This is a genomic window from Polaribacter sp. L3A8 (assembly GCF_009796785.1).
GTDB lineage: Bacteria > Bacteroidota > Bacteroidia > Flavobacteriales > Flavobacteriaceae > Polaribacter.
Map to the genome: position 1 here is coordinate 173,014 of NZ_CP047026.1, position 115,343 is coordinate 288,356.

62 protein-coding genes and 4 pseudogenes (2 of these 66 only partly in view) are annotated in these 115,343 nt (G+C 31.5%); 61 read left to right on the plus strand and 5 right to left on the minus strand.

Annotation, left to right across the window (positions count from 1 at the left end; translation table 11 throughout):
* Positions 1 to 301 (minus strand): annotated as a pseudogene (locus GQR92_RS17750) (IS1595 family transposase) (its annotated part extends 34 nt beyond the left edge of the window); the annotation flags it as partial.
* 787 nt (positions 302 to 1,088) lie between these two features.
* On the opposite strand from GQR92_RS17750, the gene GQR92_RS00635 reads away from it, so the two are divergent.
* From GQR92_RS00635 to GQR92_RS00760, 29 genes and pseudogenes are all read left to right on the plus strand, one after another.
* Complete coding sequence (locus GQR92_RS00635; protein ID WP_158837310.1) at positions 1,089 to 4,043, plus strand: glycoside hydrolase family 2 protein; 2,955 nt, start codon at positions 1,089 to 1,091, stop codon at positions 4,041 to 4,043.
* 32 nt (positions 4,044 to 4,075) lie between these two features.
* Complete coding sequence (locus GQR92_RS00640; RefSeq protein ID WP_199269162.1) at positions 4,076 to 5,245, plus strand: glycoside hydrolase family 28 protein; 1,170 nt, start codon at positions 4,076 to 4,078, stop codon at positions 5,243 to 5,245.
* Between the two features lie 26 nt (positions 5,246 to 5,271).
* Positions 5,272 to 5,463 (plus strand): hypothetical protein, encoded by a 192-nt coding sequence (locus GQR92_RS17755; protein ID WP_199269163.1) that lies wholly within the window; start codon positions 5,272 to 5,274, stop codon positions 5,461 to 5,463.
* A gap of 33 nt (positions 5,464 to 5,496) precedes the next feature.
* Positions 5,497 to 6,768 (plus strand): alginate lyase family protein, encoded by a 1,272-nt coding sequence (locus GQR92_RS00645; protein ID WP_158837311.1) that lies wholly within the window; start codon positions 5,497 to 5,499, stop codon positions 6,766 to 6,768.
* A gap of 82 nt (positions 6,769 to 6,850) precedes the next feature.
* Positions 6,851 to 8,023 carry a DUF2264 domain-containing protein gene (locus tag GQR92_RS00650; protein WP_233269922.1) on the plus strand — a complete coding sequence of 391 codons (1,173 nt, stop codon included), beginning with the start codon at positions 6,851 to 6,853 and terminating at the stop codon, positions 8,021 to 8,023.
* A gap of 372 nt (positions 8,024 to 8,395) precedes the next feature.
* Positions 8,396 to 9,895 carry a ThuA domain-containing protein gene (locus tag GQR92_RS00655; protein ID WP_158837312.1) on the plus strand — a complete coding sequence of 500 codons (1,500 nt, stop codon included), beginning with the start codon at positions 8,396 to 8,398 and terminating at the stop codon, positions 9,893 to 9,895.
* 8 nt (positions 9,896 to 9,903) lie between these two features.
* A complete protein-coding gene (locus GQR92_RS00660; protein ID WP_199269164.1) occupies positions 9,904 to 10,875 on the plus strand; it encodes a Gfo/Idh/MocA family protein in 972 nt (323 codons plus the stop codon).
* An 8-nt stretch (positions 10,876 to 10,883) separates the two neighbouring features.
* Complete coding sequence (locus GQR92_RS00665) at positions 10,884 to 12,239, plus strand: family 43 glycosylhydrolase (RefSeq protein WP_158837313.1); 1,356 nt, start codon at positions 10,884 to 10,886, stop codon at positions 12,237 to 12,239.
* Positions 12,240 to 12,264: 25 nt separating this feature from the next.
* Positions 12,265 to 14,535, plus strand: coding sequence for a glycoside hydrolase family 3 N-terminal domain-containing protein (locus tag GQR92_RS00670; RefSeq protein ID WP_158837314.1), 2,271 nt, complete (start codon positions 12,265 to 12,267; stop codon positions 14,533 to 14,535).
* Positions 14,536 to 14,537: 2 nt separating this feature from the next.
* A complete protein-coding gene (locus GQR92_RS00675) occupies positions 14,538 to 15,671 on the plus strand; it encodes a glycoside hydrolase family 88/105 protein (protein WP_158837315.1) in 1,134 nt (377 codons plus the stop codon).
* A 233-nt stretch (positions 15,672 to 15,904) separates the two neighbouring features.
* The gene (gene rhaM, locus GQR92_RS00680) at positions 15,905 to 16,222 is read left to right on the plus strand and encodes an L-rhamnose mutarotase (protein WP_158837316.1); all 318 of its coding nucleotides are present in this window, start codon (positions 15,905 to 15,907) and stop codon (positions 16,220 to 16,222) included.
* Positions 16,223 to 16,348: 126 nt separating this feature from the next.
* On the plus strand, positions 16,349 to 17,350 hold the full coding sequence (locus tag GQR92_RS00685) for a GntR family transcriptional regulator (RefSeq protein ID WP_158837317.1): 1,002 nt from the start codon (positions 16,349 to 16,351) through the stop codon (positions 17,348 to 17,350).
* Positions 17,351 to 17,353: 3 nt separating this feature from the next.
* On the plus strand, positions 17,354 to 18,838 hold the full coding sequence (locus GQR92_RS00690; protein ID WP_158837318.1) for a xylulokinase: 1,485 nt from the start codon (positions 17,354 to 17,356) through the stop codon (positions 18,836 to 18,838).
* Positions 18,839 to 18,993: 155 nt separating this feature from the next.
* Complete coding sequence (xylA, locus tag GQR92_RS00695) at positions 18,994 to 20,310, plus strand: xylose isomerase (protein WP_158837319.1); 1,317 nt, start codon at positions 18,994 to 18,996, stop codon at positions 20,308 to 20,310.
* 80 nt (positions 20,311 to 20,390) lie between these two features.
* Positions 20,391 to 21,815: a D-xylose transporter XylE gene (gene xylE, locus GQR92_RS00700; protein WP_158837320.1), complete on the plus strand. Its 1,425-nt coding sequence runs from the start codon at positions 20,391 to 20,393 to the stop codon at positions 21,813 to 21,815.
* A 137-nt stretch (positions 21,816 to 21,952) separates the two neighbouring features.
* Positions 21,953 to 23,421: pseudogene (locus GQR92_RS18215) on the plus strand (transketolase); the annotation flags it as partial.
* 9 nt (positions 23,422 to 23,430) lie between these two features.
* Positions 23,431 to 23,931 carry a transketolase-like TK C-terminal-containing protein gene (locus tag GQR92_RS18220; protein WP_441339148.1) on the plus strand — a complete coding sequence of 167 codons (501 nt, stop codon included), beginning with the start codon at positions 23,431 to 23,433 and terminating at the stop codon, positions 23,929 to 23,931.
* Positions 23,932 to 23,941: 10 nt separating this feature from the next.
* Positions 23,942 to 24,595: a fructose-6-phosphate aldolase gene (gene fsa, locus GQR92_RS00710; RefSeq protein WP_105048301.1), complete on the plus strand. Its 654-nt coding sequence runs from the start codon at positions 23,942 to 23,944 to the stop codon at positions 24,593 to 24,595.
* A 329-nt stretch (positions 24,596 to 24,924) separates the two neighbouring features.
* Positions 24,925 to 25,176 (plus strand): hypothetical protein, encoded by a 252-nt coding sequence (locus GQR92_RS00715; protein ID WP_158837321.1) that lies wholly within the window; start codon positions 24,925 to 24,927, stop codon positions 25,174 to 25,176.
* Positions 25,177 to 25,214: 38 nt separating this feature from the next.
* On the plus strand, positions 25,215 to 25,562 hold the full coding sequence (locus tag GQR92_RS00720; RefSeq protein WP_158837322.1) for a hypothetical protein: 348 nt from the start codon (positions 25,215 to 25,217) through the stop codon (positions 25,560 to 25,562).
* An 85-nt stretch (positions 25,563 to 25,647) separates the two neighbouring features.
* Positions 25,648 to 27,372: a sulfatase family protein gene (locus GQR92_RS00725; RefSeq protein ID WP_158837323.1), complete on the plus strand. Its 1,725-nt coding sequence runs from the start codon at positions 25,648 to 25,650 to the stop codon at positions 27,370 to 27,372.
* A 529-nt stretch (positions 27,373 to 27,901) separates the two neighbouring features.
* A complete protein-coding gene (locus GQR92_RS00730) occupies positions 27,902 to 29,281 on the plus strand; it encodes a cellulase family glycosylhydrolase (protein ID WP_158837324.1) in 1,380 nt (459 codons plus the stop codon).
* A gap of 6 nt (positions 29,282 to 29,287) precedes the next feature.
* Positions 29,288 to 30,595 (plus strand): family 43 glycosylhydrolase, encoded by a 1,308-nt coding sequence (locus tag GQR92_RS00735; RefSeq protein ID WP_158837325.1) that lies wholly within the window; start codon positions 29,288 to 29,290, stop codon positions 30,593 to 30,595.
* 1,053 nt (positions 30,596 to 31,648) lie between these two features.
* On the plus strand, positions 31,649 to 32,347 hold the full coding sequence (locus GQR92_RS00740; RefSeq protein ID WP_158837326.1) for a T9SS type A sorting domain-containing protein: 699 nt from the start codon (positions 31,649 to 31,651) through the stop codon (positions 32,345 to 32,347).
* Between the two features lie 204 nt (positions 32,348 to 32,551).
* Positions 32,552 to 34,282: a T9SS type A sorting domain-containing protein gene (locus tag GQR92_RS00745; protein ID WP_158837327.1), complete on the plus strand. Its 1,731-nt coding sequence runs from the start codon at positions 32,552 to 32,554 to the stop codon at positions 34,280 to 34,282.
* A 27-nt stretch (positions 34,283 to 34,309) separates the two neighbouring features.
* Entirely contained in the window at positions 34,310 to 34,477 is a 168-nt protein-coding gene (locus GQR92_RS17760; protein ID WP_199269165.1) for a hypothetical protein, read from the plus strand.
* Positions 34,478 to 34,956: 479 nt separating this feature from the next.
* Positions 34,957 to 38,487 (plus strand): sulfatase-like hydrolase/transferase, encoded by a 3,531-nt coding sequence (locus GQR92_RS00750; RefSeq protein ID WP_233269924.1) that lies wholly within the window; start codon positions 34,957 to 34,959, stop codon positions 38,485 to 38,487.
* A 185-nt stretch (positions 38,488 to 38,672) separates the two neighbouring features.
* Positions 38,673 to 41,123: a T9SS type A sorting domain-containing protein gene (locus GQR92_RS00755; RefSeq protein ID WP_158837328.1), complete on the plus strand. Its 2,451-nt coding sequence runs from the start codon at positions 38,673 to 38,675 to the stop codon at positions 41,121 to 41,123.
* A gap of 235 nt (positions 41,124 to 41,358) precedes the next feature.
* Positions 41,359 to 43,275, plus strand: coding sequence for a hypothetical protein (locus GQR92_RS00760; RefSeq protein ID WP_158837329.1), 1,917 nt, complete (start codon positions 41,359 to 41,361; stop codon positions 43,273 to 43,275).
* An 88-nt stretch (positions 43,276 to 43,363) separates the two neighbouring features.
* On the opposite strand, the gene uxaC is transcribed toward GQR92_RS00760, so the two are convergent.
* Both uxaC and GQR92_RS00770 read right to left on the minus strand, forming a co-directional pair.
* Complete coding sequence (uxaC, locus tag GQR92_RS00765) at positions 43,364 to 44,773, minus strand: glucuronate isomerase (protein ID WP_158837330.1); 1,410 nt, start codon at positions 44,771 to 44,773, stop codon at positions 43,364 to 43,366.
* A 155-nt stretch (positions 44,774 to 44,928) separates the two neighbouring features.
* Positions 44,929 to 45,780 (minus strand): AraC family transcriptional regulator, encoded by an 852-nt coding sequence (locus GQR92_RS00770; protein WP_233269926.1) that lies wholly within the window; start codon positions 45,778 to 45,780, stop codon positions 44,929 to 44,931.
* Between the two features lie 246 nt (positions 45,781 to 46,026).
* Between GQR92_RS00770 and GQR92_RS00775 the strand changes: the two genes are divergently transcribed.
* The 12 genes from GQR92_RS00775 (at position 46,027) to rhaT (ending at position 72,927) form a co-directional block, all read left to right on the plus strand.
* Positions 46,027 to 49,209 carry a family 78 glycoside hydrolase catalytic domain gene (locus tag GQR92_RS00775; RefSeq protein ID WP_158837331.1) on the plus strand — a complete coding sequence of 1,061 codons (3,183 nt, stop codon included), beginning with the start codon at positions 46,027 to 46,029 and terminating at the stop codon, positions 49,207 to 49,209.
* A 50-nt stretch (positions 49,210 to 49,259) separates the two neighbouring features.
* Positions 49,260 to 52,532: a family 78 glycoside hydrolase catalytic domain gene (locus tag GQR92_RS00780; protein ID WP_158837332.1), complete on the plus strand. Its 3,273-nt coding sequence runs from the start codon at positions 49,260 to 49,262 to the stop codon at positions 52,530 to 52,532.
* A gap of 36 nt (positions 52,533 to 52,568) precedes the next feature.
* On the plus strand, positions 52,569 to 55,841 hold the full coding sequence (locus tag GQR92_RS00785; protein WP_158837333.1) for a family 78 glycoside hydrolase catalytic domain: 3,273 nt from the start codon (positions 52,569 to 52,571) through the stop codon (positions 55,839 to 55,841).
* Between the two features lie 5 nt (positions 55,842 to 55,846).
* On the plus strand, positions 55,847 to 56,581 hold the full coding sequence (locus GQR92_RS00790) for an SGNH/GDSL hydrolase family protein (RefSeq protein WP_158837334.1): 735 nt from the start codon (positions 55,847 to 55,849) through the stop codon (positions 56,579 to 56,581).
* Positions 56,582 to 56,627: 46 nt separating this feature from the next.
* On the plus strand, positions 56,628 to 58,391 hold the full coding sequence (locus GQR92_RS00795) for a T9SS type A sorting domain-containing protein (protein WP_158837335.1): 1,764 nt from the start codon (positions 56,628 to 56,630) through the stop codon (positions 58,389 to 58,391).
* A 98-nt stretch (positions 58,392 to 58,489) separates the two neighbouring features.
* Entirely contained in the window at positions 58,490 to 61,015 is a 2,526-nt protein-coding gene (locus GQR92_RS00800) for an InlB B-repeat-containing protein (RefSeq protein ID WP_233269933.1), read from the plus strand.
* 44 nt (positions 61,016 to 61,059) lie between these two features.
* Positions 61,060 to 63,960 carry a glycosyl hydrolase gene (locus GQR92_RS00805; protein WP_158837337.1) on the plus strand — a complete coding sequence of 967 codons (2,901 nt, stop codon included), beginning with the start codon at positions 61,060 to 61,062 and terminating at the stop codon, positions 63,958 to 63,960.
* Positions 63,961 to 63,991: 31 nt separating this feature from the next.
* Positions 63,992 to 65,485, plus strand: coding sequence for a sulfatase family protein (locus GQR92_RS00810; protein WP_158837338.1), 1,494 nt, complete (start codon positions 63,992 to 63,994; stop codon positions 65,483 to 65,485).
* A 4-nt stretch (positions 65,486 to 65,489) separates the two neighbouring features.
* Positions 65,490 to 66,890 (plus strand): sulfatase family protein, encoded by a 1,401-nt coding sequence (locus GQR92_RS00815; RefSeq protein WP_158837339.1) that lies wholly within the window; start codon positions 65,490 to 65,492, stop codon positions 66,888 to 66,890.
* A gap of 149 nt (positions 66,891 to 67,039) precedes the next feature.
* Entirely contained in the window at positions 67,040 to 70,387 is a 3,348-nt protein-coding gene (locus GQR92_RS00820; RefSeq protein ID WP_158837340.1) for a glycosyl hydrolase, read from the plus strand.
* Positions 70,388 to 70,408: 21 nt separating this feature from the next.
* A complete protein-coding gene (locus GQR92_RS00825) occupies positions 70,409 to 71,842 on the plus strand; it encodes an L-fucose/L-arabinose isomerase family protein (protein WP_158837341.1) in 1,434 nt (477 codons plus the stop codon).
* A gap of 32 nt (positions 71,843 to 71,874) precedes the next feature.
* A complete protein-coding gene (rhaT, locus tag GQR92_RS00830; protein ID WP_158837342.1) occupies positions 71,875 to 72,927 on the plus strand; it encodes an L-rhamnose/proton symporter RhaT in 1,053 nt (350 codons plus the stop codon).
* Between the two features lie 216 nt (positions 72,928 to 73,143).
* On the opposite strand, the gene GQR92_RS00835 is transcribed toward rhaT, so the two are convergent.
* Positions 73,144 to 75,186 carry a DUF7402 domain-containing protein gene (locus GQR92_RS00835; RefSeq protein WP_158837343.1) on the minus strand — a complete coding sequence of 681 codons (2,043 nt, stop codon included), beginning with the start codon at positions 75,184 to 75,186 and terminating at the stop codon, positions 73,144 to 73,146.
* Positions 75,187 to 76,186: 1,000 nt separating this feature from the next.
* Between GQR92_RS00835 and GQR92_RS00840 the strand changes: the two genes are divergently transcribed.
* The 11 genes from GQR92_RS00840 (at position 76,187) to GQR92_RS00885 (ending at position 95,200) form a co-directional block, all read left to right on the plus strand.
* Positions 76,187 to 79,051 carry an alpha-L-rhamnosidase gene (locus tag GQR92_RS00840; RefSeq protein WP_158837344.1) on the plus strand — a complete coding sequence of 955 codons (2,865 nt, stop codon included), beginning with the start codon at positions 76,187 to 76,189 and terminating at the stop codon, positions 79,049 to 79,051.
* A gap of 360 nt (positions 79,052 to 79,411) precedes the next feature.
* On the plus strand, positions 79,412 to 80,368 hold the full coding sequence (locus GQR92_RS00845) for a T9SS type A sorting domain-containing protein (protein WP_158837345.1): 957 nt from the start codon (positions 79,412 to 79,414) through the stop codon (positions 80,366 to 80,368).
* 397 nt (positions 80,369 to 80,765) lie between these two features.
* Positions 80,766 to 83,591 (plus strand): SusC/RagA family TonB-linked outer membrane protein, encoded by a 2,826-nt coding sequence (locus GQR92_RS00850; protein WP_199269166.1) that lies wholly within the window; start codon positions 80,766 to 80,768, stop codon positions 83,589 to 83,591.
* Between the two features lie 39 nt (positions 83,592 to 83,630).
* Complete coding sequence (locus tag GQR92_RS18095) at positions 83,631 to 83,753, plus strand: hypothetical protein (RefSeq protein ID WP_302849593.1); 123 nt, start codon at positions 83,631 to 83,633, stop codon at positions 83,751 to 83,753.
* 10 nt (positions 83,754 to 83,763) lie between these two features.
* Positions 83,764 to 85,347 carry a RagB/SusD family nutrient uptake outer membrane protein gene (locus tag GQR92_RS00855; RefSeq protein WP_158837346.1) on the plus strand — a complete coding sequence of 528 codons (1,584 nt, stop codon included), beginning with the start codon at positions 83,764 to 83,766 and terminating at the stop codon, positions 85,345 to 85,347.
* Positions 85,348 to 85,622: 275 nt separating this feature from the next.
* Positions 85,623 to 87,797: a beta-xylosidase gene (locus GQR92_RS00860; protein ID WP_158837347.1), complete on the plus strand. Its 2,175-nt coding sequence runs from the start codon at positions 85,623 to 85,625 to the stop codon at positions 87,795 to 87,797.
* A gap of 48 nt (positions 87,798 to 87,845) precedes the next feature.
* Positions 87,846 to 89,585 (plus strand): sulfatase family protein, encoded by a 1,740-nt coding sequence (locus tag GQR92_RS00865; protein ID WP_158837348.1) that lies wholly within the window; start codon positions 87,846 to 87,848, stop codon positions 89,583 to 89,585.
* Positions 89,586 to 89,646: 61 nt separating this feature from the next.
* A complete protein-coding gene (locus GQR92_RS00870) occupies positions 89,647 to 92,496 on the plus strand; it encodes a glycoside hydrolase family 2 protein (protein WP_158837349.1) in 2,850 nt (949 codons plus the stop codon).
* Positions 92,497 to 92,810: 314 nt separating this feature from the next.
* Positions 92,811 to 93,566 (plus strand): SDR family NAD(P)-dependent oxidoreductase, encoded by a 756-nt coding sequence (locus GQR92_RS00875; RefSeq protein WP_158837350.1) that lies wholly within the window; start codon positions 92,811 to 92,813, stop codon positions 93,564 to 93,566.
* 135 nt (positions 93,567 to 93,701) lie between these two features.
* Positions 93,702 to 93,977, plus strand: a complete 276-nt coding sequence (locus GQR92_RS00880) for a UxaA family hydrolase (protein WP_158837351.1) — start codon at positions 93,702 to 93,704, stop codon at positions 93,975 to 93,977.
* Between the two features lie 38 nt (positions 93,978 to 94,015).
* Positions 94,016 to 95,200: a UxaA family hydrolase gene (locus GQR92_RS00885; RefSeq protein ID WP_158837352.1), complete on the plus strand. Its 1,185-nt coding sequence runs from the start codon at positions 94,016 to 94,018 to the stop codon at positions 95,198 to 95,200.
* Between the two features lie 3 nt (positions 95,201 to 95,203).
* Here the strand turns inward: GQR92_RS00885 and GQR92_RS00890 are convergent, their stop codons facing one another.
* Complete coding sequence (locus GQR92_RS00890; protein ID WP_158837353.1) at positions 95,204 to 96,349, minus strand: DNA-binding transcriptional regulator; 1,146 nt, start codon at positions 96,347 to 96,349, stop codon at positions 95,204 to 95,206.
* 185 nt (positions 96,350 to 96,534) lie between these two features.
* Between GQR92_RS00890 and GQR92_RS00895 the strand changes: the two are divergent.
* The 9 genes and pseudogenes from GQR92_RS00895 to GQR92_RS00940 all read left to right on the plus strand — a co-directional run.
* Positions 96,535 to 97,438, plus strand: a pseudogene (locus GQR92_RS00895) (IS982 family transposase).
* A 124-nt stretch (positions 97,439 to 97,562) separates the two neighbouring features.
* Positions 97,563 to 98,836: pseudogene (locus tag GQR92_RS00900) on the plus strand (glycoside hydrolase family 2 protein).
* Positions 98,837 to 99,023: 187 nt separating this feature from the next.
* Positions 99,024 to 100,394 (plus strand): hypothetical protein, encoded by a 1,371-nt coding sequence (locus GQR92_RS00910; protein ID WP_158837355.1) that lies wholly within the window; start codon positions 99,024 to 99,026, stop codon positions 100,392 to 100,394.
* 407 nt (positions 100,395 to 100,801) lie between these two features.
* Positions 100,802 to 103,861: a SusC/RagA family TonB-linked outer membrane protein gene (locus GQR92_RS00915; protein WP_158837356.1), complete on the plus strand. Its 3,060-nt coding sequence runs from the start codon at positions 100,802 to 100,804 to the stop codon at positions 103,859 to 103,861.
* A gap of 15 nt (positions 103,862 to 103,876) precedes the next feature.
* Positions 103,877 to 105,418, plus strand: coding sequence for a RagB/SusD family nutrient uptake outer membrane protein (locus GQR92_RS00920; protein WP_158837357.1), 1,542 nt, complete (start codon positions 103,877 to 103,879; stop codon positions 105,416 to 105,418).
* A gap of 724 nt (positions 105,419 to 106,142) precedes the next feature.
* Positions 106,143 to 107,642, plus strand: coding sequence for a sulfatase family protein (locus tag GQR92_RS00925; RefSeq protein ID WP_158837358.1), 1,500 nt, complete (start codon positions 106,143 to 106,145; stop codon positions 107,640 to 107,642).
* Positions 107,643 to 107,650: 8 nt separating this feature from the next.
* Complete coding sequence (locus tag GQR92_RS00930; RefSeq protein WP_158837359.1) at positions 107,651 to 110,401, plus strand: family 78 glycoside hydrolase catalytic domain; 2,751 nt, start codon at positions 107,651 to 107,653, stop codon at positions 110,399 to 110,401.
* A 182-nt stretch (positions 110,402 to 110,583) separates the two neighbouring features.
* Positions 110,584 to 112,731 (plus strand): BNR-4 repeat-containing protein, encoded by a 2,148-nt coding sequence (locus tag GQR92_RS00935; RefSeq protein ID WP_158837360.1) that lies wholly within the window; start codon positions 110,584 to 110,586, stop codon positions 112,729 to 112,731.
* 277 nt (positions 112,732 to 113,008) lie between these two features.
* Positions 113,009 to 115,343 carry the 5' portion of a BNR-4 repeat-containing protein gene (locus GQR92_RS00940; protein WP_233269935.1) on the plus strand. The gene runs 62 nt beyond the window's last position, so only the first 2,335 of its 2,397 coding nucleotides appear in the window; the start codon lies at positions 113,009 to 113,011; the stop codon falls past the right edge of the window.

Below are 115,343 nucleotides of genomic sequence, written 5' to 3' on the forward strand. Positions count from 1 at the left end.
TTTTCAATCATTTTAGTTATTAAGTTATTGAATATTGTTACTTTACTTTTTAGTCTATTAATTCTAAACCCAAATTCATTAAAATTTCTATTTAGATTAAAGTCACTTACCCAAGAGTACGTTGTTCTTATCCAAGATTTAGGTCTGTAATTTCTCTGTTTGGAGGTTATCACTCTGGTCTATAGATAGATATGATTAATAAAAGTATATTGCAAAGAACTATCTAAAAAAATTTCGATTCTAATGGCATACATTCTTTTAATTTTCCGTATTCAGTTAGTTCAACAGCAGTTATAGCTTTCGACATAATATGTAAGAAGATTTTCTTTACTATAATCGACTTTAAATAACATTAATCTAAAATTTATTACTCGATAGGTTGTACGTATTAATACAAAAACCTTCTTGAGAATTATCTCTGCTTGCTTAACTTCATAATGATTTAGTTTGTGTTGGATTATTCTTTTTGAGCACCCATATTTGACTGCTAGTTGTATATAAGTTTGTTTTCCTCTAGCATATTCAACCCAAAGAAAATCTACTAAAATTTGTTTTCCTCCATTAAAAGTCTTGCTACAATTTAAATATTTGTAACGTTGTTTACTTAATCTAGTACCGTATTTATGGAGGTTTAAACTGTCTCAAAGTAAATAAACTATAGCGATAACGAAGGTTTCTCCAATTATTTTGTCTATAACTTCTCTTTTGTAGATAAAGTTGTAGGATTGATGTCTTTTAGAACTTGTTTATTTTCTTTGGTTATAAGCTGATTGAAAATAGTGGTGTTTCTAATTTTTTAGACGGATCAAAAGTATTTATTCAGCCTGATTTTTTGTTACAGAAAATGTATGATGCTCTGCAACTGGTTATTACATTTTTCTGGCAAGAGAAGCCTATTTATAAAAAGTGAAAATCTTAAAAAAAAAAAGAGTGGTATTTGACATGTTGTACAGCACAGTACAGGACGCAAATTTTCCTGTTGGTCTATATTTTAGCTATACTTTTATGTACAGACAAATTATTTCAATCAGAAAGAGTTAAATTAATCATCTATGTTCCATTTCAAAAAAACATTTTATCTAATATTAATGTCCAGCTTTATTTTAACGTCTTGTGCCAATACAAACCAAGACCTATCTAAAGAAGCAATTACTGAAAAAGGAAATAGAACCAAATACAATTTTAATCCAGATTGGAAATTTATAAAAGAAAATCCGGAAAAAGCACAAGATAAAAATTTTGATGATAGCTCTTGGAGTACAGTAAGTGCACCACATACCTTTAATGATATAGATACTTTTGATGATTTAAGCCTTGGTGGCCATAAAGGAGAGAAAAATCAGTGGAGAGGTACTGTATGGTATAGAAAACACTTTAAATTACCAGCAAAAGAAGCCGATAAAAAGGTGTATATAGAGTTTGAAGGTGTACGTCAAATTGCAGATGTGTACATTAATGGACACTATTTAGGTAAAAATCAAACAGGGTTTATTCCTTTTGGATATGATATTTCATCATATTTAAAATTTGGTACAGAAGAAAATGTTATTGCAGTTAAAGTGAATAACGATAGAAAAAGCGATAACTTTAGAGATAATGACCCTTTAGTTTGGAATCATGAGCATTGGCATCCAACGCATGGTGGTATTTATAGAAATGTTTTTCTACACACAATGGATCCTTTACATGTTACCCTACCACTTTATGATAATTTAGAAACTGTTGGTACATATGTTTATGCAGATAACATTACAGCTAAAAATGCAGATGTAACTACAAATGCAGAGGTTTTAAATGAATATGAAACAGAAAAAGAAGTTACTTATGTAACACAGATAGTTGATAGAGAAGGGAAAGTAGTGGCAACTTCATCAGCAAATAAAATATTAAAAGCCAAAGAAAAATTTACGTTTTCTACAACAGCAAGTGTATCAAATCCTAATCGTTGGTATACGCGTAATCCATATATGTACAAAGTTTTAACCTTTTTAAAAGAAGGTAATAAAATTGTAGATAGATATGAAACACCTTTAGGTATTAGAAGTTTTGAATTTAATAAAGATTCTGGTTTTTATAATAACGGAGAGCATGCAAAATTACATGGTTGGGGACAAAAACCTACAAATTCATGGGCTGGTTTAGGAGCAGCATTGCCAGATTGGTTAAGAGAATATACTTTTGATTTAATGGATGAAGCAGGTGGTAATTTTATACGTTGGGGACATTGTGCAGGATCTCCTGCAGAAGTTGCCTTTGGCGATAAATATGGTTTTGTAACATTAATGCCAGGGGTGTCAGGAGAATCTCAAGATGAAGGAGAAGTTTGGGACATTCGAATAAAAGCATTTAAAGATATGATGGTTTATTACAGAAATCATCCATCTATTTTTATTTGGGAAGGTGGTAATTGGGCAGAAACAGAAGCGCATTATAAAGAAATATTAGATATTATTGCAACCGTTGATCCTAATGGAAAACGATTAATGGGTAACAGACGTTCAGATACAAAAATAGAGTCTGAAAAGTATGTTACCATAGAAGTAGGAACAGAAGGATGGGAAAGAGAGTTTGCTGGTTTACCTCTTATAGAAAGTGAATATATGAGAGATGAAGCCCCAAGACGTATTTGGGATAAATACTCTCCGGATGATAACTTTTGGAACAATCCAAATTTAAGTAAAAATACTTATGATATAGGCTCAGAACAATTTGCCGTTGGTCAAGTACATCATTGGTGGACTAAAATGGGTAAAAAACCATTTCATAGTGGTGGTGCAAATTGGGTGTTTTCTGATGGACCTCATGGAGGTAGAAACCCTACAGAGGTTACAAGAGCAAGTGGAGAAGTAGATGGAGTTAGGTTGCCTAAAGAAGCTTTTTATGCAGTAAAATCTATGTGGAGACCAGAAGCTCAGATACATGTTATTGGTCATTGGAATTATAAAGAAGGAACTAAAAAAGACATGTATGTAATTTCTAACTGCGAAACGGTTAAATTATATGTAAATGGTAATTTATTAGGTACAAATTCTAAACCAGTTGATGGGTATGTTTATAAATTCTCTAATGTAGAATGGAAATCTGGTGAAATTAAAGTAGAAGGATATTTAAATGATAAATTAGTAGTCTCGCAAACAAAAAAGACAATTGGAGATCCAGTAGCTATTAAATTAACACCAATTACAGGTGCCAAAGGATGGCTTGCAGACGGGTCTGATATTGCATTATTAGATTTTGAAGTTGTTGATAAAAATGGAAATAGATGTCCTTTAGATGCAGATCGTGTAGACTTTACTATTTCTGGTCCTGCAATATGGCGTGGGGGATATAATAGCGGAAAAGCAAATTCTAGCAATAATTTATATTTAGATACAGAAGCCGGAATTAATAGAGTAGCAGTTCGCTCTCTTTTAAAAGCAGGCGATGTAACAATTACTGCGTCAAGAAAAGGGATAAAATCGGCAACTATAACCTTAACTTCTTTACCAATTGATATTACTGATGGATTAACAACAACACTTCCTCAGGGGTATAATGATGGAGTTATTGCGGAAGAACCAGTACCAGTTCATATACCAAAAATGCCTCCTTATGTACCAGGAATTAAAAATAGAAGTGAATTATTTACTAATTTTAGTTATACAGGTGATGCAAAAGCGATGTTGAGAACTACAATGAATTGGGGTAAAAAAGCATATACAGATTTAGATCAGAATTATACTGTTATTCCAGGTTATCTAAGATTTGCAGAATATATTAGAACTCCAAATTCAGATACAAAATATTGGGCTAGAGATCAGTTGCAATTTATTGCAGGCGCAGATATGGAAATTTATGTACTACATGATGATCGTGTAAAAAGACCTACATTTTTGTTAGAAGATTATAAAGATATTGGAGATAATGTTAATGTTGGTACAGTAACAATGTCTGTTTTTAAAAGAACAGCCAAAAAGGGAGAAAGTATTATTATGGCAGGAAATAGTGATAGTGGTGTGCCAAAAGATAGTAGAATGTACACCGTTATAGGAAAGAAAATATAATAACATAAAATTTTTGTTTTTAAATGTAAAACATGAGATATCAAATTAATAGTCTTTTTGCTATATTTTATCTCATGTTTTCTTTTGCTATAAATTCTCAAAATTGTTGGGATAAAGCTGATGAAATTGTTAACTCTTTAAATGCTGTAAATTCATTCAGAGATAAAGAATATTTAATTTCTGATTTTGGCGTAAAAGCAGATGGAATATCACCTTGTAAAAAAGCTTTTGAAAACGCAATTACAACTTGTAGTGATAATGGTGGAGGAACAATAATTGTTGCTGCCGGAAATTATTATATGAATGGACCATTAGTGTTAAAAAGCAATGTTCATATAAAATTAGAAGAAGGAGCTATTCTGAATTTCAGCACAAATGAAAATGATTATTTACCAGCAGTTTTAACAAGATGGGAAGGAACAGAAGTTTATAATTTTTCACCATTAATTTATGCTTATCAGGTTATTAATATTGCCATTACAGGAAAAGGAACTATAAATGGAAATGGTTCAAAACACTTCGCTAAATGGAAGAAAACACAAAGTCAAGATAAAAAAATACTTCGTGAAATGGGAAAGAAAAACGTTCCTGTTTATAAGCGAGTTTTTGGAAAAGAACATAAACTACGTCCAGGTTTTTTTGAACCTTTTGGTTGTAAGAATGTTCGTTTAGAAGACATTACAATTTTAGATTCTCCATTCTGGGTAATTCATCCTATTTTTTGTAATAATGTAATCATTAGAGGTGTAAAAGTAAAGAGTAACAACCCAAATAATGATGGAGCTGATCCTAAATCTTGTACAAATGTATTAATTGAAGATTGTAATTTTGAAACAGGTGATGATGCAATTGCAATAAAATCGGGTAGAGATAATGATGCTTGGCGAGTTGGGCAACCATCAGAAAATATTGTCATTAGAAACTGTTTATTCAGTTCTAAAATAAACGGAGTTTGTATTGGTAGCGAAATTTCTGGAGGAGTTAGAAATGTATTTATTGAAAATATTAAAATTCCAAAATCATCAAATGCTATTTATTTTAAATCGAACTTAGATAGAGGAGGATATATCGAAAATATTTTTGTTAGAAATATAAAAACAGATAAAGTAACTTCTAGTTTCATTAGATTTGAACCTAATTATAAAGGTGAGCGTTCTGCATTTCATCCAACGAAATTCAAAAATTTAATATTGAAAATATAGAATGTAAAGAATCCAATCAAATTGGTTTGTATTTAAATGGATTTAAAGAATTACCAATTGAAAACATCACTTTAAAAAATATTACAATTGATAAAACTACAACTTCTTATAGTTTAAAAAACGGTAAAAATATTGTGTTTGATAATGTCTCTATAAATGGAATTATTTTAAATAAAAAACCGAAAGAAACTATTTTAATAAAGATGAAAACACATTAGTTTATCAATTTATAGTTAAAAAAAATAATTATTATGAAATCATATATAGCAACCTTTTTATTCCTTTTTATAAGTGTTTTAGCTCTTCAATCGTGCAAGAAAGTAAGTAAGAAATCTGAACAACATAAAGAAGAAAACGCTATCAAAAGTAATTTTGTTTATTTGAGTGATGAACGCCTAGAAAAAGTAAAAATTTTACTGAAAGAAAAGGATACTTTTTTTACAAAAGCATATCAAGAACTTATTGTAAATGCAGATTTAGAATTAGATAAAATTCCGGATCCTGTTACCAATAAAACACAAACTCCACCAAGTGGAGATAAGCACGATTTTATGACAATTGCTCCTTATAGATGGCCTAACCCTAATACAAAAGATGGTTTTCCTTGGATTGTAAAAGATGGAGAAATTAACCCAATGGCTAGAGGAAAAGATACAGATCATATCCGTTTAAGAGAAATGTTTAGTTCATTAGATAATTTATCTATGGCGTACTATTTTTCAGATGATATTAAATATGCTAACAAAGCCAAAAGCATCTTAAAAACTTGGTTTATTGATGAAGCAACAAAAGTGAATCCGAATCTAAATTACGGCCAAGGAATTCCTGGTGAAGTAGAGGGTAGACGTGCCGGAATGATTTCTTGGCACAAAATAGCTGTAGTTGTTAATTCCGTACAATTGCTAGAAGCTCACAAAGTTTTAAATCTTGATGAGATGCAGGTGTTAAATAAATGGTTTTTGGATTATTATACTTGGGCAAAAACAAATAGAATGGGAATAGAGAATGATAATGGAAAACAAAATCATTCTACAAATTACGATTTTATTTTAGTTGGTCTTGCTCGTTATTTAGGATTAAATGCTGAAGCAATAAGTAGATTAGAAGCTGCAAAAGCTAAAAGAATTGATGTTCAACTTCAAGTTGATGGAAAACAACCTTATGAATTAGGACGTACAAAATCTGTACACTATAGTTCTATGAATTTACGATTTATGACGTTGATTGCTGAAATGGGAATGCCTCTTAATGTAGATTTATGGAGTTATTCAACTCCTGATGGAAAGAGTATAAAAAAAGCATATGATTTTCTAAGACCATTTGCAGAAGGAAAAGAAAAATGGACTTATAGACAAATAACTGAAGGTGGTCCACAGAAAGCGATTGAGAACGAAATGATTCCGTTATTTAGTATTGCAAGTACTATTTTTAATGAACAATTAATTGATAAAAGTGTTAAAGCACATCTATATTTAGATTATTTAGATAAATTAAAATATCCACCATTATTTAAATTAAAATAGTTTTAGGTATCTAAAATATTAATTAATACAAGATAATTTTGAATTACAAATTTTTAATAGCGTTCTTTTTTACTTGTTTTTGTTGAATACAAATAAAGGATCTGCTCAATCAAACAAAGAGGATCGTCAATTTTATGTAGATGCAATGTTAAAAATTGCATATCCAGTTTTAGATGCGTTAAGTAAAAATGAACTCAAAAAAACAATGCCTGTAGAAATGTCTTCAAAGGCTGTAAATGATAGGTCGAAATTTACATATTTAGAAGCATTTGGAAGAACATTATCCGGTATTGCTCCTTGGTTAGAATTAGGTGTAGATAAATCAAAAGAGGGGAAGTTAAGAGAAAAGTACATTCAACTAACATTGCTTTGTTTAAAGAATGCTACTGACCCAAAATCTGCGGATTATCTGAATTTTAGTGAAGGAAGTCAACCTTTGGTTGATGCAGCTTTTTTAGCACAAGGATTGTTGAGAGCTCCTACGCAATTATGGGAAAGGTCTGATTTAGAAACAAAAAAGAACATATTAACCGCGTTAAAGAAAACAAGGAAATTATCTCCAGGATATAACAATTGGCTCTTATTTACTGCGATGATAGAAGCTGCTATTTTAAAATTTGAAGGAGAAGCAGATATGGTTCGTATTCAATATGCTTTAAACAAACACAAAGAATGGTATTTAGGCGATGGAACTTATGGAGATGGTCCAAATTATCATTGGGATTATTACAATAGTTTTGTCATTAATCCTATGTTGTTAGATATATGGAATGTTTTGTTACCTAAAAAAGAAACGTTGAAAAGTTGGCGATATAAAAATGAAAATTTAGAATATGATGAAGTTCTAAATAGAGCAAAAAGTTATGCTCTTATTCAAGAGAAATTGATTTCTCCAGAAGGAACATATCCTCCAATAGGACGTTCATTAACATATAGGTTTGGTGCTTTTCAAGCCTTATCTCAAATAGCATTGTTTAAAGAGTTGCCTTTTAAAATTCAACCAAGTCAAGTTCGTTCAGCTTTAAAAGCAGTTATAAAAAAACACTTAGAAGCAAAAGATATGTTTGATGAAAATGGTTGGTTAACAATTGGTTTTTACGGACATCAACCAGAAATGGCAGAACGTTATATTTCTACAGGAAGTTTATACTTATGTACAGAAATATTTTTGGTTTTAGGTTTGCCATCAGAAAATATTTTTTGGTCTGATGTTTCAAAAGATTGGAGTCAAAAGAAAATTTGGTCAAAAAATTAGTGATAGGAACAAAAAGATGCAATAGACATAGAATATTAAGAAGAATTTAAAAATTTACACTTGTTGTAAGAAACATCGTTGTAAATGAATTTAAAGAAAGAAATTATTGCAGTTCTATTTATTTTATTTGTAAACACATCATATTCTCATAAAAAAGAACGTTCATTTTTGGTGTCCTATAAAAAATAGATTTACTATAAAAATTTATCAATTAAAAAAAACAATCATAATAGTACAGGATAGACTCAAAAAATTAAAAACTTAACCTTGTATAATAATAATTTTTCAATGGTTTTTAAGAAAATAGTAATTACATTTTTTTGTTTGTTCTACGTGTTTATTACTTATTCTAAACAAAAGGAACCTTCAATTTTGGTATTCTCAAAGACAGCAAGTTTTAGACATAAGTCTATACCTGCTGGTATTCAGTTTTTTACTAATTTAAAGAACGAAACTAGCTGGAAAATAGATTTCTCTGAAGATGCAAATGATTTTACATTAGAAAATTTAAAGAACTATAATGTTGTTGTTTTCTTAAATACAACAGGAAACATCTTAGATAAAAATCAAAAAGAAGCGTTTCAAAAATATATTGGCCATGGAAATGGTTTTGTTGGTATTCATGCAGCTTCTGATTCCGAAAAAGAATGGACTTGGTATGGAGATATGGTGGGAGCGGTTTTTAAAGATCATCCTAAGGTACAAAAAGCAAAAGTACATTTTAACAATTCTAGTTTACATCCAGCAACAAATCATTTAAAAGAAGAAGAGCTTTTTAGGGATGAATGGTATAATTTTAAAAAACCAGTAGCAAGTCATGTAAATGTTTTAGCAACTGTAGATGAAACTTCATATACAGGAAAACAGATGAATACAAAAAATCATCCTATTACTTGGTTTCATCATTTTAATGGAGGTCGTATTTTTTATACAGGTTTAGGGCATACCGTTACATCTTACGCAGATGCTAGGTTTCAGAAAATGATTAAGGGAGCTATACTTTGGGCGGCAGATTTAGAACAAATTAAAAAACCATCTACTAAAAAATGGACAAATCTTTTTGAAGGAAACCCATCAGAAAATTGGGATGTTTTTATTGGAGCTCTGCATGCAAGTGTTAAAGGGTTAAAGAATGTAGATCCAAAAAGTGATGGTAAAAATGCAACACCCTTAGGGTTAAATAATGATCCCAAAAATGTTTTTAAATTTGAAAAAGAAAGTGGAGAAAATATTTTACATATTTCTGGAGAAATTTATGGCGCCTTAACTTCTAAGCAAGAGTATGAAAATTATCATTTAAAATTAGAATTTAAATGGGGAGAACAAATTTGGGAACCTCGTTTATTAAGAAAAAGAGATAGTGGCATTTTATACCATTGTTATGGTCCAAATGATGCTTTTTGGAATGTTTGGATGTCGTCTCAAGAGTTTCAAGTTCAAGAAGGAGATTTAGGAGATTATTACGCTTTAAGCGGAACCCTAATAGATATTCCATCAGAAAAAATAGAAGGAGAAAAAGAATTTACGTATGTTAAAAATGGAGGCTTAAACCCGTTTTCTAGCACACAACGTGTACCGCCCAACCATTGTAATAAAGGTTTTGATAATGAGAAACCACATGGAGAATGGAATACTTTAGAATTAATAAGTTATAAAGGTACTAGTTACCATGTTGTAAACGGAAAAGTTGTAATGGCTTTGTATAATTCTAGATATAAAAATTCAGACGATAAAATTGTTCCATTAACAAAGGGGAAAATTCAAATTCAATCTGAAGCAGCAGAAGTTTTTTATAAAAATGTTCAGATTAAATCTATAACAAACCTGCCAAGAAAGTATAAAAAACAGGTAAAAAATAGAAAAAATAAATAGAGATAACAATGATGAAAAATAATGTTCATTGGGGAATCATTGGTTGCGGAGACGTTGCAGAGGTAAAGAGTGGACCTGCTTTTCAAAAGGCTAAAAATTCTTATTTATTAGCTGTAATGAGAAGAAATGAGGAAAAAGTTAAAGATTTTGCACAAAGACACCACGTTTCTAATTGGACCACAAATGCTTTAGATATAATTAACAACAAGAATATCAATGCAATTTATATTGCAACACCTCCTTCTACACATTTAGAATATGCGCTTAAAGCTTTAGAAGCAGGTAAAAATGTGTATTTAGAAAAACCAATGGTATTAAATTCTGATGAAGCTAAGATACTTTTAGAAGCTACAAAAAAAGGAAATAATAAATTAACAGTAGCTCATTATCGCAGATGTTTGCCTGTATTTATTGCCGTAAAAGAATTGCTAGATTCTAATATTATTGGAGCCGTTTCTACTGCCGAAATTATAATTTCTCAAACAAAAGATGCATCTTTAATAGCCAAAACGGATGAAAACTGGCGAACAAATCCAGCAATTTCTGGAGGTGGATATTTTCATGATATCGCTCCGCATCAGCTAGATTTAATGGTTCATTATTTTGGTGATGTAGCTACTATTAATAGAGTAGAAGTTGAGCAAAATGTAAATATTCATGATGTTGTAAAAGGAACTCTTAAGTTTAAAAATGGAGTAAGTTTTAAAGGATGTTGGAATTTTGATGGCTTAGAAAATAAAGATAAATGCACTATTAAAGGAGAAAAAGGGAGCATCTCTTTTTCTTTTTATAAAGACGAGATAATTCTTTCTACTGATAAAAAAGAAAAGAAATATCAGTTTAAAGGTACCAAGCATGTACAACAACCCATGATAGAAAAAACGGTAGCGTATTTTTTAGAAAAAAATGAAAACCCTTGTTCTGTAAATCAAGCGGCAACGGTTACTAAAATTATGGATGTTTTTTGTGGAATAAAATAATAATAAATATGTCTAAAAAAATATCAAACTTATTGGTTTTTTTAATGATTGCTTTTAATAGTTACTCGCAAAACCCAATTGTACCTAATAAAGGTTTAAACGATCCACATGTTCATATTTTTAATGATACTGCGTACGTTTATGCTTCTCACGACAAATCTATAGATAATAAGAAATTTGTGATGGAAGATTGGTGGATTTGGTCTTCACCAGATTTAGTAAATTGGAAAAAAGAAAGTGTTTTAAAACCAGAAGATACATATATTGGCAAACCCTTTTCTAGATGTTGGGCAACAGATGTAGCTTATAAAAACGGAAAATATTATTGGTATTTTTCTGAAGAAAATCAACAAACAGGTGTTGTTGTTGGCAATTCGCCTACAGGACCTTGGAAAGATGTTTTAGGTAAACCTTTATTGTCATCAGAGTTAACACCAACAGATGAATACGACATGGCTATTTTAGAAGATAATGGTTCTCATTACATCGTTTTTGGTGTCTGGGATTATTACATAGCAAAACTAAATGATGATATGATTAGTTTGGCAGAAAAGCCTAAGAAAATTGAAATAATAAACCCAAGAGGCCCTTATAATTTAGATGGTAAAAATTTAAAAAAACCAACAGATGATAAACCTTTTATGCATAAAGTTAATGGGAAATATTATTTGTCTTGGGGTGTTTTTTATGGAGTTTCAGATAATCCTTACGGCCCTTTTGATTGTAAAGGAACTATTTTAAATAAAGCAAGTTTTGCAAAGGGATATGATGCACCTACATGGCCAACGGGTTTTCAACAAGGAAGACATGGTTCTTTTTTTGAATGGCATAATCAAACTTATTTTGCTTATTGTGATATCAGTCAAACAGGAAATCGTTATTTTAGAGACACATTTATAAGTTACATTCATTATAAAGAAAATGGAGAAATAGCAACTATTAGAGTAGACGGAATTGGTGTTGCCAATTACAATGCAAATCAACCTAAAATAGAAGCTGAAGACTATTTTAAGTCTAAAGGATTTATAAAAAAAGAGATGAATAACGGTTTTGTTGTAGAAACTACTTCTAATAAAAGTTATTTAAATTTTCCTAATGTAAAAGGAGGAGACCAAGTGTCTCAATTAACTTTAAAAGTTGCTGCACCCGATGGAGGTTTTTTTTCTATTGAAATTCGTAAAGATAAATTAGACGGACAATTGGTAAGTAAAAGAGTTCTAAAACTGAACCCAAATAAAAATGATTTTGAAGACGTAGTATTTGATTTAAAATTACTGTCTGATACAGAGAATTTATATTTTTTGATAGAGCAAAAAGAACATAAAAAATTAAAAGTGGATTCTTTTTCATTTTTTTTTAAATAATAAAAATTAATAAATAATAGTAATAATGAAGAAAAGATTTGTTTTACCCTTAATTGCAATTAGTGTATTTTTTCAATCCTATGGTCAATCTACCATAGATACAAGTAAATATAAAGATGCATCACTGTCTGTAGAAGAACGTGTAGAAGCCTTATTACCTTTGTTATCATTAGATGAAAAGGTAGCACAAATGAGGATTTTTCACGCTAATATTGGTGTTGAAGCTGATGATAAAGGAAACTTAAACCTTTCTAAAAAAGTTCTAAAAAAATTAGAATTAGGTATTGCGGGTATAAAAAACCCAGGAGAACATTTAGACGCTGTAGATGCAGCAAAATTTAACAATAAACTTCAAAAATATATTATAGAGCATAACAGATGGGGTATTCCTGCTCTTTTTGTTACAGAATCTTATAATGGTGTAGATGCAGAAGGCTGTACTATCTTTGGTAGACCGTTAACGTCTGCCGCTTCATTTAACCCTAGTTTGGTAAATAGAGTTTGGGATGTTGTTGGTAAAGAAGCAAGATTAAGAGGTATGCACATGTGCCACTCGCCAGAGGCGGATTTGGTTCGTGATCCTCGTTTTGGACGTATGAGTGAGGCTTTTGGAGAAGATACTTATCTAACAACTCAAATGGTAACCAATGCTATTAAAGGGGTACAAGGTAATTATGAAGGTTTAGGTAAAGGAACTCATATTGGTGCTGTAGCTAAACATTTTGCAGGTTACGGGCAAGTGTTAGGTGGTACAAACTTTGCTGCAATAGAAATTTCGGAACGTACTTTAATCGATGAAATTTATCCGCCTTTTGAGGCTGCAGTAAAAGATGCTAAATCATTAGGTATTATGGCTTCTCATGGAGATTTAAATGGAGTAGCAAGTCACGGAAACCCAGCGTTACTTACTGGTGTTTTAAGAGATCAGTGGAATTTTAAAGGGTATGTAGTTTCAGATGCAAATGATATTGGTCGTTTACATTATTTTATGAAAGTAGCAGAAACTCCAGAAGCAGCTACTCAAATGGGGTTAGAGGCAGGAGTTGATATTGATTTGTATGCAGAAGATGCGTATGCTTTGTTACCAGAAATGGTAAAAAAGAACCCTGCATTAGAAAAACTGATTGATAGATCTGTAAGACGTGTGTTACGTACTAAATTTATTTTAGGTTTGTTTGATCAACCTTACATCAAAATAAAAGAAGTAAAAAAAGGAGTGAGAGCTAAATCTTCTTTAGAATTAGCTAAAGAGGCAGATTTAGAGTCTATTATTTTGTTAAAAAATAAAACGAACACTTTGCCTTTAGATAGTAAAAAAGCTACTAAAATAGCTTTGTTAGGGCCACTTGTTAAAGAAAACACACAGGCTATGTTCGAGTCTGTGGTTGGAAATAAAATTAAGTTTTTAACAAAAAAAGGATTCAACCTTACAGATGGTAAAGGAGGAAATCCTAAATTATTAAATACAGATTCTGCAGTTATTGATGATATGGTTGCTTTAGCTAAACAAGCAGACGTTGCCGTTTTATTTGTAGGTGGAGATGAATTTACTTCTAAAGAAGCTTTTTTTACGAATGCAATAGGAGATAGAGCAACTATAGAGCCTGTGGGAGCACAAGATGAATTGGTAAAAAGAGTAAAAGCTTTAGGGAAACCAGTAATTGTAGTTTTAAAACACAGAAGAACCTTATCTATAAACACAATTTCTGAACAAGCAGATGCTATTTTAGATACTTGGGATTTAAGTGAATTTGGAGACCAATCTACAGCTAAAATTATTTTTGGAGAAGCTTCTCCTTCAGGTAAGTTACCTGTTACCGTTCCTAGATCAATTGGTCAATTACCATATCATTATAGTATGAAGGAAATCAATTATAAAAAAGGATATTTATTTTTAAAAGAAGGACCTTTATATCCTTTCGGTTATGGTTTAAGTTATGCTTCTTTTGATTATTCTGATTTAAAATTATCTAAAAATGAAATTACACCAACATCAGAAATAGAAGTAAGTGTTACCATTAAAAATACTGGAAAAGTAAAAGCAAAAGAGGTAGTACAAATGTATGTAAAAGATCAAATAGGTTCTGTAACAAGACCAGACAAAGAATTAAAAGCATTTGATAAAATTGAATTAAATCCAGGAGAAAGTAAAGTGGTAACGTTTAAAGTAACTCCAGAAATGTTAGCATTTACTGGAATTAAAATGGAAAAAACTTTAGAGTCTGGAGATTATACATTAATGGTAGGTACATCTTCTAAAGAGTATTTAGAAACAACATTTAAATTAAAAAAATAAAAATGAATAAATCACTTTTAACATTATTTGCAGTTTTTACACTTATTAGCTGCTCGGTAGCACAAAAAACTGTTTCTACAGTAGTTTTAAATAATACAGAAATTAAGGCTTCTATGATAAAAGCTTTAGAATGGCAAGAAACACATCCAATAATGGCAATTGCACCTTCCGATTGGACAAATGGGGCTTATTACGTTGGTGTTGCTAGAGCGCATCAAGCAACCAAGGATATGATGTATATGGCCGCTTTAAAAAATCAAGGATATAATAATGATTGGAAACCTTATAAGAGAATTTATCATGCAGATGATATTGCTATTTCATACAGTTATTTGTATGTGGAAATGACAGAGAAAAGAAGAAACTTTGTAGATCTAGATCCAACTAAAAAATTCTTAGATGAGCATTTATATGAATCAAATAAATGGAAAGAAGGAAATTCTAAAGATATTAAGGGAGAAACCATTTTATGGTGGTGGTGTGATGCGTTATTTATGGCACCTCCGGTAATTAATTTATATGCAAAACAAACTAAAGATTTAAAATATTTAGATGCAATGCATAAATATTATATGGAAACTTACAATCGTTTGTATAATAAAGAAGAGAATTTGTTTGCAAGAGATATGCGTTATGTGTGGACTGGTTCTAAAAAAGATTTAAAAGAACCAAATGGAGAAAAAATATTTTGGTCTAGAGGAAATGGATGGGTACTTGGAGGTTTAGCATTGTTATTAGACGATATGCCAAAAGATTATAAACATAGAGCTTTTTATGAGAACCTTTATATGGAAATGGCTGCTAAAATTTTAGCTATTCAGCCAGAAGATGGATTATGGAGAACGAGTTTGTTGTGTCCAGAAACGTATAATCACGGAGAAGTAAGCGGAAGCGGTTTTTACACATTTGCTTTAGCTTGGGGTATTAATAATGGTCTTTTAAAAGAATCTAAATACTTACCAGCAGTTAAAAAAGCATGGACTGCTTTAATGGCTTGTCAAAAAGAAGATGGTAAAATTGGTTGGGTGCAAAATATTGGTGCATCTCCAGAGCCAGCAAGTACAGATAGTTGGCAAAATTTTGGTACAGGAGCCTACTTATTAGCAGGTAGTGAAGTTTTAAAATTAAAAAACTAAAACTTTAATAAAGATACCTTATTTGTTCACTTTTTATATTCAATTAAAAAACTAACAAATAAGGTATTTAATTCTTCTAACTAAAATAATGTATTATAAATAACCAGGTGATGGTTGTTTTAACAAGTGTTTAAAAACAACAAAAAGAAAAAATATTTTTTAGATAATACTTTAAAAAATAGTACTAATAAAACGATTAAGTTTTTGTTTTTAATACAATAAAAAAAAATAAAATGAAAGAAAGGTTAGCCTTTAAAATGAAATTAAAAGAAGGTAAGCAAGAGGAGTATTATAAAAGACATAATGCTATATGGCCAGAATTAAAACTTTTATTAAAACAAACCGGTATAAGTGAATATTCTATATTTTTTGATGAAGAAAGCAACTCGCTTTTTGCATTTCAGAAAGTAGAGTTAGGAGCAAGTTCTCAAGATTTATCAGAAAACCCTATTGTTAAAAAATGGTGGGATTTTATGGCAGATATCATGGAGGTAGCATCAGATAATTCTCCAATATCAAAAGAATTAAAAGAGGTTTTTTATTTAGAATAATTCTTAAACAAGTTAACTACCTGTAAAGTAGTTGTTTGTGGAGTGTTTTTTTTTATACCTTTGCAGTACAGAACAGGATGGATTAGAACAAATGTATTTATAAATTTACAAACGTAACAGAACAGAATGGGTAGTAATAAAATTTCTTTAATAATAAAACACCAAGGAGATATTCCTAAATATCAACAATTAGTAAATGCAATTAATGATGCTATAGCAAAAAATCTTTTAAAGAAAGGAGAGGTTTTACTTTCTGTTAATGCTGCCTGTAAATTATATAATTTATCTAGAGATACTGTATTTAAAGCTTATACAATTTTAAAAGACAATGGAGTTGTAGATTCAGTACCAAATAAAGGGTATTATGTTGCAAATGATACTAAAAAGGTATTGTTGTTATTAGATACGTTTAAAGCTTATAAAGAAGTTTTATACCATTCGTTTGTAAATAACCTACCCAATAATGTAATTACCGATGTGCAATTTCATCATTATAATATAGATAATTTTAAAACTATTTTAAATAGTTCTAAAGGTAAATATTATAAATACGTTGTAATGACTTTTGATCATGTTGATGTACCTGCTGTACTATCAGATATAGAAGATGAAAAGTTGTTACTAATAGATTGGAATGTACATTCTAATAGTAATAATAACTATGTGTTTCAAGACTTTGGAAAAGCTTTTTTTGAAGTCTTAAAAAGTGCAGAAAATGTATTTAGAAAATATAAAGAAATCGTTTTTTTATATCCAACCTATACCTATCACTCCATAGAAACAATTACTTATTTTAAAAAATATTGCGAATTATTTCAGTTCAATTATACAGTGGTAACAGAACCGAGTATGTTTAAAGTAGAAGAAGAGGTAGCCTATATAAGCACAAGTGATAGAATGTTAGGTGTCTTTTTAGAACAATGTAGAGCTAAAGATTTAGAGCCTGGGGTAAATGTTGGCTTTCTATCTTATAATGAAACGCCTATGAAAAAATTTATTTATAAAGGAATTTCAGTAGTTTCAACCGACTTTAAAGAATTAGGTACCAAAGCAGCAGAGTTTGTTATGCAAGAAAAGCCAATGCAATATTACGTTCCAACTAAATTAACATTAAGAGAATCATTATAAATTATGTATTACTTAGGATTAGATATAGGGAGTTCTTCTATAAAAGCAGCATTAGTAGAAATAGCAACAGGAAAAAGTTTAGGAGTTGTACAAGAACCTAAAGAAGAAATGAGCATGTATGCTCATAAAAACGGTTGGGCAGAACAAAAACCAAGCGATTGGTGGTTGCATATTTGTAATGCCATTACAAGTTTAAAAAAACAATACAACGTAAGCAGAACTCAAATAAAAGGTATTGGTATTTCGTATCAAATGCACGGTTTGGTTTTGGTAGATAAAAAAGGAAATCCACTTCGTAAAAGTATTATTTGGTGCGATAGTAGAGCCGTAGAAATTGGTCACAAAGCTTTTGCAGAAATTGGCGAAGAAAAATGTGCATCACATTTATTAAACTCACCAGCAAATTTTACAGCATCTAAATTAAAATGGGTACAAGAAAATGAGCCTGATATTTACAATCAGATTCACAAATTTATGTTGCCAGGAGATTATGTGGCGTACAAATTCTCAAACAAAATAAACACTACCATATCAGGGCTATCAGAAGGTATCTTTTGGGATTTTAAAGAAAACACTGTTGCAGCGTTTTTATTAGAATACTATGGAATCGATAAAAATTTGGTGCCAGATATTGTAGACACTTTCGGAATTCAATCTTTCGTAGATGAAAAAGGAGAAGCAGAAAGCGGAATTGCAACCGGAACACCAATTCTTTATAGAGCAGGAGACCAACCCAATAACGCGTTATCTTTAAACGTATTTAACCCAGGCGAAGTTGCAGCAACAGGTGGTACATCTGGCGTTGTCTATGCCGTAACTGATAATTTATCTGGTAAAGAAAGTACCCGAGTTAACAATTTTGCACACGTAAATTATGCTACAGAAAATAAAAGAATTGGTAAACTATTAAACATCAACGGAGCCGGAATTCAGTACCGTTGGCTGTTAAATAACTTAGCTGTAGATTCTTACGAAGAGATGAATAATTTAGCATCAGAAATCCCTGTAGGATCAGATGGCGTATGCTTAATTCCTTTTGGTAACGGAGCAGAACGCATGCTAAATAACAAAGAAATTGGAACTCGTATTGTAAACATGAACCTTAATAATCACCACAAAGGCCACATGTGTAGAGCCGCCTTAGAAGGCATTGCATTCTCATTTGTTTACGGAATGGAGATTTTAAAATCAGACGGCATAAAGCCAAGTGTTATTAGAGCAGGAAACGATAATTTGTTTCGTTCAGAAATATTTGCAAACACTGTAGCAACGCTAATTCAACAAGAAATAGAAATTTACAATACCACAGGTGCCATTGGTGCAGCACGAGCGGCAAATTTACACAAAGGAGATTTTGAAGCTTTCGGAAAAGCTATTATGGACAATGACCATGTAATGACTTTTATGCCTTTTAAAGACCAAAAACCGTATTTAGAAGCTTATAACAATTGGAAAAAGGAATTAGAACTGGTTTTAAAAAATAAATAAAAAAAAGAATGTTTTGGGCGTTCCCTAAAAAGGTCGGGCTTTACGCACTCGCTTTTTTTACTTAAAAAAGTAAAAAAGAGCTCAAACAGATGCTTCAATCCCTAACGCAAAACAAATTACAATTACACGAATAAACAATTAAATAATATTTAAAAATGGCAAATAAAGAATATTTTAAAGGAATCGAAAAAATTCAATTCGAAGGTAAAGAGTCAGACAATCCAATGGCTTTTAAATACTACAATCCAGATCAGGTAGTAGCAGGAAAAACAATGCGTGAGCATTTTAAATTTGCTATTGCATATTGGCATACATTCTGCGGACAAGGAGGAGATCCTTTTGGACCAGGAACACAAAATTTTGCTTGGGATCAATCATCAGACCCTATTCAAGCCGCAAAAGACAAAGCAGATGCTGCTTTTGAATTTATCAACAAAATGGGATTTGACTATTTCTGTTTTCATGATTACGATTTAGTACAAGAAGGCGCAACCTTTGCAGAATCAGAAGCAAGATTAAACACCATTACAGATTACATCAAAGGAAAACAAGCAGAGACTGGTGTAAAATTATTATGGGGAACAGCCAACTGTTTTTCTAACCCACGTTACATGAACGGAGCTTCTACAAACCCAGATTTTAATGTAGTTGCCAGAGCAGGAGGTCAAGTTAAATTGGCTTTAGATGCAACCATTAAATTAGGTGGAGAGAATTATGTTTTTTGGGGAGGTAGAGAAGGTTACATGTCTTTATTAAACACAGACATGGGACGCGAATTAGACCACATGGGACAATTCTTAACCATGGCAAGAGATTATGCAAGAGCACAAGGTTTTAAAGGAACTTTCTTTATAGAACCAAAACCAATGGAGCCAATGAAACATCAATACGATTTTGATTCTGCTACAGCTATTGGGTTCTTAAAAGAATACGGTTTAGACAAAGATTTTAAAATGAACATTGAGGTAAACCACGCAACCTTAGCACAACATACTATGCAACACGAATTAGCAGTTGCAGCCAAAGCAGGCATGTTAGGAAGTATAGATGCAAACAGAGGCGATTACCAAAACGGTTGGGATACAGATCAATTTCCAAACAACATACAAGAAACTACAGAGGCAATGTTAGTTTTCTTAGAAGCAGGAGGTTTACAAGGTGGTGGAGTTAATTTTGATGCAAAAATTAGAAGAAACTCTACAGATATGGAAGATGTTTTTCATGCACATATTGGTGGAGCAGATACCTTTGCAAGAGCATTATTAACTGCAGACAAAATTATGACTTCTTCTGCTTATAACTCTTTAAGAACACAAAGATATAGTTCTTTTGATGCAGGAAAAGGAAAAGATTTTGAAGCAGGGAAATTACAACTTTCAGACTTGTATAAAATAGCTCAAGAAAATGGAGAATTAAGTTTGCAAAGTGGTAAACAAGAATTGTTTGAGAATATTATCAATCAATATATTTAATAATATAAGGCCTTTTAGAAGTAATATTCTAAAAGGTCTTTTTTATAACATTTCAATAGCAATTAACTAAATACATATTTATGGCAAAATCAACAAATTCAGGATATCTTTTAAAACTTACTTTAGTAGCAACTTTAGGAGGTTTATTATTTGGGTATGACACAGGTGTAATTTCAGGAACCGTAGGTTCTTTAGATAGTTTTTTTGTCATCCCTAAAGGATTGTCAGAAACAGCAGCAAGTGCTTTTAAAGGCTTTTTAGTATCCAGTGCTTTGATTGGATGTATCATTGGAGGAATCTTTAGTGGAGTAGTAAGTAAAAAATTAGGTAGAAAAAAAGGATTAATTCTTGCCGCAGTTTTATTTTTAATTTCAGCTTTAGGCTCATCAATGCCAGAAATGTTCTTAGCACCAATTGGCGAATTAGATCATACTTTTTCATCAATTTTTATTGTATACAGAATTATTGGAGGTATTGGAGTTGGTTTAGCTTCTATGTTATCACCATTATATATTGCAGAAATAGCACCAGCAGATAGTAGAGGTAAGTTGGTTTCTTTTAATCAATTAGCTATTGTTGGTGGTTTTATGGTGGTTTATTTTGTAAACTACTTTATTTCTAGAGGTGGTGGTTCAGACGCTTGGTTAAATGAAATTGGTTGGAGATGGATGTTTGCTTCAGAGGTAATACCTGCAGGTTTGTTTTTAGGACTTTTATTCTTTGTACCAGATACACCACGTTCTTTGGTGTTGAGAAATAAATCTGAAGAAGCCTTAGATGTGTTAATAAAAGTAAATGGAGAAAAAGAAGGTGTTAGTATTTTGGCAGAAATACAAGACTCTATGGATGAAAAAACATCCGGAAATTTGTTGTCTTTTGGTTGGTTAGTCATTATTATTGGAGTTTTACTTTCTATTTTTCAACAATTTGTAGGGATTAATGTAGTGTTATATTACGCTCCAGAAATTTTCAAAACCATCTCGTCTGGTACAGATAGTGCCTTGTTAATGACCATTATTGTAGGTATTGTTAACTTCTTATTTACCATTGTTGCTGTAAAAACAGTAGATAAATATGGTAGAAAACCATTAATGATTATTGGAGCAGCAGGTATGGCAGTAGCCATGGTAAGCTTAGGTTTTGTGTTTTATGTAGGAGCAACAGGTTATTTGGCATTGTTTTGTATGATGTTGTATGTTGCAAGTTTTGCAATGAGTTGGGGACCTGTAACTTGGGTTTTATTAGCAGAGATTTTTCCAAATAAAATTAGAGGAAAAGCTTTGGCAATTGCAGTTGCAGCTCAATGGATTTCTAACTATTTAGTGTCTTTAACATTCCCGATGATGAATGATAATTCATACCTAACAGGACTATTTAATCATGGTTTTGCGTATTGGGTATATGGAATTATGAGTGTTCTGGCAATGTTATTTATTATGAAATATGTTCCAGAAACAAAGGGTAAAACTTTAGAAGAAATGGAAAGTCTTTGGAAAAAAAAGTAATAAAAAAATCAATTTAGAATAATTATTAAACCCAATTGATTGCATCATATTCAATTGGGTTTATTTATAAATAACTAATAATGAATACAAAAATAGACCAACAAGCGGCTGATAATATTAGAGCTTTAGCAGTTGCAATGGTAGAAAAAGCAAACTCTGGGCATCCTGGAGGACCTATGGGAGGTGCAGATTTTATGCACATCTTATATTCAGAATTTTTTAATTTCGATCCTTCAGATATGACATGGTCATTTAGAGATCGTTTTTTTATGGATGCAGGGCATTTATCAACCTTAATGTATGCGCAATACTATCTTTTAGGCAATTACAAAAAAGAAGATGTTGCTAATTTTAGACAATGGGGTTCAATTACTCCAGGGCATCCAGAAGTAGATGTTGCAAGAGGTATCGAAAATACATCAGGACCTTTAGGGCAGGGCATACTATGGGAGTTGGTGCAGCAATTGCTGCAAAATTTTTACAAGCTCGTTTTGGTAATTGGATGGATCATAAAATTATGGTTTTATTTCTGATGGGAGTGCAAGAAGAAATATCTCAAGGAGCAGGAAGAATTGCAGGTCATTTAGGGTTGAACAATTTTATTATGTTCTACGATTCTAATGATATCCAATTATCGACATCAACAGATGAAGTTACTTCAGAAGATACAGCCATGAAGTACAAAGCTTGGGGCTGGAAAGTAGTTACTATTGATGGGCATAACCATGATGAAATAAGGAAAGCATTAAAAGATGCGAATGCCGAAACAGAAAAACCAACCTTAATTATTGGTAAAACAATTATGGGGAAAGGTTGTGTAACATCCGAAGGGAAAACTTTTGAAGGTGAATGCGAATTACACGGACAACCTATTGGAGCCTCAGGAGCAGATTATACAAAAACTTTATTAAATTTAGGTGCAAACCCAGAAAGTCCATTTGATATTTATGGTGATGTAAGTGAATTTTATCAAAATATATTACAAAGAAAAATAGTAGAAGCAAGAGATAAAAAAGTTGACATTTCTATTTGGAGAGAAGCTAATTCTGAATTAGCAACAAAATTAGATTTCTTTTTATCAGGAGAATTACCAGCATTAGATTTCGAAGGAATAACCCACAAAGCAGGTTTAGCATCAAGAGCAGCTTCTTCTGGAGTGTTAGGGTATTTGGCTGAAAATGTAGAAAACATGATTGTTTCTTCTGCAGATTTATCAAATTCTGATAAAACAGACGGATTCTTAAAGAAAACGCACGCACTTAAAAAAGGAGATTTTAGTGGATCATTTTTACAAGCTGGAGTTGCAGAATTAACGATGTCTTGTATCGCAAATGGAATTGCGTTACATGGAGGAATTATTCCTGTTGTGGCAACTTTCTTTGTGTTTTCAGATTATATGAAACCAGCTATTCGTTTAAGCGGAATTCAAGAATTGGGTGTAAAATATGTGTGGACGCATGATGCTTTTAGAGTTGGAGAAGATGGGCCAACACATCAACCCGTAGAACAGGAAGCACAAATTCGTTTGTTAGAAAAATTAAAAAACCACAGTGGAAATCCGAGTTTCATGGCTTTACGTCCTGCAGATTCTGCAGAAACAAGTGTTGCTTGGAAAATGGCTTTAGAAAATAAAAATACACCAACAGGTTTAATTTTATCAAGACAAGGCATTAAAGATTTACCAACCAAAGGAGCATCATCAAGATATCAAGAAGCATTAGCAGCAGAAAAAGGTGGTTATTTGGTAAAAGAAGTAGAAAATCCTGATGTAGTATTAGTTGCAAACGGATCTGAAGTAGCAACACTAGTAGCTGCAGCAGCAATTTTAGAATCAGAAAACGGATTGAAAGTAAATATTGCTTCTGTAATTTCTGAAGGAGTGTTTAGGTTACAATCTAAGGAATATCAACAAAGTGTTATACCTAAAAATAAACCATTATTCGGCTTAACTGCAGGTTTACCAGTAAACTTAGAAGGTTTGGTTGGTGATGCAGGTAAAGTATTTGGATTGGATCATTTTGGGTATTCTGCACCGGCAAATATCTTAGATGATAAATTTGGATTTACAGGAGAAAAAGTAAGCCAACAAGTATTAGAATATTTAAAAACAGTATAAAATTAAAAGTATGAAATTTTTTATAGATACAGCAAATTTAAATGATATTGCAGAAGCAGAAGCTTTAGGAGTTTTAGATGGAGTAACCACCAATCCATCTTTGATGGCAAAAGAGGGGATTACGGGAGCAGAAAATATTTTAAATCATTATAAAAAAATCTGTGATATTGTAGCAGGAGATGTTTCTGCAGAAGTTATTGCTACAGATTATGATGGAATGATTGAACAAGGAACAGAGTTGGCAGCCTTACATCCACAAATTGTGGTAAAATTACCAATGATTGCAGACGGAGTAAAAGCATGTAAATATTTTTCTGATAAAGGGATTAAAACCAATGTAACTTTAGTTTTTTCTGCAGGACAAGCATTATTAGCCGCAAAAGCAGGTGCCACTTATGTTTCTCCGTTTTTAGGAAGATTAGATGATATTTCTACGGATGGATTACATTTGATTAAAGAAATTAGACAAATTTATGATAACTACGGATTTAAAACTCAAATTTTAGCAGCATCTGTACGTAATACTATGCATGTTATTAATTGTGCAAAATTAGGTTCTGATGTAATGACAGGACCATTGTCATCAATTACAGGTTTATTAAAGCACCCATTAACAGATAGTGGTTTGGCAAAGTTTTTAGAAGATTATAAAAAGGGGAATTAGTAAATATTATTTTAGTAAAACCGTTTGCTTTTTCTAATTTATTAGAAATTGTAAACGGCTCTTTTTAACGTATATATCTCTCTAAGTATAAATTATTGAATATTCTTTAAATTTTAAAAGGCATGTTTTGGTAGATAAAAATTTATTTCCTATAAAAAAATAGGACTGAATTTAAGAATTATTTTAAAAAGGATAAGCATGTATCAGTAAAGTAACAATATTTAATAACTTAATATGTAAAATGGTTGAAAACGATAAAGTAAGCATCGAAAAATTAGATGTAACTAACTACTGACCTCTATAAAATTATAAAAAAGATAAAAAAAATAATGAAATTAAGCAAGTATACTTTTCTACTTCTTTTCGTTTCTATACTATTTATAGGGTGTGATTTAAAAGTACAAAAAGAATTTGCTTTTGCCCCAGGAACTAGTGAGTTATTTACTTTTGGAGCATCAACTCCTTGGGAGTGGATACAGACAAACCCTGGTAATGAATGTAACTATCTTATTGAAACTATAAAACATGCAGGTTTAGAAAAAGAGTTTAGTAATATAACGAGCAAAAGTACTTATTTTTAGTAAAAGATAATGGATGCAATGTTATTAGCAAAAGTATTTTGAATAAGGAATTTGGTAGTAATTCTACCCAAATTGCTGATACAGATGCAGTAAAAGTAAAAAATATTTTATTGTATTATATTGTTCCGAAATATAAAGATCTAGGTTCTGGTCTTCTACAAACTTTAGATGTTAATCATGGGGTTAAGACGTTATCTAATGATCATATAAATAATTTTATGACTTTAAGAAGAGATTGGATTTATGTAATTGGCTTAAATTACTTTGAAGATTTACCTAGTTTTGCCAAAGTAACATCTTGCAAGTTATATAATTATATCTTTTCTAATGGTAATTCAGTTGCTCATATTTTAACACGGTATGCTAGAATAGCTGCTTTCGAATAATAAAAATATATCAACAAAAAAAACTTCTCTAGAAACATATTTTAGATTTTTTTTGTTTAATTAATTTCTTTATACATATTTTAAAATGAAAAATACTTCAAATTTTCTAGTCTTTAGAATACAAAAAACAACAATTATATTATTAGCTTTATCTGTCTTTTTTAGTTGTAAACAAAAAAAAGAAAAAGCTAATAATGAAGTAAAACCAAACATTGTTTTTATTCTTACGGATGATCAGCGTTGGGATGCTTTAGGGTACGCTGGTAATAAATTAGCATACACACCAGAAATGGATAAACTTGCAAAAAGTGGTGTGTTTTTTAAAAATACCATTGCTACCACGCCTATTTGTGCTGCAAGTAGAGCTAGTATTTTTAGTGGCTTGCAAGAGCGTACTCATAATTACAGTTTTACAACAGGTAATATGAAAGAAGAGTATATGCAAAATGCCTATCCTAGGGTTTTAAAAAAAGCAGGATATTATACAGGTTTATATGGTAAGTTTGGTGTAAAATATAAAAACTTAGATTCTCTTTATAATACTTATGAAAATTACGATTTACGTTATGATCGTAAAGATATTACGAGTTATTATTATAAAAAATTAGGTAAAGATACTGTTCACTTAACTCGATATACGGGAGAAAAAGGAATGGAGTTTATTAAAAATGCACCAACAGACAAACCTTTTTGTTTACAACTTAGTTTTAGTGCACCTCATGCAAGTGATAATACCGTAGAGCAGTATTTTTGGCAAGAAGAAAATAATCATGTTTTAGAAAACACCACTGTCCCTACAGCTAATATTTCTGAAGATATTTATTATAACCGATTACCAGAAATAGTTAAAAGTGGTTTTAATCGTTTACGCTGGTATTGGAGAGATGATACTCCAGAAAAATACCAACATAGTGTAAAAGGATATTACAGAATGATTGCTGGTATTGATAATGAAATTGGTAAAATTAGAAAAGAATTAGAAAAAAAGGGAGTTGCAGATAATACAATTATTGTTCTTATGGGAGATAATGGTTTTTTCTTAGGAGAAAGACAAATTTCTGGTAAATGGTTAATGTATGAAAACTCTATAAAAGTACCTTTAATTATTTTTGATCCTAGAAATAAAGAACATAAGGATGTTGATGCTATGGCATTAAATATAGATATTCCGTCTACTATTTTAGACTTTGCAGGCGTTGATGCTCCAAAAACGTGGCACGGAAAAAGTTTAAAACCTTTTGTAGATTCTAATAATGCAGATTTAAAAAGAGACACTATTTTAATAGAGCATTTATGGGATTTTAAAAACATAGCACCAAGTGAAGGGGTAAGAACAAGTGATTGGAAATATTTTAGATATGTAAACGATAAATCTATTCAAGAATTATATAATTTAAAAGACGATCCAAGAGAAATTAATAACCTTATTAATGATACAAAATATCAAAAAGTTGTAACTAAACTACAAAATAAATTAGAAGAGTTAACAAAAAAATATAAAGATCCTTATCAATTTAATCCAGTTAATTTATCAGTAAACTTAAAAAATAATTTAGAGTTTAATTGGGCAACATCTAATAAAACACAAAAGCAAACAGCATATCAAATATTAGTTTCTTCATCAATTGAAAGTATTAATAATAATATAGGCGATGTTTGGAATAGTGAAAAAGTAGAAAGTGCTGCCAATTCTAATATTAAATATGAAGGTTTAAAACTTGATAAAACAAAAACCTATTATTGGAAAATGCGTATCTATGATGAAATAAATAGAACAGGAAGTTATACAACACCTAAAAAACTTTTTTAAATAATCCTTTAGTTGGATTTTATGTTTTAATATTTGCTTCTTTTTTTAAGGAAAAGAAAAAGATATTTTAAATTTTAAAAGCAAATAAAAACACCATCTTAATTGATGGTGTTTTTTTACGTATCAGGATAGAGCAGGACGGGTTTAGTGAAACTTGGACGTAAATTTATTACCCAATTATTTTTTCTTGTTTTATGAAAAAAAGTATAACTTTTATGTATTATTTGTTTGCATTTTTTACTGTAAACGCATAAGTAACCTTGTTTACAGATTTTACAAATTCTAAAAAAAAAAACTGTTTAATGTTTGGACACTAGTAAATTGTATTAGACCAACAAAAGGAGCAGGAGTAAGACACGATATCGATGTTAATCTTATTAGAATGATTGGCGGAATTAACAAAATAAAAGAAGGAAAAGGATCACAAATTGATCTTACAAAATTTAATAAAGGTTTGTATTTTTTTAAAACAGATACCAAATCTTTTAAACTATTAAAACTTTAACATACTATATATAATTATCAGAATATGAAAAATATTTTATCACTATTACTTTTTTTACTTTTACTTACTACTTCTAATGCACAAATAAAACACGGACTGCGAGATGAAAGTGGAAGACACGTTATTCCTAGAGGTTTTGTTATTGTTACAAACGCTGGCGATTTTAAAAATGAAGATTTTGTTAGAATGGTTAGAATGGGAGCAAACTACCAAGTTGTGCGCTTAGAATTAGGTAAATTAAGTAATTTTCCGGGTGCTAAATTCGAACAAAGTTATTTAGATCAATTAGAACGTTTGGTAGAATTCGGAAAAAAAGTAGGCATTAAAACAGTTTTTAAAATGACGGTTTATGGTGTTAAAAAGTTCTCTTGGGAAGCTTTTTGGGCAAACAAAAATAATGAACATGAAATTTATATGAATGCTTGGAAAAAAGTTTGGCATCATTTTAAAAATGAAGATTATGTTGTAGGTTATGACGTGGTTAATGAACCAAGAAAATTAACAATGAATATTTCTTATAAAGATTTAACTAATGATTATTTAATACCTGTTTATCAAAAAATAATAGACGAAAGTCAAAAAATTAATTCTAATAAAAAGATTTTAATTCAGTCTATTTTTATGAATAAAGGAGAAGGAGTCGATAACAATCAATATGCCGAAATAACGGCATCTGTAAATAGAAAAAACATTGTTTTTTCTCCGCACATTTATCAAAATAAACAAGATTTGGTACAACCCGTAATGAGTCGTTTTGATAAAGAAGCAATAATGTTAAAAGCACCTATTTTAATTGGCGAATGGGGTTTTCCAACATTTGCTAAAACAGATACTACTTTAGTTGGTAACTTAGGGCAGTATAAATATAGAGAGCTTTATATAAAAACTGCTGAAGTTTTTGATCAAATGGGGGTAGGTAGTATAAAAGCATGGTTTTCTGGAAATCCTAGTATGCAAAATTTTATGCCCGGTGGACCATCAACTTGGGCTATATTTTCAGATAAAAATGCTGTTGGTACATCAGAAAGAAAATATATTACAGACATTATTGCAAGACCTTACCCACAAACAATTGCAGGAACTATTAATTCATTTCTTTTTAATTTTGCAACAAGAACTTTAAATGTTAATGTTAAAACAGACAATAGCAAAGGAGCATCACAAATTTTTATAGGTGCAAATAGACACTATCCTGATGGGTTTTCTATAATGTGCGGACCAGATGTAGTATTGGTTTATAATCCGCTTAAAAACGTAGGGTTAGAATTGGTAAAGGGACTAAACAAAACCAATATTTCTAACTTTATTTGGAATGAAAAATATCAACAATTAACCATTTTAAAATGGCCAAAAGATAACGAACAATTAAATTTAAAAATTGTTCCAGGTATCTATAAACAATAATATTTTATGATTAACAGAGAAAAATATAGTTTACTTTATGTGCTTTTTTTGTTAACTCAAATAAGTTTTTCACAAAATCCTATAACGAAAGAAGAAGGTGTTTCAGATCCTCATATTAGAGTTTTTAATGACACTATTTATTTATATTCCGGACACGATTCTAGTCCGGAAGATAAGTTATGGAATATGAAAGATTGGCGTGTATTTTCATCTACCAATTTATTAGATTTTACTTTAGAAGAGACAATATCTCCTAAAGAAAATTATATGGATGATAATAGTTTTGATTGTTGGGCAAGTGACGCATCTACTAGAAAAGGTAAATATTATTTTTACTTTTCAGATAAAAAACGAGGAATTGGTGTTATGGTATCAGACTCTCCAAAAGGGCCTTTTAAAGATGCTTTAAATAAACCTTTGGTTGCTCCTATGCACGATCCTACTATTTTTATAGATGATGATAAAAATAAAACTCCATATATTATTTATGGGGATAAATCTGAGGCTTATTATATAGCAGCGTTAAATGATGATATGATATCTACCGCAGAAACACCAAAACCAATTACAATACATGGAGATTTATGGAAAAATGCTCCGAAATGGATGGATAAAAATTATGTGTTTAAGTATAATAACACCTATTATTTAAGTTGGGGTAGAGATTATGCGGTTTCAAAAAATATTTATGGACCCTACCAATCTGTTGGGGCTTTGGGAAAAGGACATCATTTAGATGAATTTGCTCATGGAAGTTTCTTTTGGTGGAAAGGTCAGTTTTACCATGTTTGGTGTTATTATTTAAAGAAAGGTTTTAAGTTTAGAGAAACTATTATAACGTATTGTCATATTTCTGATGATGGAAAAATAGTTACAGACACACAATTTTTAGATGCACATTTTAAAAATGGAGTTGGCCAATACGATGCTTCTTGGAATGTTATTGAGGCAGAGTGGTTTTATGAAAAATCATCAGAAATTGAAAAAAAAGGAACTCTAGGAAAAGGGTTTTTATTAACCAACATTCAAAATAAAAGCTGGGTAAGGTTTGCAAACATCAACCTTAATAAACAATCTAAAATAGAATTTACTGTTAAGAATATTCAAGAAAAAGGGAAATTAGAAATTAGAGATGGTGGTGTTAAAGGGAAACTTTTAGGGAGTGTTTTTATAAGCTCATCAAATAAAAAAAAGGAAACGCAAAAAATAGTTTCTACAATAAAAAAAATAAAAGGAAAAAGAGATCTTTATTTTAAGTTTATAGGAGATCATAATTTTTATTTAGAACTAGATTCTTTTAAATTCTTAGAGTAAAAGAGTCTTTAAAAAATATTTAATTTTTTAACATTCAATATAAAATTGGCAAAATTGTCTTTTTATATTGAATGTTTTTATTTTTATAAATATTTTAATTATGCATAAAATTAGAAGCTTATTGCTGTAAATACAGAAAGTTTAAACCTAGTTACTTACATTCTTAATTTTATTATACAGGATAGAGCAGGATAAGTAACACTCTTTATTAAACTAAATTTACAGTGTAGTTTTTTAAACAACATTAATTTTGAATTAGTATTTATTAAACACGTTTCTTTTAATTAAAAGGGACGTGTTTTTTTTGTGAAAAATTTAACTAAAAATAACTTTCTTTATAATGTAGAAAAAAGTCATATAAGTAATTGGTTGTAAATATGTTATATTTTAAAAATTAACAGAAGGTTTTATGAAAATTAAAAGTCAGATTTTAACAATATAAAACAGGTGAATACAGGACAGACATCTTTCTTTCATAAAGTAGTTTTGAAACATAAGGTTGTTTAACTTTATTGAATTAATTTACAAGTTCCCTTTGTCTCCCCCAAGACAAAGGGGCTTGTTTTTTATAATGCTATCACCTAATACTTAAGCTTAAAAATAGCCTATCTTAAAAAATAAATTTTAGCTTGTCTGTAAAGTTTTCTTACTTATTGTTTATCAATGGATTGCAGTATAGGACAGGATTGTGTAATTTTCTTTTTTCTTATATTTATTAATTATATTATCTTCTTCTTTGTTTTTAATTTCGATGAAATAAGAATAGGTAATAGAAGTTGAAGCATTAACTACATTAGAATCCTCTAAAATAAATAATATAAGCCTATTTTTAGATAACGTATTGGTCCGTTCTATCTCTACGGCTGCATTTAGATGGGGTTTTAATGAGCAAACAGATACCTTATTAGAAAATATACAGGTACTTATGTTTTAAAATTAGTACTTACAGATAATAGAAATCAGACCTCAGAGACCTCAATAACTCTAGATATTAGAGATTTCGTTTTACAACCTTACGGTGGTTCAGCTCATAAAGTTCCTGGAGTTATACAAATGGAAGATTATGATATTGGTGGAGAAGGCTTTGCTTTTCATGATTCAATAATTGGTAACACAGGCGGAGCGTATAGAACAGAAGTAGGAGAGGATGTAGATATTTCTGCAGCTGGATCTGGGTTTGTTTTAGGAAGTTTATCTGGTGGTGAGTTTACAAGGTATACCATAGATGTGGCTGAAGCAGGTAGTTATCAAATGTTGATAAATTATAAAAGGTTTTCTTCTAGCTCTAAACCTTTTTCGGCAAAAATATTGACTCAGGATTTATCAACATCAAAAGAATTATTTTCTTTACCAGCAGGGTCTACAACTTCTGGAATTGTAAAAATAGGAATAGGTGTTTTTGGAGATTATACATCGCCTAAATTTGACTTGCAAGCAGGAAAACAGGTGTTAGAACTTTATATTCCATCTGGAGGAGCAGGACCAAGTTATGATTTTGTAACCCTAGAAAAAGTAGGAACATTAAGTACAACTGATGTAAATATTTTAGAAGAAAAGTTAAAAGTGTTTCCTGTACCTAGTAATGACGGTAAGTTTAATTTAAATAAATCGCATCAATGGAAAGTTTATTCAATTTTAGGTAGTTTAATAATAGAAGGTAACGGAAAACAGGTTGATATAAGTTCTTTTTCTAAAGGAATGTATTTATTAAAAATTGAAACAGGTGAAAATAAAAGACTGATATATAGGTAAGTAATTAAGATTCTTTTTTTATAAGGTAAAATTATATGGCTCATCATTAAGATGGGCCATATTTTTTACGTTAAAACTGTAAAACACATCAAAATTAACTTAATTATATGTTATTTTATCAAAAATCAGTATAGAGCAGGATGGTTAGTATATTTTAAGCCATTAATTTGGAGCCAATTAACAATTAAAATTAAAACAAACATTATGAAAAAATTATTACTTACATCTTGCTTTTTAGCTTCTTTAAGTATTTCTGCTCAACGAGTTTTTACTAGTACAGGTTCTGGAGATTGGAGTACACCTGCAACTTGGGCAATTACAGACCCAAATGCTAATGGAGGCGCAAACACCGTGCCTTCTAGTATTGATGATGTTTTTGTAAGTACGAATCATATTGTAGGTGTTTCTACAGGTAACGATGCGGTATGTAACAACCTAACAACTGGTTCTAGTGGAGGGGTAGATTTAAGAGATGGTTCTACTTTAACTGTAGAAGGAGATGTGTCTTTAGGAAGATTTGACAATAGTCTTAGACTTTTTCATGGTACAGGTGCTCCTCCAACTCTTATAATTAAAGGAACAATAACAGATAGAAGAATTTATTTAAGAAAAGTATTATCTAACAATAAGTGGTTTTTAATTTCTAGTCCTTTCTTAAATGCTAAAAAATCTAAATTTCTTACAGGTTCAACAAACACAGTTGCAAATAGTGTAGCTAATGGTTTTACAGGAGATGGATCTAAAACTTCTTTTGCAAGTTATGATGATGCAAATGCTTCTGGTTCTAAATATGTTTATACTTTAGAAGCAAGTAAAACATCTGGTAATTTAACAGATGCAGCAGGTTATTCTATATTATTAGATAATTCACCTAGTAACGCTTCTTATACTATGAATGGTAAATATCATCATGGTGCAACTACATCTGTTACTATTTCAGATGCAGGTAATGGATATAATTTAGTAGGTAATCCATATTTGTCTTATATATATGCAAATGATGCAGCTAATGCAACTCACAATGTATTATTAGATAATAATTCAATTTTAGATGAAGCTACTATATGGCTATGGGATGGAGATAATGCAACATGGGTAACAGTTAATAAATCAGATGCAGCAGCATATCACATAAGTCCAGCTCAAGGGTTTTTTGTAAAAGCTAAAACTGGCGGAGGTGCTTTTACTTTTGATAAAGATTTAGAAACACATGCTACAAATGGAGATGTTTTCTTAAAAAATACAAATAATAGATTTGAAATTGATTTAACTATTTCTACAGATAAATTAAGTCGTAAAACAGCTATTAGATATATAGATAATACAACCACTTCCTTTGATAATGGTTATGATAGCTCTGTATTTGGAGGCTATTCAGAAGATTTTCAAGTATACACTCAATTATTAGAGAGTACAACTAAAAACTTAGCAATACAATCATTACCAACCAAAGGTTTAGAAACTATGGTAGTTCCTGTAGGAGTTAAAGCTCCTGCAAATTCAGAAATCATTTTTTCGGCAAAATCTTTAAACGTACCAGCTGGTTATAATGTGTATTTAGAAGATAAAACAAATAATATTCTTACAAGATTAGATGAAGCAAATGCATCGTATACAACAAGAGTAACTAGTGCTACAACCGAAGGACGTTTTTTTATACACACTAGTGCTTTTTCTGTTTTAAGTTTAAAATCAGAATTATTAGAGGGAGTAAGTATTTTTAAGACAGATAATTCTAATTTAAGAATAGTTGGTTTACAACAAGGAAAAGTATCAGTATCATTAGTTAATTTAATAGGTAAAACAGTAATGAATTCTTCTTTTAAAGCGTCTGCTATAAATAATATTGCATTACCAAAATTAGCTACAGGTGTTTATATTGTTCAGTTAGAAACTGAAGCTGGTAAATTGAATAAGAAAATAATTTTAGAATAATTAACGAGAATTTAAAAAATATAAAAGATGAAACAACTAGAAACACATACAGAAAATATTTCTCGAAAAGAAGCTATAAAAAAGATTGGTAATTACGGTAAATATGCTGCTTTAACGGCATTAGGAACTTATATGATATTAAACCCACAAAAAGCACAAGCGCAAAGTATAGAAGCGCCAGGATCTGGTTTTTAATTAATAGAAACCAATTTTTTATAAAAACTAATTATTAAAAAGGTAGTAAATTAATTTACTACCTTTTTTTTGTTAACAAATGTAATTAAGAATAAGTAAATTATTATAGCGTTTTTAATTAGTAATATATGTGTTGTTACTATTAAGAATTTGTTTTATAATGGCCTTTATTTACCCAGCAATTGTACTTTTATCTGAGGTATATTAGTTAAAGTTAGTAGCATTAGCCTTTTTTAGATATTATTTATGAAAAAGAAAACAATAACAATTATTAATTTGTAAAGAAACAATGGCTTTATAATTAGAGATATGCGTGCTTTAATAATAATTATGAGCTTAGTAAAAGTATTGTTTTTCAGGATAGAACAGGATACGATTTTACCACAACTAATTTACTTTTAAATCTTTAAGAAGTGTAATTAAATTCACTGTTATTATTAGATTAAAATAGAAATATAATATTAATAAAGTAACATTTTATGATGCAAAAACAAAGGTTTTTATTAGTACTAGTATTGGCTTTAACTATGTTTAAACCAATTTATTCTCAACAAAATAAAGATAATCCAGAAAAACCAAATATCATATTTATTTTAACGGATGATCAGCGTTTTGATGCTATTGGGTACGTAGGTAATAGCTATGTAAAAACTCCAGAAATGGACAAACTAGCAAAATCGGGTACTTATTTTAAGAATGCCATTGTAACCACACCTATTTGTGCGGCAAGTAGAGCAAGTCTTTTAACAGGTTTGCATGAAAGAACTCATAATTTTAATTTTCAAACAGGAAATATTAGAAGTGAGTATATGGATAATTCGTATCCAACGATCTTAAAAAATGCAGGATATCATACTGGTTTTTTTGGTAAATATGGAGTTAGATATGAAGAATTAGACAAACAATTTGATGTTTATGAATCTTATGATAGAAACCATAAATTTAAAGACAAAAGAAGTTACTTTTATAAAACAATTGGTAAGGATACTGTTCACTTAACAAGATATACAGGGCAGCAAGCTTTAGATTTTATAGATGATTCTTCTAAAGAAAAACCTTTCTGTTTATCTTTAAGTTTTAGTGCGCCACATGCACATGATAGTGCTCCAGACCAATACTTTTGGCAAGATGCTACAGACAATCTATTAACAGATGTTACCATACCTAAAGCAGATCTTTCTGAGGATAAGTATTTTAATGCACAACCAGAAATTGTTAGAAAAGGTTTTAACAGATTACGTTGGACTTGGAGATATGACACGCCAGAAAAATATCAGCATAGTTTAAAAGGATATTATAGAATGATAGCGGGTGTAGATTTAGAAATTGCTAAAATCCGTAAAAAACTAAAAGAAAAAGGATTAGATAAAAATACTGTTATTATTGTTATGGGAGATAACGGTTACTTTTTAGGAGAGCGTCAAATGGCAGGAAAATGGTTAATGTATGACAACTCAATAAGAGTTCCATTAATGATTTTTGATCCTAGAGTAAACAAACATCAAGACATCAATGAAATGGTTTTAAATATAGATGTTACTTCTACAATTGCAGATTTTGCAGGTGTAAAAATACCTGAAACTTGGCAAGGAAAAAGTTTAAAACCTTTAGTTTTAAAAGATGTAAATACCATTGCTAGAGATACTATTTTAATAGAACATATTTGGGATTTTAGCGAAATACCACCAAGTGAAGGAGTGCGTACAGAAGAATGGAAATACTTTAGATATGTAAATGATAAATCTTTAGAAGAGTTATACAATCTTAAAAAAGATCCAAAAGAAATAAAAAACCTTGTTGGTAAAAGAAAATACGCTAAAGTTTTAGCCGAATTAAGAGCAAAAACAGATGAGCTTATTAAAAGAAATAGCGATAAATATAGAGCAGCGCCAACAGATTTAACTGTAGAGTTAATAAGAAAACCAGGTACAGATGTTCAAATTTTTGATACCAAACCAGAATTTGGATGGACGGTTCCGTTAGCATCTAAATTTCAATCTGCATACCAAATATTAGTAGCTTCTAATCTAGAAAGTATTAATAATAACAACGGAGATGTTTGGGATAGTGGTCAAGTAAGGTCTGATGCGTCTTCAAATGTAGAATTTAAAGGAAACCCTTTAGAGGTTGGAAAAACATATTTTTGGAAAGTAAGAATTTGGGATGAAGATAATAGATTGGTAGATTATTCTGAGGCTCAAAAATTTACTACAGGTAAAAGTGATAGTTATATTATTTCTACAGAAAATAAATTTCAGGTAGATGAAATTAAACCTGTAAAATTTGAAAAAAGAAATAATTTCTATTTTATGGATTTTGGTAAAGCAGCTTTTGCAACCATCAATTTTACATACAATGCAACAACCCCACACACATTAACCTTTAGAGTTGGTGAAATGGTTGATGATAACGGAAATGTTAATAGAACTCCACCAAAGAAAAGTACAATTCGTTATCAAGAAATAAAAATTGATGTAAAACCAGGTCAAACAAACTATCAAATAAAAGTACATACAGACGAAAGAAATACAAGAGCAAATAAAGCAATTGCGTTACCAAAAGGATTTCCTCCTTTAGTGCCGTTTAGATATGCAGAAGTAGAAGGAGTACAAGCACCAATTTTTGCAGATAACTTTACACAATTGGCTTACCATACTTATTGGGATGAAAAAGCAAGTAGTTTTAAAAGTGATAATGATATCTTAAACCAAGTTTGGGATTTATCTAAATACTCTATAAAAGCAACTACTTTTAATGGTTTGTATGTAGACGGAGATAGAGAAAGAATACCTTATGAGGCAGATGCTTATTTAAATCAATTAAGCCATTATACTACAGATAGAGAGTATGCAATGGCAAGACGTACTATAGAGTATTTTATGAAAAATCCAACATGGCCAACAGAATGGCAACAACATGTTGCATTGCTTATTTATGCAGATTATATGTATACAGGAAATACAGAGCTTATAGAACGTTATTATGAAGAACTAAAACATAAAACTTTGTTTGAATTATCTAATGAAGATGGATTAATAACATCAACAAAAGTAGATAAAGAATTTATGCGTAAACTAGGTTTTGCAGATGGATATAAAAAACCATTAACAGATATTGTAGACTGGCCATCAGCTAATTTTAATGGAAGTAAAACCAAAGGAGAACGAGATGGTTTTGTATTTAAGCCATACAGTACAGTAATTAATGCTTTCTTTTATGAAAACATGAAAATTATGTCTGAATTTGCTAAAATTTTAGGTAAAACTCAAGAAGTTTTAGATTTTGAATTAAGAGCAGCAAAAGCAAAAAAGGCTGTTAACGAACAAATGTTCGATAAAAAACGAGGTATTTATGTTGATGGTATTGGTACAGATCATGCCTCTTTACACGCAAATATGATGCCTTTAGCATTTGGATTAGTACCAGAAGAGCATTTTAAATCGGTTGTAGATTATGTAAAATCTAGAGGAATGGCTTGTAGTGTTTACGGATCGCAATTTTTAATGGATGGCTTGTATAATGCAGGTGAAGCAGATTATGCTTTAGAATTATTAGCAAGTAAAGCTAAAAGAAGTTGGTACAATATGATTCGTATTGGATCTACCATTACTTTAGAAGCTTGGGATAATTCTTATAAAAATAATTTAGATTGGAACCATGCATGGGGAGCAGTACCTGCAAATGCCATACCTAGAGGTTTGTGGGGTATAAAACCTAAAACAGCAGGTTTTGAAGTAGCTACTATTAAACCTCAAATGAGTAAACTTAAATCTAGCTCTATAGAAGTACCAACGGTTAGAGGAACAATAAAAGCATCTTATAAATATAACGGACCAAGGTTGCAAACTTATGAAATTGAAATTCCTGGTAACATGGTTGCTGAGTTTTCATTAAACAACCTAGAAGGAAAAGATTTTATCCATAATGGACAAAAAGTACCTTCTGCTTTTAAAGTTGTAAGATTAGCTCCTGGAAAACACACAATTCAATTAAAAATAAATTCATTTTAATTAAAAATAAAATAGATTTTAAAGCCTCAACTTTTTTAAGTTGAGGCTTTTTTTGTTTTAAGAAAAAGAAACAAGCAATCAGGTTATAACAGGATGGATTAAAAAAAACTTCAAATTATATTTATAAAATGTTATTATACAACATATAAATTATATTAAAAACGAATTTAAATTAGTTATTTAAGATGAAACCCACATTACAAAATTTAATATTTGCAACTTTAACTTTGTTATCTTTTCAGGTTGCAATTGCTCAAGTAACGTTAGAGAAGGAAGTTAAAATAACCGATCTTGCTATGTATTTTAATGGTAATAAGGTTGCACTTAACACAACCACTAACTCAACAACGGGTTATGATTATGTTTATGGACCAGCACTTACACCTCACGGAGATTGTATAAAGGTTTATGGAGATTATGTTTTTATGACCTGGTATAGAGGAGGTAAAGATGACCGCCATGTTATGCTTACAAGATACAATACAAAAACAGGTACTCAAAAAACAATAGAATTTCCGCATCAACATACTGGGTATAATGGTAAGTGGTGGATTGGTGAAACACACAATACAATTGCTGTAGGTATTTCTCCCAAAAACGGTACAATACACATGTTGTATGACATGCATAGAAATGGTAACGTAGCCGCTTTTGCTAATGATTATTTAAGATATTCTTACACCGTAGCTGATGCAGCAACAGTACCTGATGATGAATTTGTTTTAGATTTATTCATTCAATCTCCTAACAACAATTACAAACACTTAGCTTTTCCTGGTATAAATGATTTAAATACTACTAGATTATTAACCTATCCTGCATTTTTTATAAATGATGAAGGTGATTTGTTTATGAAAATGAGGTTTGGTTATTCTAATAACGGAAAATTCTTATTTGCTAAATACGATGGAACTGATTGGGAAGGTTATACAGAATTTAACAGAATGCAAGCATCAAGTTATGGTAGTGAATATAACTGGGGCTTATATGGAGATTTTAAATACTTAAATGGTAAGTTAAGAATAGGTTTTCAAAGAAGATCCGATAATCGAGTTGATAAATATCAATATCAAAATGGATTTTATTATGCGTATTCTGATGACCCAAGCGGACTTACACAATGGAAAAATCATGAAGGAACGGGGTTTACAAGACCGTTAGCAGATGCAGATAAAATATTAGTTTCAGAACCAGGAGATTTAGTAGTAACTACTTTAAAAGATAAAGTGAATATTGTAGGTGGTTTTGATTTTACTGTAACAGATAATGAAGACGTACATTTTATTGGTAAAGTAAAAGATAATGAGAATAACATAACTAAGTATGTGCATACTTATAAACCTTCTGGAGCAACAGAATTTATAACAACTACAGATTTTGCAGGAGCAGAAGCTCTTTATTCTTCTGGAGAAAATATATATATTATTGGTTTAAATTCTTCTGGTAGACCTTATGTAGAACAAGCACCTGGTGGAACAAATTTGTTTTCTAGAGTATATGAAGCTACATCTGGTAAACGATTTAGAAAAGGGATTGTTAATATTCATGAAGGTAAATTATATTATTATTTATTAGAAAACAATGCATCTGATAGTGATGATACACAACCTACGTATTTACAAATAATTGATTTAAATATTAAAAATGGTCCAAAACCATTTGAGGTATCTTTATTATCTCCGTCAGATAATCAACAATTTGAAGAAGGAGAAAACGTTCAGCTATACGCAAAAGCAACGACAGATACAGGAGCACTTACAAAAGTTGAATTTATTGTTAATGGAGAGTTGCTAGAAACAGATACAACAGATCCTTATTTGTTAGACTGGGTACCTTCGGATGTTGGTACGTATATTATCAAGGCAATAGCATATAATGATAGTGATAAAAATGTAGAGTCATCAGAAATTACAATTGAAGTAATAGAAGAAGATAAAACGAATTTAACAGGCGATGTGTACCGATTAAAAAATGTAGGTTCGGGTAAGTATTTAACATCAAATGAGGCAGCTGTAACTGGTAGTGATTCTGGTGAAGGAGTAGAAAAAGAATGGACATTTGTAAAAACAGAATACCAATCTAAAGTGTATTATAATATAGATAGTGAAACAAGTAAAGGTATATTACGTGCTACTGGTGGTGGTAATACTCCGCCATATATAATTATAAATACAGGTAAAGGGGCACCTGCTACAGATTCTGATAAAATTTGGACTGTACATTATAATGAATCAGATGATACTTATCGATTTGAAGCAAAAGATCAAAATAGATTTTTATATCATCAAGAAGATGGAGAGTTTTATAGCCTTCCTGCAGAAGAAACGGAAGCAAGAAGTAAATGGAAAGTAGAATCTACAAGTGCTTCTTTAAGTGTTAATGACCAAGTTGTTGCGTTATCATCTGTAAAAGTATACCCAAACCCTGCAAACAGTAATTTTACAATAGAACTAAATAATATAAATGCTACCAGCGTTAAGATTTATAATGTTTTAGGTAAGGTTGTTTATAAAAATGCAACTAAAAGTAAAAATATTCTAGTAAATAAAGAGAATATTTTTAAACCTGGTGTCTATTTGATTAAGGTTTTAGATGATCAACAAAAAGTATATCATTCTAAACTAATTATAAAATAAGTTACTTTAAAATTATAGTATTACCGCCTGTTGTGCATTTTGATCTTTTTTTAACTCTAAAATATATGTTCGATTGATTTTGAGGTATGAAAAATTATATAGAGGACAATTTAATAACTTAAAATACGTATTCTCGATACAAATTTTACGCATTGCAACCGTAAAATTCACTCGAATTGACAGAATTTTATCAAAATGCACAAAAGGTTATTACCTTATAAATTAAAATATAAAAATGGAAAGACGTAGTTTTTTACAATTGTCTGCATTAGCAGGTTTAGGTTTATCTCTGCCAACTGCAGGTATTTTAAATTCATGTTCAAATCATGCAGATCATTCTCTAGAGTTTAAAAAATTAACATCTAATCTTTTAAAAGATTGGTGTGATGGTATGTTGCGTGTACAAATAAACAATCCATCTAATTTAGAAGAACACGGAGCTTTAGGTTGCCCATCATGCTCACACATTCATGGGCGTTGTATGGATGCGGTGTACCCTTTTTTATATATGGCAGATGTTACTGGAGATAAAAAATATTTAGAAGGAGCAATTTTAGTAATGGGTTGGGCAGAACATAACGTTTCTCAAGAAAATGGTAGTTGGAGTGTTATTCCTAATCCAAATTCGTGGAAAGGGATTACTGTTTTTGGAGCGATTGCTTTAGCGGAAGCTTTGCATTATCACGGACATGTTTTAGATGCAGCAACTCGCAAAGCATGGACAGTTCGTTTGGAAAAAGCAGGACAGTATATTTACGATACATTTACCATAGACTTTACTAATATTAATTATCCAGGAACAGCCATTTATGGTTTAAATCTAATAGGAAATATTGTTAAAAATGACGCATTTATTGCTAAAAGTAAAACGTTAGCAGCAGATGTAAAACTGTATTTTACAGAAAACGAAGGTTTATTATTTGGAGAGTGTAAAAAGAGTTCAAAAAAATTAAGTGTAAAAGGTTTACACGGTGTAGATTTAGGCTATAATGTTGAAGAAACATTAAATAGTTTAGTAATGTACGCCTTAAAAGTGAAAGATGAAGAATTATTACAATTAGTAACAAAATCATTAAACAGTCATTTAGAATTTATGTTACCAGATGGCGCTTGGGATAATAGTTGGGGTACGCGTCAATACAAATGGAGTTACTGGGGGAGTAGAACTTGCGATGGTAGTCAGCCAGCATTTGGTATGATGGCCCATATAAACCCGGCATTTGGTACTGCTGCTGTAAAAAATACAGAATTATTGCAACGTTGTACGGCAGATGGTTTAATCCATGGAGGCCCACACTTTATATCTCATGGAGTACCTCCTTGTGTGCATCATACTTTTACGCATGCAAAACCATTAACAGCGTTATTAGATCATTGGCAACATTTACCAGAGATTAATAAAAATACAGCTTTACCTAGAAAAAATGCAGATGGAGTTACTCATTTTAAAGATTTAGATGTTTCACTTTTTGCACGTGGAGATTGGCGAGGTACGGTAAGTGCTTATGATGCAGAATACCATTATAAGTATGATTTTCGTCAGGCAACAGGAGGTGCTTTAGGGGTTTTATATCACAATAAAGTTGGTTTATTATGTGCTGCAAGTATGGCCGTTTATCAATTGGTAGAAAAAAACAATCAACAAGTACAACCCGGTAAAGATATCGCTTTAACACCTAGAATAGAAACTTATAAAGGTAAGCAATGGTATACAAATCTTTTCGATTTAACAGCTAATGTAAGTGCATCCGATAGCAATGGCGAAATAGAATTACTAACAGATGTAAAACTTAAAAATGAAGCAAGAGAAGTGGTAGCAGAAACTGCTTCTGACTTTAAAATAGCTTATAAATGTACGGTAGATGAAATGAATATTTGTGTAAAAACAAAACAGCCCATTATAGAAAATACGGCTTTTGTTTTGCCAATAGCATCACCAACAGGAGAAGTGGTTAGTTGGGTAAATGATGATGAAATTACAATTCAGAAACCAGAAGGATTGGTAAGAATAAAAGCAAATACTGCTATAAAAATGAAAGAAATTGTAGGTTCCAGAACTTTTAATATGGTTCCTGGTGTAGAAGCAATTCCTTTAGAGTTTTTTTTAGATAAAAGTAATAAAGAATTGTCTATAGCAATTACAGTAAGTTAAATAGAATTTACCTAGTTTAAAAAAAAACTTAAAACATTAATTTTAATGTTTTAAGTTTTTTTAATTTTTAATAAAAAGTAAGTGATGCCTATTTATTTTTAAAATTGAAATAATTTTTAGCATTGTAATAGCAAATATCACTTACAATTTTACCTAAGAATTTTTCATCATTCGGTAATTCTCCTTTTTCAACATCAGTACCAATAATATTACATAAAATTCTTCTAAAATATTCATGTCTTGGAAAAGATAAAAAGCTTCTAGAGTCGGTTAGCATTCCAACAAAACAACTTAATAGACCTTGATTAGAAAGCGTTTCAATTTGTTTTTCCATTCCGTCTTTTTGGTCTAAAAACCACCAAGCTGCACCAAACTGTACTTTACCTTTAATAGTACCATCGTTAAAATTACCAACCATAGTTGCAAATACTTCATTATCTGCAGGGTTTAAATTGTAAACAATAGTTTTTGTTAATTGATTAGTGCTGTCTAAGGTGTTTAAAAAACCACTTAAGGCTTTAGCTTGAGAGAAATCTCCAATAGAATCAAACCCTGTATCAGGTCCAAGTTCACTTAATAATCGTTTATTATTATTTCTAATTGCACCCAAATGCAATTGTTGTGTCCAGCCTTTTTTATGATACATTTTACCTAAAGAAATCATTGTTTTTGCTTTAAAGAAAGCAACCTCTTCATTCGTTAAGTTTTCGTTAGCTTTCACTTTATTAAAAAGTGTAGCAATATCATATATTTCAGTATCAAAATAAGATAATTGTTCTAAACCGTGGTCAGACAATCTACAGCCATTTTCATTAAAAAAAGAAATTCTATTTTCTAAAGCATTTAAAAGATCTTGATAACTATTTATAGATAAACTACTTGCTTTTTCTAGTGCTGTAAGATATTGGTTGTAAGCTTTTACATCTTCTACGGCAAAAGATTTGTCGGGTCTAAAAGTTGGAAAAGCATTAACTTTAGAAGCATCTTTTTGAATAGCAATATGATGTTTTAAATCATCAATAGGATCATCAGTTGTACATAAACTTTCTACATTTAGCATTTTTAATAAACCATTAGCAGAGTGTGTTTTGTTTTGTAATAGTTTAGCTGTTTTATTGTAAATTTCTTCTGCATTTTCTGATGATAAAATTTCATCAATTCCAAAATAAGCTTTCAATTCTAAATGAGTCCAATGAAACAAAGGGTTTCTAATTGTAAAAGGAACCACTTCTGCCCATTTTAAAAACTTTTCTTTATCAGTTGCATTCCCTGTTATATATTTCTCATTGATACCAAAAGCACGCATTGCTCTCCATTTATAATGATCGCCATATAACCAAACTTGTGTTATGTTTTCAAATTGAGTGTCTTCTGCTATTTGTTGAGGTGATAAATGATTATGATAATCTATAATCGGTAGTTTTTTGGCAAAATCATGATATAACTTTTTTGCAAAATCATTTTGAAGTAAAAAGTCATCCTTTAGAAATGTTTTCATTTTTTTAGTATAAGTGTAATTCGTAATTGAAGTGAAATTTTAAAAACAAAGATACAAATTAGTGCTATTTATCACCTAATAACTACCTTGTTTTAAGGTGATAAAAATAAATAAATAAGCGTTATTTAGGTATCTTTTTTTAAGTTATAAAAAAGTTAGTTTTTACTGTTTCTATATTGTTTTGGTGTAATGCCTATTTTTTGCTTAAACAACCGGTTAAAGTAATAATCAGATTCAAAACCTAGTTCAAAAGCAATTTCTCTTTGTGTTTTGTTTGTTCTAATTAATAAATCTTTTGATTTTTCTATTTTTAGAAGTAAAAAGTATTGCAAAGGTGATATTCCTGTTTGTTTTTTAAAATCAATTCTAAATTTAGAATAACTAACCCCAAGGTCTAACGCTATTTTCTTTAAATCGATAGATTCATTTATTTTCTTATACATTAAATGTTTGGTGTAAGAAACCATCGATCCTAAATAATTGTCATCACTATTATGTTGTTGTATATTATATGCTTCTGCCATCAATTGCATGCATATGCCCGATGCTGAACGTTGGTAGCCAAAAGGTTCGTTGTTAAAAAGTTTAAAAAGACTATCAAAATAATTAAGAATACTTACTTGGTTGCATTTAGGTATTATTGGGTTTTGAGGATTAAAAAAGCCGTTAGAAAGCAATTGTTTGGCAATAGTACCAGAAAAACCAACCCAATTTTCTGTCCATCCAATTGCTTTAGTTGGTTTATATCGATGCCAAACACCAGGAAAAAGTAGAAAACCATCTCCTGCAGATACTTTCTTTTTTCCCGTTTCTTTACTTTCAAAAATTCCTTCACCTTCTGTTATTAATACAAAATGAAATTCATCTAAAACCCTCCCTTTTTCCCAGGTAAACATATATCTCCCAGGATGTCCTTTAGATGGGTATTCTTCATTCTTATTTATTTTTGTACTTCCTAAATTATTAATGAAAAAACCCCATTTTTTGTCTTGTTCAAAAATGATCAAATATTTTTTGTTTCTTTCCTTCAAAGTGGTATCATTTTGTGCAATAAATATATCAAATTGTTAATTGATACAATCATTATTGTTCTTTAATTTTACAAGAATTAGATATTTTGTATTGTTATCTATTTACTAACTACTTTGGGTAAAAATACAGAATAAAAGAGGCATGATACTACAGAATAGTTAAGTTAAAATTTCAAATTAAATTTATAAAAAAAATAAAATCAAAAAATGCTTTTTTTAAGTATGAAACATATTTTAAATTACCGTTTTACAATAAAGTATTATAAGTTGCTTGTAGTAGGGGTGTTAACTTTATTTTTTACTAGTTATAACTCTTTTGCAACAGTAAATACAACAGATCTTAAATGCGAATATCGCACAGATCCTTTAGGGATAGATAACGTAAAACCAAGATTAAGTTGGAAAATTATAGACAAAAATAAAACTCGTGGTCAAAAGCAATCTGCTTATCAAATTTTAGTAGCTAGTAGTTTAAATAATTTAAATTCTAATAAAGGAGATTATTGGGATTCAGGAAAAATAGAAAGTGATGTTTCTGTAAATACCATTTACCAAGGGCAGCAACTTCTATCAGGACAACAATGTTTCTGGAAAGTACGTGTTTGGGATGCATCAGGTAAAGTATCTGCATGGAGTGATAATGCTAAATTTACAATAGGTTTACTAAATGCGGAAGATTGGAAAGGCGAGTGGATACAGAAAGAAGACCAATCTAAGTTAGACCACAATTGGTATCGTAAAAACTTTATATTAGAAGATGCGCCTACATCTGCAATGGTGTATGTGGCTTCTTTGGGGTATCACGAATTGTATGTAAATGGTAAAAAAATTACGGATAATATTCTTAATCCTGCTTCTTCATATCTTAAAAAAAGAGTGCCTTATATTGCTTATGATATTTCAGATCAGTTATTAAAGGGAGATAACGTAATTGCTGTTTGGCATGCTGCTGGTTGGACACGTTGGACACGTATTAATGAACATAAAAATGTTCCGTATGCGTTTAAATTACAGGCAAATATTAAAACAAAAAGCAAGTCTATCGATTTACTCTCAGACACAACCTGGAAATGTGCTAACAGTTATAGTGAGTATATTGGTCAGTGGGAAATTCAAGATTTTGGAGGAGAATTAATTGATGCTCGTAGAATAGTGAAAGGCTGGAATGAAGCTAGTTTTGATGATGCTTTGTGGGGGAACGCTGTTATTAGTAAAGGAAAAATGTCTCATACAATAAGCGCTCAAATGGTAGAGCCTCAGGTTAAATATAAAGAACACAAACCTATCAAAATTTCAAAAAATGATGATGGTACTTATCGTGTTGATATGGGGACTAATTATTCAGGTCTTTTTGAAATAAATCTTAAAAATGGTGCTGTTGGAGATACCGTTACTATAGAAATAAGTGATATAAAAGAGGTAAGATGTAATAAAAGCCAACGTAGTAAATACGTATTTGATAAAAGTGGATCTGGAACTTTTACAAATCGTTTTAATTACGCAGGCGGACGTTGGTTTACCTTATCGGGTTTAAATTATAAACCTAATATTAATGACATAAAAGGATATACAATAACAAGTAACCGAAAGAGAATAAGTGCGTTTGAAAGTTCTAATAAATTGATAAATGAAATTTATGAAATGAATATTAGAACCTTGTTAGCCAATACACTAGATGGTATTATGATGGATTGCCCGCATAGAGAAAGACGTGGTTGGGGAGAGGTTACTGTTGCAGCTATGTATGGCGATGCTTTGCCTAATTTTGAAAGTGGCGCTTATATGGATCAGTACATGCAGTATATGAGAGATGCACAATTTTCTGATGGCCGAACGCGTGGTATTGTAAATGAAGCCGACAGACCATTTTTAATGTGGCAAGCTAATAATCCGCTTACTATTTGGGAAACCTACAGAACCTTTGGAGATATTAAAATATTGAAGGACAACTATAAATCTATGGAAAAATGGATGACATGGTTACTAAATAATTCTGATTATGAAAAAGGTGGTTCCTTAATTACAGGGAAAGAAGGGGAACGTGCATTTCCTGGTTTAGGAGATTGGGCAACTCCTCATGGTAACGATTTTAGAAGTATGAATTCTCCAGATGCAGTTCATTTTAATAATAGCTTATATGCCTATATGTTAGATATTGCAAAGCAAGTTGCAGAAGAGTTAGGAGAAAAGGAAGACGTTGCCAAATATGCAGATCGCTTAAAAGTACAACGCAAAGCTACACACGCCAATACGTATGATTCTAATACAGGAAATTATAGAACGGGGCGTCAGGTAGATCAAATTTTCGCATTATTTTCTGGAGTTACTCCAGCATCAGAAAAACAAAAAGTGTATGATAATTTAGTAGATAAGATGCTTTATGGTTTTCCTTATTACGATGTTGGTAGTTCTGGGCAGTCGCTATACACAAGGTATTTTATTGAAGAAGGGGAACGTATGGATCTTATTTATGAGTTGTTAATCGATAAAAGGCATCCAAGTTATGGCTATTTCATAGCGCAAGGAGAAACTACGTGGCCAGAATTATGGTCTAGTACTGGGGCTAGTAGAATACATACGTGTTATACAGGTATTGGTGGTTATTTTATAAAAGGATTTGGAGGAATTCGTATAGATCCAGAGAATTATGGGTTTCAAAAATTTTTAATTAAACCTGCGCTTGTTGGTAAGTTAACTTATGCTAATACGACGCATGAATCTATGTACGGTAAAATTATAAGCAATTGGACTAAAACAGTAGGTAAAGCAACTTTACATATCGAAATTCCAGTAAATACGAGTTCTAAAGTATATATACCAGCCACAAGTGCTGATGAAGTTTTGGAAGGAAATATATTAGCATCAAAAGCAGAAGGAATAAAATATGTAGGAGTTGAAAAAAATGACGCTGTTGGTCAATATATCATTTATGAGGTTCAATCGGGTGTTTATAATTTTACTTCTAATAAATTGCCTCAAGTAAATTATGCAAAACCACAATACAAGGGGAGTAATTTATCTTTAATAGCTAGAGCTAGTGCTTCTTCTATGTACTTTACAGATGCTCAAAACCCAGGTTTTGAATCATTTAGAGCGAATGATAATGATGATAAAAGTTGGTGGAGCGCAAAAAATAAAAATGAGGAATGGTTAGAAATGGAATGGATGGAACCTCAAAAAATAAGCAAAGTTGTTATAAATGAGTTAGAAAATAATATAACAAGTTTTAAAATTGAATATTGGGATGGCACCAATTGGATAGATGTAGTTAAAGGTAGTACCTGCGGAAGCAATAAAGAAGTAGTATTTGATGCTGTTACAACTACAAAATGCCGATTATTTATTACTACGGCAACAAAACCTACATCAATAGCCGAATTTCAGGTACACGGTTTAAATAAATAATGAGTTGCTTAAATTGAAGAAAAATATAAGGTTATTTAAAAATATTACAAATGAAAAATAAATTATTAAGTCCATTTAATTCCGTTTTTAAAGTTGTTATTGTTACCGTTTTTATGTTAACAATAATCAGTTGTAATTCAAAAACTAAAAGCGAGGTAACGCCAATAGATCTTAAATGCGAATACCGTGTAGATCCGTTAGGAATAGATAATGTACAACCAAGATTAAGTTGGAAAATTATAGATAAAAATAAAACCCGTGGTCAAAAGCAAACAGGGTTTCAAATAATAGTAGCCAATAGTATAGAAAATCTAAACGCAAATAAAGGTGATGTATGGGATTCTGGCCAGGTTTCAGATGCGCAATCTGTTAATAATATATACCAAGGTAAAGCATTAACTTCCGGACAAATTTGTTATTGGAAAGTTCGTGTTTGGGATGCATCTGGTAGCGTTTCTAATTGGAGCGAGCCAGCCAAATTTGCAATGGGATTGTTAAACGAAAAAGATTGGACAGGCGATTGGATTTACAAAAACGACCAAACAAAAAAAGATCATAACTGGTACAGAAAAAACGTAACACTTACTGATGTTCCAGAATCTGGACTTATACACGTGGCTTCTTTTGGATACCACGAAGTTTATGTTAATGGCGAAAAAGTAAGTAATGCTGTTATGAATCCGGTGTATTCGGTAATGAAAAAACGTTTACCGTATTTAACTTATGATATAAAAAATCACCTTAAAAAAGGAGATAACGTTATTGGTATTTGGCACGCTGCAGGTTGGGCTAGATGGGGAAGAATGGTTGAGTATCACGATGCGCCGTTTGTATTTAAAGCGCAAGCTAATATTTCTGTTGCAGGTAATAATATGGTTTTAGCAACAGATACAACCTGGAAATGTAAAAAAAGTTATAGTTCTTATTATGGGCCTTGGGATATTTTAAATTTTGGTGGTGAAGTCATTGATGAGCGTTTACGTGAAGATGATTGGAACAAAGCAGATTACGACGATAGCAATTGGGCAAATGCCGTTGTTTTCAATCAGTCTGATGCAAAAGAAATTGGTAAAGCCGATATTTATTTAGGCTTAAAAGGAGCTAAAGTTGTAGAAAGCACCGATAATAATCCGCCAACAAGTAAAATAACTGCGACTCTAAGTGCGCAAATGGTAGAGCCTCAAGTTAAGTTTAAAGAGGTAAAACCTATTGGTGTTCAAAAAAATAACGATGGTACTTACGTGGTAGATATGGGAGAAAACTACACAGGTTACTTCGAGATGAATTTATTTAACGGTTCAGAAGGCGATACAGTTACCTTCGAAATTAGCGACCAGTTAGGGCAAACTTCTTCTTGGCAACAAAGAAGTATGTATATTTTTGATAAATCTGGTAAAGGTCATTTTACCAATCGTTTTAATTTAGCAGGTGGTCGTTGGGTTACTATTCAGGGGATAAATTACAAACCAGAATTAAAAGATATTAAGGGTTACGTAATTACAAATGATCGTAAACAGATTAGCAAATTTGAAAGCTCTAGCGAACTTTTAAATAAAATTTACGAAATTAATTTAGACACTTATATCGCAAATACTATTGATGGTATTTTGGTAGATTGTCCGCACCGTGAAAGACGTGGTTGGGGAGAAGTTACCGTAGCAGCTATGTACGGTGATGCTTTGCCTAATTTTGAAAGCGGTGCTTATATGGAGCAATACGCACAGTTTATGCAAGATGCCCAAGCAGATAATGGTAAAATGAGAGCCGTAATTAATGGTGATGATTTTAACTTTTTAATGTGGATGGCAAACAGCCCAATTACCATTTGGGAAACGTATAGAATGTTGGGCGATAAAAAGTTGCTTAACAACCATTATCCAGCATTAAAAAAATGGATGAATTGGCTATACGAACATTCTAATTACAACACAGGCGGAGCGTTAAAAGTAGGGAAGCAAGGTTCTATGGCTTTTCCTGGTTTAGGAGATTGGTGTACCCCAAGAGGTAATTTCTGGACGTCTAGTAACTCGCCAGAGTCTGCTCATTTTAACAATTGTGTGTACGCTTTTATGTTAGATGCGGCAAAAAATATTGCCGAAGCATTAGATAAAGATGAAGATGAAAAAGTTTTTGCAAGCCGTTTAGAGGTACAGCGTAAGGCTACGCATAAAGAACTTTACAATCCTGAAACAGGGAAATATGGCGAAGGACATCAAGTAAATCAGGCTTTTGCATTAATTGCAGGTATTACACCAGAATCAGAAAAACAAAAGGTATATGATAATTTGGTAGACCAAGTATTGTATAAATTTCCATATTATGATACAGGTAGTTCTGGTCAGGCACTTTACACGCGTTATTTTACCGAGTACGGCGAACGTATGGATTTAATTTACGAACTACTTCAAGATAAACGCCACCCAAGTTATGGGTATTTTATTGAGCAAGGAAAAACGGTATGGCCAGAGCGATGGTCTGCGGTAGGTGGCAGTCAAATACACACGTGTTACACAGGTATTGGTGGTTATTTTATCAAAGGTTTTGGAGGTATAAGACCAGATTCTGAAACATTTGGAATGAAACGTTTTATTGTAAAACCTGCTCCGGTAGGCGATTTAACATATGCTAACACAGCTTACACGTCGATGTATGGCGATATTACTGTAAATTGGAAAAAAACGGATAATTCAGCAGTTTTTCAAGTTGAAGTTCCTGTAAATACATCAGCTAAAATATACATTCCGGCTACTTCAAGTCAAGATGTTTTAGAAGGTAATGTTATTGCAGAAGATGTTGATGGAATCAACTATATAGGCACAGAAAAAAGTGATGCCGTTGGAAACTATGTTATTTATGAAGTTAGTTCTGGTGTGTATAATTTTAACGTGACGCAACTTACAAAAACAACCTATCCAGAGCCGTTAAATCAGCAAGAAAATTTAGCTTTAATAGCACGAATGAATGCGTCTTCAATGACTATTAAATCTGATAAATTACCAGTTTTTGAAGCTTTTAGAGCGAATGATGAAAATCTTGAAACGCATTGGAAAGCAAGTGGTTTAGAAAAGGAATGGTTAGAGATAGAATGGGTGAAGCCTGTAACTTTTAATACTATTGTACTTAAAGAAATAGACAAGCATATCACCAATTATAAAGTTCAATATTTAAAAGAAAACCAATGGGTAGATCTTGCTAACGGAACTTCTATTGGAGATCTTAAAACATTCAATTTTGAAACGGTTACATCTAAAAAATGTAGATTATTTATCACTAGCGCTAAAAATAAACCTAGCGTTTCAGAATTTGAAGTGTATCAAAAATAAATAGTTGAATATCATACTACAAACAAAATTTATAAAATGAATAATTTCTTCAATACAAGTCTAAAATGGAAAAGCGGTACTATACTGACTATACTTTTTTTAGCATTACTATCTAGTTGTAAATCAGGTAATTCAGAAATACTTGAAGTGAATGATTTGCGTTGCGAATACCGAGTAAATCCTTTAGGTATAGATAATACTGCGCCAAGATTAAGTTGGAAGTTAGTTGATCAACATCAAAAAAGAGGACAAAAACAAACAGCGTTTCAAATACTTGTTGCGAGTAGTTTAGATAATTTGAACAATAATATTGGCGATTTATGGGATTCTGGTAAAACGGAAACTAATGCGTCTGTAAATAATGTTTACGCGGGTAAAAAATTAGCATCTAACCAAGCCTGTTTTTGGAAAGTAAAAGTTTGGGATGCTGCAAACAAAGAATCGAATTGGAGTGATTCTGGTAAATTTTCAATGGGACTTTTAAAATCAGAAGATTGGAAAGGGGATTGGATTTACAAAGCAGATCAAAAAAAGATCGATCATAACTGGTATAGAAAAACGTTCACACTTTCAGAAAATGCTACTTCGGCTTTTGTGCACGTAGGATCTTTTGGTTATCATGAATTGTATGTGAACGGTGAAAAAGTTACCGATAATGTATTGAATCCTGTGGCATCTTATATGAAAAAAAGGATTCCTTATTTAACGTATGATATTGCTGATAAATTAAAAAAAGGAAACAATGTTATTGCGGTATGGCACGCTGCTGGTTGGGCACGTTGGACACGTATTCGAGAATATAGAATGGTTCCGTTTGTGTTTAAAGCACAAGCAGAAATTGTTGCAGGAGGAGAAAATATTACTTTAAAAACAGATGAAACTTGGAAAACTAAAAAAAGTAATTCTGAATATTATGGAGATTGGGATATTCTGCGTTTTGGAGGTGAAACGATTGATGATAGCAAAAGAGAAGACGATTGGAATACTGCGCAATATAATGACAGCAATTGGATGAATGCAAGTGTGTACGATTATGAAGTTTTAAATGCTAAAATACCTGAAGGTAACAATATAAGTTTTGCCTTAAACAGTAATAAAAATAGAGAAGTTCGTGCGTTGTATAGTCCAATAAAAGCTGAGTTAAGCGCTCAAATGGTAGAGCCTCAAGTAAAGTTTAAAGAAATAAAAGCTATTGAGGTTGCTAAAAATGATGATGGAACCTATCGTATTGATTTAGGAGAAAACTATACAGGTTTTTTTGAAATGGATTTGTATAATGGAAAGGAAGGTGATTCTATTTTGTTTGAAATTAGTGATCAGACCGAAAGAATTATGAATTGGAGTCAAAAAAGTAAATATATTTTTGGGAAATCAGGAAAAGGAAAGTTTTCCAACCGGTTTAATGTTGCAGGAGGACGTTGGGTTACCGTTTATGGGTTAAAATATGAACCTAAAATAGCAGATGCAAGAGGTTATGTAGTAACTAACAATCGTAAGCAAATCAGCAAATTTGAATCTTCAAGTGCGCAATTAAATCAAATTTATCAAGTTAATTTAAATACCTATTTAGCCAATACTATGGATGGTATTTTGGTAGATTGTCCACATCGTGAACGACGTGGTTGGGGAGAAGTAACCGTTGCCGCTATGTATGGTGATGCGTTGCCCAATTTTGAAAGTGGCGCGTATATGGATCAATATTTACAATATACTAGAGATGCACAATTTCCAGATGGTCAAACTAGAGCAGTTTTAAACGAAGAAGATCGTCCGTTTTTAATGTGGAAAGCAAATAATCCACTAACCGTTTGGGAAACCTACAGAATGTTAGGCGATAAAAAAGTCTTAGAAGATAATTACCAATCGATGCAAAAATGGATGACTTGGTTGTATGAGCATTCTAATTATAAAACTGGTGGTGCTTTAATAATTGGTGAGCAAGGAAAAAGAGAAATGCCAGGTTTGGGAGATTGGTGTACGCCACGTGGAAATTTCTGGACAAGTAGTAATTCTCCAGACGCAGCACATTTTAACAATTGTTTATATGCTTTTATGTTAGAAAATGCGATGCATATTTCAGAGGCACTGAATAAAACTGAAGATGCGCTAGCTTATAAAAATAGATTGAAAGTGCAGCAAGAAGCAACCCATAAACTGTCTTACAATCCAGAAACGGGTAAATATTTAAAGGGGTATCAAGTAGATCAAGCTTTTGCACTTTTATCGGGAGTAACACCAGCATCAGAAAAAGAAAAAGCAGAGGCGCAATTGGTTAATAATGTGTTGTATGATTTTCCATATTACGATACAGGTAGTTCTGGTCAAGCCCTTTATACACGCTATTTTACAGAGTCTGGTGAGCGTATGGATTTAATTTATGAGTTGTTAAGAGACAAACACCATCCTAGTTATGGCTATTTTCTAGAACAAGGTAAAACGGTATGGCCAGAGCGTTGGTCTGCGGTAGGAAATAGTCAAATTCACACTTGTTACACAGGTATTGGTGGGTATTTTATTAAAGGTTTTGGTGGAATTAGACCAAACCCAGAAAGTTTAGGAATGCAAAATATGATTATAAAACCAGCTCCTGTTGGCGATTTAACCTATGCCAATACAGCATACGAATCGATGTATGGTAATGTGGTTGTTAATTGGACAAAGAAATCGAACACAGCTACATTTCATATTGAAGTTCCCGTAAATACAACTGCAAAAGTGTTTTTGCCAGCAATAAGTAAAGAGGTTATAAAAGAAAGCGGTGTTTTAGCTGAGAATACTGAAAACATAACCTATGTAGGAACAGAAAAAAATAAAGCTGTTGGTAATTATGTGATTTATAATGTTACCTCAGGAGTTTACAATTTTAAAGTAGATAAATTGCCTGTAACTCAATTTCCAGAACCGTTACAAAACACAGAGAATTTGGCAAAATTAGGTAGAATGAATGCATCCTCTATGTTTATTCAAACAGAAAAATTACCCGTTTTTGAAGCTTTTAGAGTAAATGATGAAGATGATGAAACGCGTTGGTTAGCTACAGAAACCAAAAATCAATACCTAGAAGTAGAGTGGGTAAAGCCACAAACTTTTAATAAGGTAGTTATTGATGAATTTGAAAATAATATTACCTCATATAAATTACAATATTGGGATAATGGTACGTGGAAAGATCTTGTAAGTGATACCACTTGTGGTGCAAATAAAACGCATAAATTTGATGCTATTACAGCTACAAAATGTAGAATTTATATTATTGGTGCTAAAAAAGCGCCGTCGATTTCAGAAATAAAAATATATCAATCTAATTAAATAAAATGGAGGTCTTAAGATTTAGGTATTTTATCACTTTATGTTGTGTAGCCCTTTTTTGTGGTTGCACAGCGTCTCGTTCTTTAATTGCTAAAGATATAGATGCACATAATTATTTGTCTAAAGTAAAACAAGAACTTTTAAAAAAGTGGCCAGATAATAAAACCATAAACATTGTGTTTCACGGTCATAGTGTGCCGTCAGGGTATTTTAAAACACCAAATGTAAATACACTAGCTGCGTATCCGCATTTGGTTTTAGAAAAGTTAAAAGAAAAATATCCGTATGCGGTAATAAATACAATTGTAACAGGTATTGGTGGAGAAAACTCTGTAAAGGGTGTTGCTAGGTTTAAAAATACTGTTTTAAACCACAAACCAGATGTGCTTTTTATAGACTACGCTTTAAATGATAGACGTGTTGGTTTAGAAAAAGCAAAAAAAGCGTGGGAGTACATGATAGTAAAGGCATTAAAAAATGATATACTTGTTATATTATTAACACCTTCTCCAGACACGAGAGTTGATTATAATAACCCTGAAAATGAATTAAAACAGCATACAGATCAAATTAGGCTACTTGCCAAAAAATATAATGTAGGTTTAGTAGATAGTTATAAAGCGTTCGAATACCTTTATAGCGATTCAGAAGAACTAAAAAAATACATGGCACAAATAAATCATCCTAATAAAAAAGGGCATGAGTTAATTGCTAATGAGATTATTAAATATTTTGAATAAAACAATACGAATACAAGTTCGATACAAATAAATTAAATTATAAAACATGAATAAAATACTACTAAATTATTTCTTTTTAATAGTAGCTACAGTAACTGTAAACGCCCAAGATTATCCTTTTAATTTACCAGATAACCTAGAGGCAACAGTTAATATAAATAGCGCATCTACAGAAACGTATAATAATTTATTGTTAGGAACAAATATTCATCATTTTAAAACTGCTACAGAAAAGAATTTTATAAAACTGTTTGATCCTATTACAGTACGGTTTCCACATGGTTTATGGTCTAATTGGTACGATTGGAGACGTGATGTAAGTCGTCTTTACGGAGAAGAAAAATTTGATTATAAGCAAGGAACTAATGGTAATATTAAAAATGTAGAAGTTGGTTTACTTTCAACCATAAAAATATTTGATAGTGCGAACATAAAAGTAGGAATAGATGGCTTAACGGGTTTAAATACAGACAAAAAAAAAGAAACTGGTAAAGGCTACGATTTGATGTGGACTTTTAATATGAGTGCAGATGGTACTGATTTTAATAACGGAAGTCCTGAAAGTATATTAAGGTATAATGATTTAATTAGTCGTGGTTTTGAAGTAAAAGCGATAGAAATGGGTAACGAATGTTTTTACCCTGGGCAAAGAAGTTCAATCATACCAAACTCAGAAGACTATATTGCTAGAGCAAAATCGATGTCTGCAGCATTAAAAGCACAAGATCCAGAAATAAGAGTTTCAATACCTTTACTAAGAAAAAGCAGTTGGGCTAACCCAAATTGGAACAAAGATTTAACAGCAGATCTATCTTATTTTGATGCGGTTTCGGTTCATACATATGTTGGGGCAGATCCAGATAATGCAGCAGATAGTGATGAAGCCTATGGTACATCACTTATTGCTCGTAAACTTTTAGCAAGTTCAATAAATGATTATGCAAAAAAAGTAGCACCCAATAAACCTATTTGGTTAACAGAGTGGGGTGTAAAATCTGGTGGGCCAAATGCTGTATCTGCACTTGGTGCCATAGATTGTTTTTTATATATGAGTGAAAATCAAGATGTTTTTGAGCGTGCAAATTGGTTTAGCGTTAATGGAAAATTAAACACCATGTTAGTTTGGGAAAAATATACAGCGTCTAATGGAAAAATAAAAGATAGAATAAAATATCCTTTAGAAAAATCATTATTTGGATCTGCTTATGAAATTACGCGCTCAGTATTAGAAAACAGTACATTAATAGCTAGCGATGTGCAAGTGCCAAACCTTGTAGATGGCGTAAAAGCGGTAAGTGTAAGAGTTGTTAATAAAGATGATAAGACTATTGTTTTTGTTTTAAATCTTACAAATAAAGAAGTTCCTTTTACTGTAAATATAGACGGTGTTACATATGATAAAACATACAAACACAAAGCATTATCTTTTTCTAGTATGGACGAAGAAAGAGCTTTAGGTTTTGATGTAGATCCTTTAACATTAATTAATGAAGGGGATGAAAAAATAATGTTACCTAAGTTTTCTATAAATACTATTGAGTTATCTAATACAATATTATCTAACAATAGCTATACAAAAAAGCATATTATAGTGGTAAGCCCTAATCCAAATAAGGGTGAGTTTAAAATAAAAACGACAAATGCAGAGCAATCTCAATATAGAATCTATTCAATTACAGGGGTAGAGATTCAAAAAGGACAATTTGTATCTGAAGAAACTATTCGATTAAAAAGAGAGGAAAAAGGTATATACATTCTTCAAATAGAGAATAATAATAACACCTCTACCCATAAAATAATTGTTGATTAATTTTAATTTGATAAATAGTTTGTATAAATAATATTAATGTGTATAATTTTAAATGTTTCAAAATGAATAAAATAAATAAATTAATAAAAAGAATAGTTATGGTATTATTTTGCCTAAGCTTTTTCTTTATAGAAGCCCAAGTAACGCTGTCTACAGATTTTACAGATAATAGTTATAAAAATGAACCTTTGCACAATATTTGGGATGTTGCCAATCGTATAAGTCCTACAAACGGATCTAACATAAGACCTGGTCTTAAAATGAATATTGTTAGAATGGTTGGTGGTATTAGAAAAGTTGTGAATGGGGTTTCTCAAAAAGATTTAGATTTCGATCCATGTCTTTACGATTCAATAAGTAACACCTATGTTTATAGATGGGAACCACTTATTGAGAGACTTGATAAAGTGGTAAATTCTCAAACAGAGATTCTTCAAATAGCATTAGATCAACCGCCATGGGCTTTTCAGCATGGTTATACATTTATTCCAGAAGGAACTAGAGATAATATAAATTTCCGTGAAAACGAAAAGATGTCTATCTATGGGAACTCATTACCTCCTGCCAATAAACAAGCATATCATGATTTTATAAAGGCCTTAATGACTAAATTAGTGGAAACTTATGGAGAAGATCAGGTTTTAAAATGGCGTTTTAGAGTAGGGTCTGAGATTGAAACACCAGATCATTGGTTTGGTACAAAACAAGATTTTATAGAGCATTTTGAAAATACCGAAAAAGCTGTTAGATCCATATTACCTAATGCTATTATTGGGCTTCATACAAGAGCTCCAGGTTTTTTATTTAAAAACGGAACCGAATTAAATTATAAAGGAGAACCTTTTGCATCATTTTCTGACGATCTTATCGAGTATTCTTTTGATAATAATTTAAGATATGATTTTTGGGGAATATCAGATTATGTAATAATTGGCAATAGTTCTTTAAGAAACATGAAGGATAAATATGATAACCTTTTTGCAGGATTAGTAGATCACCCAAAATGGAATGCAAATACCAAAATAGATTTGATGGAATATGCTACTACAACGACTATGAATGGAGCTGATGGTAAGGGGTTTATAAATAATGCAACCTCGCATGCAGAAATTGTAGAATTAGCTTTTTCTAATATTTTTTATAAAAATAAAGACAAAGGTTTAGAGTTTGTTTATAGGTGGGGAAATGGATCGGGTACAGAAGATCCACCAGCAATTACAAGTTTAAATACCATGAATGGTTTAACACATTATACTACTGAACTGTCAGGTTCGCCAAATACATCAACCAATGAATTAGATGCCATTTTTACTAAAAATGAAGAGACTGACGAGTATGATGCTTTGATTTATAATTATAACTCAAATTCTTTAACTTATAGAGCTAATGAATCTGTAAACCTTTCATTTTCTACGGATTTACCGGTAGGTACAACTTATTATTTCCGAAGCTTATCGTACGGAGAAGACAATAATAAACTTCAAAATTTTTTAAAAGAAAATCCTAACACTGTTAAATCTGGTTTTAATAATAGAGGTGATGCAAGTCGTATATTAACAGAGGCAGGTTTAACAGCTTATAATTCATATATAAATCCTAATCCGCATGAGTATAGTGAATGGACAAGTGTAGTAACTACATCTCGTACAGATGGAGGAAACGGTTCTGTTATAACTGTAAACACAGAACTTCCGTCTTTTGCTTTTCAGAAATTTGAATTTAGATCGGACGCCTTTTTTGTAAAACCTATAGCGCCAACGTCTGTAGTATGGACAACCACTGAAGATTTTTTACCATGGTCTGCTGTAACTAGTGGTGTTGCCGTAAATGCAGATAATGATAAACTTACATTAGATTTTTCAGATGGATTTGCTTTTCCAATGTCAGCTATTACAGGATTAAATATTAATTCAGAGCTTTTTGGAACATTAAGGATGGTTGTTAAAAACAGTACTGGAGAGCCAAGTCTTCAAATAGCGGCTAATGTTCCTGGTACACAATTTGCCTCAGGTAGAGTAAAAATAACTATTCCTAATGATAATGAATGGTATACTATTGATGTAAATCTTACAAATTGGTCGCATTGGTCAGGTACTATTAACGAACTTAAAGTGTACAGTAGAATAAACACAGGAAGTATTGTTTTTGATAAAATGGAGTTTATTCCTTTAGAAACGGCTTCTACATACAATGTTACACTTACACAAGAAGGTAATGGATTGTTAAATTATACAAGTGGAACAGCTTTTTCCGGACAGGAGTTTAGTTTAAATGCCATTGCTAACGAAGGTTGGGAATTTCAAAGCTGGACAGGAGACATTATAAGTACAGATAATCCGTTGGATATTACAGTAAATTCAGATTTAAATATAAAAGCAGTTTTTATTAAAAAAACTTTATCTGTAAAAGAAAATTCGCTTAATAATATAGCGGTATATCCTAATCCTAGTAATAACGGTGTTTTTACTATAAATACACCTCTAGATCAAAGTTGGGAAGTTTATAGTATTACAGGCAATAAAATTTTAATTGGTAATGGCGATAAAGTTGATATATCTTCATTTTCAAAAGGGATGTATATATTAAAAATAGGAAGTACGTTTAAAAAGCTACTTTATAATTAATTCTAAGAATTAAATTGTTTAAAATTATCATAATAAATATAGAAATGCATAAATTAAAGAGATTATCTACTTACGCTAACTACAAAAATGTAGTTGCAAGCACTTTTATTGTTTTAGCAATGTGTGCGCTACAGAGTTGTAGTAGTAGCCAGAATTCAAGCAAGAAAAACGTTGATATTCAAAAAACAAGTCCAGATCTTTACAGTAGTTTTCAAAATCCACCAGCCCAAGCACGTCCGTTTGTACGTTGGTGGTGGAACGGAGATAAAATTAAAGCGAAAGAATTAGATAGAGAATTAGAGTCGCTTCATAGTGTTGGTTTTGGTGGTGTAGAAATTAACCCTATTGGTATGCCAGCAGGTCCAGATAATGGCGATAAGTCATTAGTTTGGATGAGTGACGAATGGATAGATATGGTAGTACATGCGAGTAAAAAAGCCAAAGATCTAGGCATGATTACCGATATGATTGCCGGTACAGGTTGGCCATTTGGCGGAGAGTTTCTTAAAGATGATGAAACTTGCCAACGTATGGTTTCCGATAATGTGGCTTATAAAGGTGGCGAAACTATTTCTGTAGACGAACCTTTTCTTATCAATTTATATAAAGAAAAATATAAAAACTACCGTGCTCAAAAACACATTAGCGAGCGTACAACTTACAAACTATCGCACGTAACGTTAGTACCAGAAAATTGCGAGAATGCAAATGAGGTGATAGATCTTAAAAAGCATATAGATAGCAACGGAAAACTATCTTACAAGATAGAAAAAGAAGGAAATTATTTTTTAAGCTATGGCTTAGTACAACAAAATTTTAGAGATGTAACATTAGGTGCGCCAGGTGGTGCAGGACCTGTAATGGATCATTATAAAAAAGAAATGACCTTAGCATATTTAAATAGATTAAAGAAAATATCTGAGCGATCTGGATATCCTTTAAGCGATTTAATAAGAGCTTTATTTTGCGATAGTATAGAAGTTTCTGGAGCAAACTGGACCGATGGTTTTGCTGATATTTTTTATAAAGCGTATGGTTATAAGTTAGATAATTGGATGCCTTTTGTATTTTATTTAGCCTATGATGATTATTCAAAAGATAAATATTCTAAAAAATTTACACCAGAGTTTAAAGATCAATTAAAGCGTGTACGTTATGATTATAATAAACTATTGGTAGAAACATTCTTAAAAAACTTTACCCAAACTTATAAAGATTTTTGTGAAGAAAATAATGTGTTATGTCGTTACCAAGCTTACGGAACACCTTTTTTAATGGGGCTGTTAGATGGTAATATGATACCAGATATTCCAGAAAGTAATAACTGGATTTATACCGTTGAAATGAAAGATTCTATCTGGAAATGGAAAGAAAGTCATGGGTATATGCTTTGGAACATGCATGCATCTGCAGGAGCACACTTAACAGGAAAGAAAATTACAAGTAGTGAAGCATTTACCAATTTACATGGGGTTTTTAAAGCAACCCTTGAAGAGATAAAGCAACATGATGATATGAATTTTATTACAGGAATAAATCATACGGTAGTACATGGTTATAACTATTCGCCACCTGAAGTTGAGTTTCCAGGATGGGTACGTTTTGGTACTTATTTTAGTGAACATAATACATGGTGGGAGCATTTAAACCATTGGACAGGTTATAATGCACGTTTATCTCATGTATTTCAAAATTCGCAAGCAGAAAAATCGGTGGCTATTGTTGGACCAACTGCAGATGTTTGGGGAGATTACGGGTTAAACCGAGGAAAACTACAAGACAACTTAGGGTATTTGTATAAATTATGGGAGCCTATCAGTCAGTTAGGGTATTCGTGTGAATACATCAATCAAAGAGTTTTAGAAGGATCTGTAATTAAAGATGGGACTATTTCTTTTGGTGATATGACTTATGATTTACTTGTTTTAGCAAGCTTAAAATCGATTAGTCCAGAGGCTGCAATCATTATAAAAAACTATGTAGAATCTGGAGGAAAAGTAGTGGTTGTAGATCAAATGCCAACAAAATCATTACATTTTAAAGATTTTGAAAAAAATGATAACATTGTAAAAAGTACTTTAGATAAGTTGTTGGCAGAAAATCCTAAATCTTTCATTCAGGTAAAAGAACCAAAGTCTTTAGATGACTTATTGCCATGGACAGAACAGATCTTAAAAGAATCTAAAATTGCTGCAGATGTTTTAATTAGCAATCCAACTAAAAAGGTGTATCAATTACATCAGTTTACTGCAGATAAAGATATTTACTTCTTTACGAATATACACAGATTCGAAACCACCAATTTTGATGCTAAATTTCCTGTTGAAGGGAAATACCCTTGGGTTTGGAATCCTGAAACAGGAGAAAGAACACCGTATTATTACGCTTCTAAAACAAATGAGTTAAGCATCAGTTTAAATCCTTTAGAGTCTTTATTATTAATTTTTGAAGACGAAAAACCATCTGTAAAAGCTGTTCCTGTAAGCACTAAAATAAAAGATTCTAAAGTATTAGATGTTAATTGGACCGTAACAGGAAATCAAATAGATAAACAAACTTTTACATGGCAAATGAAAGAACTTATCGATTTTAGCAAATCTAACGATAGCACACAAAGTAGTTTTGGTGGAAAAATAATTTACAAAACAACGGTAAGTAACACAGCAGGTTTTACACATTTAGATTTAGGTGATGTAAACGAAGGAGTTACAGAGTTGTATGTAAACGGTCAAAAAGTAGGGAAACGTTGGTACGGAAAAGCGCTTTATAATATAGAAGATTATCTTAAAAAAGGCAATAATGAAATAGAAATTCATTACACCACAGTATTGGCAAACTACGCAAAATCACTTAAAAATAATAAAATGACCATTGGTTGGACTAAACGATACAAAGATTTAGTACCAACAGGTATACAAGGACCTGTAAAGCTTTTAACTTATTAATTTTGATAAGAAGAATTGTAAATTAAAAAAAATGAATATAAATAAGATATTAGTTTTTTTAATCTTAGGCATAGCATTATCAAGTTGTGATGGTGTTAAAAAAGATAAGAATTCTAAATTAACAATCGAGTCTAAAAAAAAGCCTAATATTGTTTATATTTTAACCGATCAATGGAGAGGTTCTGCATTAGGGTATGCAGGTAACCCAGATGTTAAAACACCCAATCTAGATAAGTTTGCTAAAGAGGCTGTAAATTTTACAAATGCCGTTTCGGTAACACCTGTTTGTACACCGCACAGAGCCGCATTACTTACAGGTAAATTCCCTACATCTACAGGGATGTTTATAAACGATTTGTATTTACCATCAGAAGAATTATGTATGGCCGAAATTTTTAAAGCAGAAGGCTATAGTACTGCTTATTGGGGTAAGTGGCATTTAGATGGTCATGGTAGATCTAACTATATACCAAAAGAAAGACGCCAAGGTTTTGATTATTGGAAAGCATTAGAATGTTCTCATAATTATACAAAAATGCCTTATTATGATAACGAGGATACGAACATTAAATATTGGAAAGAGTATTCTCCTTTTGCTATAACAAAAGATGCAAACCAATATTTAACCAATCATGCAAAAGATGAAAAACCTTTTTTAATGATGATTTCTATTGCTACACCTCATTATCCGCATCAAACAGCACCTCAAAAATATAAAGAGATGTATCCGCCAGAGGCGTTAACAATAAACCCTAATGTACCAGAAAGTTTAGAGCAAAGAACACGTAAAGAATTACAAGGTTATTATGCACATGCAACAGCTACAGATGAAGCAATAGGGAATGTATTGGCAAAACTTAAAGAATTAAACTTAGTAGATAACACCATTATTGTATTTTCTGCAGACCACGGAGAAATGATGGGAGCGCATGGGGTAAAACCTTTTGTAAAACAATTAGCTTGGGATGAAGCTATTAGAGTACCTTTTTTAATAAGTTACCCATCTATTGGAGAAAATAAAGGGGTTGTAGTTAATGCACCTTTAACAACTCCCGATATTTTACCCTCTTTATTAGGGTTATCAAATCTTAAAATACCAGAAAGTATAGAAGGAGAAAATATTGCTACATTAATAAAAAATCCAGACCCAAATGCAGATCGAGCAGCTTTAGTAATGGGGGTAGCACCTTTTGGAGCTAATTTTAAAGATCCTCCGTATAGAGGTATTAGAACAAAACAATATACGTACGCAAGAACTCCGGAAGGAGCTAGTAAGCTTTTTGATAATGTAAACGATCCTTATCAAATGAATAATTTGTTAGATAAACCAGAGTTTATAGAACTTCAAAAAAGTTTAGATGATAAACTTAATATAGCTCTAAATAATATAGGTGATGAATTTAAAACACGAGCGTATTATTTAAAAAAATGGAATTATACGTTTGATGAAAAACGAAGAGCTGTAGATTGGTGGAGTTTTGATGAGGGAAAAGGAGTAGTACAATCGCCTAAAGCAATTAAATAATAATATGAAAAAATTAAGTGTTTTCATCTTTTTTACAATTTTTAATTTAGGAAGTTTTTACAAGGTAATAGCCCAAAAACTACCCAATATTGTAATTTATTTAGCAGATGATCAAAGTCAAGCAGATGGTTCTGTTTACGGTGCTAAAATATTAAAAACACCCACAGCCGATAAATTAGCAAAAGCAGGTATTACTTTTAATAATGCTTTTGTGGCATCACCATCTTGCGCACCAAGTAGAGGTGCTTTTTTAACAGGATTAATGCCTGCCAAAAATGGTGCCGAATGCAACCATACATATCCTTCGCCTAGTAAATTAGTATTAACAGAAAATCTTCAGAAAGCAGGTTATCAAATACTAAGCTTTGGTAAAGTGGCTCACGGAAGTATGAATGAAGAGATGGGAAAAGATGGCAGATTTGACTATCAATCGAGCCCTAAAGTAGATTTGTACAAAAATGTTACCGAGTACTTTGATGCTAATAACACAAAAGGACCTATTTGTTTAATGGTTGGTGATCGTCGGCCACATGTACCTTGGACAACCAATAATATTTATAACCCTAACGAGTTAACATTACCTCCATCTTTTATAGATACCAAAAGTACGCGTCAACATTGGGCGCAATACTATTCTGATATAACAGGAATGGATGATGAAATGGGGAAAGTTTATAAACTAGCACAAAATAAATTTGGCGATAATTTTATCTTTATTTATACGGCAGATCATGGTGCGCAGTGGCCTTTTCATAAATGGAATTTGTATGATAAAGGCATAAAAGTACCTATGATAGCTGTTTGGCCAAAACATATTAAACCAAATACTAGAACAGACGCTATGGTAAGTTGGATTGATATTTTACCAACTTTATTAGATATTACCAATTCTGAAATACCAAAAGAGATAGATGGTAAATCGTTTAAAAATGTATTGGAAGGAAAAGCAAATAAGCACCGCAATTTAATTTTTACAACCCATACGGGCGATCAAACTAAAAATGTATATCCTATACGAAGTGTTAGAGATACACAATTTAAATTCATACTAAATTTACGCCCTAATACATATCATTCTAATCATTCAGATATTTTAAGACGACCAAATTCTGATGGGTATTGGGATTCTTGGGATAAAAAAGCAGAAAAAGACCCAAGAGCAGCAGCCATTATTCAAAAATATTATGTGCGTCCAGCTGAAGAATTTTATGATTTAGCAAATGATCCTGATGAACAAGTTAACCTTATTTTTAGTGAAAAACATCAGCAAAAAATTAAAGCCATGCGTTTGTTACTTGATGATTGGTTAAAAGAACAGGCAGATAATAAAGATGTATATACTATGCCATATCCTATTAATGGACCAAAACCTCATGACATTTATAAAACTAAAAATAGTCATTAATTAGAATAATAAAAAAAAACAACAAATAAACAAGTAGTAGATAAATCATCGAAACCAATTTTTTTTTCATTCTATCAGATAATGTGGAAGTTTAGGTAGAGGTACTATAAAAATTATATAAAGAAGTTATTACTATTGGTTATAATACAATGAATAAAATAAAAATTTTAATAGGAATATTATTAATAGGAATGTCTAGTTATTCGCAGAAGCAAGAGAATCCTATTTCAGAACAATTATTTAAAAATCCATCACCAGAGAATCGTCCAAGAACGTGGATGCATGCTATGAGTGGAAATATGAGTAAAGTAGGTTTAACTAAAGATTTAGAAGCCATAGCAGATGTAGGTATTGGCGGTATCATTTTATTTAATGTAACGCATTATGTGCCTAAGGGTAAAGTTATTTTTAATTCTGATGAACATATAGAAATGACTGCGCATGCGGCGGCAGAATGTGAGCGTTTAGGCTTAAGTTTTGGAGTGCATAATTGTGACGGTTGGACTTCTAGTGGAGGGCCGTGGGTAGCGCCAGAACACGCTATGAAACGTGTAACTTACAATCAGACTATTGTAAACGGAGGTAACGTAAAACTACAGTTAGAAACACCGTCGCAACGTGGTGGTTTTTATAAAGATGTGGCTGTTTTAGCGTATCCAGCGTTGGCGTCGGATATAGAGGATTATGAAAATAAAGCTACACTAAAAAGTTCTCAAAAAAGCCTTAAACTAAACCTTTTAGTAGATCAAAGAATAGATGTTGAAACAAATTTAGAGGGAACCCAAAAGAAACCGCAATGGATAGATTTTAACTATGGCAAACCTTTTACAATGAATTCATTAGCAATGAGTTTTTATCAACCACCAAGAAAAAAAGGAAAAATCTATTTAAAAACTTCAGAAGACGGCATTACTTACAAGATCATAAAGGAAATAAAACCTATGAATATTGTAAAGTACGAACGTGCGGTAGAATTAGATTTTAATGGGATTACATCAAAATATTTCAGAATTGAATCTGAAGTACCATTACAATTAACAGAGATTAGTTTAAGTAACCTTAAACGTATAAATAACACGTTGGCACGTACCTCTCTATTTAAAATAGAAAACTATAAAATGCCAACAATTAAAAATGTAAATCCATCAAGCATTATCAATAAAGACGAGGTTATCAACCTAACGGCTTTTATGGATGATAAAGGAACCCTTAACGCTAATTTGCCAAAAGGGAAATGGACAATTATGCGATTTGGTTATACCATAACGGCTGCTTTTAATGTGCCTGCATCAGAAGAAGGTACAGGTTGGGAAGTAGATAAAATGAGTAGAGAATCTTTTAAAATATTTTACGATGGTTATGTTAGAAATGTAATTGATGCAACAAGAGCTGTAGCGCCAAATGCATTACAATACACAGAGATTGATAGTTATGAAGTTGGTGGCCAGAACTGGACAAAAAATTACGAACAAGCTTTTAAAAAAGAATTAGGATACGATTTAGTAAGTTTTTTACCTCTTTATGCTGGTAAATATGTTGATAATAAAGATACTAGTGATCAGGTTTTATGGGATATTAGAAACTTTAATAGTAAAATGATTACCGATAATTATTTCGATTATTTTACAGAGTTATGCCATGAAGATGGATTAATTAGTTACGTAGAACCTTATAGTTTTAATGGCGATTTTAATGAGTTAGATGCGGCACGTAAGGTAGATATTACGATGGGTGAATTCTGGATGCATCAACGTTATCAGGCAGGAACGGCTGTTTCTGGAGCGCGTATTTACGGAAAAAATGTGGTGTCTGCCGAAGCATTTTCTGCAAGACCAGAGATAAACTGGAAAGGACATCCTGGAAGTTTAAAATTAACAGGAGACAAAGCGTGGACTTTAGGGATTAACGAATTTATGTTTCATCGTTTTGCGCACCAAGCCAATACACACGTAAAACCAGGAATGACAATGAGTCAATGGGGTTCTCATATAGACCGTACACAAACCTGGTGGTACAATGCAGGTAGTGCATGGTTTAAGTATTTAGCACGTGGGCAATATATGTTGCGTAAAGGGATTCCTGTGTCAGATTTATTAGTCTTTGTTGGTGATGGATCTCCAAATTCAATTATAAAAGAACATATGTTTAGTCCGGCTTTGCCTAAACACATTAATTACGATTGTATAAATGCTGATGCTTTGTTGCATAGAGTGGAAGCAAAAGAAAATAAAATGGTATTGCCAAACGGAATACAATACCAAGCTTTATATCTTAAAAATATAAAAGAAATTAAATTAAAAACTTTAAAAAGAATAGCCGAATTAGCTAATAAAGGCGTTGTAATTATTGGAGAAAAACCACAAAAATTAGGAAGCTATGCGGTTTCTGAAAAAGATAACATAGAGTTTAATAAGTTAGTAGATCAAATTTGGACTCGAAAAACAACTTATTTATCTGGAGATTGGGATACTATTTTTAAAGCAAATAATATATCAACAGACTTATTTATAGAAGGCGGAAAAGACATCAACTATACACATAGAAAAACAGAAAATGAAGATGTTTACTTTTTTTATAATCCAGAAAATGAAGCGCGTACATATCTGTGCACTTTTAATATAGAGGGTAAAATTCCAGAATTATGGAACCAAATGACGGGTGAAGTCACTAAACTGGCTGCTTTTACAAGCGAAAACGGACAAACAAAAGCGTTAATAAGTTTACCTGCAGAAGGCTCTGTATTTGTTGTGTTTAGAGAATCATCAAAAGGAATACAATCCATATTACCAAAAAGTTTAAAAAGTAATGAAGATGTAACTACAACTTTAACAAACGATAATACCATAGAAGTTGAAGTTAAAGCGAACGGAAATTATAATTTTAAATTAAATGACGGAAGTTTAAAAGCAATTAAAATAAAAAATCTTCCAGAACAAATAACTGTTTTAGGAACTTGGAGCGTCGATTTTCCTGATATTAAAGCCAAAGAGAAAAACTTTTCTTTTCCTAAATTAATAGATTGGACTTCGCATAAAAACGAACAAATAAAATACTATTCAGGAACAGCAATCTATAAAAATGAGTTTGTTGTAGGTAAAAATTATTTAGAAGAAAACAACAAAGTAACAATAGATTTAGGAGTGGTAAATATTGCCGCTAAAGTAATTGTTAACGGAAAAGATTTAGGTATAAGTTGGATGTCTCCTTATGTTTTAGATGTTACTAAAGCTTTAGTAAAAGGAAAAAACACCATTCAAATAGAAGTCACTAACCAGTGGACAAACCGTTTAATTGGAGATGAAAATTTTCCAAGTGAATCAGGCATGAATAGAAAAAATGAATATATGCCAGATTGGTATTTAAATAATGAACCACCACCTTTAAAGCAGCGATCAACATTTACAACATTTCCATTTTACAAAAAAGGAGATGAAACCATACCTGCTGGATTGGTAGGACCTGTGGTGTTAAAAGTATCTCGAATAATAGAAAAATAATAGAAAATAAAAAGTTTGAAAATGAATATTAAAAAAGAAAGTGGAATAAAAGTAGGTCTTTTCGGTATAGGCTTAGATACTTATTGGCCGCAGTTTAAGGGATTGTTAGAACGTTTAGAAGGGTATCAAAATCAGATAGCTGATAAAATGAACGAATTTGGTGCAGAGGTTGTAAATGTAGGTTTGGTAGATTCTCCTGAAAAAGCAAGAGCAACAGCGCAAAGATTAAAAACAGAAGATATTGATGTACTTTTTCTTTATGTATCTACGTACGCACTGTCTTCTACAGTTTTACCTGTCGTTCAAAAACTAGGTTGCACTATTATAATTTTAAATATACAGCCTGTAGCTGCGATAGATTATGAAAGTTTTAATAAACTAGGAGATAGAGGAAAAATGACAGGCGAGTGGTTGGCACATTGTCAAGCGTGTTCAGTGCCAGAATTAGCAAATGTATTTAACCGTTCGGGGATAGATTATGAATTTGTTACAGGATATTTAGATGAGCAAGCGGTTTGGGACGAGATTCAAGATTGGATAGATGCAGCTAACGTGGCTTCAGTAATGAATAACAATCGTTTAGGTGTTTTAGGACATTATTACTGTGGTATGCTAGATGTATATTCAGATTTAACGAAGCAATCGGCAGCATTTGGCACGCATATAGAAATTGTAGAAATGTGTGAGCTTAAAAGGTATAGAGATGAAGCAACAGATACTGAGGTAAATGAAAAAATTAAAGAATTTCATACCACGTTTGAAGTGGTTGAGGCTTGTGAGGAAGACGAAATAAAACGTGCAGCTAAAACATCTGTAGCGTTAGACAAATTAGTGGAAGCACATAATTTAGGGTCTTTAGCCTATTATTATGAAGGCGATTCAGGAAATGAATATGAAAATATTGTAACCTCTGTTATTGCAGGAAACACCTTATTAACAGGGAGAAATATACCTGTAGCTGGCGAGTATGAAGTCAAAAATGCACAAGCCATGAAAATTATGGATGCCTTTGGTGTTGGTGGTTCTTTTTCTGAGTTTTATGCTATGGATTTTAACGATGATATTGTGATGCTCGGGCATGATGGACCAGCACATTTTGCCATAGCAGAAGGCAATGTACAATTGGTTCCGCTACCTGTATACCACGGTAAACCGGGTAAAGGATTATCTATTCAAATGACAGTAAAACATGGTCCAGTAACCTTATTATCTGTAGTAGAAGGTAAAGACGATGTATTTTTATTGGTTGCCGAAGGCGAATCTGTAGAAGGACCTGTGTTACAAATAGGAAATACAAATAGTCGTTACCGTTTTTCTATAGGAGCAAGAGGGTTTATGAACGAATGGTCTAAACAAGGACCATCGCATCATTGTGCTATTGGCGTAGGGCATATTGCGAATAAGATTGAAAAATTAGGTAAACTCTTAAATTTAAGAGTTGTTAAGATCTGTTAATATTTAATAATAAAATTTAAAATACAATAATTATGCAAGCAATATTAGGAGTCTTATTTCATTCTATAGGCGGCGTCGCAGCGGGTAGTTTTTACATGCCTTATAACAAAGTAAAAGGTTGGTCTTGGGAAACCTATTGGATGGTTGGTGGCGTTATGTCTTGGCTAATTGTACCACCTATAGCAGCTTGGTTAACCGTACCAGGCTTTGCAGAAATAATTGCAGCAAGTTCAAATACAATACTATTAATTACTTTTGCAATGGGACTGCTTTGGGGTGTTGGAGGTTTGTCTTACGGGCTTGGTGTACGTTACCTGGGGATGTCTTTGGGTAATTCTGTAGTACTTGGTTTTTGTGCTGCTTTTGGAGCTATAGTACCTTCCATTTATTACAATATTAATCCTGAAGCAGGAAAAACATCTTTTACAGATATGTTGGCCGATTCTGGTGGACAAGTTGTATTACTTGGTGTTTTAGTGTGTGTGTTAGGAATTGCAATTTGTGGAAAAGCAGGAGTTCTAAAAGAAAAGGAACTATCCGATGAAGAAAAAAAGAAAAGTGTATCAGAATTTAATTTGGTAAAAGGGTTAATAGTAGCTGTACTTTCGGGTATTTTAAGTTCTTTTTTTAGCTTTGGTATAGAAGCAGGGAAACCTTTAGCAGATGCAGCGGTAGCTGCAGGCTTCGATCATTTATATTCTAACAATGTTACATTTGTTGTTATTCTTTGGGGAGGGTTGGTTTCTAATTTAGTATGGACTACTTTGTTAAGTATCAAAAACAAATCATATAAAGATTTTACAAATAAAAGCACACCAATATCAAAAAATATTATGTTTTCTGCATTGGCAGGAACCATCTGGTTTTTACAATTCTTTTTCTATGGAATGGGAGAAAGTAAATTGGGTAATGGTGCTAGTTCTTGGATTTTACATATGTCTACCATTATTTTAACTGCAAACCTTTGGGGTGTTTATAGAAAGGAATGGGCTGGTGTTGCTAAGAAAACAAAATATACCATTACAGCCGGAATTTTAGTGATTCTTTTATCTGTAGTTTTAGTGGGAATAGGGAATTCTATTTAAAATTTAAAATGGATATTTATGTTAATTGTTATTGGTAATATTAAATTCTTAATGTTTTATTTTAAAAATATAGAATACCAAACTTAGATTTTTATTTTAAAGAATAAAAGTAGATAGAAATTTTACCGAGAATCATACATAAATATAAAAACTCACCAATTCTAATTTTTATTATTAGAAAAGGTGAGTTTATTTTTATTTAATAATTTGTTTATCTTATTTTCTAATCAATTTATGCATTGTTGATTCTTTATCATTTGTTAAACGTAATAAATAGATACTAGATCTTGCTACGTTTTTAAAATTAAATTCAAGTGCATTTTGCCCCTCAGAAATTGTTTGCTTTAAGATTAATTGTCCTGTTAGGTTATATACTTCAGCTGAGGTATATTTTTTATTAACAGGTAACATTACATTAACAAGGTTCTTAAAAGGATTTGGAAATGTTGAAACTTTACTATTAGTTTGGTTTGTATTTTCTGTAATAGTTTCTTGTTTTGGTTGTTGAGATTTACGAAGTGCGTTTGTACCAAAAACCTGAAACTCAGATAAGCCAACATTATAACCAGATCCATTTGTAACTGTAAAACGAACAGCCGTTACGGTTTTATTAGCAAATGTAATTTCTTTTGCTGCTCCGTTGTTTGGTAATGCAGCTACGTTTATTCTAGAACCATCACTAAATGTAAGTGTACCGCCGTTAATTTTATCGGTAGCATTTGGTCTATCAAACAAAACAACTTTGTTAATAGTATAAGAAGAATTCCAATTTATTTGAACGTAAGGGTTTGATTCTCCGTTACTAGCCCATTCACCATTTCCATGTTTACCTATAATACCGTCTGCTACTTTTTCTTTTGAAAAAGCATTATTAGGATACTGTGAAGATGCCGTAATACTACTGTTGTTAAGAGCAACGTTGCTGCTACTACTAGAGCCTCCAGAAGAGCCATACACTTCAAATTCAGACAACCCATTATTTAAACTATTTACACCATCGGTTACATCTAGTTGTACCCAAGTAATTGTTTTAGAATTAAAAGTAAACTCTTTTCCTTGACCATTATTAAATAAAAAATCTACAGGAACTTGACTTCCATCGCTAAAATATAAAATACCACCACCAATAGCATCAACAGCATTTGGTCTGTCATAAAGAATAATCTTGTTTACAGAAACAGGTTGATTCCAAGTAAGTCTAATTTTAGGTAACTTCTCACCATTACTAGCCCATTCTCCATTATTGTGCTGTTGTTTTACCCCATCTATTGCTTTAGAACCAGAATAGTTTGCAGAATATTGAGAGGATACAGAAACTTGAGCGCTACGAGCTAAATTTCCACTAGTATTTGTTGGTGGAGGTGGAGGTGTGTTTTGAAATGCTGTATTAATAGCATTAGCATATTGAGCGGTTTGTGGTGTATTATCAAACTCATCATATATCCAAATAAAACCACCACCAGCTTTAGAGCTACATGAGTTTTTCCAGTTTTGCATTACATTTTGAATTTGAGAAGGGCTTTCTCTGTTAGAAGCTCCCCATCTACCACCAATATTAGTAATACCAAAATCCCATTTAGTTTGGCAAGGGTTATTACCAGCACCACCTGCATAACACTGAATGTAATTTCTATCTACATTACCAGGGTATGCGGCATTAACTTGCTGTACTAAGCTTCTCCAAAAACTATCTCTAGTGTAAGGTACAATAGCATTTTTAAATCCTAGGCTAGCCAACATTTTGGTAAAAGCAACGGTAGAAGCTAAGTCGTAAGTAACTTCATCATCATTGTTAAAGGCATCTACCATAGGAAAAGTTTCTCTTAACTTTTTAAAATTTTTATAAATGGTTGTTCCAGGTCCAAACCCTTCCGATTCATAAAAGTTTTTAAGTACGTTAAATGTTTGAGCTCCTGCAGCACCAATACCAAATTCTATACGATTTACACTTGTTGGTGCTTGTTTTAAGCGAGCAAGGTTGTTTACAAAATTGCCACTTTCTGGATCATTACCTCCAATATATTGACCATTATCAATAAGGTCAAAATCATAATTAAAATTAATTTTACCACTTGGTTCAATATGTATAGTCCAAACAATAACCGTATTAAAGCCAGAGCTTCGTAATTCATTAATAGAAGTGTTGCTATTATAAATAGCGCCTCCGCCGTATACAGCAGATACTTGGGCAATTAAAATATTATTTCCTGCAAAAAACAAAAGAGCTGCAAGAATAATACTGTTTACTAATTTTTTCATTTCATTTAGTTTAAGTTAATTAATAAAATTTATTTATGGTATTAACTATTTGTTGCAAACCTTGTAGTACTTTTTTAATTAGTAACTAAAGGTTCTGAAGTTTAATCAGAAAGAAAAATACTAGTTTAAAATAATTTTTCTTTTAAAGGTGTTAAGATTTATAGGGTTAGTTGTTATATAATAATTTTGATATAGTGCAGTTGAGGGGGTGCTCTATACCAATAAGTAAGTCTGATTAAAACTTGTTAAATAGATAATATAGAAAATTATTGTATAGGGATGTTTATTTGATTAACACCAGCCTATAAAATTTAATATTTTCTAGCTTTAATAAGAATACGAATAAAATTGTGGCTTTCTGTCAAAATATTTTAAATTTTTGGTTAGGTTAGAGTAACTGATTTTTGAATCTACAGTAGCAATATACTGTTTAGATCTTTGTTTATGTGTTGCCTTTTCTAAATCATTTTTAAGAGAAATGGACATAAAGAGTAACAAGACTTTACTAAGTTTTGTTACTGTTAATAATTGAAATTTGTTTATCATTTTTAAGTTTAATTTAGTTATAAATCTTAACAGATCTAAATTACAGCACTATTTTTTTAAGAATATCCTGTACTGTCTGTACCTAGTTGTCTTTGGTTGTGTAGGTTACTTTAGAGTAATTGAAACAATAAAAAGCTTTTGTGTTTGTTTTTTTGTTGATTTAAGAAAATGCTACACAAAAATTAGAAATTAAATAAGAATAAATGTTTTTTAAACCTATTTACAAGATATATTATTCCTTAAATTGAATATATTTAACAAATTGTTGTTTTTTTAAAGCTGAAATTTTATGTAAGAAGTTATAGAAAAAGACAATAAGATCGACCTTGTTTTAAAAGTAAAAACAAAATAAAATGTTAATATTAATCGTATAAAAAAAATCTCAGTACAGTACAGGACGACGGTATAAAATTATAAGATTAATTTCATTTTTTATAAAATTAAAATATTAAAAATGTATAAAATTAAATTTTTATTAGCACTCTTGTTAATTCCTTTTTTAAACACATCTTGCAACCAAGAAAAGGTAGATAAATTAGCATCAGTAACGTTTGAGTCGTTAACTTGTAATGCCAAAATAAACCCAACAGCTATTGAAAGTAAACAACCAATTTTTTCATGGATTGTAGCTGTAGAAGGTAACAATAAATCGCAATCTGCTTATCAAATATTAGTAGCATCAAGTTTAGAAAAGTTAAATAACAATCAGGGAGATTTATGGAATTCTGGTAAAACGGAAGATGCTAAATCTACTTTTATAAAATATAAAGGAACAAAACTTAATGCAGTAACTGCGTATTACTGGAAAGTAAAAATTTGGGACGAGAAAAAACAAGAATCAGATTGGTCTAAACCTCAAAGTTTTCAAATGGGGTTGATAGATGAAGCAAATTGGGGAGACTCAAAATGGATAAGCCTAAATAAAGATACAAGAACATCAGAATATAGTTTTCGTGAATACAAAACAGGGCCAATGAAATCGCCTATTATGGTTAATGGGCAAGCAGCATCTTACTTTAGAAATGTTATTAATACAGAAAAAGAAATAGAAAATGCACAAGCTTATATTTGTGGATTGGGGTATTATGAGCTTTATTTAAATGGAGCTAAAGTAGGCGATCATGTTTTAGATCCTGCTCCTTCTAATTATGATAAGCAAGCTTATTATGTAAATTATGATATTTCAGAACAACTAAAATTAGGTAAAAATTCTTTTGGAATCATTTTAGGGAATGGTTTCTATGCGCAAGATATTTCTTGGAAAAGAGACCCAGAATCAGATAAAGATATGTCTTACGGCCCACCAACGGTTCGTTTTTTAATTAAAGTAACCTATAAAGATGGTAGTAAAAAAGATTTTTATACAGATGAAAATTGGAAAGAATCTACGGGACCAATAGTATTTAATAATATTTATGGTGGTGATACTTATGATGCTCGTTATGAAATTAATGGTTGGAATACTTTAAATTATAATGATGAAAAATGGGGGAATGCAAAAGTTGTTTCGCCAAAATTAAAGAAGATTAGTGCACAACAAATTCCTGCAATTAAAAAATTAAAAGAATTTGAGCCTCAAAATGTATTTAAAGCTCCAAATGGAGATTGGATTGTAGATTTTGGTCAAAATATTGCTGGTTGGGTAAAGATTAATGTAAAAGAAAAAGAAGGCCAACTTATAGAAATTACAACTACAGAATCTTTGTTAAGAAACGGTAAAGATGTTTTTCAAGGTTCTACAGGTGGTGGAGCAAATGGTATGGCTCAGATTTATAAATATATCTGTAAAGGAAATGACTTAGAGTCTTGGGAACCAAAGTTTAGTTATCACGGATTTCGTTATGCTAAAATAAAAGGCGTGTCTACAAAACCAGACAGCAAAATGATTAAAGCTGTTTTAGTGGCTACAGACATTCAAGAAAAAGGAAGTTTTAGCTCATCTGAACCTTTATTTAATAAAATGCATAGTATTAGTAAATGGACTATTGTAGATAATGTACATGGTATTCCAGAAGATTGTCCGCATCGCGAAAAATGTGGTTGGTTAGGAGATGCACACGCGTTTTGTGAATATGCATTATATAATTATGACATGTATGATTTCTATAAAAAATACATGGAAGATATTCGTACTCAAATGAGACCAACCAAAGGACATAATAATCCTGAAATTAAATTTCAAGTACCAACCATGATTGCGCCAGGTAAAAGAACATCTTCTTATGCAAAACTAGATTGGGGTGTAGCAACAATGTATTTACCTTGGTATAATTACTTGCATTATGGTGATGATGCTATTGTAAAAGACTACTATAAAGAAATGAAAGGTCTTACAAATTTTTATCTTTCATTTAAAGATGAAAATGGAATTATTCAAGACGGAATGGGAGATTGGTGTCCACCAAGGTGGGATAGAAGAAAGAACCCAGGTGCTATGGAGTGCGACCCAATTATTTCTGCCAATGCTTATTTCTATGATATTTTGGGTGTTATGGAAGGTTTTGCAAAAATAAATAAGGATGCTGCTTTTGAAGCAGAAATGAAAAAGGAAAAAGAGCAATTAAAAGCCGCTTTTAATAAAAACTTTTTAGTTGCTATGCCAAAAACAAACTTAAAATGGTATGGTAGTCAAACAGCAACTGTACAAGCATTACAGTTTGGTATGGTTCCAGAATTAGAAATAGAGCAAGTAGTAGATGGTTTGGTGTATGATATTACAGAAGTAAAAGGAGGGCATCATTCTACAGGTATTCATGGTAATAGATATATTTACACTGTTTTAACTAAATATGGTAAAGCAGATTTGGCGTATCAAATTTTAACAACACCAGATTTTCCTAGTCAAACTTATATTATGAATAATGGTTTTACCACTTGGCCAGAGCGCCAGTTTGAATGGGAAACTATGGAAGGACCATCTAATTCTTTAAACCATCCTATGCATAGTGGTTTTGCTGCTTATTTTTATGAGTCTTTAGGAGGAATTAAATCATCAAAAGATAATGTAGGTTATAAAGTATTTACAGTAAACCCAGAATTTCCAAAAAAAGTGACATCAACTTCAGTTACTGTACCAACACCTTATGGAGATATTAAAAATGACTGGACTTTAAAAGAAAATGTTTTATCGATGGATCTTAAAGTGCCATTTAACACCAAAGCAAAAGTTGTTTTAACCGATAATGAATTAAAGTCTGTTAAAATTAATGGCATCTCTGTTAAAGATTTTAAGAAAGAGAATGGTATTGAAATACAAGAAAAATCAGTAATGTTAGGATCAGGAAATTATAAAATTGAATATTCAAAAGATAAAGACTAATAATAGTTTGTTAAATAAAACTTATTAGAGTGGTTATACTTACTTTTAGTATCAATTAAATTGTAGCACTTTACAAAGTTTGTAAATTTTAAAAACTCAGAATTTAATAAATTCTGAGTTTTTAATTTTATGTTAGTATTGATTATTTTATTTGCAGTTTTTAAAGTTTAAGATCAACTAATAAATTACACAGATTAAAAAAATACGATAAACTTTCTGAATTAAATTTTGCATAAAATTTGGTTAATACTTAAAAAGTAAAAGAATTGTATTAATGTAAATGATACACCCCATATAGAGCAGGATACTTAAAAGAGTCTTATTTTTTATCATTGTAATTAAACAATAACATTCTTAATAATGAAAAAAAATACATTAATAATTTCTCTTTTATTACTAACAATAGTTTCTTCGCAACTATTCTCTCAAACATCAACATGTAATGGTGAGCTACCTTTTGAAGAGAAAGATGGACTTTTAACCATAGAAATGGAATCTGGTATTATAAAAGATAGCCGATGGAAAATAGGAACAGAAACTATTAATAACGAAGAAATAAAATATTTACATTGGACAGGAGCAGAATCTTTTAGCGCACTTTCAGGTGCACCCATAGAATATAAAATTAAAATAAATACACCTGGAACTTACAGATTTGCTTGGAGAATGAGAGTAGGGAAAGGAACCAGTAAAGGTGAACACAATGATGCTTGGTTAAAAATAGATGCAGAAGATTTTTACGGAATTAAAGATGGTGCTAAAGTGTATCCAAAACCTTACTGTAATTCTAGTACAGATTTAACTTGTGCAGCTGGTACTTCTGTTAATAATTTTATTAAAGCATTTGGTAATAGATTAGATTACGGTTTTGTAACCAATACAAACGACCACGTTGCACATAGAGTTTTTGTAACTTTTAACGAAGCCAAAGTGTATACGATTACTGTAGATGCTAGATCTTCTTATTTGTTTATTGATAAAATGGTTTTAAGAAGAAATGATATTTTAGATAGTGCAGCGTTTAATTTATCTAACAGCGAATCTTCTTGTTACGACGCATCCTTATCAACAGAAGATCAAAAAAAAAATAATCAAATAAAAATATATCCAAACCCAACAAAGGGTAAAGTAGATATTAAAAATTTACCATTAAATTCTAGCTTGGTTATTTCTAATATTTATGGGGCAATCATTCGTACAATAAGCACAAAAGATATTAAGAATACAATTGATATAAGTGATTTAGAATCGGGGGTTTATTTTATTTCAAATAATGATAAAAAAAATAATTTTGTAAAAAAAATAATTAAAATATAGTTTTTTAGACTTGAGAAGTTTTATTTAAATTGTAAATTTTATGAATAATTAGACTTTTTTTACATTAGATACTCTAAATAAAAAGCACAAAATTTTAATCCTGTAAGACAATATTAGTCTTACAGGATTTTTTTATGACTGTGATTTTTGTTTGTTAAAAATGAGTTTATTAGTTTTAAAAAAGAACCCTATAATTGTATTAGAAATTAGAACTGATGTAAAAAAATAAACAATAATTGCTTACAGGTATGTACAGGATACCAAAGACTAGTGCAGGATAGTTCGTAAAAATTATCATAATATATTTAGATATTATTAACAATTAAACCAATATTTTATGAATTTAAAAATTTTTTCAAGCAAATGCCTGAGATTTAAAAAAAGTTGGCTATTCTTTATGTTAGCTTTATGTTGTATAGGGATATCGAGTGCCCAAACAGTTAAAGGTACTGTATCTGCCGATGGAGAACCATTACCAGGAGCTTCTGTTTTGGTAAAAGGAACTTCTAATGGAACAGTTACAGATTTTGATGGTAATTATTCTGTTAATCTTAATTCTGGAACAACCTTAATATTTTCTTATTTAGGGTACGCATCTAAAGAAGTTGTTGTAGGTAAGCAAACCCAAATTAATATAATCTTAGAACAAGACAATCAACTTGATGAAATTGTTGTTATTGGGTATGGTACACAAAAAAAATCAGACTTAACAGGTTCTGTTTCTAGTGTAAGTGCAAAAGATATTGCAGCAGTACCTGTATCTAGAGTAGACCAAGCCTTACAAGGTAGAGCAGCAGGTGTGCAGGTAACACAAACAAGTGGTGCTCCTGGAGCAGGAACAGTAATTAGGGTAAGAGGAGGTAACTCTATAACTGGTAGTAATGAACCGCTTTGGGTTATTGATGGTATTGTAGTTGGTACAAATTTTAATCTTAATAATATTAACAGTAATGATATTAAATCTATTGAAATTTTAAAAGACGCATCATCTATTGCAATTTATGGTTCTAGAGGAGCCAATGGAGTTGTTTTAGTGTCTACAAAAAGTGGTACAAATGCAGGTTCTGGTAAACCACAAATAAGTGTAAACATGTATACAAGCATGCAATTGGTGCCAGAATTGCCAAATATGCTTTCTCAAGCAGAGCAAATAGCGTTTACCAATGAAAGTGCTACGTTTAGATCTGCAGCAGAACCTTTTCCTAATGATCCGTCTACTTATGCAAACAATGACTGGTATGATATTATTTTAAATGACGCTCCAATACATAATGCAGATGTTTCAGTTTCTGGTTCATCTAAAGATGGAAACGTAAATTATTATAATTCTTTAAATTACTTTAATCAAAAAGGGCTTGTTGTTAGTTCTGGTATCGAAAAATTTATTTTTCGTTCAAATTTAGATATAAAGTTAACAGATAATTTAAAAACTGGTTTTAGGTTAAATTACTCTAGAATTAATCAAGACAATGGTTTAGCTAGTTTTGGTAATGCTTTTGCAACTTTATCTACGCAACCTATTTATAATGAAGATGGTACGTTTAATGGTTTTGATGATGTAGTTGGTGCTCCGTTTTCTAACCCAGTTGCAAATGTAGCATTAAATACAAATGAAACATTTACTAATAATTTATTAGCAACAGCTTTTTTAGAATATAGTCCTGCAGCAAATTGGGTTATTCGTTCTACATTTAGTCCAGAATTTAATAATACAAAACAAAATAGATTTACCTCTAGTCAAAGTCCAGATTTACTTGTTGTAGGAGATTTAGGTAGAGCAAGTGTTAGAACTCTTGCTAGTCAAGGTTGGAATAACGAAAACACAGTACAATATCAATCTGATTTTGGACAAAACCATAGTGTAACAGCATTGGCAGGAGCTTCGTTTCAAAAAGTATCAACAGAAATTACATTAGCAGAAGCATTTGGAATAACTAGTGATGCTACAGGTTTTAATAATTTGGCAAATTCAGATCCAAAGAGAGCTGTGGTAAGTAGTGATTATACTGGGTTTCAAATAGCTTCCTTTTTTGGAAGATTAAATTATAGCTACAAAGATAAGTATCTATTAACTTTGGTTGGTAGAACAGATGGTAGTTCTGTTTTTGCAGCAGGAAACAAGTACGAGTTTTATCCATCTATAGCAGGAGCTTGGAAAATTTCTGAAGAACCGTTTATGAAAGATCAAGATGTATTTAAAGATCTTAAATTAAGAGCAAGTTATGGTAAGTCTGGAAATCAGGCAATTGGACCATACAGAACCCTTGCTTTGCTAACAGAGGCAAACACAACACTTAATGGAGAAGAGGTAACAGGTTTAACATTAGGTAGACCTTCTAACCCAAAGTTACAATGGGAAACTACTAATTCTTTTGATTTAGCATTAGAAGCATCAATATTTAATGGTAGAATTTTTACAGAATTAAATTACTACTATAAAAAAACAAATGATTTATTGTTAGATGTAAGTATTCCTAGACAAACAGGTTTTACGAGTCAATTACAAAATGTAGGATCATTAGAAAATAAAGGATGGGAATTTTTAATAAATACTAAAAACATTAGAACAGATAATTTTAGTTGGAATTCTACCTTATCATTATCTGCAAACAGAAATAAAATTTTAGATTTAGGAGGTGTAGATTTTATAGATGTAACAGTAGATGCTATTTTAGGATCAGGAAATACTAGATTAATTGTTGGAGAATCTGTGCCAGTGTTTACTGGGGTTAATTATTTAGGAACATGGAAAAGCCAAGAAGAAATAGATGCATCTGGGTATACAGACCCACAAGTTGTTGGAGGGCCAAAATTTGAAGACTTAAATGGAGATGGTATTATTTCTACAGAAGATAATGTTGTTTTAGGAGATCCTACTCCAGATTTAATTTTTGGTTTTGAAAACTCATTTTCATACAAAAATTGGGATTTATCATTTTATTTTCAAGGTACTGTAGGTAATGAAGTTTATAATTTAAGAACCCGTAACCATTATTTTAATCGTGGAGAGACAACTAAATTTGCAGAGTTAGCAGATCGTTGGACACCAGAAAACCCTACATCTAATATTCCTAGAGCAGGTGCAGATTCTGTAACCAATACGCCTAGTAATTCAGAATATGTAGAAGATGGATCTCATGTTCGTCTTAAAACAGCAAGGTTAGCTTATAATTTACCTGTAGATAAATTAGGTTTTGGAAGTGTAAAAAATGCAACTATTTAATTTTCAGGAACTAACTTATTGCTTTTTTCTAATTTTAGGTTGATAGATCCAGAAACAAGTAATTTTGGTTCAAGTGGTTTAGGTAATATAGCGCAAGGTTATGCTAATGGAGAGTATCCTAACCCAAGAGTACTAACGTTAGGTATAAATGTAAATTTTTAATAAAAGAAATATGAAAACAAAAAATATAATTTTATTCGTATTCGCGATATTCTCTTTTTTTAGTTGTGAGAATTTCTTAGAAGAAGATCCAAGAGCTCTTATTGCTCCAGAAACGTTTTTTGCTTCAGAAAATGATGCAAGACAAGCTGTTAATGGTATGTATGCTATTTTAAAAAATAATTCTATTTACGGTCAAGTAGGGTTAGATCATTTTTATGATAACGGAGCAGATATTATAGAACCTAATCGTTCTGCAAATTTTGTAGAACCAATGGGTAATTATTCAATGAATGAAGCCTTAGCAGATGTATCTATTCAGAAAATGAGTGTTTCAGACACATGGAAAGATTTGTATAGAGTAATTTTTAATGCAAATATTATTATTAATCGTGTTACTGATAATGAAGCTATATCTAAAGTAGCACAAACAGATATTATTGCAGATGCAACATTAATTAGATCTTTGTGTTATTGGCATATAACAAACCTTTGGGGAGCAGCACCGTATTATACAGAAGAGCTTAAGTTAGATGAAATTAAAATATTAGGTAGAACAGATGAAGCTACAATAATAGACGGAATTTTAATTGACTTAAAGTTTGTGATGGATAATTTGCAAAGTTCTTATACCGGAGATCAAAGTGGGCGTGCATCAAAATGGGTAGCAGCAATTATTATGGCTAAGATTTATATGCAACAAAAAGAGTGGGATTTAGCATTAAATATGTGTTTAGAAATTATCAATAAATCTGGGCATGAAATTTTGCCATCTTATGCTGCAGTTTTTGATCCTTCTAATGAATATAATGCAGAAATTATTTGGTCTTTAGATTTTGCAAGAGATATTAGAGGTCAATTTGAAGAAGGTACAGTAAAAGCAGATGGTACGCTAGCAAGTGTTTTTGGTAATGGAAATTGGAGACCAAGTATGTTTAATCCTCGTTTAAGAGATGAGCCAGCCAATACTTCTGAAAGAACAGCATTAAGTAATGCATTAACAGCAAGAGGAGAAGCTTTTAATGGTACAGCTTTACAAGTAGCATCAAAAGATTTTGCAGAAAAATTTCCTTTAAATGATTTAAGAAGACCATTAAATATAATGGATAGTTATTTAGGTTTCGATTTAAATTTTCCATACATGGCAAAATGGATGAACTTAAAGATAGATTCATCTCCTCGTTTTAATCATTCTGATAATCGAATGGTGTTTAGATTGGCAGATGTTTATTTAATGGCTGCAGAGTCTGAAAATGAGTTAAATGGACCAGGTAATGCGTATCAATACATTAATAAAATTAGAGAACGCGCATTTGTTACTAAAGTAGAATCTGAACTTAAAGGGCTTTCTCAGCAATCGTTTAGAGAAGCAATTTATGATGAACGTAAATGGGAATTAGCCGGAGAAGCAAATAGAAGATATGATTTAATTAGATGGGGAATCTTGTTAGATGTTGTTCAGAATCTTGAATACCGTTTTTGGAAACCAAATGAAAACATTAAACCTTATCATGTTAAATTACCAATTCCATTACAAGAGTTGCAATTAAACCCAACTTTATTAGAATTTGACCCAACAAATAATGGGTATAGGTAACTATTAATTTAAATTAATTTTTAAAGGTCGAAATATTTTTTATTTCGACCTTTTTTATTTTAATATTTTAGATTACTTATACAGTATGGAGCAGTACAGTGCAGGGTGCTATTTTAGTTTATGAAATTTATCTTGCATTAAATTTCGATGAAGTGACATTTTTTAGATTTTGATATCATTTTAATGATATCAATTTTTGCAGTTTATCTTAAAAAGTTGCTTCTTAAAAGAAGTCTAAAGTCAATAAAAACAATTAATTATAATAAATTAGATTAATGAGAAAAATAGTTTTAGTAGGTTTTGCCCTAATCGCATTAATTGGCTGTAATTCAACAAAAAACGAAAGCCAATCTTTAAGTAAAGAAGATTCAGAAATTGCTGCAAAAGTTAAAAGCTTAGTAAGCAAAATGACTTTAGAGGAAAAGATTGCAGAGATGACACAAGATGCTCCTGCAAATGAGAGGTTAGGAATTCCATACATGAAATATGGAGAAGCACTGCATGGGTTGTGGCTTGTTTTGGATTATTATGGAAATACAACAGTTTATCCTCAAGCTATTGCTGCAGCTTCTACTTGGCAACCTGAATTAGTCAAAAAAATGGCTTCACAAACAGCTATAGAAGCCAGAGCTTTAGGGGTTACACATACGTATTCGCCAAATTTAGATGTAATTTCTGGAGATCCAAGATATGGTAGAGTAGAAGAATCTTATGGAGAAGACCCTTATTTGGTGTCTAGAATGGGAGTTGCATTTATACAAGGTTTACAAGGAATGGGTGATGAACGTTTTGATGAGAATCATGTAATGGCAACAGCGAAGCATTTTATTGGATATCCTGAAAATCGACGTGGAATTAACGGAGGTTTTAGTGATATGTCCGAGCGTCGTTTACGAGAAATCTATTTACCACCTTTTGAAGCTGCTATAAAGGAAGCAAAGATAGGTTCTCTTATGCCAGGTCATCAAGATTATAATGGGGTTCCAAACCATATGAATACTTGGTTACTTAAAGATATTTTACGAGATGAATTGGGTTTTGACGGTTTAATTGTTTCTGATAATAATGACATAGCAAGGTTAGGAACCATGCATTTTATAGCTGAAAACAGAACTAAATCAGCTCTCTTAGGATTAAAAGCAGGGGTAGATATGGATTTAGTGATTGGAAAGATTGAGGAATTAGCGGCATATAATACTAAAGTGTTGAAAGATACTATAACAAAGAATCCTAAATTGGAAAAGTATATTGACAAAGCTACTTCTCGTATTTTAACCGCAAAATATCAATTGGGTTTATTTGATGCAAAACCAAAAAAGATTGATAAAAAAACTGTATACGCTGGTAAAAAAGAGCATCAAGAATTTGCTTATGAAATGGCTAAAAAGGCAATTATTTTGTTGAAAAATGATAATAATTTATTGCCATTAGATATGTCTAAAATTAAATCATTAGCGGTTATAGGACCAAATGCACATGAAAATAGACCAGAAAAAGGTACTTATTCTTTATTAGGTGGCTACTCTGGTTTACCTCCTTATTATGTTTCTGTTTTAGATGGATTAAAAAGTAAAGTAGGAGAGAATGTAAAAATTAATTATGCAAAAGGGTGTGATTTATTAAATAACTCAAAAGCAGATTTTTCTAACGCAGTTGCCGCAGCTAAAAATTCTGATGCCGTTGTGCTTGTTGTTGGTGGATCTCGTAGAACAGGTGGTGAAGGTGTAGATAGAGCAGATTTAAATTTATATGGAGTTCAAAATGAATTGGTAGAAGCGATTCATAAAACAGGAAAACCTGTTATTGTTGTTTTAATTAATGGGCGTCCATTATCTATTAACTATATAGCAGAAAATATTCCTTCTGTTTTAGAAACTTGGTATTTAGGTATGCGTTCTGGAGATGCTATTGCAGATGCTCTTTTTGGAGACGCAAATCCTGGAGGAAAATTAACAGTTTCTTTTCCGCGTTCAGTAGGTCAAGTTCCTGTAACTTACTTAGAACGTCCAGATTTTATTGGATCAGGTAAAGGTCTATTTAGAGATGTAGATAAAACACCATTATTTCCTTTTGGTTATGGTTTAAGTTATACAAAATTTAAACTTGGTACTCCAAAATTAGAAAACTCTACAATTGCTATAGATGGTACTACTTCTGTTTCTGTAGAAGTAACCAATATAGGTGAAAGAGAAGGAGATGAAGTGGTACAAATGTATGTTAGAGATGATTATGCTTCTGTGGGGCGTTATCTTAAAATGTTAAAAGGTTTTAAACGTATTACTTTAAAACCAGGAGAAACAAAAACAGTAAGCTTTAATTTAGGTTTTAATGAATTAAATGTATTAAATCAACAAATGAAAAAAGTTGTAGAGCCTGGTACTTTTACAATTTCTGTTGGAACTTCTTCTATGGAAAAAGATTTACAAACAGCTACTTTAAGAGCTAAATAGTTGTATAACCTTCCATGTTTTGTGTTAGAAAATTAAATAAAATTAGATATGAGAGTTTTATCGATAATATTTACAGCTTGTTTATTAATAACGAGCTGTAAAACATCAGAAAAAAAAGAAGATACTTCTAATTTAGAAGCACCTCAAAGGCCTAATATTTTGTGGTTGGTAACAGAAGACATGGGAGCTTATATTCCTCCCTTTGGAGATTTAACAGTAAAAACGCCTAATTTATCACGTTTAGCAAATGAAGGCGTAATTTATCCTAATTTATACTCAACCTCTGGAGTTTGTGCACCAAGTAGAGCTGCCATTGCAACAGGTATGTATCCTTCTAGTATTGGTGCAAATCATATGAGAACCAACTCTAATACTAAACAAACAGGTTTACCTGCGTATGAAGCAGTACCGCCTTCTAATGTAAAAATGATTAGCGAATTAATGCGCTTACAAGGTTATTACTGTAGTAATAATTACAAGGAAGATTATCAGTTTAGAGCGCCAGCAACTGCTTGGGATGAAAGTAGTGCTTATGCACATTGGAGAAATAGAAAAGAAGGACAACCTTTTTTTTCTGTTTTTAATTTTACAGAAACACATGAATCTGGGTTGTTTGAACCTTACGGGTTTAGACAAATAGAAACAAGACATTACCACGAAGGTGACCGTAATTATAAATGGATACAGAACGGAAAACCAGATGCTAAAAATAGAATGACGGAAGCAGAAACACCTAAGTATTTATCTAAAGATACTAAGTTTAATATTCCGCCATATTTACCTGATACAGATATTGTGCGTAACGATATGTGGAAACTGTATAACAATATTGGTGAAATGGACAGGCAAGTTGGTGCTGTTTTAAAACAATTAGAAGATGATGGATTGTTAGAAAATACAATTATTGTTTTTTATGGAGATCATGGAGGGCCGTTACCTAGAGAAAAACGTTTAATTTATGATTCTGGATTAAATACGCCAATGATTGTTCGTTTTCCTAAAAAAATGAATTCAGGTAAAAAAGATAATCAACTAATTAGTTTTGTAGATTTTGCACCAACATTATTATCTTTAATAGGAGTAGAACCACCAAAATATATGCAAGGTCAAGCCTTTTTAGGAAAGTATAAAGCCAAAAAAGAACGTAATTATATTTATGGAGCAGCAGATCGTTTTGATGAAGTAACCGATGCTATAAGAGCTGTAAGAGACGATCAGTTTAAATATATAAGAAACTACAGACCAGAACAAGGATATTATTTACCGCTTGGTTACAGAGAAAAAATACCAACAATGCAAGAATTGTTAAGGTTGCGAGATGAAGGCAAACTAAATGCTGTTCAAATGCAATGGTTTAGAGATCATAAACCTAAAGAAGAATTATTTGATTGTAAAGCAGATCCTTTTGAGATAAACAATTTAGCAAGTAACCCAGAGTATCAAGAAAAATTAAAAGAGTTACGAGGTGAAATGGATAACTGGTTAAAGCAAATAGGAGATACACCAAATTTACCAGAAAATGAACTTATACAACAACTTTGGGCAGGAAACGATCATCAACCTGTAACCTCTATTCCTGTAATTAATTCATCTAAAGAATTAATTACTATTAGTTGTGCAACAGAAGGCGCTTCTATTGGTTATCAAATTGTTTCTAAAGAAAGTAAAGCCCCTATAACATGGTCTATATATCAAAAACCATTTTTATTACCTAAAGGCAGCTTATTAAAAGTAAAAGCACATCGAATTGGTTTTAAAGCTAGTAAAATAGTTGAGCTAGCAAAATAAAAGGTATAGAATCTTTGGTGTTTATAGTTGCTTTTTTAATGTAAAAAATAAAAACGGTATTTTGAAATATCATAATTTTAGAATTAGAAAAAGTATTCTAGCTTTTTTTATAATAGCATTGTTTTCATTAAAAACAAATGCTCAAAAAAAAGTGTATTTGTCTGGCGAAGATGCTAGCACTGCGGTAGATTGGGAGTTTAAAATTAGTGACGGTCGTAATAGCGGTTTTTGGACCACCATCCCTGTTCCTTCTAATTGGGAAACAGAAGGATTTGGTTATTATCTATATGGTATGGATAAAATGGATAAGAGAACTACTCCTGTTGGATTCTATAGACATACATTCAATTTTTCTAAAGCATCTACAAAGCGATATTTTATGGTGTTTCAAGGTGCCATGACAGATACTAAAGTAACTTTAAATGGAAAAAATATAGGCTTCCACCAAGGTGGATTTACAGAGTTTAAGTTTGAAATAACAAATGCACTCAAAGAAGGTAAAAATAATCTTGAAGTTGAAGTAAATAGTTCATCATCTAATAAATCTATTGTAGAAGCAGAACGTTTTGCCGATTTTTGGATGTTTAGTGGTATTTTTAGACCTGTATTTATAGAAGAAGTATCTGCTGAGTTTATAGAGCATGTAGCAATAGATGCACAAATGACGGGAGATTTTAATATGTGGGTGTATACCAATGGTATTAAAGAAGCTAAAACAATAACCGCCCAAGTTTATGATAAGGCACATAACAAAGTTGGTAAGCCTTTTAAAACTAAAATATCTAAAGATAAAACAATATTAGCATCAAGTTTTAAAGGAGTTAATCTTTGGTCTAACGAATTTCCAAACTTGTATTCTGTTAAAATCGAATTAAAAAGTAAAACAAAAGTATTACATACTTACAAACAAACATTTGGCTTTAGAACTTTTGAGGTACGAGACCATGATGGTTTTTACTTAAACGGAAAACGTATTTTATTAAAAGGCGCTAACATGCATAGTTTTAGACCCGAAACGGGTCGTACACTTAGTAAAACTGATATGGAGGAAACCCTACGTTTAATGCAAGATTTAAACTTTAATTGTGTTCGTCCTTGTCATTACCCACCAGACTCTTATTTCTTTGAGCTTTGCGATTCTTTAGGTATGTTATCTATGGATGAAACTACAGGGTGGTACCGTCCGTTAGACACTCAAATAGGCACAAAGATTGTAAAAGAAATAGTAACGAGAGATGTAAATCATCCATCTGTAATTCTTTGGAGTAACGGAAATCACGTTGCGCATAATCCAGAATTAGATCCTGTATTTCTTGAGTGGGATATACAAAAAAGAAGACCGTTAAAAAATGAAGCAAAAAACAATGATATTTTTGCCAATTATAATCCAGATTGGGATATTGTAAACACCACATATTACCCCAATTATAAAACCATTAACCACGCTTTATTTAAAGACAATCATATTTATCTTCCAAACGAAACCTTACATGCTTTGTATGATGGAGGAGGAGGAGCAAACCTAAAAACCTATTGGGATTTATTTGAAAAATCTAAAGTAGGTGGTGGTCTTATGATTTGGGCTTTAAATGATGAAGGGTTGATGCGCACGGATATGGGGTATGTTGCCGATAATCAATTTAGCAAAGCTTCTGATGGTATTGTTGGACCTCATGGCGAAAAAGATGGTAGCTTTTATGCGGTAAGAGAAATTTGGTCGCCAGTGTTTATAGAAAATGATAAAATTAAAGCCGATTTTAATGGAGATTTAGATTTTATTAATAAATTTTATTTTACAAATCTTAATCAATGTAATATAAAATGGAAACTTATTAATTTTGCAAATCCAGATGGTACAATAAATGGACATCGTACTTTAGCTAAAGGTAAGGTAAGTGGTAATGTGCTAGCAGGTAATACAGGTAAACTTAACGTATTATTACCAGCTTCGTTTGTAAATAATGATGCCCTTTCTATTGAGGTTTATGATCCTAAAGGAGGATTGGTGTACAGTAAAAACATTCCAATTAAAACTTCTAAACGACCAACTTTTAGAACCTCTATAAACAATATGTTTGTACAAGATAAAGAAGATAAATTTACTTTTTATTATGATAAAACAACATTTAAGTTCGATACAAAAAGTGCTGTGCTTTTATCAGTAAAAGATAATGGGAAAGCCACAAGTATTAAAAATTTTCCATTTTTAACTTTTAAGTCTGTAGATTCTGTAGCTATAAATAATGCAAACCAATTATCAAAAGCAACTGTTACTAAATCTGGTAATAAATGGGTAATAGAGGTTAAAAATACAAAAGGGTTTGATTATTTAAAATGGACACTTCATTCTGGAGGAGAAATTGCTTTAGATTATGCATATACCTTGCCTTCTGGCGCGTATAATTATGCGGGTATTGGTATGGCAGTAGATGCTAAAGATGTGTTACGAAAACGATGGTTAGGAGAAGGACCTACAAGGATATGGAATAATAGAACAGAAGGAGGAATATTGGATGTGTATGCAGTTGAAAAGCAAGTAAATATTCCCGGACAAGTGTATAACTCACCTGAGTTTGAAGGCTGTTTTGCTCCATGGAATTGGGCTGTGTTTTATTTAAAAGATAATTTAAACCTAGCTTTTAAAAACAGTACAAATGTAACTTTAGGTGTATTGAATCCTGTAAATGGTAAAGGAGCAAAAAAAGCTGCATGGCAGTATCCTAAAGAAGAAGGCTTCTTCTTCTTTGACTATATAGATTCAGTGGGGTCTAAATGGAAAGCAGCAACCGAGTTTGGTCCAGATGCACAACCTCATAAAATAAATGGACAAATTAAAGGGGCGGTTTCTATGTATGTGAACTGGAATAAACCTTTAGTGAAAGCTAAACGAGTGGATGTAGAAATAGAATAAACTAGATTATTTTTATTACCTGATAGTACATTTTAACCTTTTTTCATTCTAAAATGTCAGTTTGAGTGATTTTGAGGTACGAAAAATTGTATAGAGAACAGTTTTATAACTTAAAATTCTTATTCTGTATATAGATATAAATTTCATTCATTTCAATTGTAATAGAACTTCATCAATATGCACAACAGACTTTTTTAAAGAAGCTCTAACAAAAATTAGATTGCACAAATTGGATAAAAAATAACAGAAATAGGTTGGTTAAAAACGAATGAGCAACTTATTTTTGATAACAAAATTAAAGAAAATAAAATAGGATGAATATATTTAGTTTAGAAGGAAAAAATGCAGTAATTACTGGTGGAGGAAGTGGTATAGGTCTTGGTATTGCCAAAACATTTATAGAAGCAGGTGCTAAAGTTTTAATTATTGGTAGAAATGAAGAAAAATTAAGAGAAGCTAAATTATCTTTAGGTGATAACTGTAGCTACAAATCTTTTGATGTAACTAATTTAGATGCAATTCCAGATTTTGTTACCGAAACAAAATCTAACTTAGGAAATGTAGATATTTTGATAAACTGTGCAGGTACTCACTTAAAAAAATATGCAGTTGATACTACAGATAGTGAGTTTTTACAAGTTTTAAATGTTCATTTATTAAGTGTTTTTGCCCTAACTAGAGAGTTTTCTAAAGTTATGATTAAAAGGCAAAAAGGTTCTATTATCCTTATTAGTTCTATGACTGCCATTATGGGAATGAAACAAGTAGTGGCTTACTCAACAGCTAAAACAGCTATTTTGGGGTTAATGAGAAGTATGGTTGCAGAATTAGCTGTAGACAATGTTAGAATAAACGCTATTGCTCCTGGATGGATTGATACGCCAATGCTTCATAAAGCTACGGATAATGATTTACCTCGAAAAACTAAAATTTTAAACAGAATACCATCAGGTAAATTTGGTATGCCAGAAGATATAGGGTATGCCGCACTTTATTTAGTTGCTGATGCAAGTAAATATGTAAATGGAGTTTTCCTTCCTGTAGATGGTGGGGCAGCAGGAGGTTTCTAAAACGTATAGTAAAGACCACCAAAAATAGTATTATAGTAGCTTTAATACCTATTTTGGTAATTTTTAGTTTACTGTATTTATTAACTTAGTTGATATAAAAAAGATTCTTAAAATATAATCTACAGATCTATAAAAATGAAAAATTTTGTTCAATTACATGCCAACGATAATATTGTAATTGCTTTAATAAATTTTGAGGCAGGTGCTATTATTAAAGTAGGTGATAAAGAAATTATATTAAAAGATACTATTAATTTTGGTCATAAAATAGCTATTAAGGAAATAGCAAAAAAAGCTAAAATATTAAAATACGGACTTTCTATTGGCAGTGCAACTCAAAATATAGTGGTTGGAGAACATGTGCATAGCCATAATTTAGAAACCGATTATTTAATGACCGATCCAAAGTAAAAAATGTTTTGTAATAATTAAAGTATTAAGTCTATACAATGAAAGGATATTTAAGAAAAGACGGACAAAAAGGAATTAGAAATGTTATTGTTGTAGCTTATTTAGTAGAATGTGCGCATCATGTAGCACGTCAAATTGTTGCAGAGTTTGCAGGACAAGAAGTTCATTTAATTGGCTTTAGTGGTTGTGCACCCAATGATTATGCACATAAAATGATGCAAAACCTTTGTACACATCCTAATGTTGGTGCTGTATTGTTAACGTCTTTAGGATGTGAAAACTTTAATAGAAATGACTTAGCTAATTATATTTTAGAAACAGGGAGACCTGTAGAAAAATTAGTAATACAAGAATGTGGAGGTACTTTAACATCGGTACAAAAAGGAAAAAAGATTATAAATGGTTTTTTCTCTGAATTAAAAAATACAGAAAAAGTAGACTTTAAACTTACAGATCTTATAGTGGGTACTATTTGTGGAGGTTCTGATGCAACGAGTGGTTTTACAGCAAACCCATCAATAGGTAAAGCTTTTGATAAGTTAGTTGTAAAAGGAGCTATTTGTATGTTCGAAGAACCAGGAGAATTAATGGGGTGCGAGCATTTAATGGCAGAAAGAGCAGTAAATAAAGAAGTGGGTAAACAGTTAGTAGATTGTATTAAAAAGGCTGATAATTATTACAAAAAAATGGGTCACGATAGTTTTTCTGCAGGTAATGCCGTTGGTGGCTTAACTACCATAGAAGAAAAATCTTTAGGGTCTTATTCTAAAAGCGGAAGTTTACCTATAAAAGCGTTAATAAAACCAGGAGAAAGACCAACAGAATCTGGTTTATATTTTATGGATGTAGTTCCAGATGGTGAAGCTTTATGGGGTTTTCCTAACATTAATGACAATGCAGAAATTGTAGAAATGATTGCAAGCGGGTGTCATATTATATTATTTTCAACAGGTCGTGGTTCTGTTGTTGGTTCAGCAATATCTCCAGTAGTTAAAGTTTGTGGTAATCCTAAAACGTATAAAAATCTTTCTGGTGATATGGATATCAATTCTGGAAAAATTATCACAGAAGGGACTTCTTTAGAGCAACTTGGCGATGAAATTGTAACCCTTGTAGAAAAGGTTATTAGTGGGCAAAAAACAAAATCGGAACAACTAGGACATCAAGAATTTAGCCTTGGCTATAAATATTTTGAGTATGGTAAGAAAAACTGTGATATGTAATTTTTATGTATTTTCATTCCTCCATTTTAAAGGAGCAATGCCTTCTATATTCGAAAACCACCTGCTTATATGCGTAGCATCATCAAAACCAAGACTATAGGCAATTTCTTTAACAGATAAATTTTTATTTCTTAGTAGGTCTTTAAATTTTTTTAGTTTTTGTAATTGTATTTCGTCGTAGATCGTATTTTTTGTAACCTCCTTAAATCTAGAATACAAACTTCTTCTACTTATATTAGTAGCATTTACAACCTGTGTTACACTTATATTTAAATGTATATTATTTCTAATGTAATGAAGTGCTTTAATAACTTCTTTATCATTACAAGCAATAATATCTGTAGAGGTACGTACAACTACATCTAGTGGTTCTGTAGGAATAATATAATTATCAATAACTTCATTATTCATCATCTTGTCTAAAATTTTACAGGCACTAAAAGCGGCTTTGGTATGGTTTCTTGCAATACTAGATAATTTTGGATGTGTTAAATTACACAGTAATTGGTCATTATCAATACCTAAAACAGCAACTTCATAAGGTATTTTTATATTCCCCATAGAGCAAGCTCTAATTAACATTTGTCCAAAATCATCATTACAACATAGAATTCCTATAGGTTTTGGTAATGATTTTAACCATTTTATAATATCTTCAAAATTATAATTTAACCCTTTTTTAGGTTTAATTTCAGCTAAATATTGATAAACATTAATACTGTTTAATTTAGCATGATTTTTAAAACTTTGATACCTACCATCAGACCATGCTAAATCTTTAACACCAAAAAAAGCTAGTTTTTTAAAACCAACCGCTAAAAAGTAATTCACAGCTACTTTGCCATCAGCTTCGTAATTTCCTTTTAAATAGGGCGTGTTATCAATATAGTTTAAGCTGTTGGCTTGTATAAACGGAATTCCGAGTTTAGAAATCATAGACATATTGTCTATATTTTCAAGAATACAACCATCTGGTTTCATTAATGTTATAAGTTTATTAATGTCTTCTGTTTTAGATTTTTTTAGATAATAAGCAGGTTCAAAAATAATCTCCCAATTAAAAAATTGATTATTGTATTGATGTATCCCTTTTAATAAATCTCTACCATAGCCACGGCCTGCTTCTAGCTGAACAAAAACTTTTTTCATGATATGTACTTGATGTCTAAACTTTATATTAAGAGTTGTATTTGCACTAAAAGGCTATAAACCTACAAAAATAGACTTATTAAACGTGAGTTCGATGTAAGAAATTTTAATTAAACCTATAAAAAAAGCAGAATATTTAGTATATTAAAGTACTGAATTCTAATATATTAATAAATATCCTGCTTATGATTTCTGATAGTAAAATTATAGAAATTTTCTGTTCTTTAGATGATTTTATGAAAGAATTTAACTTAATTCTTAATAAAAACAGCATTTCTGATGGTTCAACAACTAAAAAACGTAATAGAAAGTTCAAAATGTCTGATAGTGAAGTGATGACCATACTTGTTATATTTCACCTAAAGTCTTACCGAAACCTTAAACACTTTTACTTAAACCATATTTGTAAATACAGACAAGATCTGTTTCCAGATTGTGTTTCTTATAATAGATTTGTAGAACTTCAAAAAAGGTTACACAACCTTTAGCCGTTTTTATGAAAATGTATTGTTTAGGCGATTGCACAGGTATCTCTTTTATTGATTCTACTCCTTTAAAAGTATGTCACTATAAAGAGAAAAACAACATCAAGTATTTAAAGATATTGCCAAAAAAAGCTATGGAACTATGGGGTGGTATTTTGGATTTAAACTACATATTGTCTGCAATGACAAAGGAGAAATTATTGATTTTATGTTCACTCCAGCCAATGTAGACGACAGATTCCCTCTCAAACAAAAGAAGTTTCACGACAAATTATTTGGAAAAATTTTTGGAGACAAAGGATATATTGGGAAAGATTTATTTGAAAGACTTTTTGTAGACGGAATTCATTTAATAACTAAAGTTCGAAAAAACATGAAAAAGAAAGCAATGGACTATATGGATAAAGTTATCCTAAGAAAAAGAGCAATCATCGAAACAGTAAATGATGTACTAAAAAACACTTGCCAAATTGAACATTCTAGACATAGATCTTTTGATAATTTCATAACAAATATGATCTCTGGATTAATTGCATATTCTTTTTTACCTAAAAAACCTTCTATAAAAATCCCGAATATGTTACCGAATATTGCGATTGATTAGCTCGAACTCACGTTATTAAGTATGTGGTATTCACTTATTTTTGTTTTAGAAAAGTATTTTACTAAAATTATTCTAGACCTATTCTTATTAAAAGTTATTCTTTCTTCTTTTCAAAATCTATAAAATGAAATTACAAGATTTAATTTGCCTGTTTTTTATTACTTTCTTTTCCTTTAACACTGAAGCCCAGCAAAAAATATACCTTTCTGGAGAAGACGCTACTACAGCGGTAAATTGGGGTTTTAAAATAGATAAAGGCCGTAACAGTGGTTTTTGGACCACCATTCCTGTCCCTTCTAATTGGGAAATGGAAGGTTTTGGGTTTTATTTGTATGGTATGGATAGGGTAGAACAACGAATAACTAGTATTGGTAATTATCGTCATGAATTCGATTTTAAGAAAACGTCTAATAAAAGATATTTTATCACCTTTCAAGGATCAATGACCGATACAAAAGTAATCCTAAATAAAAAAGAAGTAGGTTTCCACCAAGGTGGGCATACGGAGTTTAAATTTGAAATAACAAATTTTCTAAAAGAAGGGACAAACCTTCTTGAGGTTAACGTTAACAACGCTTCTTTAAATGAATCAATAAATGCTGCCGAAAGATTTGCAGACTATTGGTTGTTTAGCGGAATTTTTAGACCTGTTTATATCGAAGAAGTACCTAAAGAATTTATAGAACGTGTAGCTATTAACGCTCAAATGACTGGTGATTTTACTATGAACGTTTTTACTAAAGGTATTAAAAACGCTAAAACTGTGTTAGCACAAATTTACGATGCCAATAACAATAAAGTAGGGGCACCTATAGAAACCAAAATATTAGACAATTACACTGTTGTTAAAGGTAATTTTAATAATATAAACCTTTGGTCGCACGAATTCCCTAACTTATATACGGTAGAAATAGCATTAAAAAATAAGAAAGAAATAGTACATACATACAAACAAAAATTTGGTTTTAGAACTTTTGAAGTTCGGGATCATGATGGTTTTTATCTAAACAATAAACGAATTTTACTTAAAGGTGCAAGTATGCATAGTTTTCGTCCAGAAACAGGACGTACACTTTCTAAGCAAGATATGGAAGATAATGTTCAGTTTATGAAAGCTTAAATTTCAATTTTGTACGTTCCATTTGTTATCCTGCAGATACCCATTTCTTTGATTTATGTGATTCTCTTGGGTTACTAGTACTAGATGAATTACCTGGTTGGTGGCGCCCTTTAGATAAAGAAGTTGGACCCAAAATATTAAAAGAATTAGTGGTGCGAGATGTAAATCATCCAAGTATCATTTTATGGGGTAACGGTAATCATATGGCACATACACCAGAATTTGATGAGTTATTTGCCAAATGGTATATTCAAAACAGAAGACCTTTAAAAAAATGAAGCGAAAGCAAATGATATTTTTGCAAATTATAACCCTAAGTGGGATATTGTAAATACCACTTATTATCCAGATTACGAATCGATAAAGAAAAATCTCTTTGAAGAAAATCACGTATATCTTCCCAACGAGGTATTACATGCCTTGTATGATGGCGGTGGGGCTGCAAACCTAAAAACCTATTGGAATTTGTTTGAAACATCTAAAGTAGGTGGAGGTATGACTATTTGGGCACTTTATGATGAAGGGTTGATGAGAAATGATTTGGGATATACAGTCGATAATCAAGACAATAAAGCTGCCGATGGTATTGCTGGTCCTAGTGCCGAGAAAAAAGGTAGCTCTAATGCTGTGCGCGAAATTTGGTCGCCAGTTGTAATCGCAAACAATAAAATCGATGCCAATTTTGATGGCTTTTTACAAGTACATAATAAATTTTCATTTGTTAATCTTAACCAATGCACCATTAATTGGAAATTGATAGACTTTGCAAACCCAGATGCTGCAAGTAACGGACATAGAACGATAAAAACAGGAACAGTAAATAAAGCGAATATAAAGGCAGGAGAAAAAGGACAATTAGTAGTTACATTGCCAAATTCATTTATTAAAAATGATGCACTTGTTATCGAAGTATTTGATAACCAAGGTCGCTTAGTGTATGATAAACGCTTACCTATTACAGAACCTAAAAACGGTTTTAGAGTATCAGAAAATAAAGCATTTGTGCAAGATAAAAAAGATGCATTTACATTTCATAGAGGAAAAACAACACTTCGTTTTAATGAGTCTAGTGGAATATTAGTATCCGTTTTAGACAATGATAAAGCAACTAGTTTAGCTAACTTTCCTTTTCTTACCTTTAAGGCAGACGATGTATCTATAAACAACCAGACAACATCAACATCAAAAGCAACTATTACAAAACAAGAAAATCAATTTATAATTGAAGCAACAAATACTAAAGGTTTTGATACTCTTAAATGGACATTAAAAGCTAATGGAGAAATAGCTCTAGATTATGCCTATACTTTAACAAAAAGCAAATATCATTATTCAGGTATAGGAATTGAAGTTGCAGCAAAAGAGGTTAATAGAAAACGTTGGTTAGGCGAAGGGCCTTGGAGAATTTATAACAACCGAACACAAGGCGGTATTTTAGATGTTTATGCTATTGATAAAAAAATAAATATTCCGGGACAAGTTTATAATGGCCCCGAATTTGAAGGTTATTTTGCGCCTTGGCATTGGGCTGTATTCTATTTAACTAACAATCTAAATGTTGGTTTTAAAAACAAAACAGATGTAACTTTAGGTGTACTAAACCCTGTAAATGGTAATGATCCTAAAAAAGCAACTTGGCATTATCCAAAACAAGAAGGGTTTTTCTTTTTTGATGAAATTTCAGCAGTAGGTTCTAAATGGAAACCAGCTAAAGTATTTGGTCCAGACGCACAGCCAATTCTAATAGAAAAACAAATAAAAGGTGCTGTATCAATGTTTATTAATTGGAATAAACCCTCTTTAAAAGCAGAACGTACCAAGTTAGAAATAGAATAACAAAATAATAAAGTAGAAGACTTCAGGGGCACAAAATTTTAATATTACTTATCAAATAGGTGACTTTGTGTTTAAATATAAGATTTATAACCATAATTATCTGGTGACTCTTCCTTGTTAATTTTAATATTTTTTTGGAAAACTATCATGTAAAAAAGAATAAATACTTGTTAGTCTATGTGCTTTGCAAGACCTAAGTATAGATTTATTTTTTTAAAACATTTCCGTATTTATTTATATCGGTATATAAAAAAATCATACAACAAATCATTTTAACTATTAACATCAAACAAAATAATATACACAGGTCAAACCAAGACAAGATTTAATTTGATAAACAATATTTTTAAGGAATTATTAACCTAAAATTTAAAAAAAAATAATAAACAAATTAAACTAAAAAGAAAATGAATGACCAACAATTAACTAAAAAGCCGCATTTAAAATTTTTGTTTCTCTTATGTTTTTTTACAAGCTTACTCAGCTTTGGACAAAAATCAATAAGGGGTACTATAACGGGGGTAGATGGCTCTCCGTTACCAGATGCTACCGTTCTAGAAAAAGGAACAACTAATGGAGTACAATCTGATATGGAGGGAAAATTCTCTTTAGATATAGCTAATGGTAATGCCACATTAGTAATATCCTATCTAGGTTATTTATCTAAAGAATTAGCTGTTAATAACCAAACAAATATTACAATTGTATTAGAGGAAGATGCTTCTGAATTAGACGAAGTTGTTATTATTGGCTATGGATCACAAAACAAATCAAAAATAACAGGGTCTGTTGGCTTTGTGGATAGTGCAGAATTAGATGATGCCATATTTACAGATGTCAGTCAAGTTCTTCAAGGAAGAACATCAGGAGTAAACATTATTAATGGTACTGGAGAGCCAGGTTCTCCTGCACGTATTCGTATTAGGGGTAATAATTCTATTAATGGTGATAATAATCCACTTTGGGTGGTAGATGGTGTGCCTGTAAGTGGTATTCCTAGTTTTAGTCCTCGAGACATTGCTTCTTTTGAAGTGTTAAAAGATGCAGCTGCAACATCTATTTATGGAGCAAGAGGGGCTAACGGTGTTGTTATCGTAAATACAAAAAGAGGTAAGAAAGGAGAAACTCAAATTAATGCATCTTCTACCATAGGTTTCTCAGAACCATTAGCAAGGTTTAATGTATTAAATGGGCAAACTTATGCAGAGTATAGAAATGAGGCTGCAGCAAATGGAGGTGGTGCCATCCCTTTTGCAAATCCATCTGATTTTGCTGGACAAGGGGTAGATTGGCAAGACCTTGTATCACAAACCGGAATAAGAAAAGAGTTTGATGTATCTATGAGTGGTGGTGCAGAAAAAATGAATTTCTTTACTGCGGTAAACTATATAAATGAAAAGGGTATTTTCAAAAACAATGATTATGAAAGAGCTAATCTTCGTGCAAATATAGATTTTAAAGCCTTAAATGGTCTTTTAGATGTTAAATTAAGTAATGCCTTAACGCATACGGTAAGAAAAGGAGGTAGCTTTTCTGAAGGTGGTGAACTAAGTAAAAATCAAGGAGGTATTTTTAGTGCAGCTGCTTCAGAGCCATTGGTGCCTATCGATTTTACTGGAAATGCATCAAATGGTCTCTTATTTCAAAACCCTTATCTTTATTTTACAGAAAGTCAAAGAAGAAGAGCCGAAACTAGAATTTTATCTAGTATTCAATCAACTATAGATATAACAGAAGGATTAACCTTTACAAATAATAGTAGTGTAGATTTTTTTAATTCAAGTAATGGATTATTTACACCTGCACAACTGGGTGGAGAAGCATTTTTGGTTAATGGTAGAATTAGAACTTCTAGTGCAGAGCAATTTAATTTTGTTATTAGTAACTATTTAAAATATAGCAAGATATTTTCTGAGAAACATGATTTTAATATTCTTGTAGGGCAGGAGTATAATGGGTTTAATACTAGAAGTGTAAGTACTATCTCAGAAAATTTATCTACCAATCTTTTTGGTTTAGATAATGTTGGCGTTGCCGGAAGTCAACTTGCTAGTAGTAACAGAGTTGAGGCTAATTTACAATCCTTTTTTGGAAGGTTAGACTATAGTTTTAGTGACCGATATTTATTAAACGCTACTTATAGAGCAGATGGGTCTTCTCGTTTTTCTGAGAATAATAAATGGGGATTTTTCCCTTCTTTTGGAGGAGCATGGTTGGTGTCTAACGAAGAGTTTTTAGAAGATTCTAAGATATCTAATCTTAAATTTCGTGTCTCTTGGGGGCAGGTAGGTAGTCAAGCTATTGAGCCATACCAATCCTTAAACCAGTTTCAATCAAACAATGTTTTCTCTACAATAGGTAATACTTCTAGCATTGGTATTCAGCCTGCCAACACAGCTGGTAATTCAGAATTGAAATGGGAAACCACTACCACTTTTGATATTGGTTTTGATCTTGGTTTGTTTAATAATGCTTTAGAATTTAATGTATCCTACTATAATAAGAAAACTCAAGATTTATTACAACTTGTAGGCCTGCCTGCTCAAGATGGGTTTAGAAATATTTTAGTAAACCTTGGTGAGGTTGAAAACAAAGGATTGGAAATTGGTATTTTTGCTGATATTCTTAGAAATAAAGAATTTAATTGGTCTAGTAGTCTTAATTTAAGTATGAATAGATCAAAAGTTTTGGATATCGGTACAGCACCTAGATTATTCCCAGCAGATGGACAAGCATTTACAAATGTGTTTGTAAATACTAATGTATACGAGGTGGGGCAGCCAATAGGTGCTTTTTATGGTTGGAAAGCCGATGGTTTAATTCAAGAATCAGATTTTGATACCAGTGGAAACCCAACATTTTCTCCATTTAATGGAGGAGAAACTCTAGGAGGAAATAAATATGTTGATGTTACTAAAGATGGTGTTCTTAATATTGATGATAGAGTGGTTATTGGTGATCCAAACCCTGATGCTATTATTGGATGGAATAATGATTTATCGTATAAAGATTTTTCACTAAATCTGTTTTTTCAAGCTTCTATTGGTAATGATATAGCAAATGCGTCGAGGTACATATTATCTACCAACTCTGCAAACACTTTACAAGAATACTATGATAACCGTTGGACGCCTTCTAACCCAACAAATAATCCTCGTTATCCTAGACCTGGTATTAACAACCCAGATACTTTTAATAGTTCTATTATAGAAGATGGTAGTTACTTAAGATTAAAGAATGTAACCCTGAAATATAATATATCTCTGCCAGAAAGATGGAAAACTCTTTCTGCTCTAGAAGTATCTCTTACTGGTACTAATTTATTAACAATAACTAATTATTCTGGTTTAGATCCAGAAGTTGATTCTTTTGATTCGTTTAGAGGTCAAGGTGGTTTATTTGGTCTTGATTTTGGTACCTATCCTACTACTCGTTTGATAAGTTTTGGAATAAATGCACAATTTTAATTAAAAAAAAAGAAAATGTTATACTTAAATAAAACTAAAATTTTTTCAGTACTAATTGTACTTTCTATTTTCCTCTATTCATGTAACGACTTGAAAGAAGAAGTGTTCTCATTTAATACCCAATCTAATGCAATTGTAGATATAAAAGGTGTTGATCTGGCAATGAATGGTGTTTACGATGCTTGGATTTCTGCATTAGGTAACAGGTTATTTAGATGGTCTATTTGCTCTGGACCAAGCCAGTATACGGTTTGTAGATTTGATCCTACTAATAGAGATGCACGTTATGTATCCTACCTTTGGGATCCTTCAGATCGATTTTTTACAACCCGAATTTGGACATTAGCTTATCAAACCATACAACGAGCAAATATTGTTATTGATGCAATTCCAAATGCAGATATATCTGAAGCACAGGCCGAAAATAGACTAGCAGAAGCTAGATTTTTAAGAGCAAACGAGTATTTTTTTATGGTTAGGTTGTTTGGTGGAGTGCCTTTACATTTAGTACCTACTAGTGAAGTAAATAGCGATTTACTTAATGGTAATTCATTGCCTAGAAATAGTGCACAAGAAGTATATGATGCTATTATTGCCGATTTAGAATATGCGCAAGATAAGTTACCAGCTACAAGACCAACAAATGAAAATGGACGTCCAACCTCTGGAGCCGTAAAAAGTTTATTAGGTGAGGTATATCTTCAAATGGCAGGTTTAAAACAGTCTAATCCTAGTTTAGGAATAACTGGAGGTAGCTACCAAATGGCTGTAGATAAATTATTAGAAGTGGTAAACTCTAATGTTTATGATTTACAACCAACTTACAAAGATGTATTTGATACTAACAATGAATTTAATAATGAAATTATATGGGCTCAGCCAAATATAATTGGTAATACATTTGCAGGAAATCTAATACCATGGGCTCTACGACCACCTAATACACCAGGTGCTGGTTCTGCTGGGGTAGGTGCCTTTAATGAATGGGCACTTTCATTAGAGTTTTACGAATCATTTGAACCTACTGACCCAAGGAGAGACGTTACCATGGCTTATAGTTATGAAGCATTTAATGGAGAAACGATTACATTTAATCAACCTCCATTTCCAGTTTTTGAAAACGGAATTACTACTTATGATGAAACTACAGGATTAGGTTTTAATAAGTGGTTTGAAGGTGGCGGTAACGGAACAAATTCAAATGAAAATGATGAAGTTTTTATTCGTTACGCAGATGTGTTGCTTATGCTAGCAGAGGCTTATGTGGGGGCAGGGAACTCTACTCAAGCTTTACCACATATTAATAGAGTTAGAAGCAGAGTTGGTCTAGCCTCATTGGGTAGTGTAACCTTAGAAAATATTAAGCAAGAACGAGCTTGGGAACTAGCAGGAGAATATCAAGAATATTTTGATTTACAGCGCTGGGGTGATGTTGAAAAGGCTATGCAAGAGGGGCCAGATGCTGTTGCAGATTATGCAGAAAGGTATGAAACCATGCCATTGCCGTCTGATGCCTTACAAGGTAATGGAAATCTTGTACAAAATGCTGGATGGTAATTATAAACTAGATAATTTAATAGATTCTAAACAATAGAGTTTATTTAGTCTTTATAAGAAAACAGAGATAAGTTCAATCAAATATGGTATTGAATTTATCTCTGTTTTTTGTATTTATACGATATAAAAAATACATAAACTTATGAATGATTAAAAAAACAAACTTTAAAAAATGCAAAATCATAAGTACCGATACGTTGAAACTTTTTTTATAACTCTTAATGTATCATCAATTTTTTACGATGCAAATTTGGTAGCACAGGAAAAATTGAATATTTTTTTCTATTATAGAAGACATTCCACATCAGTTTATTGGTTGTTATGGAAATTAACAAGCCGAGCATGAGCAATTGACAAACAAGCAAATGAAGGGTTAAGGTTTTGTAAACCTTTTTAAAGATTTTCGATATGGATGGACGTGATTATAAAGTAAGAGCAGCTTGTTATGTTTTTATGAGAATGCAAAATATAGGAGCAAAAAATTTCACTTACAAAAGGAAAAAAAATAAATAGACTTATTAGAAACTTTTAAAAATATCATTTTGTATAATAAACATATCAGAATGTATATAGTAAAACGAAATACTATTCTTTAATTTTGGGTGTTATACATTTTAGAAGTCAATATCTCTTTTTCTAAAACTTTCAGAATTAAAAAGTTAACAAATAAATTGTTAAAAACAGCCTATAAAATTTATAGTAACAAAAATTAAAGTTGATAAAAATGAATACAAATAAGGTACTAGGTGTTTTTTTTATAGTAGCCATAGCGTTATCAAGTTGTGCTAATATCAAGAAAAATAAAAACACAAAACCTGTAATAGAATCTAAGAAGAAACCTAATATCGTTTATATTTTAACCGATCAATGGAGAGGTTCGGCTTTAGGGTATGCTGGAGATACCAATGTTAAAACACCTAATCTAGATAAGTTTGCTAAGGAGTCTGTAAATTTTACAAACGCAGTTTCGGTAACACCGGTTTGTACACCGCACAGAGCTGCATTACTTACCGGAAAGTACCCAACTACTACAGGTATGTTTATAAACGATTTGTATTTGCCAGAAGAGGAATTATGTATGGCCGAAATTTTTAAATCAGAAGGCTATTCTACTGCTTATTGGGGTAAATGGCATTTAGATGGTCATGGACGATCTAATTACATCCCAAAAGAAAGACGTCAGGGTTTTGACTATTGGAAAGCATTAGAATGTTCTCACGATTATAATAAAATGCCTTATTATGATAATGAAGATACAAACATTAAATATTGGGACGAATATTCGCCTTTTGCTATTACCAAAGATGCTAATAAATATTTGAGTGAACACGCAAATGATGAAAATCCATTTTTAATGTTTATTTCTATAGCTACGCCTCATTTTCCGCACTATAGTGCACCTCAGAAGTATAAAGACATGTATCCAACGGAAGCGTTAAAAATCAACCCAAATGTTCCTAAAAATTTAGAAGAAAAAACACGTAAAGAATTACAAGGCTACTATGCACATTGTACAGCAACAGATGAAGCTATTGGTAGTGTTTTAGCAAAAATTAAAGCATTAAATTTATCAGATAATACTATTATAGTGTTTTCTGCAGATCACGGAGAAATGATGGGTGGGCACGGAGAAGTGCCTTTTACAAAACAATTAGCTTGGGATGAATCTACTAGAGTTCCGTTTTTAATAAGCTACCCAGGTATTCATCAAAATAAAGGAGCTGTAGTAAATGCACCCATAAATACACCAGATATTTTACCTTCTTTGTTGGGTTTAACAAACAGTAAAGTACCAAATAGTATAGAGGGCGAAGACATCTCTCAGTTAATAAAAAATCCTGATCCAAATGCAGATCGTGTTGCTTTATTAATGGGTGTTAGTCCTTTTGCAAACAGTTATAAAGATGCTTCTTACAGAGCTATTAGAACTAAGCAATATAGTTATACATGCAGTCCACAAGGCGCAAGTCAACTTTTTGACAACGTTAAAGATCCGTATCAAATGAATAATTTACTGGATAAACCAGAGTTTGAAACACTACAAAAAGAGTTAGATGCTAAACTTCAAAAAGCATTAAAAGATGTGGGAGATGATTTTAAACCCAAAGAATTTTATCTAAAAAAATGGAGTTATGTATTGGATGAAAACAGAAAGTCTATAGATTATTGGAGCTGGGAAAAAGGAAACGGCGTAGTACAATCACCAAAAGCAGTTTCTAATTAATTAAACAGATGGATTATAGAATTCGAAATTTTCTAGTAATACTTTGTTTAACTTTTTTGAATGTATGTTGTGCTCAAAAGGTTAAACCTATAGACGTAAAAGAATTAAGATGTGAATATTTGGTAAATCCTTTAGGTATAGACACTAATAAACCACGTTTAAGTTGGCAAATAATTGACGAAGCCTATGTTAGAGGTCAAAAGCAAACGGGGTATCATATACTTGTAGCTAGTAGCCCAGAACTTTTAACTAAAAACGAAGGCGATTTATGGGATAGTGGTAAAATTAAATCATCGCAATCTGCTTTGGTCTCTTATGCAGGCAAAACATTAGTTTCAAATCAAGATTGTTATTGGAAAGTTCGTGTTTTTGATAAAGATGGAAAAGCTAGCAATTGGAGTAAATCTGCTCGTTTTTCTATAGGATTACTTGCAGATAAAGATTGGACAGCTTCTTGGATTAGACATCCCAATATGGATAAAGTTGCTAAGACTGCTGATAAAGAAAAAACAACTGAATTAGCAACAGATCACAAAACAAATCTTCCGGTAGAACAACATTTATGGTTTCGAAAAAATCTAAAATTATCTGCTCCGGCTAAAAAAGCATTTCTTCATGTGGCTTCATGTGGTTATCACGAGTTGTATGTAAATGGCAAAAAAGCAGATAATCGGTTTTTGGCACCTGCTCAAACGCGTTTAGACAAACGTATTTTGTATGTTACTTACGATATTAGTGATTTATTGGTGAAAGGCGATAATGTTATAGCATTTTGGACAGGCCCAGGGTGGTCTCGTTACACAACCTTCAATACATTCCAAGCGCTACGTGTTCAACTTAATGGCGAAGATGAAAAAGGAAAGTCGTTGTCTTTAGAAACAGGAAAAGATTGGAGATGCCATGCGGCTAACAGTAAAAACCGAGGGAAAATAAAATATAGAGATCACGGTGGTGAAATTGTGGATGCACAACAATATATACAAGGATGGAATCTTACTGAGTTTGATGATACAAATTGGGATTTAGCAGAAGAAACAACCATTAAAGCAAAGCTTTCGTCTCAAATGATGGAACCAACTCGTATAATTGAAACAATTTCGGCTAAAAATATTTCTGGTGAAGAGACTTACTTTGTAGATTTAGGTAAGAATTTTACAGGTTGGGTAGAACTAAAAATAAGAGGTCAGCAAGCAGGCGATGTCATAAAAATTAAAGTGGCCGATGATGATAAAACTGGGCAAGATTTTGGACAGCTCAATGAATATATTTGTACAGGAATAGGGGAAGAGGTCTTTAGAAACCGATTTAATTATATCGCAGGACGTTATGTAACTATTGAAGGTTTAAGGCAAAAACCAAAACTTAGTGATGTAAAAGGTTTGGTGCTTGCAACCGATATTAAACAGGTTGGGCATTTTACGTCATCAAAAGAATTATTCAATAAAATTTATGAGGCAGATTTATGGACCTATCGTGCAAACACGGTAGAAGGTTTTACCATGGATTGCCCACATAGAGAACGATTAGGGTATGGCGAAGTAGCCTTTGCAACCTCTTGGGGTATAGCGTTGCCAAATTATCAAAGTGGCGCATTGTATATGAAACATGTGCGAGATTGGGCAGATGTACAAACAGAAAACGGATGGTTTTATCATACTGCACCACAAATTAACCATCATTTTGGAGGGCCAATGTGGAGTAGTGCAGGACTTAATATTGCTACAGCATTTTATCAAGTTTATGGTGATCAGCAAATATTTGAACGCATTTATCCAGAAGCCATTAAGTGGTTGGAGTATTTAAATGAGAATGTAAAAAATGGCGTTCTTGTTAATTATTCAGAAAATAGAGGGAAATTTCTTGGAGATTGGGCTGCACCCAAAAAACGTAAAGAATGGGGAGATACACCAGAAGCACAATATTTTAATAACTGTGTGTATGCCATGAACTTGGCAGATGTGGTTCGTATGGCTCAAATACAAGGTAAAGAAAAAGATGCTGAGTTTTATCAAAAACGCTTAGATGCATTGCGCAAGGCCATACATCAACACTTTTTTAATTCTGAAACAAATACCTATTCAAACGGAACTCAGGTACAACAAGCTTTTGCTTTAATGACAGGCGTTGCACCTAAAAACCTTCGTGATAAAGTATTTGCTAACATAGAAAAAGAACTTACAGATAATCAGGCTTATTTAGATATGGGAAGTTCTGGCTTACCCGTTTTATTTAAGTATATGATTGAAGAATCTGGACGAAGTGATTTGTTTTTTAAAGCACTTTCTAGTAAGGTACAACCTAGTTACGGGTACTTTCTTGAACGCGGAGAAAATACTTGGCCAGAATATTGGAATGTAGATGTACCTAGTCGTATTCATACCTGTTACACTGGTGTAGCGTCTTGGATGACCAAAAGTCTTGCGGGTATTCGTCCAGATCCTTTGTCTCCTGGTTTTCAATCTTTCATTATTCAACCTATACTAGCAGGCGATTTGAGTTTTGTAGAAGGAAGTACAACATCCCTTTATGGGAAAATAAGTAGCCGTTGGGAGCGTAATGATAAACAATTTACATTAAATGTAAGTATTCCTCCTAATTCTCAGGCTACAGTTTATATACCAACAAATAATTTAAAAAGTATTACCGAAAACGGAAAACCAATGAAAAAAAGTGAAGTAGTAACCTTCCTTCGTTTTGAAAACGGAAATGCTGTATATAGAGTAGAATCGGGTAAATATAAATTTAAAGCTAGTATCTAAGCATGTTGATTTTTTATTAATAAGATCAACAAATAAAATAGTTGTGAATTTTAAAATTCAAAATTATGAGCTTTATATATTATTGTTACAACCTATAGCGATAATATATGAATATAGATATTATGCTTTTTGTGTTAAAATAAATAAAACACAAACAATTAACTAATTAAATAACTAAACTTATGAATGATTTAAAAGAACAAACATTAACTAATGCAAAAATTAGGATTACCTACACAATCAAACTATTTGCGATAGTACTATTTTTATTATCCTTTAAAAATACTTTTGCTCAAAAAGTAGAATTTTTAGAAAGAAGTGAAGTAACAAATGAGGCATTATATTTTTGGTATCCAAATAAAAACGGAGAAAAAGTAAAAGCATTTCATTATGCACCAAGCATAAGTCCGAGAGGAGATTGTTTAACAGTTGTTAATGGATATATTTTCTTTGGCTGGTACAAAGGCGGTATGAAAAATGGTAGAGATTTAATGATTTCTCGTAAAAAAATAGGATCAGGTAAATGGGTTACAGTTCAATTACCTCATAAAAATACATTAATTGGCCCTAAGGTAAATAGCTGGGGAGATTCTCATAAAACTATAAGTGTTGGTGTTAGTAAAACAGACGGTACAGTTCATGTTTTTTACGATCATCATAATGATCCGCTTAAGTATATTGTATCTAAAAAGAATACTGCTTTTGCAAAAGATAGCGACTTTAAAATAGGTATGTTTAATAGAACGAGAGGGTATTTAGCTGTAGGAGAAAATGTTACAATTACATATCCAGCGGTTACCGAAAATGACAAAGGTAACTTGATTGTTAATTACAGAAAAGGATCTGCAGTTGGTGGTAATGAAATGGTTCATGTATATAATGGATCTACAAGTACCTGGTCTAAAGCTAAAATGGTAATTAGAGGTTCTGGTAAAGGATTTGTAGAAACAAAAGATAGAAATTATGCCTATGCACCAGCACCTGTTTTGGCAGGAGGTGATTTATATTATGGTTTTTCTGTAAGATGGGCAAGAAAAAAAGCAGACGATGTACTTAATGAAGGGGTGTATGTGGCAAACGCTGGACCTACAATGACCGGTGCTTGGAAAGACGTAGACGGAAAAACACAACCTATGCCAATTCAAGATTATTCTCCACTTTTAATAGATTTACCAGCAACTAAAGATGGTAAAGGATCTAGCGGAGGACCTTCAATGGCAGTAAGTGATAAAGGAGATATTCATATTAGTTATAGAGGTAGAGGTAACGATACTAAATATCATTATACCTATGTGCGTAAAGCCGGACAAACTGAATTTACAAAACACTCAGGAGTAGGTAAAACAGGTATTGCTTATGGAGACCGTATTTACAACACTTCTATTAATAAATCTAAAGGAATTATAACAATACAGAGTACAGCAGCAGGAGAATTTAAATACAGAAATGATCTTGTTTATCAAACAAAAGATACCTTAGGAAGCTCTGGTGTACGTATAGTTGATGGTAATCTTGTTGTTATAGCAGAAGACAGAGGTGATACCAAAACAGATAGCCAAGGTATATTTTCTTATGTTTTTAAAATAAGTGATGATAATGTGTCTACACCTCCGCCAACTATTGGAGATATAACAGCATCTTGGTATAAAGTAAAAAATGTATCAACAGGTAGGTTTTTACAAGGTGTGCCTAGTAGTACTGTTATTCAGACTAATACAGGGCAAAGTGGGTACGATAAACAATGGAGACTTGTAAGAACAGGTACGGGTAGTTATTTTAATATAGATAACAGAAAAGCAAGTAACAGTAATAGTTCTGGTATGCTAGCAGAAGGTGCTAATAACACTATTGTAGGAACCCAAACAGAACCTGTAAAATTTCAAAGTGATAAGCAATGGTCTGTAATTAGTTTAGGTAATAATATTTATCAATTTAAATTAAAAAAGAATAATAGATTCTTATCTCAAAATAGCAGTAATAAAGGTGTGTTGGTAACATCTGGTAGTGCTAATACTACTAAATGGCAGTTAATAGCAACAAGTACAGCTTTAAGTAAAACATCAGAAAAAGAAAATATTTTACAAACTGATGATATTACTACGGTAGCAGTTTACCCAAACCCTGCAAGAAGTAGTTTTAATATTTCTTTAAAAGGCATTAAAAAGGCGGATATTTCAATTAGTAACATGCTAGGTAAATTAATTTATAAAAACACAACTACTAGTGGTACTCTAGAAATAATAAATGAAGAAAAATTTGCTCCAGGCATTTATCTAATAAATGTTGTAGGTGATGGAAAATCTTATCAAAGAAAATTAGTAATTGAATAATTTTTTTTGATAAAAAATAGTTTTTTATAAAAGCCAGAGAAATTAATTTCTCTGGCTTTTATTTATTTTAAAAGTAAGCTAAAAAAAGGTTATATTGTTTTTAATCTATGCCCTCTTTTAAGAACTGCAAAATTTATTAAGTAATACAGGACAGTATATAACAGTTTGTTGATGTATTTTAATGAAATTTGTTGTAAATAAAATTTTTACTAATTAAAATAAAATGATAAAAACTACAATTAAAAAATATTTTAAGTTTTCCAACGAAAAACTAATATTGACTTTATTTCTTTTTTTAGGATTTAATAGCTCTATAAATGCACAGGTAATTTTAGAAAAAGAAGTTAAAATTTCTGATATTGCTTTACATTTTGATGGTGTTAAAGTTGGAGATGGTGCTACAAATACGGGCGTAAATGCTCCCTTTGATTATTTTTATGGACGTAATATATCTGCGCATGGAGATTGTATAAAAACCTATGGTAAATATGTTTTTATGACATGGTATAGAGGGGGTAAGGCAGATCGTCATGTTATGTTAACACGTTATAATACAGAAACGGGTACTATGGCTACAATAGAATTTCCTCATACACATACAGGGTTTAATAATCAATGGTGGATAGGTGAGTCTCATAATACAATAGGTATTGGTATTAGTCCAATAGATGGAACTATTCATCTATTATATGATATGCATGCCTACCATAGAACTAGACCATCTGATGGAAGTTTAGCTAAAGACTATTTTAGATATTCTTATTCTAAGAAAAATATAGTATCAGTTTCTGATGCAGAATTTACCTTAAGTCAGTTTGAGCAAAATAACGAAGGAGGATACAAGCACCTTAGTCTTAATGGAGGTGAAGATTACTCTAATTTTCAAGGCTTAACATATCCGCAGTTTTTTGTGAATGACTCTGGAGACCTTTTTATGTATATGAGAGAAGGAGGTAACAATAATGGTGCTTATAAATTTTCTAAATACACAGCAAGTACTTCTACCTGGTCTAGTTTTACACATTTTAATGTTTTAAACGCTAAGAATAAAGGAGGTGATGTTAACTGGGGGTTATATGGTAATATGAAATATATAAACGGTAAAATTAGAGTAGGTTTTCAGAGAAGAGCTAATAAAGATGATAAGTACCAATATCAAAATGGAGTATATTACGCGTATTCCGATAACCAAAGTGGAGCCGATAGTTGGAAGAATCATAAAGGTACTGAGTTTAATTTACCTTTAATAGACGCAGATTTTGCAAAGGTTATGGAACCTGGAGATTATGTACAAACTACCCAAAAAGACAAGGTTTACATTGTTCAAGGTTTTGATTGGACCGTGACAGATAAAGGTGACGTGCATATTATTAGTCAAGTAAAAGATAACGAATTTAATGTTACTAAATATTTACATACTTATAAACCAGCAGGAGCTAATGATTCTGATGAGTTTACTACTTCCGAAGATTTTGCAGGAGGATCTTCAATTTATACCTTTGGAGATGATGTTTACATAATAGGGTTAACAGGAGGAAGAGTTTATGTAGAGAAAGCTAAAGGAGGTACAAATAATTTTACTAGAGTATATCAAGCAACTTCAGGAAAGGTTTTTGACCACGGTAGAGTACATATTGCAGATGGTAAATTATATTACTATTTAATGGAAAGAAAAACAGGGAATGCACAACCTATTTATTTACAAATAATAGATTTAGGAATTTTGCCTAAACCTTTTAATGTTTCTTTAGCAGCCCCTTATGATAATCAAGTTTTTAATACCACAGAAACTATTCAATTACGTGCTAATTCATCTACAAATTCTGGTACAATTTCTAAAGTTGAATTTTGGGTTGATGGGCAATTGTATAGTGAAGATACAACTTCTCCTTATACAGGAGAATGGAGTACTCAAACACCAGGTACGCACACTGTAAAAGCAATAGCTTATAATGATAAAAATGAAAGTTTGTCTTCTACAGAAGTTACCATAACAGTTAATGTTAAAGATTTTAATGATTTATCAGGAGATATTTATAGAATTAAAAATGTGGCAACAGGTAGGTATTTAGATTCTGAAGAATCAGCAGTAATTACAAGTGAAGTAGCTACAGGTGAGGATAAAGAATGGAAATTTGTAAAATCTGGAGATTTTTATAATATTGATAGTAGTGTAAAAGGAATTTTAAGGTTTGCAGGAGGATCTGCAGGAACAATTATAAATACTGGTTTTGCACCACCAAGAGCAGATGTAGATAAAATATGGACGGTAATTTATGAAGGAAATGGAGTTTATACTTTTGAAACCAAAAATTCTGGAAGATATTTGTATAATGAAGAAGACAATACTGTTAGTCATTCATTAAATAAAGATGATAGAAGCAAATGGATTGTAGAATCAACAACAGCTATTCTTAGTGTAAATGATAATCAACTTATTTTACCATCTATAAATGTATATCCAAACCCAGTAAAAGATCAGTTTACAATTTCTTTAAAAGGAATTACAAATGCAAAAATATTTATTAGTGATATGTTAGGTAAAATTGTTTACAAAACAGTTACAAATAAAGAGAATGTATTGGTTACAGAAAAACTGAATTCTGGTATTT

What these genes read in the sequence shown, in the direction of transcription:
- GQR92_RS00635 (WP_158837310.1), top strand. Translation starts at nt 1,089, where the DNA reads ATGTCCAGCTTTATTTTAACGTCTTGTGCCAATACAAACCAAGACCTA.
- GQR92_RS00640 (WP_199269162.1), top strand. Translation starts at nt 4,076, where the DNA reads ATGAGATATCAAATTAATAGTCTTTTTGCTATATTTTATCTCATGTTT.
- GQR92_RS00645 (WP_158837311.1), top strand. Translation starts at nt 5,497, where the DNA reads ATGAAATCATATATAGCAACCTTTTTATTCCTTTTTATAAGTGTTTTA.
- GQR92_RS00660 (WP_199269164.1), top strand. Translation starts at nt 9,904, where the DNA reads ATGATGAAAAATAATGTTCATTGGGGAATCATTGGTTGCGGAGACGTT.
- GQR92_RS00665 (WP_158837313.1), top strand. Translation starts at nt 10,884, where the DNA reads ATGTCTAAAAAAATATCAAACTTATTGGTTTTTTTAATGATTGCTTTT.
- GQR92_RS00670 (WP_158837314.1), top strand. Translation starts at nt 12,265, where the DNA reads ATGAAGAAAAGATTTGTTTTACCCTTAATTGCAATTAGTGTATTTTTT.
- GQR92_RS00675 (WP_158837315.1), top strand. Translation starts at nt 14,538, where the DNA reads ATGAATAAATCACTTTTAACATTATTTGCAGTTTTTACACTTATTAGC.
- rhaM (WP_158837316.1), top strand. Translation starts at nt 15,905, where the DNA reads ATGAAAGAAAGGTTAGCCTTTAAAATGAAATTAAAAGAAGGTAAGCAA.
- GQR92_RS00685 (WP_158837317.1), top strand. Translation starts at nt 16,349, where the DNA reads ATGGGTAGTAATAAAATTTCTTTAATAATAAAACACCAAGGAGATATT.
- GQR92_RS00690 (WP_158837318.1), top strand. Translation starts at nt 17,354, where the DNA reads ATGTATTACTTAGGATTAGATATAGGGAGTTCTTCTATAAAAGCAGCA.
- xylA (WP_158837319.1), top strand. Translation starts at nt 18,994, where the DNA reads ATGGCAAATAAAGAATATTTTAAAGGAATCGAAAAAATTCAATTCGAA.
- xylE (WP_158837320.1), top strand. Translation starts at nt 20,391, where the DNA reads ATGGCAAAATCAACAAATTCAGGATATCTTTTAAAACTTACTTTAGTA.
- GQR92_RS18220 (WP_441339148.1), top strand. Translation starts at nt 23,431, where the DNA reads ATGGCTTTAGAAAATAAAAATACACCAACAGGTTTAATTTTATCAAGA.
- fsa (WP_105048301.1), top strand. Translation starts at nt 23,942, where the DNA reads ATGAAATTTTTTATAGATACAGCAAATTTAAATGATATTGCAGAAGCA.
- GQR92_RS00715 (WP_158837321.1), top strand. Translation starts at nt 24,925, where the DNA reads ATGAAATTAAGCAAGTATACTTTTCTACTTCTTTTCGTTTCTATACTA.
- GQR92_RS00725 (WP_158837323.1), top strand. Translation starts at nt 25,648, where the DNA reads ATGAAAAATACTTCAAATTTTCTAGTCTTTAGAATACAAAAAACAACA.
- GQR92_RS00730 (WP_158837324.1), top strand. Translation starts at nt 27,902, where the DNA reads ATGAAAAATATTTTATCACTATTACTTTTTTTACTTTTACTTACTACT.
- GQR92_RS00735 (WP_158837325.1), top strand. Translation starts at nt 29,288, where the DNA reads ATGATTAACAGAGAAAAATATAGTTTACTTTATGTGCTTTTTTTGTTA.
- GQR92_RS00740 (WP_158837326.1), top strand. Translation starts at nt 31,649, where the DNA reads ATGGAAGATTATGATATTGGTGGAGAAGGCTTTGCTTTTCATGATTCA.
- GQR92_RS00745 (WP_158837327.1), top strand. Translation starts at nt 32,552, where the DNA reads ATGAAAAAATTATTACTTACATCTTGCTTTTTAGCTTCTTTAAGTATT.
- GQR92_RS17760 (WP_199269165.1), top strand. Translation starts at nt 34,310, where the DNA reads ATGAAACAACTAGAAACACATACAGAAAATATTTCTCGAAAAGAAGCT.
- GQR92_RS00750 (WP_233269924.1), top strand. Translation starts at nt 34,957, where the DNA reads ATGATGCAAAAACAAAGGTTTTTATTAGTACTAGTATTGGCTTTAACT.
- GQR92_RS00755 (WP_158837328.1), top strand. Translation starts at nt 38,673, where the DNA reads ATGAAACCCACATTACAAAATTTAATATTTGCAACTTTAACTTTGTTA.
- GQR92_RS00760 (WP_158837329.1), top strand. Translation starts at nt 41,359, where the DNA reads ATGGAAAGACGTAGTTTTTTACAATTGTCTGCATTAGCAGGTTTAGGT.
- uxaC (WP_158837330.1), bottom strand. Translation starts at nt 44,773, where the DNA reads ATGAAAACATTTCTAAAGGATGACTTTTTACTTCAAAATGATTTTGCA.
- GQR92_RS00775 (WP_158837331.1), top strand. Translation starts at nt 46,027, where the DNA reads ATGAAACATATTTTAAATTACCGTTTTACAATAAAGTATTATAAGTTG.
- GQR92_RS00780 (WP_158837332.1), top strand. Translation starts at nt 49,260, where the DNA reads ATGAAAAATAAATTATTAAGTCCATTTAATTCCGTTTTTAAAGTTGTT.
- GQR92_RS00785 (WP_158837333.1), top strand. Translation starts at nt 52,569, where the DNA reads ATGAATAATTTCTTCAATACAAGTCTAAAATGGAAAAGCGGTACTATA.
- GQR92_RS00790 (WP_158837334.1), top strand. Translation starts at nt 55,847, where the DNA reads ATGGAGGTCTTAAGATTTAGGTATTTTATCACTTTATGTTGTGTAGCC.
- GQR92_RS00795 (WP_158837335.1), top strand. Translation starts at nt 56,628, where the DNA reads ATGAATAAAATACTACTAAATTATTTCTTTTTAATAGTAGCTACAGTA.
- GQR92_RS00800 (WP_233269933.1), top strand. Translation starts at nt 58,490, where the DNA reads ATGGTATTATTTTGCCTAAGCTTTTTCTTTATAGAAGCCCAAGTAACG.
- GQR92_RS00805 (WP_158837337.1), top strand. Translation starts at nt 61,060, where the DNA reads ATGCATAAATTAAAGAGATTATCTACTTACGCTAACTACAAAAATGTA.
- GQR92_RS00810 (WP_158837338.1), top strand. Translation starts at nt 63,992, where the DNA reads ATGAATATAAATAAGATATTAGTTTTTTTAATCTTAGGCATAGCATTA.
- GQR92_RS00815 (WP_158837339.1), top strand. Translation starts at nt 65,490, where the DNA reads ATGAAAAAATTAAGTGTTTTCATCTTTTTTACAATTTTTAATTTAGGA.
- GQR92_RS00820 (WP_158837340.1), top strand. Translation starts at nt 67,040, where the DNA reads ATGAATAAAATAAAAATTTTAATAGGAATATTATTAATAGGAATGTCT.
- GQR92_RS00825 (WP_158837341.1), top strand. Translation starts at nt 70,409, where the DNA reads ATGAATATTAAAAAAGAAAGTGGAATAAAAGTAGGTCTTTTCGGTATA.
- rhaT (WP_158837342.1), top strand. Translation starts at nt 71,875, where the DNA reads ATGCAAGCAATATTAGGAGTCTTATTTCATTCTATAGGCGGCGTCGCA.
- GQR92_RS00835 (WP_158837343.1), bottom strand. Translation starts at nt 75,186, where the DNA reads ATGAAAAAATTAGTAAACAGTATTATTCTTGCAGCTCTTTTGTTTTTT.
- GQR92_RS00840 (WP_158837344.1), top strand. Translation starts at nt 76,187, where the DNA reads ATGTATAAAATTAAATTTTTATTAGCACTCTTGTTAATTCCTTTTTTA.
- GQR92_RS00845 (WP_158837345.1), top strand. Translation starts at nt 79,412, where the DNA reads ATGAAAAAAAATACATTAATAATTTCTCTTTTATTACTAACAATAGTT.
- GQR92_RS00850 (WP_199269166.1), top strand. Translation starts at nt 80,766, where the DNA reads ATGTTAGCTTTATGTTGTATAGGGATATCGAGTGCCCAAACAGTTAAA.
- GQR92_RS00855 (WP_158837346.1), top strand. Translation starts at nt 83,764, where the DNA reads ATGAAAACAAAAAATATAATTTTATTCGTATTCGCGATATTCTCTTTT.
- GQR92_RS00860 (WP_158837347.1), top strand. Translation starts at nt 85,623, where the DNA reads ATGAGAAAAATAGTTTTAGTAGGTTTTGCCCTAATCGCATTAATTGGC.
- GQR92_RS00865 (WP_158837348.1), top strand. Translation starts at nt 87,846, where the DNA reads ATGAGAGTTTTATCGATAATATTTACAGCTTGTTTATTAATAACGAGC.
- GQR92_RS00875 (WP_158837350.1), top strand. Translation starts at nt 92,811, where the DNA reads ATGAATATATTTAGTTTAGAAGGAAAAAATGCAGTAATTACTGGTGGA.
- GQR92_RS00880 (WP_158837351.1), top strand. Translation starts at nt 93,702, where the DNA reads ATGAAAAATTTTGTTCAATTACATGCCAACGATAATATTGTAATTGCT.
- GQR92_RS00885 (WP_158837352.1), top strand. Translation starts at nt 94,016, where the DNA reads ATGAAAGGATATTTAAGAAAAGACGGACAAAAAGGAATTAGAAATGTT.
- GQR92_RS00890 (WP_158837353.1), bottom strand. Translation starts at nt 96,349, where the DNA reads ATGAAAAAAGTTTTTGTTCAGCTAGAAGCAGGCCGTGGCTATGGTAGA.
- GQR92_RS00915 (WP_158837356.1), top strand. Translation starts at nt 100,802, where the DNA reads ATGAATGACCAACAATTAACTAAAAAGCCGCATTTAAAATTTTTGTTT.
- GQR92_RS00920 (WP_158837357.1), top strand. Translation starts at nt 103,877, where the DNA reads ATGTTATACTTAAATAAAACTAAAATTTTTTCAGTACTAATTGTACTT.
- GQR92_RS00925 (WP_158837358.1), top strand. Translation starts at nt 106,143, where the DNA reads ATGAATACAAATAAGGTACTAGGTGTTTTTTTTATAGTAGCCATAGCG.
- GQR92_RS00930 (WP_158837359.1), top strand. Translation starts at nt 107,651, where the DNA reads ATGGATTATAGAATTCGAAATTTTCTAGTAATACTTTGTTTAACTTTT.
- GQR92_RS00935 (WP_158837360.1), top strand. Translation starts at nt 110,584, where the DNA reads ATGAATGATTTAAAAGAACAAACATTAACTAATGCAAAAATTAGGATT.